The 115,343-nt window shown below is 43.8% G+C and carries 117 protein-coding genes, 13 tRNA genes, 9 rRNA genes, 5 pseudogenes and 2 other annotated features (2 of these 146 cut by a window edge); of the genes and pseudogenes, 5 read left to right on the top strand and 139 right to left on the bottom strand.

Annotated features, from left to right (window positions below; translation table 11 throughout):
* From MKY50_RS21695 to MKY50_RS01025, 3 genes and pseudogenes are all read right to left on the bottom strand, one after another.
* A pseudogene (locus tag MKY50_RS21695) lies at positions 1-92 on the bottom strand (hypothetical protein) (its annotated part extends 16 nt beyond the left edge of the window); the annotation flags it as partial.
* 33 nt (positions 93-125) lie between these two features.
* Positions 126-422: pseudogene (locus MKY50_RS01030) on the bottom strand (YmfQ family protein); the annotation flags it as partial.
* Positions 392-532, bottom strand: coding sequence for a phage terminase small subunit-related protein (locus MKY50_RS01025; RefSeq protein WP_080265386.1), 141 nt, complete (start codon positions 530-532; stop codon positions 392-394). The gene MKY50_RS01025 and the pseudogene MKY50_RS01030, both read right to left, overlap by 31 nt.
* Before the next feature lie 182 nt (positions 533-714).
* Here MKY50_RS01025 and yosA point away from each other — a divergent pair, with 182 nt between their 5' ends.
* Positions 715-834 carry a YhzE/YjcZ family sporulation protein YosA gene (gene yosA / locus MKY50_RS01020; protein WP_004399362.1) on the top strand — a complete coding sequence of 40 codons (120 nt, stop codon included), beginning with the start codon at positions 715-717 and terminating at the stop codon, positions 832-834.
* A 90-nt stretch (positions 835-924) separates the two neighbouring features.
* Here yosA and MKY50_RS01015 read toward each other — a convergent pair whose 3' ends face one another.
* The 6 genes from MKY50_RS01015 to MKY50_RS00990 form a co-directional block, all read right to left on the bottom strand.
* Complete coding sequence (locus tag MKY50_RS01015) at positions 925-1,176, bottom strand: hypothetical protein (RefSeq protein WP_029318127.1); 252 nt, start codon at positions 1,174-1,176, stop codon at positions 925-927.
* A gap of 178 nt (positions 1,177-1,354) precedes the next feature.
* Entirely contained in the window at positions 1,355-1,831 is a 477-nt protein-coding gene (locus MKY50_RS01010) for a hypothetical protein (RefSeq protein WP_029318126.1), read from the bottom strand.
* Between the two features lie 77 nt (positions 1,832-1,908).
* Positions 1,909-2,928: a DNA cytosine methyltransferase gene (locus tag MKY50_RS01005; protein ID WP_029318125.1), complete on the bottom strand. Its 1,020-nt coding sequence runs from the start codon at positions 2,926-2,928 to the stop codon at positions 1,909-1,911.
* Between the two features lie 10 nt (positions 2,929-2,938).
* On the bottom strand, positions 2,939-3,460 hold the full coding sequence (locus tag MKY50_RS01000) for a ParB N-terminal domain-containing protein (protein ID WP_029318124.1): 522 nt from the start codon (positions 3,458-3,460) through the stop codon (positions 2,939-2,941).
* 28 nt (positions 3,461-3,488) lie between these two features.
* Entirely contained in the window at positions 3,489-4,010 is a 522-nt protein-coding gene (locus MKY50_RS00995; protein ID WP_116316732.1) for a hypothetical protein, read from the bottom strand.
* Positions 4,011-4,084: 74 nt separating this feature from the next.
* A complete protein-coding gene (locus MKY50_RS00990) occupies positions 4,085-4,252 on the bottom strand; it encodes a hypothetical protein (protein WP_341116017.1) in 168 nt (55 codons plus the stop codon).
* 505 nt (positions 4,253-4,757) lie between these two features.
* Here MKY50_RS00990 and MKY50_RS21690 point away from each other — a divergent pair.
* Positions 4,758-5,119, top strand: a pseudogene (locus tag MKY50_RS21690) (UPF0715 family protein).
* Between the two features lie 143 nt (positions 5,120-5,262).
* Here MKY50_RS21690 and MKY50_RS00975 read toward each other — a convergent pair.
* Both MKY50_RS00975 and MKY50_RS00970 read right to left on the bottom strand, forming a co-directional pair.
* Positions 5,263-5,790, bottom strand: coding sequence for a hypothetical protein (locus MKY50_RS00975; protein ID WP_029318121.1), 528 nt, complete (start codon positions 5,788-5,790; stop codon positions 5,263-5,265).
* A 260-nt stretch (positions 5,791-6,050) separates the two neighbouring features.
* Positions 6,051-6,218 (bottom strand): annotated as a pseudogene (locus MKY50_RS00970) (hypothetical protein).
* A gap of 465 nt (positions 6,219-6,683) precedes the next feature.
* Here MKY50_RS00970 and MKY50_RS00965 point away from each other — a divergent pair.
* Positions 6,684-7,400, top strand: a complete 717-nt coding sequence (locus tag MKY50_RS00965; RefSeq protein ID WP_341116015.1) for a site-specific integrase — start codon at positions 6,684-6,686, stop codon at positions 7,398-7,400.
* A 105-nt stretch (positions 7,401-7,505) separates the two neighbouring features.
* On the opposite strand, the gene MKY50_RS00960 is transcribed toward MKY50_RS00965, so the two are convergent.
* The 5 genes from MKY50_RS00960 to MKY50_RS00940 all read right to left on the bottom strand — a co-directional run bounded on the left by MKY50_RS00960 (position 7,506) and on the right by MKY50_RS00940 (position 12,519).
* Positions 7,506-7,578, bottom strand: a tRNA-Thr gene (locus tag MKY50_RS00960).
* Between the two features lie 2 nt (positions 7,579-7,580).
* Positions 7,581-7,655 (bottom strand) — tRNA-Asn (locus tag MKY50_RS00955).
* A 45-nt stretch (positions 7,656-7,700) separates the two neighbouring features.
* A 5S ribosomal RNA gene (gene rrf, locus MKY50_RS00950) occupies positions 7,701-7,816 on the bottom strand.
* A gap of 55 nt (positions 7,817-7,871) precedes the next feature.
* Positions 7,872-10,799, bottom strand: a 23S ribosomal RNA gene (locus tag MKY50_RS00945).
* 170 nt (positions 10,800-10,969) lie between these two features.
* Positions 10,970-12,519 (bottom strand): 16S ribosomal RNA (locus MKY50_RS00940).
* Together the 16S, 23S and 5S rRNA genes with 2 tRNA genes alongside form the textbook arrangement of a ribosomal RNA operon.
* 351 nt (positions 12,520-12,870) lie before the next feature.
* Here MKY50_RS00940 and pdaB point away from each other — a divergent pair.
* Positions 12,871-13,635 carry a polysaccharide deacetylase family sporulation protein PdaB gene (pdaB, locus tag MKY50_RS00935; RefSeq protein WP_003235130.1) on the top strand — a complete coding sequence of 255 codons (765 nt, stop codon included), beginning with the start codon at positions 12,871-12,873 and terminating at the stop codon, positions 13,633-13,635.
* Here pdaB and kbaA read toward each other — a convergent pair whose 3' ends face one another.
* Positions 13,636-14,232, bottom strand: a complete 597-nt coding sequence (kbaA, locus tag MKY50_RS00930) for a KinB-signaling pathway activation protein (RefSeq protein ID WP_004399693.1) — start codon at positions 14,230-14,232, stop codon at positions 13,636-13,638. It abuts the gene before it with no gap.
* Positions 14,233-14,341: 109 nt separating this feature from the next.
* Here kbaA and gerD point away from each other — a divergent pair, with 109 nt between their 5' ends.
* On the top strand, positions 14,342-14,899 hold the full coding sequence (gene gerD, locus MKY50_RS00925) for a spore germination lipoprotein GerD (RefSeq protein ID WP_003235126.1): 558 nt from the start codon (positions 14,342-14,344) through the stop codon (positions 14,897-14,899).
* 35 nt (positions 14,900-14,934) lie between these two features.
* Here the strand turns inward: gerD and salA are convergent, their stop codons facing one another.
* From salA to MKY50_RS00315, 122 genes and pseudogenes are all read right to left on the bottom strand, one after another.
* Complete coding sequence (gene salA, locus MKY50_RS00920; protein ID WP_003235124.1) at positions 14,935-15,993, bottom strand: iron-sulfur carrier protein/transcriptional regulator SalA; 1,059 nt, start codon at positions 15,991-15,993, stop codon at positions 14,935-14,937.
* Between the two features lie 95 nt (positions 15,994-16,088).
* Positions 16,089-16,802 carry an N-acetylmuramoyl-L-alanine amidase CwlD gene (gene cwlD, locus MKY50_RS00915; protein ID WP_341116013.1) on the bottom strand — a complete coding sequence of 238 codons (714 nt, stop codon included), beginning with the start codon at positions 16,800-16,802 and terminating at the stop codon, positions 16,089-16,091.
* Between the two features lie 59 nt (positions 16,803-16,861).
* Complete coding sequence (locus MKY50_RS00910; RefSeq protein ID WP_003235118.1) at positions 16,862-17,305, bottom strand: YbaK family protein; 444 nt, start codon at positions 17,303-17,305, stop codon at positions 16,862-16,864.
* A gap of 185 nt (positions 17,306-17,490) precedes the next feature.
* A complete protein-coding gene (locus tag MKY50_RS00905) occupies positions 17,491-18,258 on the bottom strand; it encodes a class I SAM-dependent methyltransferase (RefSeq protein ID WP_341116011.1) in 768 nt (255 codons plus the stop codon).
* A gap of 467 nt (positions 18,259-18,725) precedes the next feature.
* Positions 18,726-19,118, bottom strand: coding sequence for a 30S ribosomal protein S9 (gene rpsI, locus MKY50_RS00900; protein ID WP_004399691.1), 393 nt, complete (start codon positions 19,116-19,118; stop codon positions 18,726-18,728).
* Between the two features lie 20 nt (positions 19,119-19,138).
* Entirely contained in the window at positions 19,139-19,576 is a 438-nt protein-coding gene (gene rplM / locus MKY50_RS00895; protein WP_003241966.1) for a 50S ribosomal protein L13, read from the bottom strand.
* Positions 19,577-19,737: 161 nt separating this feature from the next.
* Positions 19,738-20,481: a tRNA pseudouridine(38-40) synthase TruA gene (gene truA, locus MKY50_RS00890; RefSeq protein ID WP_004399657.1), complete on the bottom strand. Its 744-nt coding sequence runs from the start codon at positions 20,479-20,481 to the stop codon at positions 19,738-19,740.
* Between the two features lie 9 nt (positions 20,482-20,490).
* Complete coding sequence (locus tag MKY50_RS00885; RefSeq protein WP_029317183.1) at positions 20,491-21,288, bottom strand: energy-coupling factor transporter transmembrane component T family protein; 798 nt, start codon at positions 21,286-21,288, stop codon at positions 20,491-20,493.
* Positions 21,285-22,154 (bottom strand): energy-coupling factor ABC transporter ATP-binding protein, encoded by an 870-nt coding sequence (locus tag MKY50_RS00880; protein ID WP_046664349.1) that lies wholly within the window; start codon positions 22,152-22,154, stop codon positions 21,285-21,287. Before MKY50_RS00880 ends, MKY50_RS00885 begins: the two co-directional genes overlap by 4 nt.
* Entirely contained in the window at positions 22,130-22,975 is an 846-nt protein-coding gene (locus tag MKY50_RS00875; RefSeq protein WP_004399689.1) for an energy-coupling factor ABC transporter ATP-binding protein, read from the bottom strand. Before MKY50_RS00875 ends, MKY50_RS00880 begins: the two co-directional genes overlap by 25 nt.
* A 127-nt stretch (positions 22,976-23,102) precedes the next feature.
* On the bottom strand, positions 23,103-23,465 hold the full coding sequence (gene rplQ / locus MKY50_RS00870; protein WP_003225836.1) for a 50S ribosomal protein L17: 363 nt from the start codon (positions 23,463-23,465) through the stop codon (positions 23,103-23,105).
* Between the two features lie 77 nt (positions 23,466-23,542).
* Positions 23,543-24,487, bottom strand: coding sequence for a DNA-directed RNA polymerase subunit alpha (locus MKY50_RS00865; RefSeq protein WP_003225835.1), 945 nt, complete (start codon positions 24,485-24,487; stop codon positions 23,543-23,545).
* A 176-nt stretch (positions 24,488-24,663) separates the two neighbouring features.
* The gene (gene rpsK, locus MKY50_RS00860; protein ID WP_009966385.1) at positions 24,664-25,059 is read right to left on the bottom strand and encodes a 30S ribosomal protein S11; all 396 of its coding nucleotides are present in this window, start codon (positions 25,057-25,059) and stop codon (positions 24,664-24,666) included.
* A 20-nt stretch (positions 25,060-25,079) separates the two neighbouring features.
* Positions 25,080-25,445, bottom strand: a complete 366-nt coding sequence (gene rpsM, locus MKY50_RS00855) for a 30S ribosomal protein S13 (protein ID WP_003235095.1) — start codon at positions 25,443-25,445, stop codon at positions 25,080-25,082.
* Positions 25,446-25,467: 22 nt separating this feature from the next.
* Entirely contained in the window at positions 25,468-25,581 is a 114-nt protein-coding gene (gene rpmJ, locus MKY50_RS00850) for a 50S ribosomal protein L36 (protein WP_003156543.1), read from the bottom strand.
* A gap of 33 nt (positions 25,582-25,614) precedes the next feature.
* Positions 25,615-25,833 (bottom strand): translation initiation factor IF-1, encoded by a 219-nt coding sequence (gene infA, locus MKY50_RS00845; protein WP_003156508.1) that lies wholly within the window; start codon positions 25,831-25,833, stop codon positions 25,615-25,617.
* Positions 25,811-26,079: pseudogene (locus MKY50_RS00840) on the bottom strand (ribosome-binding protein ybzG). The gene infA and the pseudogene MKY50_RS00840 overlap by 23 nt, the downstream one beginning before the upstream one ends.
* A gap of 65 nt (positions 26,080-26,144) precedes the next feature.
* The gene (map, locus tag MKY50_RS00835; RefSeq protein WP_003225828.1) at positions 26,145-26,891 is read right to left on the bottom strand and encodes a type I methionyl aminopeptidase; all 747 of its coding nucleotides are present in this window, start codon (positions 26,889-26,891) and stop codon (positions 26,145-26,147) included.
* A complete protein-coding gene (locus MKY50_RS00830; RefSeq protein WP_004399686.1) occupies positions 26,888-27,541 on the bottom strand; it encodes an adenylate kinase in 654 nt (217 codons plus the stop codon). Before MKY50_RS00830 ends, map begins: the two co-directional genes overlap by 4 nt.
* A gap of 54 nt (positions 27,542-27,595) precedes the next feature.
* Positions 27,596-28,891 (bottom strand): preprotein translocase subunit SecY, encoded by a 1,296-nt coding sequence (secY, locus tag MKY50_RS00825; RefSeq protein ID WP_004399662.1) that lies wholly within the window; start codon positions 28,889-28,891, stop codon positions 27,596-27,598.
* 1 nt (position 28,892) lies between these two features.
* The gene (rplO, locus tag MKY50_RS00820) at positions 28,893-29,333 is read right to left on the bottom strand and encodes a 50S ribosomal protein L15 (RefSeq protein WP_003225819.1); all 441 of its coding nucleotides are present in this window, start codon (positions 29,331-29,333) and stop codon (positions 28,893-28,895) included.
* Positions 29,334-29,363: 30 nt separating this feature from the next.
* Complete coding sequence (gene rpmD, locus MKY50_RS00815) at positions 29,364-29,543, bottom strand: 50S ribosomal protein L30 (protein ID WP_003156497.1); 180 nt, start codon at positions 29,541-29,543, stop codon at positions 29,364-29,366.
* A gap of 13 nt (positions 29,544-29,556) precedes the next feature.
* Entirely contained in the window at positions 29,557-30,057 is a 501-nt protein-coding gene (gene rpsE / locus MKY50_RS00810) for a 30S ribosomal protein S5 (protein WP_003328273.1), read from the bottom strand.
* A 24-nt stretch (positions 30,058-30,081) separates the two neighbouring features.
* A complete protein-coding gene (gene rplR, locus MKY50_RS00805; RefSeq protein WP_003225816.1) occupies positions 30,082-30,444 on the bottom strand; it encodes a 50S ribosomal protein L18 in 363 nt (120 codons plus the stop codon).
* Between the two features lie 32 nt (positions 30,445-30,476).
* A complete protein-coding gene (rplF, locus tag MKY50_RS00800; protein WP_004399690.1) occupies positions 30,477-31,016 on the bottom strand; it encodes a 50S ribosomal protein L6 in 540 nt (179 codons plus the stop codon).
* Between the two features lie 29 nt (positions 31,017-31,045).
* Positions 31,046-31,444, bottom strand: coding sequence for a 30S ribosomal protein S8 (gene rpsH / locus MKY50_RS00795; RefSeq protein WP_003241998.1), 399 nt, complete (start codon positions 31,442-31,444; stop codon positions 31,046-31,048).
* Positions 31,445-31,475: 31 nt separating this feature from the next.
* Positions 31,476-31,661, bottom strand: a complete 186-nt coding sequence (gene rpsN / locus MKY50_RS00790; RefSeq protein ID WP_003156488.1) for a 30S ribosomal protein S14 — start codon at positions 31,659-31,661, stop codon at positions 31,476-31,478.
* A gap of 22 nt (positions 31,662-31,683) precedes the next feature.
* Complete coding sequence (rplE, locus tag MKY50_RS00785) at positions 31,684-32,223, bottom strand: 50S ribosomal protein L5 (protein WP_003225809.1); 540 nt, start codon at positions 32,221-32,223, stop codon at positions 31,684-31,686.
* Between the two features lie 26 nt (positions 32,224-32,249).
* The gene (rplX, locus tag MKY50_RS00780) at positions 32,250-32,561 is read right to left on the bottom strand and encodes a 50S ribosomal protein L24 (protein ID WP_003156486.1); all 312 of its coding nucleotides are present in this window, start codon (positions 32,559-32,561) and stop codon (positions 32,250-32,252) included.
* A gap of 36 nt (positions 32,562-32,597) precedes the next feature.
* Complete coding sequence (gene rplN, locus MKY50_RS00775; protein ID WP_003225805.1) at positions 32,598-32,966, bottom strand: 50S ribosomal protein L14; 369 nt, start codon at positions 32,964-32,966, stop codon at positions 32,598-32,600.
* A 40-nt stretch (positions 32,967-33,006) separates the two neighbouring features.
* A complete protein-coding gene (gene rpsQ / locus MKY50_RS00770; protein ID WP_003225804.1) occupies positions 33,007-33,270 on the bottom strand; it encodes a 30S ribosomal protein S17 in 264 nt (87 codons plus the stop codon).
* A gap of 22 nt (positions 33,271-33,292) precedes the next feature.
* Complete coding sequence (rpmC, locus tag MKY50_RS00765; protein ID WP_003156482.1) at positions 33,293-33,493, bottom strand: 50S ribosomal protein L29; 201 nt, start codon at positions 33,491-33,493, stop codon at positions 33,293-33,295.
* On the bottom strand, positions 33,483-33,917 hold the full coding sequence (rplP, locus tag MKY50_RS00760; RefSeq protein WP_003225801.1) for a 50S ribosomal protein L16: 435 nt from the start codon (positions 33,915-33,917) through the stop codon (positions 33,483-33,485). Before rplP ends, rpmC begins: the two co-directional genes overlap by 11 nt.
* Before the next feature lies 1 nt (position 33,918).
* Complete coding sequence (rpsC, locus tag MKY50_RS00755; RefSeq protein ID WP_003235068.1) at positions 33,919-34,575, bottom strand: 30S ribosomal protein S3; 657 nt, start codon at positions 34,573-34,575, stop codon at positions 33,919-33,921.
* Between the two features lie 3 nt (positions 34,576-34,578).
* A complete protein-coding gene (gene rplV, locus MKY50_RS00750; RefSeq protein WP_003156475.1) occupies positions 34,579-34,920 on the bottom strand; it encodes a 50S ribosomal protein L22 in 342 nt (113 codons plus the stop codon).
* Between the two features lie 16 nt (positions 34,921-34,936).
* Positions 34,937-35,215, bottom strand: a complete 279-nt coding sequence (rpsS, locus tag MKY50_RS00745) for a 30S ribosomal protein S19 (protein ID WP_003156472.1) — start codon at positions 35,213-35,215, stop codon at positions 34,937-34,939.
* Between the two features lie 57 nt (positions 35,216-35,272).
* Positions 35,273-36,106, bottom strand: coding sequence for a 50S ribosomal protein L2 (gene rplB, locus MKY50_RS00740; protein WP_003225795.1), 834 nt, complete (start codon positions 36,104-36,106; stop codon positions 35,273-35,275).
* 31 nt (positions 36,107-36,137) lie between these two features.
* Positions 36,138-36,425 carry a 50S ribosomal protein L23 gene (rplW, locus tag MKY50_RS00735; protein WP_003156467.1) on the bottom strand — a complete coding sequence of 96 codons (288 nt, stop codon included), beginning with the start codon at positions 36,423-36,425 and terminating at the stop codon, positions 36,138-36,140.
* Positions 36,425-37,048 carry a 50S ribosomal protein L4 gene (gene rplD / locus MKY50_RS00730; protein WP_004399658.1) on the bottom strand — a complete coding sequence of 208 codons (624 nt, stop codon included), beginning with the start codon at positions 37,046-37,048 and terminating at the stop codon, positions 36,425-36,427. Before rplD ends, rplW begins: the two co-directional genes overlap by 1 nt.
* 27 nt (positions 37,049-37,075) lie before the next feature.
* Positions 37,076-37,705, bottom strand: a complete 630-nt coding sequence (gene rplC / locus MKY50_RS00725) for a 50S ribosomal protein L3 (protein WP_004399671.1) — start codon at positions 37,703-37,705, stop codon at positions 37,076-37,078.
* Positions 37,706-37,744: 39 nt separating this feature from the next.
* Positions 37,745-38,053, bottom strand: a complete 309-nt coding sequence (gene rpsJ / locus MKY50_RS00720; protein WP_003156464.1) for a 30S ribosomal protein S10 — start codon at positions 38,051-38,053, stop codon at positions 37,745-37,747.
* Positions 38,054-38,289: 236 nt separating this feature from the next.
* Positions 38,290-39,246 (bottom strand): alpha/beta fold hydrolase, encoded by a 957-nt coding sequence (locus MKY50_RS00715; protein ID WP_076458786.1) that lies wholly within the window; start codon positions 39,244-39,246, stop codon positions 38,290-38,292.
* A 98-nt stretch (positions 39,247-39,344) separates the two neighbouring features.
* Positions 39,345-40,535: an elongation factor Tu gene (gene tuf / locus MKY50_RS00710; protein WP_003235058.1), complete on the bottom strand. Its 1,191-nt coding sequence runs from the start codon at positions 40,533-40,535 to the stop codon at positions 39,345-39,347.
* Between the two features lie 119 nt (positions 40,536-40,654).
* Positions 40,655-42,733 carry an elongation factor G gene (gene fusA, locus MKY50_RS00705; RefSeq protein WP_003235056.1) on the bottom strand — a complete coding sequence of 693 codons (2,079 nt, stop codon included), beginning with the start codon at positions 42,731-42,733 and terminating at the stop codon, positions 40,655-40,657.
* A gap of 53 nt (positions 42,734-42,786) precedes the next feature.
* The gene (gene rpsG, locus MKY50_RS00700; RefSeq protein WP_003225784.1) at positions 42,787-43,257 is read right to left on the bottom strand and encodes a 30S ribosomal protein S7; all 471 of its coding nucleotides are present in this window, start codon (positions 43,255-43,257) and stop codon (positions 42,787-42,789) included.
* A 41-nt stretch (positions 43,258-43,298) separates the two neighbouring features.
* Positions 43,299-43,715 carry a 30S ribosomal protein S12 gene (rpsL, locus tag MKY50_RS00695; RefSeq protein WP_003225781.1) on the bottom strand — a complete coding sequence of 139 codons (417 nt, stop codon included), beginning with the start codon at positions 43,713-43,715 and terminating at the stop codon, positions 43,299-43,301.
* A gap of 113 nt (positions 43,716-43,828) precedes the next feature.
* Positions 43,829-44,077 (bottom strand): 50S ribosomal protein L7ae-like protein, encoded by a 249-nt coding sequence (locus MKY50_RS00690; protein WP_003225778.1) that lies wholly within the window; start codon positions 44,075-44,077, stop codon positions 43,829-43,831.
* Positions 44,078-44,253: 176 nt separating this feature from the next.
* Positions 44,254-47,853, bottom strand: coding sequence for a DNA-directed RNA polymerase subunit beta' (gene rpoC, locus MKY50_RS00685; RefSeq protein WP_004399688.1), 3,600 nt, complete (start codon positions 47,851-47,853; stop codon positions 44,254-44,256).
* 61 nt (positions 47,854-47,914) lie between these two features.
* Positions 47,915-51,496, bottom strand: a complete 3,582-nt coding sequence (gene rpoB, locus MKY50_RS00680) for a DNA-directed RNA polymerase subunit beta (protein ID WP_009966326.1) — start codon at positions 51,494-51,496, stop codon at positions 47,915-47,917.
* Between the two features lie 245 nt (positions 51,497-51,741).
* On the bottom strand, positions 51,742-52,347 hold the full coding sequence (locus tag MKY50_RS00675) for a class I SAM-dependent methyltransferase (RefSeq protein WP_003235045.1): 606 nt from the start codon (positions 52,345-52,347) through the stop codon (positions 51,742-51,744).
* 89 nt (positions 52,348-52,436) lie between these two features.
* Positions 52,437-52,808: a 50S ribosomal protein L7/L12 gene (gene rplL / locus MKY50_RS00670; protein ID WP_003156436.1), complete on the bottom strand. Its 372-nt coding sequence runs from the start codon at positions 52,806-52,808 to the stop codon at positions 52,437-52,439.
* 45 nt (positions 52,809-52,853) lie between these two features.
* Positions 52,854-53,354: a 50S ribosomal protein L10 gene (gene rplJ / locus MKY50_RS00665; RefSeq protein ID WP_003235042.1), complete on the bottom strand. Its 501-nt coding sequence runs from the start codon at positions 53,352-53,354 to the stop codon at positions 52,854-52,856.
* A gap of 65 nt (positions 53,355-53,419) precedes the next feature.
* Positions 53,420-53,560: a sequence feature (ribosomal protein L10 leader region), on the bottom strand.
* 45 nt (positions 53,561-53,605) lie between these two features.
* The gene (gene rplA / locus MKY50_RS00660; RefSeq protein WP_003235040.1) at positions 53,606-54,304 is read right to left on the bottom strand and encodes a 50S ribosomal protein L1; all 699 of its coding nucleotides are present in this window, start codon (positions 54,302-54,304) and stop codon (positions 53,606-53,608) included.
* A 94-nt stretch (positions 54,305-54,398) separates the two neighbouring features.
* A complete protein-coding gene (gene rplK / locus MKY50_RS00655) occupies positions 54,399-54,824 on the bottom strand; it encodes a 50S ribosomal protein L11 (RefSeq protein ID WP_003156430.1) in 426 nt (141 codons plus the stop codon).
* Between the two features lie 167 nt (positions 54,825-54,991).
* The gene (gene nusG, locus MKY50_RS00650; protein ID WP_003225764.1) at positions 54,992-55,525 is read right to left on the bottom strand and encodes a transcription termination/antitermination protein NusG; all 534 of its coding nucleotides are present in this window, start codon (positions 55,523-55,525) and stop codon (positions 54,992-54,994) included.
* Positions 55,526-55,703: 178 nt separating this feature from the next.
* Positions 55,704-55,883 carry a preprotein translocase subunit SecE gene (secE, locus tag MKY50_RS00645; RefSeq protein WP_004399676.1) on the bottom strand — a complete coding sequence of 60 codons (180 nt, stop codon included), beginning with the start codon at positions 55,881-55,883 and terminating at the stop codon, positions 55,704-55,706.
* A 33-nt stretch (positions 55,884-55,916) separates the two neighbouring features.
* On the bottom strand, positions 55,917-56,066 hold the full coding sequence (gene rpmG, locus MKY50_RS00640) for a 50S ribosomal protein L33 (RefSeq protein ID WP_003156421.1): 150 nt from the start codon (positions 56,064-56,066) through the stop codon (positions 55,917-55,919).
* 92 nt (positions 56,067-56,158) lie between these two features.
* The gene (gene sigH, locus MKY50_RS00635) at positions 56,159-56,815 is read right to left on the bottom strand and encodes an RNA polymerase sporulation sigma factor SigH (RefSeq protein WP_003225758.1); all 657 of its coding nucleotides are present in this window, start codon (positions 56,813-56,815) and stop codon (positions 56,159-56,161) included.
* Positions 56,816-56,877: 62 nt separating this feature from the next.
* Positions 56,878-57,390, bottom strand: coding sequence for a ribosome-dependent mRNA decay endonuclease Rae1/YacP (gene rae1, locus MKY50_RS00630; RefSeq protein WP_003235032.1), 513 nt, complete (start codon positions 57,388-57,390; stop codon positions 56,878-56,880).
* A 6-nt stretch (positions 57,391-57,396) separates the two neighbouring features.
* A complete protein-coding gene (gene rlmB, locus MKY50_RS00625; RefSeq protein WP_341116007.1) occupies positions 57,397-58,146 on the bottom strand; it encodes a 23S rRNA (guanosine(2251)-2'-O)-methyltransferase RlmB in 750 nt (249 codons plus the stop codon).
* Complete coding sequence (locus tag MKY50_RS00620) at positions 58,130-58,561, bottom strand: mini-ribonuclease 3 (RefSeq protein WP_014475597.1); 432 nt, start codon at positions 58,559-58,561, stop codon at positions 58,130-58,132. Before MKY50_RS00620 ends, rlmB begins: the two co-directional genes overlap by 17 nt.
* A 3-nt stretch (positions 58,562-58,564) precedes the next feature.
* Positions 58,565-59,965, bottom strand: coding sequence for a cysteine--tRNA ligase (gene cysS, locus MKY50_RS00615; RefSeq protein WP_029317181.1), 1,401 nt, complete (start codon positions 59,963-59,965; stop codon positions 58,565-58,567).
* Positions 59,962-60,615, bottom strand: coding sequence for a serine O-acetyltransferase (gene cysE / locus MKY50_RS00610; protein ID WP_341116005.1), 654 nt, complete (start codon positions 60,613-60,615; stop codon positions 59,962-59,964). The genes cysS and cysE overlap by 4 nt, the downstream gene beginning before the upstream one ends.
* Positions 60,616-60,683: 68 nt before the next feature.
* Positions 60,684-60,914: a binding site (T-box leader), on the bottom strand.
* Positions 60,915-60,916: 2 nt separating this feature from the next.
* Entirely contained in the window at positions 60,917-62,368 is a 1,452-nt protein-coding gene (gene gltX / locus MKY50_RS00605; RefSeq protein ID WP_004399675.1) for a glutamate--tRNA ligase, read from the bottom strand.
* A gap of 90 nt (positions 62,369-62,458) precedes the next feature.
* Positions 62,459-62,935, bottom strand: a complete 477-nt coding sequence (gene ispF, locus MKY50_RS00600; protein WP_003225745.1) for a 2-C-methyl-D-erythritol 2,4-cyclodiphosphate synthase — start codon at positions 62,933-62,935, stop codon at positions 62,459-62,461.
* Complete coding sequence (gene ispD, locus MKY50_RS00595; RefSeq protein WP_003235019.1) at positions 62,928-63,626, bottom strand: 2-C-methyl-D-erythritol 4-phosphate cytidylyltransferase; 699 nt, start codon at positions 63,624-63,626, stop codon at positions 62,928-62,930. The genes ispF and ispD overlap by 8 nt, the downstream gene beginning before the upstream one ends.
* A 14-nt stretch (positions 63,627-63,640) precedes the next feature.
* Positions 63,641-64,741 (bottom strand): PIN/TRAM domain-containing protein, encoded by a 1,101-nt coding sequence (locus tag MKY50_RS00590; RefSeq protein WP_003235014.1) that lies wholly within the window; start codon positions 64,739-64,741, stop codon positions 63,641-63,643.
* A gap of 115 nt (positions 64,742-64,856) precedes the next feature.
* On the bottom strand, positions 64,857-65,939 hold the full coding sequence (gene disA, locus MKY50_RS00585) for a DNA integrity scanning diadenylate cyclase DisA (RefSeq protein WP_003225736.1): 1,083 nt from the start codon (positions 65,937-65,939) through the stop codon (positions 64,857-64,859).
* Positions 65,940-65,942: 3 nt separating this feature from the next.
* On the bottom strand, positions 65,943-67,319 hold the full coding sequence (radA, locus tag MKY50_RS00580) for a DNA repair protein RadA (RefSeq protein ID WP_004399687.1): 1,377 nt from the start codon (positions 67,317-67,319) through the stop codon (positions 65,943-65,945).
* 91 nt (positions 67,320-67,410) lie between these two features.
* A complete protein-coding gene (gene clpC / locus MKY50_RS00575) occupies positions 67,411-69,843 on the bottom strand; it encodes an ATP-dependent protease ATP-binding subunit ClpC (protein ID WP_003235011.1) in 2,433 nt (810 codons plus the stop codon).
* Entirely contained in the window at positions 69,840-70,931 is a 1,092-nt protein-coding gene (locus tag MKY50_RS00570; protein WP_003235007.1) for a protein arginine kinase, read from the bottom strand. The genes clpC and MKY50_RS00570 overlap by 4 nt, the downstream gene beginning before the upstream one ends.
* Positions 70,931-71,488 carry a protein-arginine kinase activator protein McsA gene (mcsA, locus tag MKY50_RS00565; RefSeq protein WP_009966297.1) on the bottom strand — a complete coding sequence of 186 codons (558 nt, stop codon included), beginning with the start codon at positions 71,486-71,488 and terminating at the stop codon, positions 70,931-70,933. Before mcsA ends, MKY50_RS00570 begins: the two co-directional genes overlap by 1 nt.
* Positions 71,489-71,501: 13 nt before the next feature.
* On the bottom strand, positions 71,502-71,966 hold the full coding sequence (ctsR, locus tag MKY50_RS00560) for a transcriptional regulator CtsR (RefSeq protein WP_003225724.1): 465 nt from the start codon (positions 71,964-71,966) through the stop codon (positions 71,502-71,504).
* Positions 71,967-72,206: 240 nt separating this feature from the next.
* Positions 72,207-72,322, bottom strand: a 5S ribosomal RNA gene (rrf, locus tag MKY50_RS00555).
* A gap of 55 nt (positions 72,323-72,377) precedes the next feature.
* Positions 72,378-75,305: ribosomal RNA gene (locus MKY50_RS00550) — 23S ribosomal RNA — on the bottom strand.
* 170 nt (positions 75,306-75,475) lie between these two features.
* A 16S ribosomal RNA gene (locus tag MKY50_RS00545) occupies positions 75,476-77,025 on the bottom strand.
* A 173-nt stretch (positions 77,026-77,198) separates the two neighbouring features.
* Positions 77,199-77,274, bottom strand: a tRNA-Ala gene (locus MKY50_RS00540).
* Positions 77,275-77,282: 8 nt separating this feature from the next.
* Positions 77,283-77,359, bottom strand: a tRNA-Pro gene (locus MKY50_RS00535).
* A gap of 27 nt (positions 77,360-77,386) precedes the next feature.
* A tRNA-Arg gene (locus MKY50_RS00530) sits at positions 77,387-77,463 on the bottom strand.
* A 9-nt stretch (positions 77,464-77,472) separates the two neighbouring features.
* Positions 77,473-77,558: transfer RNA gene (locus MKY50_RS00525), tRNA-Leu, on the bottom strand.
* 14 nt (positions 77,559-77,572) lie between these two features.
* Positions 77,573-77,647 (bottom strand) — tRNA-Gly (locus MKY50_RS00520).
* 40 nt (positions 77,648-77,687) lie between these two features.
* A tRNA-Leu gene (locus MKY50_RS00515) sits at positions 77,688-77,770 on the bottom strand.
* A 6-nt stretch (positions 77,771-77,776) separates the two neighbouring features.
* Positions 77,777-77,852 (bottom strand) — tRNA-Lys (locus MKY50_RS00510).
* A 36-nt stretch (positions 77,853-77,888) separates the two neighbouring features.
* A tRNA-Thr gene (locus MKY50_RS00505) sits at positions 77,889-77,964 on the bottom strand.
* A 4-nt stretch (positions 77,965-77,968) separates the two neighbouring features.
* Positions 77,969-78,044 (bottom strand) — tRNA-Val (locus MKY50_RS00500).
* A 22-nt stretch (positions 78,045-78,066) separates the two neighbouring features.
* Positions 78,067-78,182, bottom strand: a 5S ribosomal RNA gene (gene rrf / locus MKY50_RS00495).
* Positions 78,183-78,237: 55 nt separating this feature from the next.
* A 23S ribosomal RNA gene (locus tag MKY50_RS00490) occupies positions 78,238-81,165 on the bottom strand.
* 170 nt (positions 81,166-81,335) lie between these two features.
* Positions 81,336-82,885 (bottom strand): 16S ribosomal RNA (locus tag MKY50_RS00485).
* A 310-nt stretch (positions 82,886-83,195) separates the two neighbouring features.
* The gene (gene lysS, locus MKY50_RS00480) at positions 83,196-84,695 is read right to left on the bottom strand and encodes a lysine--tRNA ligase (protein WP_003226674.1); all 1,500 of its coding nucleotides are present in this window, start codon (positions 84,693-84,695) and stop codon (positions 83,196-83,198) included.
* Positions 84,696-84,786: 91 nt separating this feature from the next.
* Positions 84,787-85,788: a tRNA dihydrouridine synthase DusB gene (gene dusB, locus MKY50_RS00475; protein WP_014475588.1), complete on the bottom strand. Its 1,002-nt coding sequence runs from the start codon at positions 85,786-85,788 to the stop codon at positions 84,787-84,789.
* Positions 85,789-85,811: 23 nt separating this feature from the next.
* Positions 85,812-86,021 (bottom strand): helix-turn-helix domain-containing protein, encoded by a 210-nt coding sequence (locus MKY50_RS00470; RefSeq protein ID WP_003226678.1) that lies wholly within the window; start codon positions 86,019-86,021, stop codon positions 85,812-85,814.
* Complete coding sequence (gene folK, locus MKY50_RS00465; protein WP_341116002.1) at positions 85,973-86,476, bottom strand: 2-amino-4-hydroxy-6-hydroxymethyldihydropteridine diphosphokinase; 504 nt, start codon at positions 86,474-86,476, stop codon at positions 85,973-85,975. The genes MKY50_RS00470 and folK overlap by 49 nt, the downstream gene beginning before the upstream one ends.
* A complete protein-coding gene (gene folB / locus MKY50_RS00460; protein WP_024571694.1) occupies positions 86,473-86,835 on the bottom strand; it encodes a dihydroneopterin aldolase in 363 nt (120 codons plus the stop codon). Before folB ends, folK begins: the two co-directional genes overlap by 4 nt.
* Positions 86,828-87,685 carry a dihydropteroate synthase gene (gene folP / locus MKY50_RS00455; RefSeq protein ID WP_003242672.1) on the bottom strand — a complete coding sequence of 286 codons (858 nt, stop codon included), beginning with the start codon at positions 87,683-87,685 and terminating at the stop codon, positions 86,828-86,830. The genes folB and folP overlap by 8 nt, the downstream gene beginning before the upstream one ends.
* Positions 87,667-88,548, bottom strand: a complete 882-nt coding sequence (gene pabC, locus MKY50_RS00450; protein ID WP_003226685.1) for an aminodeoxychorismate lyase — start codon at positions 88,546-88,548, stop codon at positions 87,667-87,669. The genes folP and pabC overlap by 19 nt, the downstream gene beginning before the upstream one ends.
* The gene (gene pabA / locus MKY50_RS00445) at positions 88,548-89,132 is read right to left on the bottom strand and encodes an aminodeoxychorismate/anthranilate synthase component II (protein WP_015715111.1); all 585 of its coding nucleotides are present in this window, start codon (positions 89,130-89,132) and stop codon (positions 88,548-88,550) included. The genes pabC and pabA overlap by 1 nt, the downstream gene beginning before the upstream one ends.
* Positions 89,133-89,145: 13 nt before the next feature.
* Positions 89,146-90,558 carry an anthranilate synthase component I family protein gene (locus MKY50_RS00440; protein ID WP_044052656.1) on the bottom strand — a complete coding sequence of 471 codons (1,413 nt, stop codon included), beginning with the start codon at positions 90,556-90,558 and terminating at the stop codon, positions 89,146-89,148.
* Positions 90,559-90,724: 166 nt separating this feature from the next.
* On the bottom strand, positions 90,725-91,651 hold the full coding sequence (gene cysK / locus MKY50_RS00435) for a cysteine synthase A (RefSeq protein WP_003218399.1): 927 nt from the start codon (positions 91,649-91,651) through the stop codon (positions 90,725-90,727).
* Positions 91,652-91,726: 75 nt separating this feature from the next.
* Positions 91,727-92,620: a peptidyl-prolyl cis-trans isomerase gene (locus MKY50_RS00430; protein ID WP_024571698.1), complete on the bottom strand. Its 894-nt coding sequence runs from the start codon at positions 92,618-92,620 to the stop codon at positions 91,727-91,729.
* A 46-nt stretch (positions 92,621-92,666) separates the two neighbouring features.
* Positions 92,667-93,542, bottom strand: coding sequence for a redox-regulated molecular chaperone HslO (gene hslO, locus MKY50_RS00425; protein ID WP_003226695.1), 876 nt, complete (start codon positions 93,540-93,542; stop codon positions 92,667-92,669).
* Positions 93,543-93,553: 11 nt separating this feature from the next.
* Positions 93,554-94,330 carry a type III pantothenate kinase gene (locus MKY50_RS00420; protein WP_341116000.1) on the bottom strand — a complete coding sequence of 259 codons (777 nt, stop codon included), beginning with the start codon at positions 94,328-94,330 and terminating at the stop codon, positions 93,554-93,556.
* 194 nt (positions 94,331-94,524) lie between these two features.
* Complete coding sequence (gene ftsH, locus MKY50_RS00415) at positions 94,525-96,438, bottom strand: ATP-dependent zinc metalloprotease FtsH (protein WP_003243881.1); 1,914 nt, start codon at positions 96,436-96,438, stop codon at positions 94,525-94,527.
* A gap of 97 nt (positions 96,439-96,535) precedes the next feature.
* Entirely contained in the window at positions 96,536-97,078 is a 543-nt protein-coding gene (gene hpt, locus MKY50_RS00410; protein WP_003226700.1) for a hypoxanthine phosphoribosyltransferase, read from the bottom strand.
* On the bottom strand, positions 97,075-98,493 hold the full coding sequence (gene tilS / locus MKY50_RS00405) for a tRNA lysidine(34) synthetase TilS (RefSeq protein WP_341115998.1): 1,419 nt from the start codon (positions 98,491-98,493) through the stop codon (positions 97,075-97,077). The genes hpt and tilS overlap by 4 nt, the downstream gene beginning before the upstream one ends.
* A gap of 103 nt (positions 98,494-98,596) precedes the next feature.
* A complete protein-coding gene (gene prkT, locus MKY50_RS00400) occupies positions 98,597-99,613 on the bottom strand; it encodes a serine/threonine protein kinase PrkT (RefSeq protein WP_341115997.1) in 1,017 nt (338 codons plus the stop codon).
* Positions 99,579-100,316, bottom strand: a complete 738-nt coding sequence (locus tag MKY50_RS00395; protein WP_003243782.1) for a VWA domain-containing protein — start codon at positions 100,314-100,316, stop codon at positions 99,579-99,581. Before MKY50_RS00395 ends, prkT begins: the two co-directional genes overlap by 35 nt.
* An 84-nt stretch (positions 100,317-100,400) precedes the next feature.
* Complete coding sequence (spoIIE, locus tag MKY50_RS00390) at positions 100,401-102,884, bottom strand: stage II sporulation protein E (RefSeq protein WP_015253002.1); 2,484 nt, start codon at positions 102,882-102,884, stop codon at positions 100,401-100,403.
* Positions 102,885-103,083: 199 nt separating this feature from the next.
* A tRNA-Glu gene (locus tag MKY50_RS00385) sits at positions 103,084-103,155 on the bottom strand.
* Between the two features lie 9 nt (positions 103,156-103,164).
* Positions 103,165-103,241 (bottom strand) — tRNA-Met (locus MKY50_RS00380).
* Positions 103,242-103,409: 168 nt separating this feature from the next.
* Positions 103,410-103,796 carry a S1 domain-containing RNA-binding protein gene (locus MKY50_RS00375; protein ID WP_003218379.1) on the bottom strand — a complete coding sequence of 129 codons (387 nt, stop codon included), beginning with the start codon at positions 103,794-103,796 and terminating at the stop codon, positions 103,410-103,412.
* Positions 103,797-103,876: 80 nt separating this feature from the next.
* Positions 103,877-104,254: a cell division protein DivIC gene (gene divIC, locus MKY50_RS00370; protein WP_003243211.1), complete on the bottom strand. Its 378-nt coding sequence runs from the start codon at positions 104,252-104,254 to the stop codon at positions 103,877-103,879.
* A gap of 17 nt (positions 104,255-104,271) precedes the next feature.
* On the bottom strand, positions 104,272-104,907 hold the full coding sequence (gene yabQ, locus MKY50_RS00365) for a spore cortex biosynthesis protein YabQ (RefSeq protein ID WP_003226711.1): 636 nt from the start codon (positions 104,905-104,907) through the stop codon (positions 104,272-104,274).
* Positions 104,904-105,206: a sporulation protein YabP gene (gene yabP / locus MKY50_RS00360; protein ID WP_003226714.1), complete on the bottom strand. Its 303-nt coding sequence runs from the start codon at positions 105,204-105,206 to the stop codon at positions 104,904-104,906. Before yabP ends, yabQ begins: the two co-directional genes overlap by 4 nt.
* 78 nt (positions 105,207-105,284) lie before the next feature.
* Positions 105,285-105,545, bottom strand: a complete 261-nt coding sequence (locus tag MKY50_RS00355; protein WP_003226716.1) for an RNA-binding S4 domain-containing protein — start codon at positions 105,543-105,545, stop codon at positions 105,285-105,287.
* Positions 105,546-105,547: 2 nt separating this feature from the next.
* The gene (gene mazG, locus MKY50_RS00350; protein WP_341115994.1) at positions 105,548-107,017 is read right to left on the bottom strand and encodes a nucleoside triphosphate pyrophosphohydrolase; all 1,470 of its coding nucleotides are present in this window, start codon (positions 107,015-107,017) and stop codon (positions 105,548-105,550) included.
* Positions 107,007-108,605, bottom strand: a complete 1,599-nt coding sequence (locus tag MKY50_RS00345) for a putative polysaccharide biosynthesis protein (RefSeq protein WP_341115991.1) — start codon at positions 108,603-108,605, stop codon at positions 107,007-107,009. Before MKY50_RS00345 ends, mazG begins: the two co-directional genes overlap by 11 nt.
* 181 nt (positions 108,606-108,786) lie before the next feature.
* Entirely contained in the window at positions 108,787-109,323 is a 537-nt protein-coding gene (gene spoVT / locus MKY50_RS00340; protein WP_003218365.1) for a stage V sporulation protein T, read from the bottom strand.
* A gap of 135 nt (positions 109,324-109,458) precedes the next feature.
* Positions 109,459-112,992 carry a transcription-repair coupling factor gene (gene mfd / locus MKY50_RS00335; protein WP_041850256.1) on the bottom strand — a complete coding sequence of 1,178 codons (3,534 nt, stop codon included), beginning with the start codon at positions 112,990-112,992 and terminating at the stop codon, positions 109,459-109,461.
* A 69-nt stretch (positions 112,993-113,061) separates the two neighbouring features.
* A complete protein-coding gene (fin, locus tag MKY50_RS00330; protein ID WP_003243417.1) occupies positions 113,062-113,292 on the bottom strand; it encodes an anti-sigma-F factor Fin in 231 nt (76 codons plus the stop codon).
* A gap of 59 nt (positions 113,293-113,351) precedes the next feature.
* Positions 113,352-113,918 (bottom strand): aminoacyl-tRNA hydrolase, encoded by a 567-nt coding sequence (gene pth, locus MKY50_RS00325; protein WP_003226727.1) that lies wholly within the window; start codon positions 113,916-113,918, stop codon positions 113,352-113,354.
* 106 nt (positions 113,919-114,024) lie between these two features.
* Complete coding sequence (locus MKY50_RS00320) at positions 114,025-114,639, bottom strand: 50S ribosomal protein L25/general stress protein Ctc (protein ID WP_003243443.1); 615 nt, start codon at positions 114,637-114,639, stop codon at positions 114,025-114,027.
* An 84-nt stretch (positions 114,640-114,723) separates the two neighbouring features.
* Positions 114,724-115,343 carry the 3' portion of a ribose-phosphate diphosphokinase gene (locus tag MKY50_RS00315; RefSeq protein WP_003218353.1) on the bottom strand. It continues 334 nt past the right edge of the window, so only the last 620 of its 954 coding nucleotides appear in the window; its start codon lies off the right edge, out of view; its stop codon occupies positions 114,724-114,726.

Below are 115,343 nucleotides of genomic sequence, written 5' to 3'. Positions count from 1 at the left end.
GTTCCTGTAAGAACGGTCAGTTTTTGATTAGTAAAGTTTTCTTGAACATAGGCTTTTGCATCTGAAAGAGCCTTATCAGCTTTCTCTTGTGATGCTATTTCTGTCTCAAGCTTCTTCCACCCCTGCCAATTCGCCTTCAGCTCGCTTACTTTTCGATATCTTCTGTTATTCAGAATGACAGTATCTATTATCTGAAGCGGTTCATTTAAAGCGGCTCGCAAGGTATATGCCAAGTGAGCCGGCTTCATATTCTCCAAGGTTTCTATGAGTTCAGACATGTGTTGCATATCATCGAAGAACTCAGTGAATTTACGGAAACTAAGGAATTAATTAAGGCGGACTCAGCGCAATCGGCGGATCTCATCGGTGTCACCTGATTCCCGCGGTACGTTCAAAATCTTTTCCCATCGTTCAAGCCCCCACCGACCGCGGAGGATCGAGTATCAGTTGGTGAACGTGGAACACGGGTTCCGCCGCTTTCTTCCCACAGACGGAAGGCTTCATCTCGTTTAGGATCTCGTGGTCTCGGCATTACATCTCACCCACCTCCGGACCTCATAATTAAGTTTGTGTTTGTTTTATATAAATTTTTCTGATGTGTCTGCTGTTACACCTTTAGACAAAATATTCATTTTTTCTTATTTAGACTTACATCTATGTCGAAAGTTATTGTTTGGCATACCTTATACTATCTCTACTAAAGGAGGCGATATCATGGGATTCTACAGCGGATATTCTGGTGGATACTCTGGCGGCGGATACGGAAGCAGCTTCGTATTGATCGTAGTCTTATTCATCCTGTTGATCATTGTTGGTGCTACATTCCTTTACTAATCTTAGAGTAAATCCAAAGCCTTTTGAATCACCTCCCTGTAAACTGCAGACGCCATAAGAAGCTTTTATGGCGTTTTGCTATGTGATTAATTAGTACAAATCTTCATCTTTCTGAAGCTCTATATCAAGCTCTATGAGCTTTTTCAAATCGTCCACAGTATTCACCTTGATATGGCCACTTTGGAAGTCTTTAACCCACTGGGCAATACCTGCTTGAATGATTTTTCGGTATTTCTCTTTTGATTGACTGATGTTCTCTAACAACTCGGCACTATGCAGGAGAAGGAGATTCTCTTTTTCATCACCAGAAAGGGAACATATGTTTCTATTTTCTATTGCCATCCTCCCTGTCCTCCATTACAATATGAGATGAGAGCGTGATGTTTTCCACAACGCGGCCGCGTCTTGATCACGCTCTTTGACAGGGAGTTTTTCTCTGTTTTGAAAGAGGAGGGTGTTAGCAGCACCCTCTTTTCTCATTTAAAAAAACCGCCTTATGGATAAAGACGGTTTGTTCTAATTATTCCTCTGTTTGTTGCTTCTCTTCTTTCTCTTCTGACTTTAATTCTTCTGATTGCTGTTCATCTGGTCGCAGTTCCGTCTCTTGGAAACCTTTAAAGCGATATACTCTTTTACTAATCCTACGACCGGACCCAGAAAGTCCTATATTCAAATTTGATTCCTTATATTGAACTCCTGCTGCTCCATCACCCTGTGTATCATAATATTCCTCAATTTCTACTTCGTTAGCACGCATGATTCTATCTGCTATAGCGACCTCTTGAAATACCTTAGCTTGTGCTTCAGAAATTATCTCTTGCCTCGCAACCTCTGATTCTAGTTGCTCCAAATTTTCAGAGGATTGATTAATCTTATTAAGACGCTCCGCAACATGATTAACAAAATTTAACGGTATGGTAGCACCTATGCTACTACCAAAAGCCTCTACTGCTACTTCTAAAGCAGCCTTACCTAATCCTCTATTTTCTTTTGCCATACCTCTACCACCCTTGTGAAATTTGTTTACTTTAATTTAATACTTAATTAAACAAATTGCCACCTAGTATTTAGACATTAAGAAAAACATTGGGTCTTTATTTGTTCCGCTATTCTCTTCATCATGATAGGCGGGACACTCATACCACAAACATACTGCACTGAAGCGTCCATAAAGTCATAATCGAGAGGAAATGATTGCATCAAAATAATGTCTCGTTCAGAGATATAATAAGGCTCGTCATATCTGACAAAGACAGAACCACTGGCAAGTGTAGGCGGTACTAGACTGTTTTTCACTAAAATCGTATTGAAATTAGATTCTTTCCCCTCTGTCCTTTTCGTTATATCACCTATGTTGCTATCTGATGGTTTTCTCTTCACCCATCTCCGATACAATTTTGATGTCTCTTTCAATCTGGATCCACGCCCGCTCCTAAACTCTTTATAAGGGATAGGCCGCTCATTAAACGAGAGCTTTAACTGAGGTAAGTTCAGATCTTTCCTTCGTCCAATAAAAAAGACCCGCTCTCTTCTTTGCGGGACTCCCATTGTGGCAGCATTCAACAAAAACACCTGAACGTCATAGCCGATTTCTTTCGCTCTTTCTATTACAAGCTTCACATACCCTTTTGCTTTGCCAATGATCATGCCTTTCACATTTTCAGCTACAAAGATTTTAGGTCTCAATTTTTCAACTGCATTCAAATACTCAAAAAACAAATCATCAAGTGACTGTTTTGCCTGGCCCTCTCTGAAAGATTTTTCTTTTCCCCAAGCATCCTCTCGATCACCTGCCATTGAAAATACACTGCATGGAGGGAATCCATCGAAAATATCCAAATTGAATAATTCCTCCGGAAGATCGTCCAACTTGTTAAATTTCCTGATATCCATTAAAAACGAGTATTTAGGATTGTGATTCTTTCTATAGATTTTCATCATTTGCGGATCAATTTCACAGTTTCCAAGAAGGTTATAGCCAGCAAGCTTGTAACCCATGGAGGAACCGCCACCACATGAAAACGCACTAAAAACCTTCAATCCGTTCTGCTCAACATTTTTCAGATCAGACAGATACCATCTATAACTGTTCATTATTGCTCACCTACTCATTAAAAGAGAATCCACATTTAGGGCAGGTATGTTCAAATTGATCCTCTTCGTAATCATCAAGATTGATTTCATGATTATCGGTAACCTTCCCGCCGTTCCCCGCATGCCCTGTCAGATCTTCTAAAATACTTTCTAGTTCGCCTTCTGAAAAGCCGGTGAAGGACAGGTCAAAATTATTTTCTTCAAGCTCTCTTAAAACTTGTTCGAGCTTGTACTCATCCCAATCGCCGCCTGTTTTGTTAAGTACAATATTTAAGGCTTTTTCCTCGTTATCATCGAGATTTACCACCGAAACAGTAAGCTCTGTAGGGTTATTCTCCATATGTATTTTGAACCGCTGGTGGCCACCTACAAGGTTTCCTGTTCTTTCGTTCCAAACAAGCGGCTCGACATTACCGAACCGTTCAATAGATGCTTTTATTCTTTCATAATCGGGATCGCCTGGCTGAAGATCAATCCGAGGATTGTAGGGAGCGGGGTTAATCTTTTCTACTGGTATAGATCTAATATCCATATTGTTTCGCCTCCAAATAAAAAAGCACTCATCTAATATTGAGTGCTTTGGGTTCTAATTCTCTATTAGCAGCTTTTTTCTCAGTTTTTTCAAGTTCAGCTGTTTCAATTTCAGTAAGACATTCTTCCAAGATTCGTTTATAACCATAACTCTTACTTACATTACTAAAATAAATCCCTCTAAAAAGTAGGAATAACGCAAACAAGAGAAAAATAAAAAATAGTACACTAACAAGAATAAAATTTTCTTGGGCCATACTCCTCCCAGACGTAAAGTTATTTAATGCGGTAAAAAAAACAGTTAAGATAACACCATATAATGCAAAATAAGATGTATGCCAAATATTTGTGTCTTTATTTATATGAATAGAATCTTCTAAAATCCCGATGGAAACTTCAATCTCTTTTTTACCCAAATTAGACCTTACCTGCTCCTTATATTTTTCTCTAGTGGAAAAATTTTCATAATAAACCTTTTTTACCTTCTTTCCTTCAATTTCAATTGACTCTAAATATTCAATTACATACTTAGATTTATAAAACTTCCTCATACTATCACCCCCCATTATTATATCGTAGTCACCTTCAATTTTTTTACAGAATAACAAGGGTACTTTATTTTGTACTATGCTCGTCGAATTCTACCTCCTACACGTCTGAAGGTGTCACGTTTCGTTCCCATGATTTCTTCCCAATCCTGCCTTGTCAAAGGTTCATCCGCCTTTGTGGAGGGACTCAATACTTTTTTAAGCTGCTGTCTCGTGTCAGCAGATAAAACGTCTCTCATCTTCATCTTTCATTACTCCTTGCCGAATAAGCACCGCCTTACGCTATTCGCTTTTATTTATTTGTGGCCCGCCGATTTCCCCTAGGAGGTAAGCAAAGAAAATGGAGAGCCGGTTTAAAGACTTTCCTTGCAAGCGGGATCTCACCGCTTGCGTTCCCCCGTGACTATCGCGCGCAATACTGCATAGACTCGCTCCTCCTGTGAAGCTAACGACCTTCATAGTCATTCGATACATCCGAGTGCACACTTGATAAAGGAAAGGTGCGTCTCCTGGTTTGGCCATAAAAAAACGGCCACTAATCAGCTGTACAAATTCCCATGTACAAAAGATCAGCGTCCGTAGGTATCTCCTTTTGGGACTGTTATTCACGTTCGTTTTCTTGTCTCTATCGTATGACAATCTAAGCATTGAAAAACCCCCAATTTTCTCGGCATTTTGTCGGGCAGCTACCATTCCTAAATCAAATTCTTCCAACTTGAGTTAAACTATATAAAAAGGAATTTGAATCTAATGCGAAAATTCATTTTTCCTATTGTCTTTTCAAGTTTGTGTTTAGGTTTTATTCAGTACTTAATTGCTGGTGCTTATTCTGGAGTTTATTTGATTTCTATATTTGCTTGTTATTTTTTTGTACCTTATTTGATATTTGCACTTCCCTTACAATACTTTCTCAATAAGATTCCGAAGAGATATTCAATTGTTTATTTTATTTGCTCTTGTCTTTAGTAGCGAATTTTTTGATTTTTCATTCCCAGAGTATCCCGGAATACCCGCCATTAATTACAAGGCCGAAAGTATATTTTTATTGCTTTATAACAGCCATTGTGTATTGGTTTTGGGATTCAGTTTATACACAAAAGAAACGTTTTTAGCAGAGCAGGAGATATTGGTTGCTTTATATCCTTCTATGTTATTTCATGGCTTAAATAGAACACAAAAAGAGCAGACCTTTATTAGTCTGCCTTTTTTATCAATTAATCCCACCATTTAGTAGAGACACTTGTTAATGGATTTGTTAATTTCTCAAGTGTAATTCTGCTTTCTTATTATCCCCATCTACAAAACTACGAACATCAAACACAACTTCATATGTTCCTTTTTGGTTAGATAAACTAAAACGTGAAACCGTATCATCAAAAGGAACAGGATCTTCTTCTACAAGTTTATACTGCCATGAGATTCCAGGGCCAATGTATGGTTGAGAAATTTGAATCCCAAGATCTCCTCCACCAGAATAAAATGTTTTTGAACGCGTTTTAAACGTAGAGGATCCTAAGTAATCCCTCTCTCCTGCTCCTAAAACAGAGAATAGGCTTACATCATCAGAAATCTTTTTAATCTTCGGTTGTACTGTAGATTGATCGTTAATACCATCTTCTGGACCATCTTTTGCAACGACAGGATCTAATACATCAGTTCGTCCATCTTCCGAACCAATTTTATCACCTATCGGGTCGATTTCTTCAGCACTTACAGAATTAATACCAACACTAGACACAAAGAACCCAGCAACAATCGCACCTACAATGAATATTTTTTTCATTCCCTTTTCCCCAAAATAAATCATTTTATTTTTTCAATCGATTTAACAGGTACTTCCGGCGGATTGAGTATTAAGTCAATCCGTTGAACAGTGACAAAGACGACAGAAAAAATCAAGGAACAAAGAAAGGTTAGTAAAAGTATTTTCCACCAATTTAAGTTATTCATCATCTCTCCCTCTTTTCTTAATTGGTAATATTACCTATTTCCAATATTAAACACATTTAGGTAAAAAGTAAGGGGGGGAAAGGGAACATTTTGTTAAAATCCTTGAAGCATGTAAGTCAAAAAAATAAACACCACAATTATGGTTACGACAATAATTGCTTCTTTAAAATAATTTTTGTCATCTTCTTATTCTTGTTTCTTCTTTTTAATTTCATCTCTATACTTTTGTTGAACTTCTTTCTTCTTATCATTTGTTTTCATGATTAAACCCCTTTGAATCCAATTTTATTTAGATTCATCATTCCATCCCCCCTTTCAATTTATTGCAATTTTAACGCGCAACAATTAAGTACACCAGTGTAAAAAGCCTCGGCTATTATCCTACTAACGATCACTCGCAATTGTAGATCTTAATACAGAATTGACGTTTAAGGGCACAAAAAAACAGCCCTTAGATTATTCCAAGAGCTGTTGCAATAGCGTTGATAGCATGCTTCTTTAACATATAAAATTTATCCGATTTAAAGCCAAGTTCCATATAAAAGTAGCAGATATAAAAAGGCTTTACAGCAAATCTTGAACGCCGATTCTAAAAATCTCAATCGCTTTTCAAGTTCTTCATCTGTCAGCTTAGAAAGATCTGGTCCGTGTCCTGGAACCATCCTGAAATCTTCCGTAAGACGTTTTATATCGAATCATTAGAGATATCTTAGGGCGAGAAGCTGAGTGGAAAATAATAAAAGAAAACCCTGCAGAGAATGTAAAGCGGCCAAAACAAAATACAATGAATATGAAATTTATACTGAAGAAGAAATAAAGGAAATCTTTATGCTATTAGATGAACACGATCCATTGAGGAACAGAGTTATGATTAAATTTGCGTTTACAGGTGGATTTCGTAGAGGAGAACTATTAGCAATCGATGAAACAGATTTATTTTTTGATACTAATGAAGTCAGAATTGATGAGTCTTTACAATATACAAAGAAGAAAGGTTATCGGTTTAAAGATCCTAAAAGTAACTCTTTCCGTAAAGTTACGATGCCGCCTGATGTAATGCAAGAAGCAGCCATTTTGCTACGGGAGATCAAGAAGAATAAATTACTGTTGGGTGAACTGTGGAGAGGAACAGATAAGCTTTTGTTATTTGGTGGGGATATGGGGCAACCCCAGTATCCTACCTCACCTAATACTTGGTGGCAGAGATTCACTAAGAGGCACAATATCAAGCCAGGACGTCTTCATGATATGAGACACTCTCACGCAACAATGTTAATAAGTCAAATTGGGAAAGTACCTGGATTAAACATTAAAGCTATTTCTCAGAGGCTTGGCCATGCTAACGTCCAAACCACGTTAAATATTTACACTCACGCTAATCGTGAATCAGATATTTTAGTCGCTGATGCAATCAATAATATATTAAAAACGGGGACATTTTAGAGAAATTCTCTAATTTGCCACCCGTATGACACCCAACTATTTTAGACAAAAAAATAACAGTTCCATATTTCGCGGAAACTGCATAAGATCAACGTATTTTAGATAAGCTTCCAAGCGGGCTCGAACCGCTGACCTCTTCCTTACCATGGAAGTGCTCTACCTGCTGAGCTATGGAAGCAATGGCTCCGCAGGTAGGATTCGAACCTACGACCGATCGGTTAACAGCCGATAGCTCTACCACTGAGCTACTGCGGAATAATATAAAGCTTCATAAACAAACATGGTAGAATTAATAAATCTGCTTGGCGGCGTCCTACTCTCACAGGGGGAAACCCCCGACTACCATCGGCGCTGAAGAGCTTAACTTCCGTGTTCGGTATGGGAACGGGTGTGACCTCTTCGCTATCGCCACCAAACAAATTGAGAGTGTTCTCTCAAAACTAGATAACAGGTGTGACATCATTCAAAAATATGGTTAAGTCCTCGATCGATTAGTATCTGTCAGCTCCATGTGTCGCCACACTTCCACCTCAGACCTATCAACCTGATCATCTTTCAGGGATCTTACTTCCTTGCGGAATGGGAAATCTCATCTTGAGGGGGGCTTCATGCTTAGATGCTTTCAGCACTTATCCCGTCCGCACATAGCTACCCAGCGATGCCCTTGGCAGAACAACTGGTACACCAGCGGTGCGTCCATCCCGGTCCTCTCGTACTAAGGACAGCTCCTCTCAAATTTCCTGCGCCCGCGACGGATAGGGACCGAACTGTCTCACGACGTTCTGAACCCAGCTCGCGTACCGCTTTAATGGGCGAACAGCCCAACCCTTGGGACCGACTACAGCCCCAGGATGCGATGAGCCGACATCGAGGTGCCAAACCTCCCCGTCGATGTGGACTCTTGGGGGAGATAAGCCTGTTATCCCCGGGGTAGCTTTTATCCGTTGAGCGATGGCCCTTCCATGCGGAACCACCGGATCACTAAGCCCGACTTTCGTCCCTGCTCGACTTGTAGGTCTCGCAGTCAAGCTCCCTTGTGCCTTTACACTCTGCGAATGATTTCCAACCATTCTGAGGGAACCTTTGGGCGCCTCCGTTACCTTTTAGGAGGCGACCGCCCCAGTCAAACTGCCCACCTGACACTGTCTCCCCGCCCGATAAGGGCGGCGGGTTAGAAGGTCAATACAGCCAGGGTAGTATCCCACCGATGCCTCCACCGAAGCTGGCGCTCCGGTTTCCAAGGCTCCTACCTATCCTGTACAAGCTGTACCAACATTCAATATCAGGCTGCAGTAAAGCTCCACGGGGTCTTTCCGTCCTGTCGCGGGTAACCTGCATCTTCACAGGTACTATAATTTCACCGAGTCTCTCGTTGAGACAGTGCCCAGATCGTTGCGCCTTTCGTGCGGGTCGGAACTTACCCGACAAGGAATTTCGCTACCTTAGGACCGTTATAGTTACGGCCGCCGTTTACTGGGGCTTCAATTCGCACCTTCGCTTACGCTAAGCGCTCCTCTTAACCTTCCAGCACCGGGCAGGCGTCAGCCCCTATACTTCGCCTTACGGCTTCGCAGAGACCTGTGTTTTTGCTAAACAGTCGCCTGGGCCTATTCACTGCGGCTCTCTCGGGCTTGCACCCTAACAGAGCACCCCTTCTCCCGAAGTTACGGGGTCATTTTGCCGAGTTCCTTAACGAGAGTTCTCTCGATCACCTTAGGATTCTCTCCTCGCCTACCTGTGTCGGTTTGCGGTACGGGCACCTCTCACCTCGCTAGAGGCTTTTCTTGGCAGTGTGGAATCAGGAACTTCGCTACTATATTTCGCTCGCCATCACAGCTCAGCCTTATGGGAAACGGATTTGCCTATTTCCCAGCCTAACTGCTTGGACGCGGATATCCAATACCGCGCTTACCCTATCCTCCTGCGTCCCCCCATTGCTCAAATGGTGAGGAGGTGGTACAGGAATATCAACCTGTTGTCCATCGCCTACGCCTTTCGGCCTCGGCTTAGGTCCCGACTAACCCTGAGCGGACGAGCCTTCCTCAGGAAACCTTAGGCATTCGGTGGAGGGGATTCTCACCCCTCTTTCGCTACTCATACCGGCATTCTCACTTCTAAGCGCTCCACCAGTCCTTCCGGTCTGGCTTCACAGCCCTTAGAACGCTCTCCTACCACTGTTCGAAGAACAGTCCGCAGCTTCGGTGATACGTTTAGCCCCGGTACATTTTCGGCGCAGAGTCACTCGACCAGTGAGCTATTACGCACTCTTTAAATGGTGGCTGCTTCTAAGCCAACATCCTGGTTGTCTAAGCAACTCCACATCCTTTTCCACTTAACGTATACTTTGGGACCTTAGCTGGCGGTCTGGGCTGTTTCCCTTTCGACTACGGATCTTATCACTCGCAGTCTGACTCCCAAGGATAAGTCATTGGCATTCGGAGTTTGACTGAATTCGGTAACCCGGTAGGGGCCCCTAGTCCAATCAGTGCTCTACCTCCAAGACTCTTACCTTGAGGCTAGCCCTAAAGCTATTTCGGAGAGAACCAGCTATCTCCAGGTTCGATTGGCATTTCACCCCTACCCACACCTCATCCCCGCACTTTTCAACGTGCGTGGGTTCGGGCCTCCATTCAGTGTTACCTGAACTTCACCCTGGACATGGGTAGATCACCTGGTTTCGGGTCTACGACCACGTACTCATGCGCCCTATTCAGACTCGCTTTCGCTGCGGCTCCGCATCTTCTGCTTAACCTTGCACGGGATCGTAACTCGCCGGTTCATTCTACAAAAGGCACGCCATCACCCGTTAACGGGCTCTGACTACTTGTAGGCACACGGTTTCAGGATCTCTTTCACTCCCCTTCCGGGGTGCTTTTCACCTTTCCCTCACGGTACTGGTTCACTATCGGTCACTAGGGAGTATTTAGCCTTGGGAGATGGTCCTCCCGGATTCCGACGGAATTTCACGTGTTCCGCCGTACTCAGGATCCACTCAGGAGAGAACGAAGTTTTGACTACAGGGCTGTTACCTCCTATGGCGGGCCTTTCCAGACCTCTTCATCTACCTCGTTCCTTTGTAACTCCGTACAGAGTGTCCTACAACCCCAAGAGGCAAGCCTCTTGGTTTGGGCTAATCCCGTTTCGCTCGCCGCTACTCAGGGAATCGCATTTGCTTTCTCTTCCTCCGGGTACTTAGATGTTTCAGTTCCCCGGGTCTGCCTTCTCATATCCTATGAATTCAGATATGGATACCACTCCATTACGAGTGGTGGGTTTCCCCATTCGGAAATCTCCGGATCAAAGCTTGCTTACAGCTCCCCGAAGCATATCGGTGTTCGTCCCGTCCTTCATCGGCTCCTAGTGCCAAGGCATCCACCGTGCGCCCTTTCTAACTTAACCGTTAAAAAGAATCACTATGTGATATCTTGTATTACTAATTGAATGTGATGTCTACTGTTATCTAGTTTTCAAAGAACACGTTTCGAAGGAATGATCCTTCAAAACTAAACAAGACAGGGAACGTTCTGTTTATAAGACCCAAGGTCTTATATTCCGTATAATATCCTTAGAAAGGAGGTGATCCAGCCGCACCTTCCGATACGGCTACCTTGTTACGACTTCACCCCAATCATCTGTCCCACCTTCGGCGGCTGGCTCCTAAAAGGTTACCTCACCGACTTCGGGTGTTACAAACTCTCGTGGTGTGACGGGCGGTGTGTACAAGGCCCGGGAACGTATTCACCGCGGCATGCTGATCCGCGATTACTAGCGATTCCAGCTTCACGCAGTCGAGTTGCAGACTGCGATCCGAACTGAGAACAGATTTGTGGGATTGGCTTAACCTCGCGGTTTCGCTGCCCTTTGTTCTGTCCATTGTAGCACGTGTGTAGCCCAGGTCATAAGGGGCATGATGATTTGACGTCATCCCCACCTTCCTCCGGTTTGTCACCGGCAGTCACCTTAGAGTGCCCAACTGAATGCTGGCAACTAAGATCAAGGGTTGCGCTCGTTGCGGGACTTAACCCAACATCTCACGACACGAGCTGACGACAACCATGCACCACCTGTCACTCTGCCCCCGAAGGGGACGTCCTATCTCTAGGATTGTCAGAGGATGTCAAGACCTGGTAAGGTTCTTCGCGTTGCTTCGAATTAAACCACATGCTCCACCGCTTGTGCGGGCCCCCGTCAATTCCTTTGAGTTTCAGTCTTGCGACCGTACTCCCCAGGCGGAGTGCTTAATGCGTTAGCTGCAGCACTAAGGGGCGGAAACCCCCTAACACTTAGCACTCATCGTTTACGGCGTGGACTACCAGGGTATCTAATCCTGTTCGCTCCCCACGCTTTCGCTCCTCAGCGTCAGTTACAGACCAGAGAGTCGCCTTCGCCACTGGTGTTCCTCCACATCTCTACGCATTTCACCGCTACACGTGGAATTCCACTCTCCTCTTCTGCACTCAAGTTCCCCAGTTTCCAATGACCCTCCCCGGTTGAGCCGGGGGCTTTCACATCAGACTTAAGAAACCGCCTGCGAGCCCTTTACGCCCAATAATTCCGGACAACGCTTGCCACCTACGTATTACCGCGGCTGCTGGCACGTAGTTAGCCGTGGCTTTCTGGTTAGGTACCGTCAAGGTACCGCCCTATTCGAACGGTACTTGTTCTTCCCTAACAACAGAGCTTTACGATCCGAAAACCTTCATCACTCACGCGGCGTTGCTCCGTCAGACTTTCGTCCATTGCGGAAGATTCCCTACTGCTGCCTCCCGTAGGAGTCTGGGCCGTGTCTCAGTCCCAGTGTGGCCGATCACCCTCTCAGGTCGGCTACGCATCGTTGCCTTGGTGAGCCATTACCTCACCAACTAGCTAATGCGCCGCGGGTCCATCTGTAAGTGGTAGCCGAAGCCACCTTTTATGTTTGAACCATGCGGTTCAAACAACCATCCGGTATTAGCCCCGGTTTCCCGGAGTTATCCCAGTCTTACAGGCAGGTTACCCACGTGTTACTCACCCGTCCGCCGCTAACATCAGGGAGCAAGCTCCCATCTGTCCGCTCGACTTGCATGTATTAGGCACGCCGCCAGCGTTCGTCCTGAGCCAGGATCAAACTCTCCGATAAAGTAGTTTGACTGACTACGCACATCGCTGTGCGATTTATAAAAAATGAATTAACAGGTACGTTTTGTCTTGTTTAGTTTTCAAAGATCATTACTGCCGCTTAACGAAGCAGCTTTATTACTATAACATTTAGCTTCTTTTAAGTCAACAACTTTTTTCAAAGTATTTAATGAAGCTTTTAGTTGATGTCAGCTGTTTATCAGCGACGAATAATAATATATCACGGATATTATCAAAAGGTCAACACCCAATTTAGGCTGTATGTGAAGAGACATTTTATCGGTTATATTCAATTGTCCATGCTCATAAGATGTAAAACAAGAATGATGGACAAGATAAGGAGGCATCATCAGTGAATCACTTCTATGTGTGGCACATTAAACGGGTAAAACAATTAATTATTATACTTATCGCCGCATTTGCAGCTGCCAGCTTTTTTTATATCCAAAGAGCTGTCCCGCTTCCCGTGTTTTCAACTGACACCGGACCTAAAGCCATTTATAAAGGAGAAACAGACTCTAAAGATATTTCACTTACTTTCGATATCAGCTGGGGTGATGAGAGAGCAGAACCGATACTTAATACTCTGAAAGCAAACGGGATTAAAAACGCAACGTTTTTCCTGTCCGCTTCTTGGGCAGAACGCCATCCCGACACAGTGGCCCGTATCGTAAAGGACGGCCATCAAATCGGGAGCATGGGCTACGCTTATAAAAACTATGCCAATTTAGAGAGCAGCGAAATAAAAAAGGACATGAACCGTGCGCAAACAGCCTTTGAAAAGTTAGGGGTCAAAGACATACAGCTATTAAGACCCCCTACCGGCCAATTCAATAAGAATGTTCTAAAGGTCGCAAAGCAATACAATTATACAGTCGTTCATTACAGTGTGAACTCTCAAGACTGGACAAATCCCGGAGTTGAAAAAATCATCGACAATGTGACCAAGCAAGTTTCCGGTGGAGACATTATTCTTTTACATGCCTCCGATTCTGCAAAACAAACAGAAGAAGCATTGCCTGATATCATCCATCAGCTGAAAGAAAAAGGATTAAAAAATGTAACCGTGGGTGATCTCATCGCAAATTCTGATGCCAAATCCGCAGAGGTAAAGTAATTACTTTGCTGCAAACTTCGGCAGCATCAGCAATTGGAAGGCATTACATGCCATTAACGGAAAAAGCATTAAATAAAGCCAGTCCTCATCATTTACTCTTAATGCAGGGAACCATTCTAATGCGGTAATCACAACCATCAAAAATAACGATGACACAAATGTTTTCTTAGAGGACTGCTTTTGCTTTATATAAGCTGTAATCACTCCAAAGATCAATAAAAACACCGGTAACCACGCATAGCCAGCCAGCGATTCTCCGCTCTCTCCAAAAAATAAAAAACGCACGTACATTAAATCAAAAGCAACAAACAGGATGAAAAACAACTGCAGCAAATTCCACAAAGAGGAGGACCTTAATATCTCAAGCGCAAACCGATGAACTGTTAAAAACACGAAAAAACCCATTTGGCTGATCACACTGAAAATCATGCCTACACCGATAAACCAAAATAAAACAGAGAAAATCTGTCCCGCTTCAAATGTTAGAAACAGCCCTCTATATTCTCCCCACTTTAAAGCAAAACCCACAATACTCGTGATAAGCGCCCCGACAGCTAAAATAGAAAAGAAAAAACGAACTAAACCACGGCTTTTCATTTCTTTATTCATCCCCTCAAAAATCGCGAACAGCGATATTTTGTTATGTATAATTCCAAACAGATGAATCATATTAAAGGTAAGACAAGTATGTGAAAGGAGCTTAAGCATGTCAAAAGCCAAAACGCTATTGATGAGCTGTTTTTTGTTATTATCTGTAACAGCTTGCGCTCCAAAAGACCAAGCAGCGGATATGGACTATGATCAGACCAAAAAAATGGTTGTTGATATATTAAAAACTGATGATGGAAAGAAAGCTATTAAGGAATTATTAAATGATGATGCCATGAATGAAGCGCTGGTGATTGACCAAGATGCAATTAAAGGAACAATAGAAAAAACACTCACATCTAAAAAAGGTGAAGAATTTTGGAAAAACATCTTTGAAGACACTGATTTTGCTGAGGGCTTTGCCAAAACTCTTCAGACAGAGCATGAAAAAGTGATTAAAAAGCTGATGAAGGATCCAGATTACCAGAAGATGCTGATGAGCGTTATGCAGGATCCCGGCATGGATAAAAAGTACAGCCAGCTGGCAAAAAGCCAAGAATTCCGCAGTTATTTAGAAGAGGTTATTAACGAAACACTTTCTAGTCCGCTTTACAAAAAGCAGTTCGAAGATGAGCTGAAAAAAGCAGCAAAAGACACAGCAAAAGAAAGTGAATAAAGGGAAAGCCGGGATCTGGAATCCCGGTTCACCTTTTATACCTGCACTGACATTTTTGCATCTATTTTTTTTGCGATGTCCTGATATATTTCTCCGATTGGATGATTTTCGTCATAAACAGACGGAGCAAATTGGTCCTTATCCCAATCGGGCTGTTTCAATGGGATTCTGCCGAGCAAAGGCACGTTTAGTTCCTCAGCCAGTTTATCTCCTCCGCCTTTTCCAAACACATATTCTCTTTCCCCTGTCTTTGCACTTTCATAATAAGCCATGTTCTCTATGACACCCACGACCTCATGATCGGTTTTAATCGCCATAGAGCCCGCTCTGGCCGCGACAAAAGCAGCTGTCGGATGTGGCGTAGATACGATAATTTCTTTGCAGCTCGGAAGCATTGTATGTACATCGAGAGCAACGTCCCCTGTACCAGGCGGAAGATCAAGAACGATATAGTCTACTTCTCCCCACTCTACTTCATGGAAAAAATTATTCAGCATTTTGCCGAGCATCGGCCCTCTCCATACGACCGGGGCATTTTCTTCTACGAAAAAGCCCATTGACATGACCTTTACTCCAAAGCGTTCAACAGGAAGAAGTTTCTCTCCTTCAATTGTTGGACGCACAGTGATACCCATCATGTCCGGCACACTGAACCCATAAATATCCGCATCAATTAAACCAACCTTTTTCCCTAGACGAGCCAGAGAAATAGCTAGGTTTACTGACACAGTTGACTTGCCTACGCCGCCTTTTCCACTTGCTACAGCAAGAAAGACTGGCGGGTTATCCATATTTAATAATGTTTTTTTCTCAGCTGACGGCGCCCGGAATTTAGCAACCGTTTCTTCAGGCAGCTCTTCAAATCGAAGGCCGACTGTCTCAGCTCCTGCCCCTTTTAATACGTTTACGATCTCTTGCTGAATCTGCATTTGTTCTGCAGTTCCTGTTTTTGCAAGAGCGACTTTTACACTGATATGCCGTTTTTCAGGCTTTATTTTAATTTCCTTAACGGCATCCAATTCTCCCAGAGGTCTTTGAAGAAAAGGTTCGCGCATTTCTCCGACTAGTTTTCTTACTTCATCTTCTCTTATCATCGAACCTCACCCTTTTGTGTATTCGTTTACAATTATTATTATATCATACATAAATGGCGGGTGTCTTATGCTTAGAACCACAAGAAAACCCTCCATTACTCCGGAGGGTCTCCTTTTTCTGTGAAATATCGCAAAATGCCTTTATATATGGAAGATGCCACCTTGTCTTGATATTTCTGTTTACCGAGTAGCGTTGCTTCGTTTGGATTGGATAAAAATCCGACTTCTATAAGCGCCCCCGGTTTGGTGACGTTTTGCATTAAGTAGATACCATGAATCCGCTTTGCTTTCCGGGTTGTGTTTTCCAGATTTCTTCTCAGCTCATCCTGGATGTATTTTGCGACTTTCTCATTTTCCGCATATTTCCCGTAATAAAAGCTTTGGGCTCCGCTCCATTTTTGTGACGGAATCGCATTAAGATGAATGCTGATATAGAGCTCCGCCTCTGAATGGTTTATTAATTTGACTCGTTGTCTTAGATCCTCAGCTTTTCGTCGACTATAGCCTTTTGTTCCTTCTGGAGCGAGATCAGTATCACTTTCTCTGGTCATGATAACAAGCGCTCCTTGTTCTTGAAGATAATCCCTGACTCTAAAGGCCACTTCCAGGGTAACATCCTTCTCTAACAGCTTTCCGCCGACTGCTCCGCCGTCAGGCCCGCCATGACCTGGATCTAGATAAATGATTTTACCGCTCAAGGGCAGGCTCCACGGCTTCCAAGAGTCGTTATTGCTGAACTGATACTTGAACAGAAATAGTAATATGATGAAGCCTAGCAAAAAACTGAGCCATTTAAGCTTTTTCCTCATCCCTTCCCCTCCCGCTTGTCCGTTATTACATAACTATGGGACAGGGCCGGGAAATATGATTACCGCATGCGAAGCTTACACTGTTTTTCTCTTTGAACAAACCCTGCTGTCCACCAATCTTTAATGAACTTGCGTGCCGCTTCATAAACAGTGTTTTTATCAAATGTTGCGTATTGCTCGTGTATCCAATTATAGAGATAATCAAAAAACTCCATACGCAGCTCTTCTTCTTCTCTTGCAGAGCGGGCACTGATACTCTGCATGGATTCTCCGTAATAGCCGAATATCCCAAAACGCCCGCCTAACAAATAGGCTTCTATAGCAAAATCAATACAGCCTTCGGTAATAATATCTCGTTCATCATGTAAAAATGGAAATAATGGTTCCAAACAATCCTTAACAGACTGGATAATTTGTCTCAGAGAGAGTTCTTTGAGCAAGTTCTTTTCTAATTCAAAATCCTTTTGGCGTTTCACATCCATAAAAGACAGTACTTCTGCCATATAAATTCACTCTCCTTTTACCGATTATTTTGAGGTTTGGATGATGAAACAATGCCCGAATTCGGTTGGAAATTCGCCCAAATGAAGGTGTAAAATCGATAAAAAATCAGCTTTCCGCAGGGTGCGGAACAAACGTTCTGTAATTGGTTATGAAAAAAGCAGCCCCTCTAACAGGTCGCTGCTTTTCATACTTTCACGCTTCTTGTTGCAGAATATGTATGGATATATTGGTCTAATACAAACCCGCCTTTATCTTCATAAAAACCAGTAACGATAAAACCGGCATCAATTTGGCCTTTGATTTGGTCTTCTAAGGAATGGCCGAATTCCAGAGCCTCATTATTTTCGATCAGTTTTTTCACTTTATGTTTCGGAAGATCTTCTGGGTCAGCGTATGGAATGGAGTGTTTTACTTTTAAAACACCTTGCTGTTCTAATTCTGTATCAAACAGAAATACAACAGGATTGACAAAACCCGAGATTAGAATGCCGTTCCTTTTCAACACACGGTGCGCTTCCTTCCATACCGGGAGGACATTCTCAACAAAAACATTGGCAACAGGATGTACAATGACATCAAATGATTCATCATTAAATACACTTAAATCGTCCATGCTTCCTTTGACAGTGTGTATCGTGAGACCATCTCGCTCAGCAATCATTCTATCCTGATTCAGCTGTTTTTCTGAGTTATCTAATACGGTGACATCCGCGCCTGCGGCTGCCAAAACTGGACCCTGCTGGCCACCGCCTGATGCTAAACAGAGTACTTTCAGACCTTTGACCGGCGGAAACCAATCCTTCGGTACATCTTTCATTGGTGTTACCCTTATATCCCAATTGCCTTTTTTTGCTTGTTCGATAACCTGCTGCTCAGCAGCAACAGTCCATTCATTGCCTGTTTCTACTTTTTTATCCCAGGCTTTGCTATTATGAGCTACTAACGCATTCATGAATCTTCTCCTTACTTTAATGTATAGAGTATAACAAATATTTCTAGATTGATATCGCTTTCCCTTTGCATATTTAGAAAAAAGTTCATAAAAACGCAAAAAAATCACAAAGGAGATATGTGATTTATATCATCAGATTTACTTTTACTTCGTTACATAAAGCCATTAGCAATGAGAGCTATTGTTTCTCCGGGTTAATCAGCAGTGAACTTTAACGGATGAGATACAGTGGTTAAATGGAGCTGGGCTGCCGACATAACGATAATAAACATTGACCGAACTTCCAATTGAATAAAAATGAAAGCTATCATGATTTTTACAGTGAGACCGTTTATAAACAAACAATTTGTTTAACCCCGTCAAGCGTCCATTCAGTGTTATTTTTATGCGGAGCTGGCCACGTTATATTAAAAGAAAAAAGAAAAAAGCTCCCAACCCAAGGTCGAGAGCTTTTTGAAAACGTAAAATTAACGTTTTGAGAACTGAGGTGCACGACGAGCGCCTTTAAGACCGTATTTTTTACGTTCTTTCATACGAGCGTCACGAGTCAGAAGACCTGCACGTTTAAGAGTTGTACGGTATTCTGGATCTGCTTCAAGCAAAGCACGAGCGATACCGTGACGGATTGCTCCAGCTTGACCAGATAAGCCGCCTCCATGTACGTTTACTAAAACATCATAAGTGCCAGCTGTTTCAGTCAAAGTTAATGGTTGTTTGATATCTTCTATTAAAGCTGCAGATGGGATATGTTCGCTGATTTCACGATTATTAACGACGATACGGCCTTCTCCTGGAACTAAACGCACACGCGCTACAGAGCTTTTACGACGGCCAGTACCGTAATATTGAACCTGTGCCAAATTGGTAACCTCCTTTTTAATTAACCGCGAAGTTCGTAAACTTCAGGTTTTTGTGCTTCGTGTGGATGCTCAGAACCACGGTATACGTTCAATTTTTTGAACATTTGACGACCTAGAGAACCTTTTGGAAGCATGCCTTTGATAGCAAGCTCAAGCATTTTCTCAGGGTAGTTTGTACGCATTTCAAGAGCAGTTCTTGATTTTAATCCGCCTGGATGTTGAGTGTGACGGTAGTAGATTTTGTCAGTTAACTTTTTACCAGTTAACTCGATTTTTTCAGCGTTGATGATGATCACATGATCTCCAGTATCAACGTGTGGTGTGTAAGTTGGTTTGTGTTTTCCGCGAAGGATAGCTGCAACTTCTGAAGAAAGACGACCTAAAGTCTTGCCAGCAGCATCAACAACTAACCACTTGCGTTCAATAGTACTTGCGTTAGCCATAGGTGTTGTACGCATTGAATTTCCCTCCTAAATGATCTGTCATTTTCAATAAACTTCGATTACGTTCTATTTCACAACACAATAAGTTCCGGGGCTTATCGTGGGGTTGAAATACATACCATATGATATCTTATAACTTTATGCAGACTCTGTCAAGAAAATATTATACACCTGGTTTAGTTGTCATAGTAAACGTTCCATAAATATAGCCCGTGCCCCGGCGCTGTGCGCCCTGCCGCTTCGCGATCCTTCGCTTCCAGCATGGATTTCACCTCATCGGGAGAAATTTTTCCAATACCTGCATCAAGCAAAGTACCCGCAATAATTCTGACCATATTATATAAGAAACCGCTGCCTGTGATCCGCATTTGCAGGCCGTCAGCCGTCTCAGTCCAATCAAGTTCGTAAATCGTTCTTACCTTGTCCTGCACTTCTGTTTTAGCCGCGCAAAAGCTCGTAAAATCATGTGTCCCTATAAGATGCTTTGCCGCTTCTCTCATGTCCTGCACATTAAGGCGATATGAAAAATGGTAAGCGTAATGCCGTTTAAATACGTCCGGGTGTTTCTCCGTGTATACAAAGTAGCGATATTCTTTTTTGACTGCGCTAAATCGTGCATGGAACCCATCATCCGCAATTTCTGCCTGTTTGACTGCGATATCGTCCGGAAGCAGTGCATTTAAGGCATATGGCCATCTCTCAGCCGGGATAGACAGTGGAGTGTCAAAATGAATCACCTGTCCGGCTGCGTGAACCCCGCTGTCTGTTCTTCCAGACGAAACGACCGGAATTCTGTCTTTTGACTTATGCAGGACAGCCAAAGCCTTCTCCAGTTCATCCTGAACCGTTCTTTTGCCCGGCTGAACCTGATAACCGTTAAACAAATGTCCGTCATAAGAAATCGTGCATTTCAGTCTCATACAACACCTCTAAGCCCTTAAGAAAAATAACAAAGCAGCTAATACAATTAAGCTGACAATGACAGAAGTGTCTTTTCCTGTCCATACAAGCTTTCTATATTTCGTACGTCCTTCTCCGCCTTGATAGCCTCTTGCTTCCATTGCCACCGCAAGCTCTTCGGCGCGTTTAAATGCGCTGACGAAGAGCGGGACAAGAAGCGGGACAATAGCCTTCACTCTATCTTTGACAGGCCCGCTTGTAAAATCAACGCCTCGCGCCATCTGAGCCTTCATGATCTTATCTGTCTCCTCCATCAGTGTCGGAATAAACCGTAAAGAAATTGACATCATAAGAGCCAGCTCATGAACAGGAAGCTTTAATTTCTTCAATGGGTTCAGCAGCTGTTCCATTCCATCGGTAATCTCAATCGGTGTGGTCGTAAGCGTTAATAAGGTTGTGATTAAAATCAAATAGACGAATCTAAGAGAAATGAATATCCCCTGAACCAGACCGCCCTCATAGACTTTGAAAAAACCTATTTGAAAGATAATCGGTCCTTCATGTGTCATAAGGATGTGAAGAAGGAACGTAAAAAGGACAATCCAGATGATTGGCTTCAGCCCTTTCATTAAAAAAGAGAAAGGAACTCTTGTTAAAGAAACGACGCCAATTGTAAATAAACCAAGCAACGCATATGTCTGAACATTATTGGCTAAGAATACAATGCAGACAAATAAAAAGATCGTGATCAGTTTTGTTCTGGGGTCAAGCCGGTGCACAAGTGAAGTCCCCGGTACATACTTGCCGATAATCATGCTGTCCATCATAAAGTCTTCTCCCCCTGAAAAAGAGCACGGATTTCAGCAGCGGCATCTTCGATTGTGAGCATAGGCTCATTAAATCTCACACCCAGTACAGCTTCAAGGTGTCTTTGGAATTTTATTGTTTCAGGAAGATCCAGCCCCCAGCCGGCCATCTCTTCACCCTTTAAAAACAGATCACGCGGACTGCCTGATGCTTGTATCGTTCCTTTATGCATAACAATCATTTCATCAGCGTATGCAGCTGCATCCTCCATGCTGTGTGTCACAAGGATCGTCGTCAGGTTCCCACGTTGATGAAGCTCATAAAACATGTCCATAATCTCTTTTCGCCCTCTTGGGTCCAATCCTGCAGTCGGTTCATCCAGAACAAGCACTTCAGGGTCCATTGCAAGTACGCCGGCAATTGCAACTCTGCGCATTTGTCCCCCGCTTAATTCAAAGGGTGACCTGTCCAAAAGCTCTTCTGATAAACCTACAAGCTGCAGCATCTCTCTCGCTTTTTGTTCAGCATCTTCTTTTTTAACACCAAAGTTCATCGGTCCGAATGAAATATCTTTAAGAACTGTTTCTTCGAATAATTGATGCTCAGGAAATTGGAAAACGATTCCGACTTTTTTACGAAGTTTTTTCAGTTCTTTATTCTTTTTCCCTGCCTGAATGACAGTGCTGCCTAGTGATATCTGTCCCTTCGTCGGCTTCAGGAGACCATTTAGGTGCTGTAGAAGAGTGGACTTGCCAGAGCCTGTATGCCCGATAACGGCTACGTAGCTTCCTTCTTTAATCGATGCATTGATATCATACAGTGCTAGGCGCTCAAACGGCGTCTTCATCTGATAGCGATGCTCTACATCTTTGATTGTAATGTCCACAGCTCTTTCACCAGCCCTTCCTGAGTCAAATGGTTTTCTTCCAAAGCCAGTCCATTTTCTCTTAAAAGCTGGCTAAGCTGGAATGAGAAGGGTAAATCAAGCCCAATTCGAACAAGTTCTTTATTCAATTTAAAAATCTCTTCAGGCGGCCCTTCAGCATATTTTTTACCGCCATTCATGACAATGATCCTGTCTGCTTTTGCTGCCTCATTCAGATCATGTGTAATGGATATGACAGTCGCCATGCCCTGCTCTTTTAAATGTCTTACCGTTTCAAGCACTTCTTCTCGCCCGATCGGATCAAGCATGGATGTTGCTTCATCTAAGATAATAATATCAGGACGTGCGGCAATAACCCCCGCAATCGCAACTCTCTGCTTTTGGCCTCCGGAGAGATGGTGCGGCTCTTGATCGAGAAAATCTTGCATATTCACCTGTTTTACTGCCCAGTCTACTCTCTCAATCATTTCTTCCCGCGGTACACCATTGTTTTCTAAACCAAAAGCCACATCATCGCGAACAGTCGTTCCGACAAATTGGTTATCCGGATTTTGAAAGACCATACCTATCTTCTTACGCACTTCCCAAACGGATTCCTCTGTCAATTGAATCCCGGCAACCTCAATGTCGCCTGATTCAGGAAGAATTAAACCATTCAATGCCCGGGCCAGTGTTGATTTCCCTGAACCGTTATGACCTACGATTGCAAGCCATTCACCCTCATACACCTGCAGGGAGACGCCGTCTAGTGCTCGTCTTTCTGCGTCCTTCCGATATCGAAATACGATATCCTCTACCGATATCAACTGATTTTGATTCATGGAAAACCGGCCTCCTCTCAGCTAATGCTCTGCTTTTCTCTCTATTAAAAGTTGCAGTATCTAAAAAAAGGGCATAGATCCAGTTAGAAACTGTCCCGCCCTTCTTTAGATACACAAAAATATGTGATTAAACCAATTCGATAATTGCCATTGGTGCTCCGTCACCACGGCGAGGACCAAGCTTCATAATACGTGTGTATCCACCTTGGCGCTCCTCGTAACGAGTTGCAATGTCAGAGAATAATTTTTGAAGTGCATCTTGGTTATTTTCTTCGTTTGCAACCTCGTTGCGGATGTATGCAGCAGCTTGACGGCGAGCGTGAAGATCACCGCGTTTGCCAAGCGTGATCATTTTTTCAACTACAGAGCGAAGTTCTTTCGCACGTGTTTCAGTTGTTTCGATTCTTTCGTTGATGATCAAATCAGTTGTAAGATCACGAAGCATAGCTTTACGCTGTGCACTCGTACGTCCTAGTTTTCTGTATGACATGTGATGTCCCCTCCTTTATTGGAATGCTGTTTCTGAATAATAAACACACGAAAATCCTAGTTCACAAGGGAAACTAGTCAATCGTCTTTGCGAAGTCCGAGTCCAAGTTCTTCTAGTTTCGCTTTCACTTCTTCAAGTGATTTGCGTCCTAGATTTCGAACTTTCATCATATCTTCTTCCGTCTTGTTCGCAAGCTCTTGAACCGTGTTAATACCCGCACGCTTTAAGCAGTTGTAAGAACGAACAGAAAGATCCAATTCTTCAATTGTCATTTCAAGAACTTTCTCTTTTTGATCTTCTTCTTTTTCAACCATGATTTCAGCATGTTGAGCTTCGTCAGTTAAACCAACGAATATATTAAGGTGTTCAGTTAAAATCTTTGAACCAAGCGCAATTGCTTCTTTCGGTCCAGTGCTTCCATCAGTCCAAACATCAAGTGTAAGTTTATCATAGTTTGCAACTTGGCCTACACGAGTGTTCTCTACCTGATAAGATACACGAGAAACTGGCGTATAGATAGAATCGATCGGAATCACGCCGATTGGCTGATCGTCTCTCTTGTTTGCGTCAGCAGGCGTATACCCACGTCCTCTTTGAGCAGTAAGGCGAACTCGGAAACTCGCATTCTCACCAAGAGTCGCGATATGAAGATCAGGATTTAAGATCTCTACATCACTATCGTGTGTAATATCAGCTGCCGTTACAGTTCCTTCACCCTGTACATCAATTTCTAGCGTCTTCTCTTCATCAGAGTAGATTTTCAATGCAAGCTTTTTAATGTGTAAGATAATCGTTGTAACATCTTCCACAACGCCTTCAATTGTCGAGAATTCGTGCAGTACACCATCTATCTGGATTGATGTTACAGCGGCACCAGGGAGTGAGGATAAGAGGATACGACGTAAGGAGTTACCCAGAGTTGTACCATATCCACGCTCAAGTGGCTCTACGACAAACTTACCAAATTTGGCATCGTCGCTGATTTCAACCGTTTCGATTTTTGGTTTTTCAATCTCGATCATTACTTAAAACCCTCCTTCAAAACGTCGAAACCTCGAATAGAATCATATGAGATTCCATCCGAAATTCCCCATTGTTTAGTCCCGTATGTGCTCAGGCAACGAGTCGGTGCATTCGTTTCATAAATAACTGTATCATAACCCATTATTGACAGGGACACAAAATCTATACAAACAAATTACACGCGGCGACGTTTTGGTGGACGGCATCCGTTATGAGGAACAGGAGTTACGTCTCTGATAGCAGTGACTTCTAGTCCAGCAGCTTGAAGTGCACGGATTGCAGCTTCACGGCCTGAACCAGGTCCTTTAACAGTAACCTCTAGAGTTTTAAGACCATGTTCGATTGAACCTTTAGCAGCTGTTTCTGCAGCCATTTGCGCAGCAAAAGGAGTAGATTTACGAGAACCTCTGAATCCTAAAGCTCCGGCACTAGACCAAGAAATAGCATTACCATGAGTGTCAGTGATCGTAACGATCGTGTTATTGAAAGTTGAACGAATATGAGCAATTCCAGACTCAATATTCTTTTTCACGCGACGTTTACGCGTGTTAGATTTACGAGCAGCAGCCATTGTTTAAGAACCTCCCTTACTTATTTTTTCTTGTTAGCTACAGTACGACGCGGACCTTTACGAGTACGCGCGTTGTTTTTAGAGTTTTGTCCACGAACAGGTAATCCTCTGCGATGACGGATTCCGCGGTAGCTTCCGATTTCGATCAGACGTTTGATATTAAGAGAAACTTCACGGCGAAGGTCACCTTCTACTTTCAGTTTGTCAATAATATCACGGATTTTACCAAGTTCTTCTTCAGTAAGATCGCGCACACGAGTATCTTCTGAAACTCCAGCTTCTTTTAAAACTTGCTGAGCCGTTGTGCGGCCAATTCCGAAGATGTATGTTAAAGAAATAACAACACGTTTGTCACGTGGGATATCTACACCAGCAATACGAGCCATTCTCTGGGCACCTCCTTATAAATTATCCTTGTTTTTGTTTATGCTTTGGATTTTCACAGATCACCATTACTTTTCCTTTTCTGCGAATAACTTTACATTTTTCGCAGATTGGTTTAACTGATGGTCTCACTTTCATGTGTTTCCAACCTCCTTCAGTTTCCGGAGTGCTTTATTTGTAACGGTACGTAATCCTGCCACGAGTTAAGTCATATGGAGATAATTCTACCGTAACTTTGTCTCCAGGTAAAATGCGAATGAAGTGCATGCGGATTTTACCAGATACATGAGCCAAAACAGTGTGGCCATTTTCAAGTTCAACTTTGAACATCGCGTTTGGCAGTGTTTCGACTATAGTACCTTCCACTTCAATTACATCGTCTTTCGCCATTCAAGTGTTCTCCCTTCTTCAAATCAGTAACTTGCTTTCTGACAAATTTCAAAAGAAGTTTGTCACACGCCCTGTTTCGTTTATACTGTTCTGAACTTCCGGAGATACGCAATCATAAAGGGTTAAATGATTGATATTCTTTTTCTTAGGAGAATGAAATGTACGCTTTTCTCCGTCTGCTGTTAGTACATTGATGATGGTTAAAATTCCAACGACAAGCAGCAAGATGAATTCGGTCTTGCCAATGTTCACCCAAGCTTTCTGCCCTATCAAGCTTGAAAAACATCTGTCTTCGGAATTATTTTCATCATCTAGACTCTCGTCAGTATATCAAAACCCGTTTCCGTAATCGCAATCGTATGTTCAAAATGAGCACACTTTTTCCCATCTACCGTTACAACCGTCCAGTTATCAGCCAATGTTTTCACGTAGCGGCTGCCAGCGTTCACCATAGGTTCAATAGCGAGAACCATGCCAGGTTTAAGCCGTGGTCCTTTGTTGGGCGGACCGTAATGAGGAATTTGCGGGTCCTCATGCAAGTCTTGACCAACACCATGTCCGACATACTCCCTAACAACTGAAAACTGCTCATTTTCGACATACGTTTGTATTGCGTGGGAAATATTCGACAAACGTTCACCTGGTTTTGCTTCCTGCAAGCCTTTATATAAAGACTCCTCTGTCACTTCCAGAAGTTTTTTGTCATCATCGCTGATGTTTCCTACCGGATATGTCCATGCAGAGTCACCATGATAACCATTTAATTTAGCACCGATATCAATACTGATGATGTCACCGTCCTTCAGCACCCTGCTGCCAGGTATGCCGTGAACGAGTTCTTCATTAACTGATACGCAAATGCTCCCGCGAAACCCATTATACCCCTTAAAAGATGGGATTGCACCCTGCTTCTTAATAAAACGTTCGGCAATTTGATCCAATTCTTTTGTCGAGATTCCTGGTTTAATGTGCTTTTTTAACTCTTCATGAGTTAAAGCCACGATTCGCCCTGCTTCCCGCATGATACCAAGTTCACGTGGGGTTTTACAGATAATCATTTTTTTAATCCTCCAAGAAGATCCTTCACATCTGCATAAACGTCTTGAATGTCCTGCTGGCCATTCACGTTTGCAAGATAACCTTTCTCTGAATAGAAATCGAGTAAAGGCTGAGTTTGCTTCATGTTTACCTCAAGCCGTTTAGAGACTGTTTCCTCATTATCATCTGCCCGTTGATAGAGTTCGCCTCCGTCTTTATCACAAATACCCGGCGTTTTCGGCGGATTAAAGACTAAATGATAGGTTGTGCCGCAAACACTGCAAATTCTGCGTCCAGTCAGACGTTCCATCAGAACATCTTTGTCGACTTCAATGTTAATGACATAATCAATCGGCTTGCCGTATTCCTCAAGAATTTCTTCAAGAGCTTCGGCTTGAGCGACTGTTCGCGGAAATCCGTCCAGAAGAAAACCTCTTTCACAATCATCTTTGCCAAGTCTCTCTTTTACAATTCCGATTGTGACTTCGTCAGGTACGAGCTCTCCCTTATCAATATAAGATTTTGCTTCGAGTCCGAGTGGTGTTTCTTCTTTCATAGCAGCACGGAACATATCTCCTGTTGAGATATGAGGAATCCCATAATCCTCAACAATTCGTTCGCCCTGTGTGCCTTTACCGGCACCAGGAAGCCCCATTAAGACTAAGTTCATTCGGATTTCCCCCGTCCTCTCTTTATTAAGAGGGAATGGATAAATCCATTTCCTCTAGTTTTTCATAAATCCACGGTAGTTTCGTTTCACCAACTGGCTTTCTAGTTGTTTCATTGTCTCCAAGGCTACCCCGACAACAATTAACAAAGATGTTCCGCCAATTTGTGCACTTTGAGGCAATCCAGCGAATTGAATGAAAAAGATAGGAAGAATGGAAATCACGGCTAAGAATATAGAACCCACAAACGTAAGTCGATACAAAATGCTCGTAATTCTATCTTGAGTCATTTTCCCTGGACGAACCCCCGGGATATAGCCACCCTGTTTTTTAAGGTTATCAGCCATTTGTTCAGGGTTTACCTGTACAAAAGCATAAAAGTACGTAAAGGCAATAATCAACGCAACATATATCGCCATACCCACCGGATGCGTATTATCAAAGTTGTTTTGAATCCACTTTGTCACATCGTTTGTTCCAAAGAATGACGCGATCGTCCGCGGCGTTATCAAAAACGCAACCGCAAAGATTACCGGAATAACCCCTGCAGGATTCACTTTCAATGGAAGGTGTGTAGACTGACCTCCGCCAGCAGGTGAACGACCTGTGCCTTTAGCATATTGAATCGCAATTTTCCGTACGGCTTGCTGAATGAAAATAACTCCAACAATAACTGCTAAAATCGCAATCACAAGAAGTGCGACTTTCACAATATGAATAAACAACTGATCGTTGCTGCCGACAAATTGAGTCTCATATATTTGCCCAATTGTTTTTGGAATACTAGACACAATCCCCGCGAAGATAATGATCGATATTCCGTTGCCTACTCCATGAGAAGTAATTTGTTCCCCAAGCCACATTAAAAAGGCAGTTCCGCCAGTGAGCACTAAAGCAATGATAAGATATGTCGATACACCGGATTTTTCGATCAGCATACCGTTTGCCAGATTGTTAAATCCATATGACATACCTAATGCTTGGATGAAACCAAGCACAATCGTAAAGTACCTTGTGAACTGAGCTAATTTACGGCGGCCAACTTCACCTTGCTTAGACCACTCGGTAAACTTCGGTACCACATCCATCTGAAGCAGCTGAATGATGATCGAAGCCGTGATATAAGGAGTAATTCCCATTGCGAAAATGGAAAATTGGTAAAGCGCACCGCCGCCAAATGTATTAAGGAGATCAAAAACACCCATTTGAGACTGTGCCTGTAACGCTTCAGCGTTAACGTAAGGCACAGGAATAAACGCACCTATGCGAAAGACGATAAGCATGAGTAAAGTGAATATGATTTTATTCCTGATATCACTCACACGCATAAAGTTGGAGATTGTTTTAAACAAGTTAGATCACCTCAGCTGTACCGCCAGCAGCTTCAACAGCTTCTTTCGCAGAAGCAGAGAATTTATTGGCTTTTACAGTTAATTTTTTCTCTAATTTACCGTTGCCAAGAATCTTTACTCCTGCATTAAGTTTGCTAATAACACCAGTCTCTAGAAGAAGTTCAGGAGTGACTTCCGTTCCTTCTGCAAAACCGTTCAATTTGTCTAGGTTGACTACAGCGTATTCCTTGCGGTTGATGTTAGTGAAACCGCGTTTAGGAAGACGTTGGAATAAAGGCATTTGTCCCCCCTCGAATCCAGGGCGTACACCGCCGCCAGAACGAGCGTTTTGACCTTTGTGACCTTTACCAGCTGTTTTACCGTTGCCAGAACCAATACCACGACCTACGCGATTACGCGTTTTGCGTGAACCTTCTGAAGGTTTTAATTCATGAAGTTTCATTAGGACACCTCCTTATCCGATCAAATATTTTTATTGTTCTTTAACAGAAACTAAATGAGATACTTTATTAATCATACCACGGATCGCAGCGTTGTCTTCATGAACAACAGTTTGGTTTGTTTTCTTTAAACCAAGTGTTCTTACAGTAACGCGTTGGTCTTCCGGGCGACCGATTACACTTCGTTTGAGGGTAATTTCTAATTTAGCCATTAATGTTCCCTCCTTATCCTAACAGTTCTTCTACAGATTTTCCACGAAGCTTCGCAACGTCTTCAGCACGTTTAAGCTCACTTAAACCTTGAAGTGTTGCACGAATCATGTTGATCGGTGTGTTAGAACCTAAAGACTTAGAAAGGATATCAGCTACACCAGCTAGCTCAAGTACCGCACGTACAGGGCCTCCAGCGATAACTCCAGTACCTTCAGAAGCAGGTTTTAACAAGATGTTACCTGCACCGAAACGTCCGATGATTTCGTGTGGAATTGTAGTTCCAACCATTGGTACTTCAATCAAATTCTTTTTCGCATCTTCAACAGCTTTGCGGATCGCTTCTGGTACTTCTTGTGCTTTACCAGTACCGAATCCTACGTGTCCGTTTTTGTCACCGACAACGACTAGAGCTGCGAAGCGGAAACGACGACCACCTTTAACAACTTTCGCTACGCGGTTAACCGTAACTAAGCGTTCTTCTAACTCTAATTTGCTTGGGTCAATACGACGCATAATCATGTGTCCCTCCTTCTTTTATTAAAATTTAAGTCCAGCTTCACGAGCGGCATCAGCCAAAGCTTTTACACGTCCATGGTATAAGTATCCGCCACGGTCAAATACTACGTCAGAAATGCCTTTTTCAGCAGCGCGTTTTGCAACTAATTCTCCAACTTTAGTAGCAGCAGAAGTATCTCCAGTGCTTTCAACGTTCAAGTCTTTATCGAGAGTAGATGCACTAGCAAGTGTTACACCATTTACATCATCGATGATTTGAGCGTAAATGTGCTTGTTAGAACGGAAAACGTTCAGGCGCGGTCTTTCAGCAGTACCGGAAAGTTTAGCGCGAACACGAGCGTGTCTTTTAAGACGAGCAGCATTTTTGCTAGTTTTCGTAATCATCTAGGTCACTCCTTTCTTCACTTTAAGCGATCTTACTTAGCAGATTTACCTTCTTTACGGCGAACAACTTCACCTTCGTAGCGGATTCCTTTACCTTTGTAAGGCTCTGGAGAACGTACAGCGCGGATGTTAGCAGCAATAGCTCCTACGCGTTCTTTGTCTGTACCTTTTACAACTACTTTTGTTTGAGAAGGAACTTCGATTTCGATGCCTTCTTCAGGAACGATCTCAACAGGATGAGAGTATCCAACGTTTAAAACAAGTTTATTTCCGGATTTAGAAGCACGGTAACCGACACCGACTAATTCCAAACCTCTTTCAAATCCTTTAGATACACCTTCAACCATGTTGCCAAGCAGACTGCGAGTCGTACCATGCAGGGCACGGTGCTCTTTTTGATCAGAAGGACGAGCGACTGTAAGCACATTGTCCTCTACTTTAATCTCCATATCAGGGTGAAACGTACGAGTTAATTCTCCTTTTGGTCCTTTCACAGCTACAGTGTTGTTATCATTTAACGTTACTGTAACATCAGAAGGAATCTCAAGTAGCTTCTTACCTACACGAGACATACCAAACACCTCCATTCATGTTAAACTTCTTACCAAACGTATGCTAGAACTTCTCCACCAGCTTGTTTTGCACGGGCTTCTTTGTCCGTTAAAACACCTTGTGATGTAGAAATAATCGCGATTCCAAGACCGTTAAGTACGCGGGGTACTTCATTAGATTTAGCATAAACACGCAAACCAGGCTTGCTGATTCTTTTAAGACCAGTGATAACGCGCTCGTTGTTTTGTCCGTATTTCAAGAAAACGCGGATGATACCTTGTTTGCTGTCTTCTACGAACTCAACGTCACGAATGAAACCTTCACGCTTTAAAATTTCAGCAATTTCTCTTTTCAATTTAGAAGCAGGAATTTCAAGCTTCTCATGACGTACCATGTTTGCATTGCGAATACGAGTTAGCATATCTGCAATTGGATCTGTCATAACCATTATATAATTACCTCCTTCCCTTTCTTGGGGATTACCAGCTGGCTTTTTTCACGCCAGGAATTTGTCCTTTATATGCAAGCTCACGGAAACAAATACGGCAAAGTTTAAATTTACGAATGACTGAATGCGGACGTCCGCAGCGTTCACAGCGTGTGTACTCTTGTACTTTAAACTTTGGTGTACGTTGTTGTTTCGCAATCATAGACTTTTTAGCCACGATTTCGCCTCCCTTTCATTGATTATTTCTGGAACGGCATACCTACTTGAGTTAATAGCTCACGAGCTTCTTCGTCAGTATTAGCAGTTGTTACGATAACGATGTCCATTCCGCGAACCTTTGTTACTTTATCGTAGTCAATTTCAGGGAAGATTAACTGTTCTTTGATACCAAGTGTGTAGTTACCGCGACCGTCGAAAGATTTTTTAGAAACCCCGCGGAAGTCACGTACACGCGGTAAAGATACAGAAATAAGTTTATCAAGGAAATCATACATGCGCTCTCCGCGAAGAGTTACTTTCGCACCGATAGGCATTCCCTCACGAAGACGGAATCCAGCAATTGATTTCTTCGCACGAGTAACGACAGGTTTTTGACCTGCGATAAACGTTAATTCTTCAACAGCACTGTCGATTGCTTTGGCGTTTTGAACAGCGTCACCAACACCCATGTTGATTACGATTTTTTCGATTTTAGGCACTTGCATGACTGAATCATAATTGAACTTAGTCATTAAAGCAGGTGCAATTTCTTTATTGTACTTTTCTTTAAGGCGGTTCATGAGATAGACCTCCCTTCCTTTTAATACTATTTATCTAGAACTTGCCCAGATTTTTTTGCTACACGAACTTTTTTGCCATCTTCCACTTTGTATCCTACGCGAGTCACTTCACCTGTTTTAGGATCGAGCGGCATAACGTTTGATACATGAATTGGCGCCTCTTGATTAGAAATACCGCCTTGAGGGTTAGCTTGAGTTGGTTTAGAGTGTTTCTTTACCATGTTAACACCTTCAACTAAAACGCGGTCCTTTTTAGGGAAAGCAGCAAGGATTGTTCCTTGTTTGCCTTTATCTTTACCAGAGATAACCATAACTTTATCGCCTTTTTTTACATGCATCCTGATCGCACCTCCTTGAGTAAGGCATTTATTTCATTAGATAACTTCTGGAGCTAGAGAAACAATTTTCATAAAGTTGTTTTCACGCAATTCACGAGCAACTGGTCCGAAGATACGAGTTCCGCGTGGGCTCTTGTCGTCACGGATGATAACACATGCATTCTCATCGAAGCTGATGTATGAACCGTCACTTCTGCGCGCTCCGCTTTTAGTGCGAACGATAACAGCTTTTACGACTTCACCTTTTTTGACAACGCCTCCTGGTGTTGCTTGTTTAACCGTGCAAACAATTACATCACCAATGTTAGCTGTTTTACGTCCAGAACCACCAAGAACTTTAATAGTAAGTACTTCACGTGCGCCAGAGTTGTCAGCTACTTTTAAACGAGTCTCTTGTTGAATCATTATTTGTTACCTCCCTTCGGAAAAAGAATTCCGAACTTTATTAGATAATAACAGCTTCTTCGACAACTTCAACTAGACGGAAACGCTTAGTTGCAGACAATGGACGAGTTTCCATGATCTTAACGATGTCACCGATTTTAGCTTGATTATTTTCATCATGTGCTTTGAATTTTTTTGAGTATTTTACGCGTTTACCGTAAAGTGTATGTTTTTTGTATGTCTCAACAACAACAGTAATGGTTTTATCCATTTTGTCAGAAACAACACGGCCTTGGTAAACTTTGCGTTGGTTACGTTCGCTCATGCTCACGACCTCCCCTCAGTGATTATTTATTAGCAGCAATTTCTCTTTCACGAATCACAGTTTTCATGCGCGCGATAGCTTTGCGCACTTCACGAATGCGAGCAGTATTTTCAAGTTGTCCTGTCGCTAATTGAAAGCGAAGATTGAAAAGTTCTTCTTTAAGAGACTTTACTTTTTGTTCAATTTCAGCAGTGGTAAGGTCACGAATTTCATTAGCTTTCATTTGATTCACCACCAATTTCTTCACGTTTTACGAACTTCGTTTTAATTGGCAATTTGTGAGATGCAAGGCGAAGTGCTTCACGAGCAACCTCTTCAGACACACCAGAAATTTCAAATAAAACTTTGCCCGGTTTTACAACAGCTACCCAACCTTCTGGAGCCCCTTTACCGGATCCCATACGTACCTCAAGTGGTTTAGCAGTGTAAGGTTTAGAAGGGAAAATTTTGATCCAAACTTTACCGCCACGTTTCATGTAACGAGTCATCGCAATACGTGCAGCTTCGATTTGACGGTTAGTAATCCAAGAAGCTTCTAGAGCTTGGATACCGAATTCTCCGAAATGTACTTCAGTACCGCCTTTCGCACGGCCACGCATTTTTCCGCGATGCTCTCTGCGATATTTAACGCGTTTTGGTAATAACATATTATTTTCCTCCTTCCTCATTTTTCTTCTTAGTAGGAAGAACCTCTCCACGATAGATCCAGACTTTTACACCAAGCTTACCGTAAGTAGTATCAGCTTCAGATGTTGCATAGTCAATGTCCGCACGTAATGTGTGCAATGGAACAGTTCCTTCACTGTAGTATTCAGAACGAGCGATATCTGCACCGCCAAGACGACCAGAAACCATTGTTTTCACACCTTGTGCTCCAGCACGCATAGTACGTTGGATTTGTTGTTTCTGCGCACGGCGGAAAGAAACACGGTTTTCTAATTGACGAGCGATGTTGTCAGCAACTAGCTGTGCATCAAGATCTGCTCTTTTGATTTCAAGAATGTTAATGTGTACACGCTTGCCAGTAAGGCTGTTAAGGGCTTTGCGAAGTGCTTCGACTTCAGAACCGCCTTTACCGATAACCATACCAGGCTTAGCTGTGTGGATCGTAATGTTAACGCGGTTTGCTGCACGCTCGATTTCTACTTTAGAAACAGAAGCGTCAGAAAGGCGTTTGCTAATGTATTCACGAATTTTTAAATCTTCGTGCAGGAAGTCAGCGTAATCTTTACCAGCGTACCACTTAGATTCCCAATCACGAATGACTCCGATACGAAGACCGACTGGATTTACCTTTTGACCCACTACTTATCCCTCCTTCTTTTCTGATACAACGATTGTAATGTGGCTCGTACGTTTGTTGATTTGGCTCGCACGTCCCATAGCACGTGGGCGGAATCTTTTTAACGTAGGGCCTTCGTCAACGAATGCTTGAGAAATAACCAGGTTGTTAGCGTCCATTTCATAGTTATGCTCAGCATTTGCAATAGCGGATTTTAATACTTTCTCGATAATTGGAGAAGCAGCTCTTGGTGTAAGGTTCAAGATTGATACTGCCTCACCTACTTGCTTGCCTCGAATCAGGTCCATTACTAGACGTGCTTTACGAGGAGCAATACGGACTGTTCTTGCAACAGCTTTAGCTTGCATTTAAAAGCCTCCTCTCTTAGCGTCTTGTTTTTTTGTCATCACTAGCATGACCTTTGTACGTACGAGTTGGAGCGAATTCACCCAACTTGTGCCCTACCATATCTTCAGAGATGAATACAGGCACGTGTTTACGTCCGTCATAGACTGCGATTGTGTGACCAATAAACTGTGGGAAAATAGTAGAACGACGAGACCAAGTTTTTACGACTTGTTTCTTGTCTGTTTCATTTAATTTCTCGATTTTAGTCATCAAGTGTCCATCGACAAATGGTCCTTTTTTTAAGCTGCGAGCCATTTTGGAACCTCCCTTCGTGATTGCACTACGGTCCGAAAAGAACCGTAGACAACCCCGTTATTTATTTTTACGACGACGTACGATAAATTTATCGGATTTGTTCTTTTTCTTACGAGTCTTGAATCCAAGAGTTGGTTTGCCCCATGGAGACATTGGTGATTTACGTCCGATTGGCGCACGTCCTTCACCACCACCGTGTGGGTGATCGTTAGGGTTCATTACAGAACCACGAACTGTAGGACGGATGCCTTTCCAGCGAGAACGTCCAGCTTTACCAATGTTGATAAGTTCGTGCTGTTCGTTACCTACTTGACCGATAGAAGCACGGCAAGCAGAAAGGATCATGCGAACTTCACCAGAGTTAAGACGTACAAGAACGTATTTACCTTCTTTACCAAGAACCTGAGCAGATGTACCAGCTGAACGTACAAGCTGTCCGCCTTTACCAGGTTTTAATTCAATGTTATGCACAACTGTACCAACAGGGATGTTGATAAGTGGAAGTGCATTACCTACTTTAATGTCAGCTTCAGGACCTGACATGATTTCAGTACCTACTTGAATTCCTTTAGGAGCAAGAATGTAACGTTTTTCTCCGTCTGCATAGTTGATTAGAGCGATGTTAGCTGAACGGTTTGGATCGTATTCAACTGTAGCAACGCGTCCAGGTATACCATCTTTATCGCGTTTGAAGTCGATAACACGGTATTGGCGTTTATGTCCGCCACCTTGGTGACGTACAGTCAATTTACCTTGGTTGTTACGTCCGCCTTTTTTGTGAAGGGGAGCAAGCAAGGATTTTTCCGGCTTGTCAGTCGTGATTTCAGCAAAATCTGAAGTTGTCATGCCACGACGTCCATTAGAGGTCGGTTTATACTTTTTAATCGCCATTTTGAATTTCCCTCCTTCTTTTTACAGATAATTAAGCTTCAAAAATTTCGATTTCTTTGCTGTCTGCAGTAAGTTTTACGATCGCTTTTCTGCGACGGCTAGTCATACCAGTGTAGCGTCCAACACGTTTTGATTTGCCTTTGTAGTTCATGATGTTGACTTTGTCAACTTTCACTCCAAAGATGCTTTCAACCGCGTCTTTCACTTCTGTTTTGTTAGCTCTTACATCAACTTCAAAAGTATATTTTTTTTCAGTCATTAAATCGGCAGAACGTTCAGTAATGACGGGGCGCTTTAGAACATCACGAGGATCTTTCATTATGCAAGCACCTCCTCTACTTTTTCAACCGCTGCTTTTGTAATCAGAAGCTTCTCGTGGTTGACAACGTCTAAAACGTTGATTCCGTTAGCTTCAACAACAGTAACTCCAGGAATGTTACGAGCAGATAATGCTACTGCCTCGTTTGCATCCGCAGTTACGATTAAAGCTTTTTTCTCAACAGATAATCCTTTAAGGATAGCTGCCATTTCTTTTGTTTTAGCCGTATCAAGAGTAAGATCTTCAAGAACGATGATGTTGTTGTCGATCACTTTAGAAGACAATACTGATTTGATTGCCAAGCGGCGAACTTTTTTAGGTAATTTATAAGAATAGCTGCGTGGTGTTGGGCCGAATACGACACCACCTCCGCGCCATTGCGGTGAACGGATTGAACCTTGACGGGCACGTCCAGTACCTTTTTGACGCCATGGTTTACGACCTCCGCCGCGTACTTCAGAACGATTTTTTACTTTGTGAGTTCCTTGACGTAAGGAAGCTCTTTGCATAAGAATAGCGTCGAATACAACACTCTCATTTGGTTCGATACCAAATACAGAAGCGTTTAATTCGATGTCACCAGCAGTAGAACCGTTTTGGTTGTATAATGCTACTTTTGGCATAATCAATTTCCTCCTTTCCTAAGAGAATTATTTAGATTTAACAGCACTTTTAACAGTGATTAAAGATTTCTTCGCACCAGGTACGTTACCTTTGATCAAAAGAAGATTGCGTTCTGCATCAACTTTTACGATTTCAAGGTTTTGAACAGTGATTTGCTCTCCGCCCATACGTCCAGGTAATAATTTACCTTTGAATACACGGTTAGGATCTACAGGTCCCATTGAACCAGGACGACGGTGGTAGCGTGAACCGTGAGACATAGGTCCGCGAGATTGTCCGTGGCGCTTGATCGCACCTTGGAAACCTTTACCTTTAGATACTCCTGTTACATCTACGATTTCTCCAGCAGAGAAAATTTCAACCTTGACTTCCTGACCAACTTCATACGCATCCATTTCCACTCCGCGTAATTCTTTAACGAAGCGCTTAGGAGCAGTTTCCGCTTTTGCAACGTGCCCTTTTTCAGGTTTGTTAGAAAGCTTTTCACGCTTGTCGTCAAAACCAAGCTGGATTGCTTCGTAACCGTCGTTTTCAGCTGTTTTCTTTTGAAGAACAACGTTTGGAGCAGCCTCGATAACAGTTACCGGAATAAGATCACCATTCTCAGCGAATACTTGCGTCATACCAATTTTTCTTCCTAAGATTCCTTTGGTCATTCGTCACACCTCCTATTAAGATCATTCTATATTTTAGAATTAAAGTTTAATTTCGATATCGACACCAGATGGTAAGTCTAATCGCATAAGAGCATCAACAGTTTGTGGTGTTGGGTTCACAATGTCGATTAAACGTTTATGTGTACGCATTTCAAATTGCTCACGAGAATCTTTGTATTTGTGCACCGCACGAAGGATTGTGTAAACTGATTTTTCAGTTGGCAACGGAATCGGACCAGATACGCTGGCACCAGAACGTTTTGCCGTTTCAACAATCTTCTCTGCAGATTGATCAAGGATTCTATGATCATATGCTTTCAAACGAATACGAATTTTTTGTTTTGCCATTATTTTCCCTCCTTTTCGCCTACATCACGTTAGACAGTTCTCCGTGAGAAAAACCTGAACACCTTGCCATGGCAAAGCGGCCGGGTGTGTCAGCAACCTCTCACTTCATCGCAGTCAAAGACCAACATACACCATTATACAGAAAATAGGCGCATGTTGCAAGACTTATTTAAAATATGCATGGTTTGCACACTTTTTTTATTATACAGGGGTTTTTCTTATTTATCAAGGATCTATCATAAATGGTGTCGTGCATGTCGACTTAATGTGTTCGCGAATAATGCCGGCTCCTCAATATGCGGGGTGTGAGCTGAGTTCTCAAATTGAAACCAGCGCTTTTCGGGTGCCTCAAGCTCTTGATAATACTGTTTCGATATTTCAGCAGGAACAATTAAGTCATGTTTCCCTGAAATGAAAACACACGGTACTTTAATAGAAGGAACTGATGTAAAAGCATTAAACCGGTACAACTCACCAGTTAAATGTTTTTTACTGAAGCGCAATCCATTGAGGAAGCTGTGCATGTTCCGCACTCCATACTCATTGCCAGTAAGCATTTGAAATAATACAGCTAGATATTGACGATGACGTCGAGTGAAGCCTCCCCTGCTTAACTCGACACAAAACCGATAGATAAGGTGCTGGATATCCTGCTTCCAAGGCGGAGCACCAATGAAACGTGTGAGGAAAGATAATAAGCTGGCTTTTTTTGATTCAGAAATTTCACGAATATGTTGATAAGCAGTTGATTCTTCATCATGAGGGTTAACAACCTGGCTGATTCCATAATACGCGTAAAATAAATCAGGACACTGCTGCAAAACATGAAGCGCCAGTATTGACCCCCAAGAATGACCGGCTAGGTAAAGTTTTGATTTTGAAAAATGAGCTAAAAGCCATTGAGTGACTTGGATTGTATCTTTAATGAAGTGATTTATTGTCATAGAGTGATGCGAAATTCGCTTAGAATAAGAAAGCCCCGATCCTCTCTGATCCCAATGAACTACTGTAAAATACTGTTCCAGCTCTTTTTGATAATGTCTAACATATCCGATTTGCGGCGTTCCCGGCCCGCCATGTAAAAAAAGCAGCAATGGATTTTTCACGTCAACTCCATTTATCATCAGCATTTGCTTTGTATTTCCAATGCTTAGTTCTTTCATGATTGCGATTGATTTCTTTTCAGGAATCATAAATATTAACCCCTCGAATATGATAGATCCTATTATACAAGAAAAAGATAAGCAAACAAAAAACGAGACCCGCAGGGGTCTCGTTTAAAATCATACTATTACTCAGTGATTGTAGAAACAACGCCTGAACCAACAGTACGTCCGCCTTCACGAATAGAGAAACGAGTTCCTTCTTCGATAGCGATTGTAGAAATAAGTTCAACGTTCATTTCAGTGTTATCTCCAGGCATAACCATTTCTACGCCTTCTGGAAGATGGATGATACCAGTTACGTCAGTTGTACGGAAGTAGAACTGAGGACGGTAGTTAGAGAAGAATGGAGTATGACGTCCACCCTCTTCTTTAGAAAGAACGTAAACTTCAGCTTTGAATTTGCTGTGTGGAGTGATTGTACCTGGTTTAGCAAGTACTTGACCACGTTGGATTTCTTCACGAGATACACCGCGAAGAAGGGCACCAATGTTGTCACCAGCTTCAGCGTAATCAAGAAGCTTACGGAACATTTCAACACCTGTAACAGTTGTTTTCTTGTTCTCTTCTTGAAGACCGATGATTTCAACTTCGTCACCGACTTTAACTTGTCCGCGTTCTACACGGCCAGTAGCAACTGTACCACGACCAGTGATTGAGAATACGTCCTCAACTGGCATCATGAATGGTTTTTCAGTGTCGCGTTCTGGAGTTGGGATGTACTCATCAACCGCATCCATAAGTTCGAAGATTTTAGCTTCCCACTCAGCGTCTCCTTCAAGAGCTTTAAGAGCAGAACCTTTAACAACTGGTACATCATCACCAGGGAAGTCGTATTCGCTAAGAAGATCGCGAACTTCCATTTCAACTAGTTCAAGAAGCTCTTCGTCGTCTACCATGTCGCATTTGTTTAAGAATACAACGATGTATGGTACACCAACGTTTTTAGAAAGAAGGATGTGCTCACGAGTTTGTGGCATTGGGCCATCAGCAGCAGATACTACAAGGATAGCTCCGTCCATTTGCGCAGCACCAGTGATCATGTTTTTAACATAGTCAGCGTGTCCTGGGCAGTCAACGTGTGCATAGTGACGAGTTTCAGTTTCGTACTCAACGTGTGCAGTAGAGATTGTGATACCGCGCTCGCGTTCTTCTGGAGCACCATCAATTTGATCGTACGCCATAGCTGTACCTTTACCAGATTTCTTATGAAGTACTGTTGTGATAGCAGCAGTTAAAGTTGTTTTACCATGGTCAACGTGTCCAATTGTACCAATATTGGCATGTGATTTGGAACGGTCGAATTTTTCTTTAGCCATTCTAAAATCCTCCTTAAGAGCTTTTAATTAGTAATGTATAGAGTGATAGGAAGTGAAAGAAAGCTTTCACTTCCTCATCTTACAATAGTAGTTATACTTGAGTTAAGCGGCAAAATCAATTATTCGCCTTTATTTTTTTTGATAATTTCTTCTGCGACGCTCTTCGGCACTTCTTCGTAGTGATCCATGTGCATAGTGAACGTACCGCGACCTTGCGTATTAGAACGAAGTGCAGTAGCGTAACCGAACATTTCAGCAAGAGGAACCATAGCACGAACAACTTGAGCGTTACCGCGTGCTTCCATACCTTCTACGCGTCCGCGACGTGAAGTGATATCACCCATGATATCTCCCATGTATTCTTCTGGAATAACCACTTCTACTTTCATGATTGGTTCAAGAAGAACTGGGTTACATTTGCTGACTGCATTTTTCAATGCCATAGAAGCAGCAACTTTAAATGCCATTTCGTTTGAGTCAACATCATGGTAAGAACCGTCGAAAAGTTTAGCTTTAATGTCGATAAGCGGGAAGCCTGCTAGTACACCATTTTCAAGTGCATCTTCCAGACCTGCTTGAACAGCTGGGATGTATTCACGAGGAACAACCCCACCGACAATCGCATTTTCAAATTCAAAGCCAGCGCCTTCTTCGTTTGGTTCGAATTCGATCCAAACGTGTCCGAACTGACCGCGTCCACCAGACTGACGTACGAATTTACCTTCAACTTTTGCACCGGTACGGAATGTTTCACGGTACGCAACTTGAGGAGCACCAACATTGGCTTCTACTTTAAATTCGCGTTTCATACGGTCAACAATGATATCAAGGTGAAGTTCACCCATACCAGAGATGATCGTTTGGCCAGTTTCTGGGTTTGTTTGAGTACGGAATGTAGGATCTTCTTCAGCAAGTTTCGCTAAAGCGATACCCATTTTATCTTGGTCAGCTTTTGATTTAGGCTCAATAGCAACGTCGATAACTGGTTCTGGGAATTCCATTGACTCAAGGATAACAAGATCCTTCTCATCACATAGAGTATCTCCAGTAGTTGTATCTTTTAGACCTACAGCAGCTGCGATATCCCCTGCGTATACAGTAGAGATTTCTTCACGGCTGTTAGCGTGCATTTGAAGAATACGTCCAACACGCTCACGTTTGCCTTTAGTAGAGTTTTTCACGTATGAACCAGAATCAAGTGTTCCAGAGTACACACGGAAGAACGTCAACTTACCAACGTAAGGGTCAGTCATAACTTTAAATGCTAATGCAGAGAATGGCTCTTCGTCAGAAGAATGGCGCTCAATCTCTTCATTTGTATCAGGACGTGTACCTTTGATTGCAGCAACGTCAGTTGGTGCAGGAAGGTAGTCAAGAACAGCATCAAGTACTAGTTGAACACCTTTGTTTTTGAAGGCAGAACCAACAAGAACAGGGTAGAATTCAACATTTAATGTACCTTTACGAATTCCTGCTTTTAACTCGTCAATTGTGATTTCTTCACCCTCAAGGTACTTATCCATAAGCTCTTCATCAAGCTCACATACAGCTTCAATAAGGCTGTTGCGAAGCTCTTCAGCTTGCTCTTTGTACTCTTCAGGGATTTCTTTTGCATCAGAACGAGTTCCGAGGTCATCTTCGTAGAAATACGCAACGTTTTCTACAAGGTCAATGATACCTTCGAAGTTATCTTCAGCACCGATCGGCAATTGAATTGCATGAGCGTTTGCTTGAAGACGGTCTCTTAAAGTTCCTACAGAGTAAAGGAAGTCTGCACCGATTTTGTCCATTTTGTTAACAAAAACGATACGCGGTACTCCATAAGTTGTTGCCTGACGCCAAACAGTTTCTGTTTGAGGCTCAACGCCTGATTGCGCGTCAAGTACAGCAACAGCACCATCAAGTACACGAAGAGAACGTTCAACTTCAACTGTGAAGTCTACGTGTCCTGGAGTATCGATGATGTTTACGCGGTATCCTTTCCACTGTGCAGTAGTCGCAGCGGAAGTGATTGTGATACCACGTTCTTGTTCCTGCTCCATCCAGTCCATTTGTGAAGCTCCTTCATGAGTTTCACCAATTTTGTGGATACGACCAGTATAGAACAAGATACGTTCTGTAGTAGTCGTTTTACCGGCATCGATGTGAGCCATGATACCGATATTACGAGTTTTTTCTAAGGAGAACTCTCTTGCCATTGGGTAATTTCTCCTTCCTTATTAGGAAATTGTGTTTTGTTAATCTATAAATCCTACCAGCGATAGTGAGCAAATGCTTTGTTTGCTTCAGCCATCTTATGAGTGTCTTCACGTTTCTTAACAGCAGCACCAGTGTTGTTAGCTGCGTCAAGGATTTCGTTAGCTAAACGCTCTTCCATCGTTTTTTCTCCACGAAGACGAGCGTAGTTAACTAACCAGCGAAGTCCAAGAGTCGTACGACGTTCAGGACGAACTTCTACAGGAACTTGGTAGTTCGCACCACCTACACGGCGTGCTTTTACTTCAAGTACAGGCATGATGTTTTTCAATGCTTGTTCGAAAACCTCCATTGCATCATTGCCAGTACGTTCTTTAATGATATCGAATGACTTGTATAGGATCGTTTGAGACTTACCTTTTTTACCATCGATCATCATTTTGTTGATTAAACGAGATACAAGCTTAGAGTTGTAAATCGGATCAGGTAAAACATCTCTTTTTGCTACAGGACCTTTACGTGGCATCTGAATATCCTCCCTTCATCAATTATGCGTATTTTCGTATATTATTTTGCTTTAGGTTTTTTCGTACCGTATTTAGAACGGCCTTGTGCACGGTTTTCAACTCCAGCAGTATCAAGCGCACCACGAACGATGTGGTAACGTACCCCTGGTAAGTCTTTTACACGTCCGCCGCGGATAAGTACAACACTGTGCTCTTGCAGGTTGTGACCGATACCAGGAATGTAAGCAGTAACCTCGATTCCGTTAGTCAAACGAACACGAGCATATTTACGAAGTGCTGAGTTCGGTTTTTTCGGTGTCATTGTACCAACACGAGTACATACCCCGCGTTTTTGTGGAGAAGATACGTTAGTGTGCTCTTTTTTAAAGCTGTTGTATCCTTTGTTAAGTGCAGGAGACTTTGAGTTTTCTACTTTACTCACGCGTCCTTTGCGAATTAGCTGATTAATTGTAGGCATGAATTTTTCCTCCCTTCATTACGTTTTATAACCCACATACCCAGGTGGTTCATCAAAAGGCAAAAAACAATGTCTTTACACAAGATGGAATCTTACGCAAAAACAAAAGTACGTTATAAAATAATGGCAACAGCGGCTGCTCCTACCTCAATTCCGCAGGCTTTGCCGAGCTTTTTCATGGATTCAACCATTGAGACAGAGATACCTTGATCTTCAGCAAGTGAAACAACACTTGACGTGAGTATCGGATCTGCGTCTTTTGCAACGACTACTTCCTTTACTGAACCTCGCTTTAGAGCTTTCACTGTTTGCTTCGTACCAATAATAATTGATTTGGCCTGTGATACTTTATCATAAGACATAAACATATCCTCCAAAGTAACAGGTTTATTTCGAGCACCTTGGTTATATTATCATTCTAGGAGACGAATGTCAACAAGGTATGACATTTTTTAGATTCGTTCTTCTCATAGAGTGACTTTTTCATAAATATCTGCTGAAAGACTGTTTTTGCAGTCTTTCAGCAGAGTTAAATCAGTTATTCAACCGGAACCATATCGTCAGTCGGCTGAACATTTGATACTGGTTTTACTTTACGGTATTTCATCATTCCTGTACCAGCTGGAACAAGCTTACCGATGATAACATTCTCTTTCAAGCCGAGAAGCTCGTCACGCTTACCTTTGATCGCTGCATCTGTAAGGACACGTGTTGTTTCCTGGAAGGAAGCAGCAGATAAGAATGAATCAGTTTCAAGAGATGCTTTTGTAATACCGAGTAAGACAGGACGGCCTGTAGCAGGTCGATTGCCTTCAAGCAATACCTTTTTGTTCGCTTCAGTAAATTGGTGAATATCAAGCAATGTACCTGGAAGCACATCAGTGTCACCGGCATCAATCACGCGTACTTTGCGAAGCATCTGGCGAACCATTACTTCTACGTGTTTATCACCGATTTCAACACCCTGCATACGGTAAACCTTTTGAACCTCATGGAGAAGATACTCTTGAACAGTCGTCAGGTCAGTCACTTTAAGAAGTTCTTTCGGATCGATTGAACCTTCTGTCAGTACTTGGCCTCGAGTAATTTTATCTCCTTCCGCTACTTTCAAGCGGGAGTTGTAAGGTGCCGTATAAGAACGTGTTTCCACTGCGCCTTGAACCACAATTTCCTGTTGCTTGTCACGAACTTCATTGATCTCAACGACTGTACCGTCGATTTCTGTAATTGTTGCCTGACCTTTCGGATTACGCGCTTCGAAAAGCTCTTGGATACGCGGAAGACCCTGTGTGATATCGTCTCCGGCAACCCCGCCTGTATGGAATGTACGCATTGTTAACTGTGTACCAGGCTCACCGATTGATTGGGCAGCAATGATTCCGACAGCTTCACCGACTTCAACATCGGAGCCAGTTGCAAGATTTCGGCCATAGCATCGTTTACATACACCATGAGGCGTATTACATGTGAAGGCAGAACGGATCCACACTTCTTCAATGCCGGCTTCGACAATCTCCAGTGCTTTATCTTCATCGATCAGTTCGTTTTCATTCACAAGCACTTCACCTGTTTCAGGGTGCTTCACTTGTTTTCTTGCAAAACGTCCGATTAAGCGTTCTTCTAAGCGCTCAATTGTTTCAGTTCCTTCTTTAAGTGGCTTAGCAAGAATGCCTCGGTCAGTTCCGCAATCAGTTTCACGAATGATAACATCCTGCGCAACGTCAACGAGACGGCGTGTAAGGTAACCTGAGTCAGCAGTTTTAAGAGCGGTATCGGCAAGACCTTTACGCGCACCGTGTGTGGAGATAAAGTACTCCAATACTGTCAGACCTTCACGGAAACTTGATTTGATCGGCAACTCAATGATACGTCCAGCCGGGTTGGCCATCAGGCCGCGCATTCCGGCAAGCTGCGTAAAGTTAGACGCGTTACCACGGGCACCAGAGTCACTCATCATGTAGATCGGGTTGAGTTCATCAAGTGATTTCATCAGTTTGCCTTGGATAACGTCTTTTGCAGCACTCCAGATAGAGATGACTCTCTCATAGCGTTCTTCTTCAGTGATAAGACCGCGGCGGAACTGCTTCATAACGTTGTCAACTTTGCTTTGCGCTTCTTCAAGAATTTCTTGTTTATCATCGAGTACGACGATGTCAGAAACCCCAACTGTAATACCAGCTTTTGTTGAATATTTGAAACCTAGGTTTTTCATGCGGTCAAGCATTTTAGACGTTTCCGTAATATGGAATCGTTTAAAGATTTCCGCGATGATTTTACCCAGAATGCCTTTTTTAAACGGCGCATTGATTGGCTGCTGTGCGATAACAGCTTTAACGTCAGCACCTTTTTCTAAGAAGAAACGGTCAGGTGTTTTCTCTTCAATGTTGCTCTTCGTTGGTTCATTCATGTAAGGGAATGATTCCGGAAGAATTTCATTGAAGACAAGCTTACCGACAGTTGTAATTAACAATTTTGAGCGCTGTTCTTCGGTAAATGTCACATTCTTAAGTGAGTTAGCTGCAACAGCTACTCTGGTATGAAGGTGAACATATCCGTTTTGATAAGCAAGAAGCGCTTCGTCTGTATTCTTGAAGACCATACCTTCACCGACAGCACCGGCACGCTCAAGTGTCAGGTAATAGTTACCCAGTACCATATCCTGAGACGGTGTTACAACCGGTTTACCATCTTTAGGGTTCAAGATGTTTTGAGCAGCAAGCATCAAGATGCGTGCTTCAGCTTGTGCTTCAGCAGATAATGGTACGTGAACCGCCATTTGGTCACCGTCAAAGTCAGCGTTGTAAGCTGTACATACGAGCGGGTGAAGACGGATTGCGCGTCCTTCAACAAGCGTTGGTTCAAACGCCTGGATACCTAATCTGTGAAGTGTAGGGGCACGGTTCAGCAGTACCGGGTGCTCCTTAATAACTGATTCTAGTACATCCCAAACTTCAGGCTGTACGCGCTCAATTTTGCGTTTCGCACTCTTAATGTTGTGAGCAAGACCTTTTTCAACAAGTTCTTTCATAACGAAAGGTTTGAAAAGTTCAAGCGCCATTTCCTTCGGTAATCCGCATTGGTACATTTTCAAATGAGGACCAACAACGATTACAGAACGTCCGGAGTAATCGACACGTTTACCAAGAAGGTTTTGACGGAAACGGCCTTGCTTCCCTTTCAGCATGTGAGAAAGAGATTTTAACGGTCTGTTACCAGGACCTGTTACAGGGCGTCCGCGGCGGCCGTTGTCAATTAGGGCATCGACAGCCTCTTGAAGCATACGCTTTTCGTTTTGAACGATGATGCTAGGCGCACCAAGGTCCAAAAGGCGTTTCAAACGATTGTTACGGTTGATGACACGACGATAAAGGTCATTCAAATCAGAAGTCGCAAAACGTCCGCCATCTAGCTGAACCATCGGTCTAAGCTCCGGAGGAATAACAGGAAGCACATCAAGGATCATCCAAGAAGGCTTGTTTCCTGAGTTACGGAAGGCTTCTAAAACTTCAAGACGTTTGATCGCACGAGTACGTCGTTGTCCTTGTGAAGTTTTCAGCTCTTCTTTTAACATATCAACTTCTTTGACAAGATCGATATCTTGAAGAAGTTTATGAATTGCTTCAGCACCCATAGATGCTTGGAATTTATTACCGTATTTATCAAGATAAGCACGGTATTCTTTCTCAGACAGAAGCTGTTTCTTTTCAAGCGGTGTATTCGCCGGATCAGTTACAACGTAAGAAGCAAAGTAAATGACTTCTTCTAAAGCACGAGGTGACATATCCAGCACAAGACCCATACGGCTTGGAATACCTTTGAAATACCAAATGTGGGAAACTGGGGCAGCCAGTTCAATGTGCCCCATTCTCTCACGACGGACTTTAGCCCGTGTTACTTCGACTCCGCAGCGGTCACAAACTACGCCTTTATAACGAACTCGCTTGTACTTCCCGCAATGACATTCCCAGTCCTTAGTCGGTCCGAAAATGCGTTCGCAGAATAGACCGTCCTTTTCAGGTTTTAACGTACGATAGTTTATCGTTTCAGGCTTTTTCACTTCACCAAAAGACCATGAACGGATTTTATCTGGTGAAGCAAGACCGATGTTCATATACTCAAAATTGTTCACATCTAGCAAGGGGCCTACCTCCCTTTTTATCTTCGGATTAACCGATGTCACTTGCCTTTATAACTAGAGATTATTCTTTTGTTACTACATCGCGTTCAACGTCTGCAGATGCTGTTTCTTCCGGCTCTTCATCACCTGATAATGCCAGGCCGTCAGCTTGTTTCGCATCTTCTTCGTCTTCTAAATCTCTCATTTCTATTTCTTCTTCATCACCAGAAAGGATTTTGACATCCATACCTAAGCTTTGAAGTTCTTTGATTAATACTTTGAATGATTCCGGAACACCTGGTTCAGGAACATTGTCGCCTTTAACGATGGCTTCGTATGTTTTCACACGTCCAACCACGTCATCAGACTTAACAGTCAGAATTTCTTGAAGAGTGTAAGCCGCACCGTAAGCTTCAAGTGCCCAAACCTCCATCTCACCAAAACGCTGTCCGCCAAATTGCGCTTTACCGCCAAGAGGCTGCTGCGTAACAAGTGAGTAAGGGCCTGTAGAGCGTGCATGAAGTTTATCGTCAACCATGTGAGCTAGTTTGATCATGTACATGATACCGACAGATACACGGTTATCAAACGGCTCTCCAGTACGTCCGTCGTAAAGCACTGTTTTGGCGTCACGAGACATGCCGGCTTCTTCAAGTGTTTCCCAGACATCCTCTTCTCGCGCTCCGTCAAATACAGGAGATGCAATGTGAATGCCAAGGTAACGTGCAGCCATACCCATGTGAAGTTCCAATACCTGCCCGATGTTCATACGTGATGGTACGCCCAGCGGGTTAAGCATGATATCAATTGGTGTGCCGTCAGGAAGGTAAGGCATATCCTCTTCAGGAAGAATCTTAGAGATAACACCTTTGTTACCGTGACGACCGGCCATTTTATCCCCTTCAGAAATCTTACGTTTCTGAACGATATATACGCGTACTAACTGGTTAACACCTGGAGGAAGTTCGTCTCCGTCTTCACGGTTGAAGACTTTAACGTCATGGATAATTCCGCCGCCGCCATGAGGCACACGAAGAGAAGTATCACGAACCTCGCGGGCTTTCTCGCCAAAGATGGCGTGAAGAAGGCGTTCTTCTGCAGTCAGTTCAGTTACGCCTTTAGGCGTTACTTTACCAACAAGAAGATCTCCGTCTTTTACTTCTGCCCCAATACGGATGATTCCGCGGTCATCAAGATTGCGAAGCGCATCTTCACCGACGTTTGGAATATCGCGAGTGATTTCTTCAGGTCCAAGTTTCGTATCACGTGCTTCTGATTCGTATTCTTCAATGTGGATAGATGTATAAACATCATCCTTCACTAGGCGTTCACTCATGATGATGGCATCCTCATAGTTGTAGCCATCCCATGTCATGAAGCCGACCATTACGTTACGGCCAAGTGCAAGTTCACCAAGCTCCATAGAAGGACCGTCAGCAAGGATTTCTCCTTTTACCACTTCATCGCCGACACTTACGATCGGACGCTGGTTGTAGCACGTACCTTGGTTAGAGCGGACAAATTTCAGCAGGCTGTATTTATCCAGGTTTCCTTTTACTTTTTGACCGTCTACTTCTTCATAACGGCGAACCCAAACGTTTTTCGCTTCTACGCGTTCAACGATACCAGGGTGTTTACAAATAACAGCGGCACCAGAGTCTTTTCCTGATACGTATTCCATACCAGTTCCAACAAATGGCGCTTCCGGCTGCATCAAAGGCACAGCCTGACGCTGCATGTTCGCTCCCATGAGGGCACGGTTGGAGTCATCGTTTTCTAAGAACGGGATACATGCTGTCGCAGCAGATACAACCTGCTTAGGCGATACATCCATGTAGTCTACACGATTTCTGGAAACAACGGTGTTCTCCCCGCGGAAACGAGCCACGATGCTGTCATCAATAAAGGCGCCTTCGTCATCAAGACGAGCATTCGCTTGAGCGACAACATAGTTATCCTCTTCATCAGCAGTTAAGTAATCGATTCTGCCCGTTACCTTCCCTGTTTCAGGGTCAACGCGGCGATATGGCGTTTCAATAAAGCCAAAACGGTTTACTTTTGCATAAGATGATAGTGAGTTGATCAAACCGATGTTCGGGCCCTCAGGCGTTTCAATCGGACACATACGGCCATAGTGGGAGTAGTGAACGTCACGCACTTCCATTCCGGCACGCTCACGTGTCAATCCGCCCGGTCCTAATGCTGACAGACGACGCTTGTGCGTTAATTCAGCAAGCGGGTTCGTCTGATCCATGAATTGAGAAAGCTGTGAGCTTCCAAAGAACTCTTTAATGGACGCAATAACAGGACGAATATTGATCAGCTGCTGAGGCGTAATTGTATTCGTATCTTGAATTGACATTCTCTCACGAACCACACGCTCCATACGGCTTAAACCGATACGGAATTGGTTCTGGAGAAGCTCACCTACAGAACGTAAACGGCGGTTTCCAAGATGATCGATATCATCTGTGTCGCCTACTCCGTGCAGCAGGTTGAAGAAGTAGCTGATTGAAGAAATAATATCAGCAGGCGTGATGTTTTTAATCTCTTCTTCGATGTAAGCATTGCCGATTACATTAATAACCTGTTCTCCTTCTTGATCAGTCGGAGCAAAGATTTTAATTGATTGAAGAGTCACTTCATCTTCAACAACGCCGCCATTCGGATACAGCTTTCTGAAACCGATTCCGTTTTCTAAGTATGGCAGTACTTTATCAAGTGTTCTTCTATCAAGAATCTGGCCTTTTTCAGCAAGGATTTCTCCTGTTTCAGGATCAACAAGCGTTTCAGCAAGTCTCTGATTGAAGAGGCGATTCTTAATATGAAGTTTTTTATTAATTTTATAGCGTCCTACATTGGCAAGATCGTATCGTTTCGGATCAAAGAAACGAGAATCAAGCAAGCTTTTCGCATTTTCTACTGTAGGCGGCTCTCCAGGACGGAGACGCTCGTAAATTTCCAGCAACGCTTTGTCGCTGTTTTCTGTGTTATCTTTATCAAGCGTATTTCGCAGGTATTCGTTTTCTCCTATGAGATCAAGAATCTCTTGATCGGAGCCGAAGCCGAGAGCACGCAAAAGAACCGTAACCGGCAACTTACGTGTGCGATCAATGCGGACATAAACAACATCTTTCGCATCAGTTTCGTATTCTAACCATGCGCCACGGTTTGGAATGACAGTTGCGGTAAAACCTTTTTTACCGTTTTTGTCTACTTTACCACTGAAATATACACTTGGAGACCGAACAAGCTGGGAAACGATAACGCGTTCCGCACCGTTAATGATAAAAGTACCTGTATCTGTCATAATAGGGAAATCACCCATGAAGACATCTTGGTCTTTTACCTCTCCAGTTTCTTTGTTAATTAAACGAACCTTCACTCTTAGCGGAGCTGAGTAAGTCACATCACGTTCTTTTGATTCCTCTACAGGATATTTAGGCTCACCTAAACTATAATCAATGAACTCAAGAGAGAGGTTACCAGTGAAATCCTCAATTGGTGATATGTCTTGAAACATCTCTCTAAGACCCTCATCAAGAAACCACTGATAAGAAGAGGTTTGAATTTCAATGAGATTTGGTAATTCTAACACTTCGCTAATGCGAGCATAGCTTCTGCGCTGGCGGTGTCGTCCATACTGAACTAGTTGACCTGTCAACTGATTCACCCCTCAAATCATGCGTATTATATGTGTAATAAGCATTTCTTCCAAAGAAAGAAAATACTTTTACAAGACAAAAGAAAAAAGGGTTTCTAATTAAGAAAACCACATCCAAAAACAAATACCGATTTTATTAGCATTTCCATACTTGTATAATTTATACATAGATATTGACAATTCATCATATCAAGCAAAATATATACATTGGCATTTTACAATATTAACATAGTTAAAATACCGAGTCAAACTTTTTTTGCTTTTATGATATAATAGCCTTTCTTTTTTTGAACGACGGAAACTTCATCGAACAGTTCCTCGAGCTTTTCAATGGCAGAAGGCGCGCCTTGCTTTTTCTGTATGACGATCCACAATTCACCTGAAGCTTTTAAGTGTTCAGCGCTTTTCTCAAAGATAGCATGGACAACTTTTTTTCCGGCTCGGATTGGGGGATTTGTAAGAATAGAAGCAAATGTTTGAGCAGAATCAACGTTTGAAAACAAATCGCTTTGATAAATCTTAACGTTTGTTATTCCGTTTTGTTCCGCATTTTCATTTGATAGTTCTACGGCTCTCTCATTAACGTCAATCATGTGGATAGTCCGGTCTTTAAAGTCGCTGGCGAGCGATAAACCAATCGGGCCGTATCCGCAGCCTACATCCAAAATGCCGCCCTCAACCTCAGGCTCTTCAAAAGAATCAATCAGCAGGCGGGAGCCGAAATCAACTTCTTTTTTAGAAAAAACCCCGCTGTCGCTGGTAAACGTGAAATCTTTATTCCGAAGCCTAAAAGACCAGGTTTGCTTGTTGCTTTTTACTGAAGGTTTTTCTGAATAATAGTGCTCACTCATTATTAGAACCTCCTTTTTTCATGGCTTAAAGAATGGCAAAGAAAAAGCTCGCCTCATAAAAGCGAGCTTCCCCTACAGGTAAGTGAAGATTACTTAACTTCTACAGAAGCGCCAACTTCTTCAAGTTTAGCTTTAAGCTCTTCAGCTTCTTCTTTAGCAATACCTTCTTTAAGTGGTTTTGGAGTGTTGTCAACAAGTTCTTTAGCTTCTTTCAAGCCAAGACCAGTGATTTCACGTACAACTTTGATAACTTTGATTTTTTGAGATCCTGCACCAGCAAGGATAAGATCGAATTCGCTTTGCTCTTCAGCAGCTCCGCCTGCAGCAGCTCCGCCAGCTACAGCTACAGGAGCAGCAGCAGTTACGCCAAATTCTTCTTCGATTGCTTTTACTAGGTCGTTCAATTCAAGTACAGTTGCTTCTTTAACGGAAGCAATGATTTCTTCGATATTTAAAGCCATTTGTAATTCCTCCATTTTGTTTTAATTTATGAAAAACTGATTAGATTAAGCGCCTTGTTCTTCCTTTTGTTCTGCCACAGCTTTTGCAGCAAGAGCAAGGTTGCGAACTGGAGCTTGAAGTACGCTAAGCAACATAGAAAGCAAGCCTTCGCGTGATGGAAGTTCAGCAAGAGCTTTCACTTCTTCAACAGTAGAAACTTTACCTTCGATAACGCCAGCTTTGATTTCAAGAGCTTCGTGATTTTTAGCGAAGTCATTAAGAACTTTAGCCGGAGCGACAACATCTTCAGTGCTGAATGCGATCGCGTTCGGTCCAGTTAAGAAATCATTCAAACCATTAAGCTCAGCTTGTTCAACCGCACGGCGAGTCATCGTATTTTTGTAAACTTTGAACTCAACGTTAGCTTCGCGAAGCTGTTTACGAAGTTCAGTTACTTCAGAAACGTTAAGTCCGCGATAGTCAACGATGATCGTTGATTTACTTTCTTTCAGTTTAGAAGCAATTTCTTCAACAACAACTTTTTTTGTTTCAATTGCGCTGCTCATGGTTACACCTCCTGTAGATTCTTGTGTAACACTTATACCGTTAGGTGATCACGACTGAGACGACGGATTCCATATAAAAAGCCTCCATGAGACATGGAGGCTGTATATACAAGCATACGTAACGTAATAGCTGTGATAATATACACCTCGGTAGGATAATTAAGCGGTTAGGCCCCTACTGTCTACGGTATAAATGATATTCTATTTTACAACATTTTGAATAATATCAGAATGTTGATGTCATGTCAATATTATTTTACGTTAAAAGTTGAAGAGTCTACTTTGACACCAGGTCCCATAGTAGAAGTTACAGCAACGTTTTTCACGTAAACGCCTTTAGCTGCAGCAGGTTTAGCTTTAAGGATTGTATCGTACATTGTTGTGAAGTTCTCAACAAGTTTTTCATCCTCGAAAGAAACTTTACCGATAGGAACATGAATGTTTCCAGCTTTATCAACGCGGTATTCAACTTTACCAGCTTTGATTTCGCCGATCGCTTTTTCAACTTCGAAAGTAACTGTACCAGTTTTAGGGTTTGGCATTAAACCTTTTGGTCCAAGTACACGACCGATTTTACCAACTTCACCCATCATGTCAGGTGTAGCTACGATAACATCGAAATCGAACCAGCCTTGTTGAATTTTGTTGATGTAGTCAGTATCGCCTACGAAATCTGCACCAGCAGCTTCAGCTTCTTTCGCTTTTTCGCCTTTTGCGAAAACGAGAACGCGCTGAGTTTTACCAGTTCCGTTTGGAAGCACAACTGCTCCACGGATTTGCTGGTCGTTTTTACGAGGGTCAACCCCTAAACGGAAAGCCACTTCAACTGTAGCGTCGAATTTAGCTGTGTTTGTTTTTTTAACGAGAGCTACTGCTTCAGAGACGTCGTAAGCTTTAGAACGGTCTACAAGCTTAGCAGCTTCAACGTACTTTTTACCTTTTTTAGCCATTTTAAAATTTCCTCCTTATGTGGTTATAGCGGAATAACCTCCCACGAATAAGGGTTGCGAACTTGTTAAAACTCGCAACCCGACAAGAAACAAATTAATCCTCGATTACAATACCCATACTGCGGGCAGTACCTTCAACCATGCGCATTGCCGCTTCAACGTCTGCTGCGTTTAAGTCAGGCATTTTCGTTTCAGCGATTTCGCGTACTTTATCGCGCTTAACGGTTGCCACTTTATTACGGTTTGGTTCACCAGAACCAGACTCAATTCCAGCTGCTTTTTTAAGCAATACTGCAGCAGGTGGAGTTTTTGTAATAAATGTAAATGAACGGTCTTCGTAAACCGAAATTTCAACAGGAATGATTAAACCAGCTTGGTCAGCTGTACGAGCGTTAAACTCCTTACAGAATCCCATGATGTTAACACCGGCTTGACCAAGTGCAGGTCCAACTGGTGGTGCTGGGTTAGCTTTTCCAGCAGGAATTTGCAATTTTACAACTTTAACTACTTTTTTAGCCACGAGACACACCTCCTTAAGTCCGTGATGTGGTAATAGGGTAAACCCTCCCACTCAAGGTTTCATTCTTTATATGAATGACGAAATATCATGCTAGTTGCCTTGGATAAGTCCAAGACGTACCTTTGCTATATTATCATTTATATATAGCAATTTCAAGTTTTTTCACATTACAATTTATCGATTTGGGTAAATTCCAGCTCAACCGGCGTTTCACGGCCAAACATATTAACGAAAACTTTGACCTTGCTTTTATCATAATCAATCTCTTCAATTGATCCTGTAAAGTTAGCAAAAGGTCCGTCTATTACTTTCACTGTCTCTTTCAGTTCAAAGTCAATATCAGTTTTTCGTTCATCCATGCCCATTCTCTTCAGAATGGTTTCTGCTTCCCCCGGAAGAAGCGGCGTCGGTTTTGAACCTGACCCGGCAGATCCTACGAATCCAGTAACGCCCGGCGTGTTGCGGACGACATACCAAGAGTCGTCTGTCATTACAATTTCAACAAGCACATAACCAGGGAATACTTTCTTTTTCACGACTTTTTTCTTGCCGTTTTTGATATCCGTTTCTTCTTCTTCGGGTACGACTACACGGAAAATTTTATCCTGCATCCCCATTGATTCAACACGCTTTTCCAAGTTGGCTTTTACTTTATTCTCATAACCAGAGTACGTGTGAACAACATACCAATTCTTTTCCATTCTATTCAGGACTGTCCAGTCCTTCCCTCCCCGCATTTGGTTTTAGTGAATTACCATAACGCTTCAAAAAATAGGCGGCAAGCCTATGATAACTTTCATTTTAAGCCACAATAAAAAACCCGCTGAACGGGTTTTGGCAAGTAATATTATGATCTATTATAGCACGTATTGCTGATCATTATTCAACTATTAAACGAATTAATTGAGAAATTCCTGTGTCAAGGAGGGCAAAAAAGATAACAAAAAAGATAACTGTTGAAATTACCGTAATGGTATAACGCGTTAACTCTTTTCCTTTAGGCCAGCTTACCTTTTTCATTTCTTTCCCAACATCTTTAAAGAATTTCATAATACGCATGTAAAAGACCTCCACAATTTAAAAGCGCAAAAACTATTTTGTTTCAAGATGAGCTGTATGTGAATTGCAAGTACTGCAGTATTTCTTTACTTCTAATCGCTCAGCCGCTGATGCAGAGCTCTTCATTGTCGTATAATTACGGTTTCCGCATGTCTTGCATGCTAACGTAATCTTTTTTCTCATGTCATTACACCTTTTTCTAAATAGACATTAGTTCTTATCTTTAGTAACATATCATAGTCAGAAAAATACTGTCAATATAGCATAAATTCCTATTACAAACTGATTTCGCGAATTTCCAAGTACTTCTCCAGCTTGCGTTTCACACGCTGAAGGGCATTGTCGATCGATTTCACATGTCGGTTCAGTTCATCAGAAATCTCTTGGTAACTTCTCCCGTCGAGATATAAGACGAGTACTTTTCTCTCTAAATCACTTAATAGTTCTCCCATTTTCATTTCAATATCATCAAATTCTTCCTGATTAATGATCATTTCCTCAGGATTTAAGGTTTTCGCTCCTGAAATGACATCCAGCAGCGTTCGGTCTGATTCTTCATCAAAGATCGGTTTATCTAATGAGACGTAGGAATTCAAAGGAATGTGTTTCTGGCGAGTAGCTGTCTTTATTGCGGTAATAATTTGGCGGGTAATACATAATTCTGCAAAAGCTTTGAATGAGGTAAGCTTGTCCTCTTTGAAGTCACGAATAGACTTATAGAGGCCTATCATGCCTTCCTGAACAATATCCTCTCTGTCCGCCCCTATTAAGAAATAGGATCTTGCTTTTGCCCGAACAAAGTTTCGGTACTTCGTAATCAAGTAATCTAACGCATCACTGTCCCCAACATGAACCTTTTCAATGACCTGCTCGTCCTCCAACTGGCAAAACTGCTCTTTGTTGAATTTTCCCTTGTTGTTCTGTAGATTCACTCCGATCCCCCCGGCGCACGTAGATAGAAATATTATACAGTATTGGGCAAAAAAGCGTCAACTTAATCTAAGTCTCCCCGCCTCCACTTTTCAAACGTTTTCAAAACCTCTTCCGATAAAGCAATTTTACCCGCCGGCTTTTCGGAAGTGATTTTTCTTACCCGTCTCTCTATTCGCCTTTCAATCGTTTCTACCTCTCTCAAAAGCTCCCGGGCCGATTTCCGCAATGCCCCCTGTCCGAAAATCGCCCACTGCTCAGTATAGTCAGAGGTCGCAACGTGAATTTGAGTCGCAATATTATTCAAAGCCTGAGCGAGCTTTTCTATCCGCTCATCAGCCGTCTCATTTTCTTTTGTAAAAATTACTTCAACTCTATGGTTGGTCTGTTTTTTCTCAAGCCCTTTTACGAGATGCGCGTCAAAAACAACAATAACCCTGTTTCCTGTATACGATTGATATTCCGCCATTTTCTGAATCAGTACGTCTCTCGCCTCTTCAAAACTGTTCGCTTTTAAATCCTTCAGCTGCGGCCAGGCTCCAATCATGTTGTACCCGTCTACTAACAGGATATCCATGGGTCTTTATTCTCCCAGAGGGTTTCGTTTCCGGTAGACTTCATACATCAAAAGACCAGCCGCGACAGATGCATTTAGTGAAGTTACCTTTCCGGCCATCGGGAGTTTAATGAGAAAATCGCACTTTTCTTTCACAAGGCGGCCCATCCCTTTTCCTTCACTTCCGATGACTAGAGCCAAAGGCATATTGCCGTCCATATTACGGTAATCCTCACGCGCGGACGCATCCGTTCCGACAACCCAGATTCCCCGCTCTTTCATCTCTTCTAACGTCCGTGCCAAATTGGTGACTCTTGCTATAGGAATGTGCTCAATTGCTCCTGTTGAAGCTTTTGCCACTGTTGTTGTCAGCCCGACAGCTCTCCGTTTTGGAATGACGATGCCATGAGCGCCGACCGCATCTGCTGTCCTCATAATGGAACCAAGATTATGAGGGTCTTCAAGCTCGTCCAGAATGAGGAAGAAAGGCTGTTCATTTTTTTCTTCGGCTGCTTTATATAAATCGTCCAGTTCTGCATATTCATACGCTGCAACCTGTGCCACTACGCCCTGATGCTGTCCTGTCACCATTTGATCGAGTTTTTTTCTCGGGACGTATTGAATCGTGATTCCCTGCTTTTTGGCAAGCTCAATCACTTGCTGTGCTTGTCCCTTTACGGTGTTTTCCGCCATCCACAGCTTATACAGCTTCCGATCAGATTTTAACGTCTCGATCACTGCATTTTTCCCTATGACGTAATCATGTTGCTGACTCATTTGTTTTCCTCCCTGACGTCCCGAATTGTATAGCTTCGGCTACGAGCTGACTAAGTCGTTCCTCTTTTTTCTCCAGAAAAAGGTAGCCTAGAAGCGCTTCAAATGCTGTACTGTAGCGGTACGTCTGAACATCTGTATTTTTAGGTATTGTCCCTGACTTGGCATTTCTGCCTCTTTTCAGCACCGCTTCCTCTTCTTCCGTAAAAAATGATTGATTCTGCAGAAAAAATAGGATCTCAGCCTGTGACTTTGCTGAAACAATCCGGCTTGATTTCTTATGAAGATCATTTGGTTTGGTAAAGCCCTGCTTAAGCAGGTGATGCCTGACATACACTTCAAAAATGGCATCACCTATATAAGCAAGCGCAAGACCGTTAAGCTGCTTAGAATCTTTTATCGTATCAAATTCAAGCATCTGTTATTCTCCCCGTTTCCAGCGAGTGCCTTGAGCCGTATCTTCAAGAATGATATTCATGCTTTTCAGCTGGTCGCGGATCTGGTCTGACAATGCAAAATCGCGATTCCGGCGCGCTTCATTTCGCTTTTCGATTAAGTCTTCAATCTCTTGATCGAGAAGTTCCTGCTCACCCAACGAAAAACCGAGGACAGAAACAATGCGGTCAAACATCTCAATAAACGCCGTAATCACATGATCAGCCGTATGATCTTTCTGAAGATAATAATTGGCGTGTTTCGCTAAGTCAAACAAGACTGAAATGGCATTCGCCGTATTAAAATCATCGTCCATCGCTTCTTCGAATGCTTTGCGGTGTTCTTCAACTTTTTCAAGCCATTGATCGTCATCTTCGGTTAAATTCGTACTGCTGTTCAGACGGTGCTGAAGATTGCTGTACGCTGTTTTTAAACGGCTGAACGCGCTTTTCGTATTCTCCAGAAGCTCTTCTGAATAGTTAATCGGATGGCGATAATGAACAGATAGCATAAAGAATCTCAAAAGCTGCGGATCATGCTGTTTAATGATGTCATGCACAAGCACAAAGTTGCCTAGTGATTTTGACATTTTTTCATTATCAATATTGATATAACCATTATGAAGCCAGTACTTCGCAAACGTTTTGCCTGTCAGCGCCTCAGATTGCGCAATTTCGTTTTCATGGTGAGGGAATGTTAAATCCTGTCCGCCCGCATGGATATCAATCTGGTCACCGAGATACTTTTTCACCATTGCTGAGCATTCAATGTGCCAGCCCGGACGCCCTTTCCCCCAAGGGCTATCCCAAGAGATTTCTCCTTCTTTTGCCGCTTTCCACAGTGCGAAATCAAGAGCATCTTCTTTTTTCTCGCCGACCCGGATGCGTGCACCTGATCTTAGTTCATCGATTGATTGCTGAGAAAGCTTTCCGTACCCTTCAAATGCTCTGGTTTTGAAATATACGTCACCTTCTGATTCATATGCGTAGCCCTTTTTCACGAGCTGATCTACGAATTCGATAATGGCATCCATGTTCTCCATTACTCGCGGATGAAGGTCGGCTTTTCGGCAGCCGAGCGCACCTACGTCTTCAAAGTATGCTTTAATAAAACGCTCTGAAATGGTGGGTACATCCTCACCGAGTTCATTTGCCGCTTTAATTAATTTATCGTCTACGTCTGTGAAGTTAGAGACATACTGCACATCATAGCCTTTATACTCTAAATAGTTTCGAACCGTATCGTAAACGATTGCCGGACGCGCGTTCCCGATATGAATGTAATTGTAAACCGTGGGTCCGCATACATACATTTTCACTTTTCCCTCTTCAAGAGGAACGAATGTTTCCTTCTGTCTAGTCAATGTATTATAAAGTGTGATTGTCATTTTTGATTGATCCTTTCTTTTCTGTCTTCAAGTTCTGCCTTCAGCTCTAAAATCTGCTGTTCCAAAGACTTAAAGCGGTCAGCAACTGGATCGGGCAAATCCTGATGGTTTAAATCGCGTCTTACTTTCTTGCCATTTTGTACAACGACCCGTCCAGGGATACCGACAACTGTTGAAAAATCAGGAACATCATGCAGCACTACTGAACCAGCGCCAATCTTTGAGCCTTCACCGACCGTAATAGAACCGAGCACTTTAGCACCTGTGGCTATCAATGCGTCATCTTTAATCGTTGGGTGCCTTTTTCCCCTTTCTTTTCCCGTTCCCCCGAGGGTAACCCCCTGAAAAACGGTTACGTTATTGCCGATTTCACATGTCTCCCCAATGACAACCCCCATGCCGTGGTCTATGAAAAATCTTCTCCCGATTGTAGCGCCGGGGTGGATTTCTATCCCGGTAAAAAATCGGCTTACTTGAGATATAAGGCGTGCAAGGAAATAAAATTTTCGTTTATATAAAGCATGTGCAATCCGATGCGCCCATATAGCATGTAAACCGGAATAAGTTAAAATCACTTCAAAATAGCTTCTTGCTGCGGGATCTTGATCGAACACAGTATCAATGTCTTCTTTGAGCATTCTAAAAAACACATGCTTCCCCCCGTTTCTCTATCTGATTTCCTCTACCCAATAAAAAAAGCGTCTCTGCATGTAAACATGACAGAGACGCTTTAACCGCGCGGTTCCACTCTGTTTGAAAAGCAGACTTCTGCTCTCCCAACTTCAGCCTGTAACGGCGGCGGCCGCCTTTGAATACTGATTTCAAAAAACGTTCTTCAAAGGTCTTAAGGGCGCACTTCTAAAACCCGGCTCATGGATCTCTCTCAGCCAATGAAGATCCTTTCTGTAATGGCCTAAAGCTTTATACTCTTCCCTGTCAACAATCATTTATTTAGATATTCTTTAAACGCTGAATTGCAGTCTCTTTACCGATCAATTCAATTGATTGCGGCAGTTCCGGACCGTGAGTTTGCCCTGTTACAGCAACACGAATCGGCATAAACAGTTTTTTCCCTTTATGGCCAGTTTCTTTCTGCACTGCTTTGATCGATGCTTTGATATTATCCGGAGTGAACTCCTCAAGCTCTTCAAGCTTCGCTGCGAATGTGCTGAGCACTTCAGGAACCTGTTCTTCTTCCAGAACAGCTTTCGCTTCTTGATTATACTCGATCTCATCCGTAAAGAACAAATCAGTCAGCTCAACAATTTCCGCACCGTAGCTTAATTGCTCATGATACAGGGAAATCAGTTTACGAACCCATTCTTGTTCTTCAGCAGAAAGCTCAGTGCCAACTTTGCCGGCTTTTTGCAAATGCGGAAGCGTCAGTTCAACAACCTGATCAAGATCCAGCTTCTTCACATATTGGTTGTTAACCCATTTTAGCTTATGCATATCAAACAAAGCTGGTGATTTAGATAAACGATTTACATCAAAAATTTCAATAAACTGCTCTTTTGTGAAAAGCTCTTCTTCTCCAACCGGTGACCAGCCTAACAAGCCGATAAAGTTGAACAGCGCTTCTGGCAGGTAGCCAAGCTCTTTGTACTGCTCGATGAATTGAATAATGGATTCATCACGTTTGCTGAGCTTTTTACGGCTTTCGTTTACAATCAGCGTCATGTGTCCGAACTGAGGAATATCCCACCCGAATGCTTGATAGATCATAATCTGTTTCGGTGTGTTAGAAATATGATCCTCACCGCGCAGCACGTGTGTCATTTTCATTAAGTAGTCATCAATAGCTACCGCGAAGTTATAAGTAGGCGTTCCGTCCTTTTTCACAATAACGAAGTCGCCGATGCCATCTGATTCAAAAGAAATTTCGCCTTTTACGATGTCGTTGAAGGCGATGACTTTTCCTTCCGGCACACGGAAACGAATACTTGGTTTTCTGCCTTCGGCGATAAATTTCTCCTGTTCTTCCTGAGTCAGGTCTCTGTGTTTTCCGGAATAACGAGGCATTTCTCCGCGGGCAATCTGTTCTTCACGCTCTTTTTCAAGCTCTTCTTCCGTACAGTAACATTTATAAGCAAGCCCTTTTTCAAGAAGCTCTTCATAGTACACTTTATAGATATCGTTACGCTCTGACTGACGGTATGGACCGTACTCTCCTCCGACATCCACACTCTCATCCCAGTCAATACCTAGCCACTTCAGATAATTCAGCTGGCTTTGTTCTCCGCCCTCAATATTGCGCTTTTTATCAGTATCCTCAACTCGAATGATAAACTTACCGCCTTGATTGCGGGCAAATAAATAATTAAAAAGCGCCGTTCTGGCATTTCCAATATGCAAATGTCCGGTTGGACTCGGTGCATAACGGACGCGTACTTCGTTTCCCATTTTCAAATACTTCCTTTCATGTCATGTATGGCCTCAGGCAAAAATGTATGAATCTATTCTACCACCAAATAGACCCGGCATCAAAACAAGTTAGCCTTTTTGTATCAGTACTGTCGCCTGAGCCGCTATTCCTTCCGCCCGGCCTGTAAATCCAAGCTTTTCTGTCGTTGTTGCTTTTACATTTACTTGAGAAACATCTGCCTCAAGGCCTTCAGCAATTCTTTTTCTCATATCTTCTATGTACGGCAGCATCTTCGGCTTTTGCGCTATGATGGTGCAATCAATGTTCCCAAGGACATACCCCTTCTGTTTCACGATTCCCCAGACATGCTGAAGTAATTTGAAAGAATCTGCGTCCTTGAACTCGGGATCTGTGTCAGGAAAATGCTTGCCTATGTCTCCTTCACCCACAGCTCCCAGGCAGGCGTCAGCGACGGTATGCAACAATACGTCTGCATCAGAATGGCCAAGCAGCCCTTTTTCGTACGGGATTTCAATTCCGCCAATAATGAGAGGACGGCCCTCCACTAATTGATGCACATCAAATCCTTGTCCAATTCTAAACATGTTTATTCCCACTTTCTGATTCCATGATAGCTTCAGCTGACGTCAAATCGTCTGGCGTCGTCAGCTTAATATTTGTATAGCTGCCTTCTACAACACGGACCGAACCGCCCTCCATCTGTTCAACGAGGCTGGCGTCATCCGTCCCTAAAAATCCCTTGCGCTCGGCCTCAGCGTGAGCCTTCATCAATAAAGAAAGACGAAAAGCTTGTGGCGTTTGGACAGCCCACAAGCTTGAACGTTCAATCGTCTCACTGACTTGTAAATCTTGAACGCGTTTAATCGTATCTTTTACCGGAACAGCAAGGATGGCCGCTCCTGTCTGTTCCGCCTCTGCGATCAGTTCGTCAATTTGTTCATGTTTTATAAATGGACGGGCACCGTCATGTACAAGGACAATCTTTTCCTGCTTTACGGCTTTCAGCCCCTTATACACACTGTGCTGTCGCTCATCTCCGCCTGCAACAAGCTCAATTGAAGTTTGAAACGGGTAATCGGACAGCAATTGCTGAAAGTGCTCCCGCTCCTGCTCGTTAATCACCAAAATGATTTTATCGCACTGCCGGTGGCTGTCAAACACTCTTAACGTGTGTATGATCACCGGGTCTCCCTTCAGCTCAATGAACAGTTTATTTCTCCCTGCCTTCATCCGCTTTCCCTGTCCGGCTGCAGGAATCACCACATCATAACTCATTGTTTCTTCTCCCTTTACAGCGCCTTCTCCAACAGCTTAGGCTTCGCAAAAATCATTCGTCCCGCTGCTGTCTGCAGCACACTTGTGACGAGTACATCAATATGCTTGCCGATATAATTCCGTCCTTCTTCAACGACAATCATCGTACCGTCATCCAAGTAGGCAACTCCCTGATTATGCTCTTTCCCGTCCTTAATGACCTGAACATTCATTTCCTCGCCAGGAAGCACAACAGGCTTAACCGCATTGGCAAGGTCATTAATGTTTAATACTGCTACCTTCTGAAGCTCGCACACTTTATTTAAATTAAAATCATTCGTCACAACGACCCCGGATGTCAGCTTAGCAAGTTTGACGAGCTTGCTGTCAACCTCCTGAATATCTTCAAAGTCGCCTTCGTAAATTTCAACTTCAATGTCTAATTCTTTCTGAATGCGGTTCAGGATATCAAGACCGCGGCGTCCTCTGTTTCGTTTTAAAACATCTGAAGAGTCTGCAATATGCTGCAATTCCTCAAGGACAAACTGCGGAATCACGATAACTCCCTCTAAAAAACCAGTCTGACAAATATCTGCTATTCTCCCATCAATAATAACACTAGTGTCCAAAATTTTCAGCTTCTTGTCTTGAACCTCATGTTCTTCATCAGCTGTTCCTTTTTTCTTTTGCATTCTGGCGGAAATGGAAAACAGGCTGATCAATTCATCCTTTTTCTTAAAGCCCACCTGGAAGCCGAGATAACCGAGGAAGAAAGCCAAAAATACAGGAATTATTGTGCTGAATATGCGGTAAGGTATATTGTCTAAAGGAATAACATTTACGATAAGATAAGCAATTATAAGTCCAAAAACTAAGCCAAGACTTCCAAATAACAAATCTGGAACCGGCGCTTTTAACAATGAATCCTCTATCCACTTCACCCAGTTCACAACGTATTCTGTACCCCATATACTGATGAGAAAAAAGATAATTGCTCCTATTGCCGCAGACGTATATGCGTTTGTTATTAAAGGTATGTCCTGTATATTTAACAGTACAAACAATTCAGGTATCAAAAATATACCAACAACGCCGCCAAAAATAATGAAGAACGCCTGAACTATTCGTTTTAACATACCCCCACCTCCTTTTTTAACATTTTAATTTCACAAAGTCTTATGCATCCTACGAATATCAGAATAAACAAAAACCAACATTAATATACCCGTATTCATAAGGTTTTAACCGAAATCACAGTTGTCTGTCTAAATAATGCTTCTCTTGCAGGCGTTTTAATCCTTTTTTGATTTTTTGGGCTCGTACTTCACCGATTCCCTCTACTTCATCTAATTCTTCTGCACTCGCCTCAATAATCCTTGGCAGGACTCCAAATGCTTCTACAACATTTTCAACAATCGGCATCGGAAGACGCGGTATCTTATTTAACAGCCTGTATCCTCTCGGCAATACATAATCATCAAGATTAGTAGAAGCAGGGTAACCGAGAAGCTTATACACAATGGAATCATCCAGCAGATCATAACTGGACATATCCTGCAGCTCCTTCAAGAGAACAAACGGATCTTTAATCTTTTCTTTTACATAGTCCTTAATAAATAAAGCGGCCTCTTCTTCCATATCCGTAATCAATTCAATGACTTGCAGTTTGATCAGATGCCCTTCTGTCCCCAGCTCTTTGATATACATATTAATTTCGTTTTTGATTCTCAGTACCATTTCATAACGATGCATGACAGACAAGACATCACTGAAGGTAACAAGTTCCTCAAACTCTAACGCGTTCAGTGCATTAATCGTTTTATCGAGGATTGTCTTATATTTTTCAAGTGTTTGAATGGCTTGGTTCGCCTTGGTTAAAATAAATCCTATGTCTTTTAGTGTATACTTCATGTTTTCCTGATATAACGTTATGACATTTCTTCTTTCAGAAATGGCGATTACAAGACAGCCAGTTTGCTTAGCTACTCTTTCGGCAGTTCTGTGCCGCATTCCTGTTTCTGATGAAGAAATTGTGGCATCCGGCATCAGCTGAGTATTCGCGTATAGGATCTTTTGACCAGAATCACTTAAAATGATCGCTCCATCCATTTTAGCCAGCTCATATAAATGCGCCGGAGAAAAAGCCGTGTTTATGTGAAAGCCGCCGTCCACCACTTCTTTTACTTTATCATTATATCCAACAACAATCAGACCGCCTGTATTTGCTCTCAAGACGTTTTCCATCCCCGCTCTGAGCGGTGTACCCGGAGCAACAAACTGCAATATAGATGACAGGTCTAACTCGTGTTTCGCCCCTTTTTTCTCTTTTTCCATCTATTATCCTCCTAATGAAGTACGAAGCGCTTCTGCAACATTTGCTACTCCGATAACCTCAATCCCTTTTGGTTTTGTCCATCCATCCAGATTTGCCGCGGGTATGATCATGCGTTTAAAACCAAGCTTTGCCGCTTCTTTCACACGCTGTTCAATTCTTGAAACCCGCCGGACTTCTCCGGTTAATCCCACTTCTCCAATAAAACAATCTGCAGGATTTGGAGGTGTGTCTCTAAAGCTTGATGCAATACTAATCACAATCGCAAGATCAATTGCCGGTTCATCAAGCTTAACGCCGCCAGCCACTTTCAAATAAGCATCCTGATTTTGCAGCAGCAGTCCAACTCTTTTTTCTAACACAGCCATTAACAGAGAAACCCTGTTATGGTCTATTCCCGTTGCCATACGCCTTGGGTTGCCAAAACTTGTTGGCGAGATGAGTGCCTGAATTTCAACGAGAATCGGTCTAGTGCCCTCCATAGAGGCAGTGATACTCGAGCCTGCGGAACCAGCAGAGCGTTCTTCTAAGAAAATTTCCGAAGGATTCAAAACCTCAGTGAGCCCCTCTTCCCGCATTTCGAAAATGCCCATTTCGTTTGTAGATCCGAAACGGTTTTTTACAGCCCGCAAAATACGGAAAGTATGGTGGCGTTCTCCTTCAAAATATAAAACAGTGTCAACCATATGCTCCAACAGTCTCGGACCTGCAATAGACCCTTCTTTCGTCACGTGCCCTACGATAAAAATCGGAATACCTTTTGTTTTTGCAATTTTCATCAGCTCAGCGGTACATTCTCTGACCTGTGACACACTGCCTGGAGCAGATGTAATATCGCTTTGGTAAACCGTTTGAATAGAGTCAACAACGACAAACGATGGATTCATCTCTTGTATAGCAGACGAAATATACTCCATATCGGTTTCAGATAAAACATGCAGTGACGGATTATTAATGCCGAGACGGTCTGCTCGCAGCTTCGTTTGCTTTACAGATTCTTCTCCCGAAATATACAGGACACTGTTTGATGAGCCTGATAATTGAGCGGAAACCTGCAGTAATAGCGTTGACTTTCCGATACCAGGATCACCGCCAATTAAAACGAGGGAGCCTTTAACGACACCTCCGCCGAGTACTCTGTTAAACTCGCCAAGCTGGGTTTTGACGCGGGGTTCTTCTGATGTTTCGATTGATGTAATAGGTGAAGGTTTCTGTACAGTTTGAACAGAATGAGAAAAAGCCGCTCTCCGATTGGCCGGTGCTTTTTTAATCATTTCTTCCACCATTGTATTCCAAGCACCGCAGCCCGGACATTTCCCCATCCATTTTGGAGACTCGTAGCCGCAGGATTGGCAGATGAATTTCGATTTTGTTTTAGCCATATATAGTGTAAGACCTCTCCCTTGTTCTATTTCTTGATATGAAAGTGAGGCATACACTTACATGCTGTATGCCTCATTTCCGTCTTCTATATTAATTCGTTTTAGCAGTCGTTTTTACGACAAATTCGCCATCTTCTACATCAAGAACAATATGCTGTCCTTTATGAATATTTCCTCTGAGGAGTTCTTCAGATAAACGATCCTCGACATGTTTTTGGATCGCTCTTCTTAACGGACGGGCACCGTATTCCAGGTCAACGCCCTCTTCCGCGACTTTCGCTTTTGCAGCATCGGTCAATTCGATAGAAAGATCTTGTTCTTTCAAGCGTTTCGTTAATTGATCAGACATTAATGACACAATCTCAGTGAGATGTTTTTTCTCAAGTGAATGGAAGACAATGATTTCATCAATACGGTTGATGAACTCAGGTCTGAACGCTCGTTTTAATTCACCCATCACTTTATCTTTCATGTCTTTATGATTTTGAGTTTCATCCTGAACGTTAAAGCCGACATATTTATTGCGTTTCAGCTCACTTGCTCCGACGTTTGATGTCATGATCAGAATGGTATTGCGGAAATCGACTGTGCGTCCTTTAGAATCAGTCAATCGTCCGTCTTCAAGAACTTGCAGAAGGATATTGAAGACATCAGGGTGCGCTTTCTCGATCTCATCAAGAAGCACGACAGAGTAAGGTTTTCTTCTGACTTTCTCTGTCAATTGACCGCCTTCATCATATCCCACATAACCCGGAGGTGAACCAACAAGTCTTGAAGTTGAGTGTTTTTCCATGTATTCAGACATATCAATTCTGATCATGGATTCTTCATCGCCAAAAATGGATTCAGCAAGTGCTCGTGCAAGTTCTGTTTTACCTACACCTGTAGGGCCTAAGAAAATGAATGAGCCGATTGGGCGTTTAGGATCTTTCAATCCTGCTCTTGCACGTCTGACGGCTTTTGCAACAGCTACAACTGCTTCATCCTGGCCGATGACACGGGAGTGAAGAATGTTTTCCATATTGAGAAGCTTATCAGTTTCAGTTTGGGCGATTTTAGATACAGGCACACCAGTCCAGCTGGATACAACCATCGCAATATCATCCACAGTAACCTCTGAGTTTTCCTGCCCTTGCTTCTCTTTCCATGATTTCTTCGTATCCTCTACTTGCTCGCGCAGGCGTTGTTCAGTATCACGCAAGGAAGCAGCTTTTTCAAACTCTTGGCTTTGCACTGCCGCATCCTTCTCTTTACGAACCTCATCAAGCTTCTGTTCAAGCTCTTTTAAGTTAGGAGGCGTTGTAAATGAGCGCAGTCTCACCTTTGAACCTGCTTCATCGATCAAGTCAATTGCTTTATCCGGAAGGAAGCGGTCAGAAATATATCTGTCAGAAAGCTTAACCGCAGCTTCAATGGCATCATCAGTGATAGAAACGCGGTGGTGGGCTTCGTATCTGTCACGCAGACCTTGTAAAATTTGAATACTTTCATCTACAGATGGCTGATCAACCTGAATCGGCTGAAAACGGCGTTCCAGTGCTGCATCTTTTTCAATATATTTACGGTACTCATCAAGAGTCGTTGCACCAATACATTGGAGTTCGCCACGAGCAAGTGAAGGTTTTAAAATATTAGATGCATCAATAGCACCTTCTGCTCCGCCTGCCCCGATTAATGTATGGAGCTCATCGATGAATAGAATGATATTTCCTGCCTGGCGAATTTCATCCATGACCTTCTTCAGGCGATCCTCAAATTCTCCGCGATATTTTGTGCCGGCAACAACTGTTCCCATGTCTAATGTCATCACACGTTTATCACGCAAAATTTCGGGTACTTCATTATTGATAATTTGCTGTGCCAAACCTTCTGCGATAGCCGTTTTACCTACACCTGGTTCCCCAATGAGAACAGGGTTGTTTTTCGTTCTGCGGCTTAATACTTCAATGACACGCTGGATCTCCTTGCTTCTGCCGATTACAGGGTCAAGGCTGTCTTCCTTCGCAATAGCAGTTAAGTCTCTTGCCAAGCTGTCAAGCGTAGGCGTATTCGCATTGCTGTTTGTTCCTGCCGCTGATGATCCTGTTTCATTACTTCCTAGAAGCTGGAGCACCTGCTGTCTTGCTTTATTTAAGCTGACACCGAGATTATTCAAAACTCTCGCAGCAACACCTTCTCCTTCACGAATCAGACCAAGAAGAATATGTTCTGTTCCCACATAAGAATGACCGAGTTTTCTTGCCTCATCCATTGAAAGCTCAATGACTTTTTTAGCTCTAGGAGTATAATGAATCGTTTGAGACATTTCCTGCCCGCGCCCGATCAAACTTTCTACTTCTTTCTGAATTTTTTCTGAACCGAGTCCAAGCGCTTGAAGAGCTTTAGCAGCAATGCCCTCTCCTTCTCTTACCAGTCCTAATAAAATATGCTCAGTGCCAATGTTATTATGACCTAACCGAAGTGCTTCTTCCTGTGCTAGCGCCAGTACTTTTTGAGCTCGTTCTGTAAATCTTCCAAACATCATATCGATTCATCCTCCTGTCTTTTCCCATTCATTTCTAAGTGAAGCCGTTCTCTGATGAGAGCCGCTCTTCGAATGTCCCTTTCGTTCGGACGCAAAGCGCCTCCCGAGTATTGCTGTAAAAACCCTGGCTGCGTCAAAATCATAAGTTCGTTAAGTATGTTGCTTGAAAGTCCTTTTATTATGCCTAAGTCTATGCCTAACCGAACATCTGAAAGGCACTTTGCAGTTTCTTTCGATTCTATCATCCGGCAATTAGACAAGACCCCATATGACCGATATACCCGATCCTCAAGTTCGATTTTAGAAGTTTGATAAATCGCTTCTCGGGCAGATCGTTCTTGTTCAATCAACTGAGCAGCAACACTGTTAAGATCCTCTACAATATCCTGCTCTGACTTACCAAGCGTGATCTGATTTGAAATTTGAAAGATATTCCCTACTGCTTCGCTGCCTTCCCCATAAATTCCTCTAACAACTAAGCCTAATTGATTAATTGCCGGTATAATTCGATTTATTTGCCTAGTTAAAACCAGCGCCGGCAGATGCATCATGACCGAAGCCCTTAAACCAGTACCTACGTTTGTAGGACAGCTGGTTAAGTATCCTCTTTGCTCATTGAATGCATAATCAACTTTTTCTTCAATCCAGTCGTCGACCTGGTTTGCGGCTTTCATTGCTTCTAAAAGCTGAAATCCAGGGAAAAGACACTGAATTCTAATATGGTCCTCTTCATTTAGCATGACGCTTACTTCCTCATTTTCAGAAAGCAAACAGCCGCCAAAAGGAGACTCTGTCAAATTCGGGCTGATTAGATGTTTTTCAACAAGTACACGCTTTTCTAAAGGCTGTGCATCATTCATTCTAATCAAAACAAATTTGCCGATTCCGGGAATTTCTTGCTCTGAAAACTGATCTTCAAATTGCTGTATGATGGATGAGGCTTCTTCATTGGAATACCGCGTAGGGAACCGAATATGCTCAAAGTTTCTTGCTAAACGTATGCGGCTGCTGAGTACAATGTCACTTTCAGGTCCTTTCTGCTTCATCCAACTGCTTAGTGCGTCCTGAATAAAATGCTTTAGCGACATTACTCCTGTTCCTCCTCACTATCTGTACTTTTGAGTGATTGTTCTAATAAACGAATTTGATCTCTTACATGAGCTGCATTTTCAAATTCTTCTTGATGGATTAAGGATTCTAATTCCTTTTTTAGCATATCAATCTGCCGTCTGACATGAAGATTGCCGCCTATTCGTTTCGGTATCTTACCTGCATGCACAGTGTTTCCGCTGTGCACTTTACGTAGGATTGGTGTAATGTTGCTATGAAATGTTTTGTAACATTCAGAACATCCAAAACGGCCAATTTTTCTGAATTGCTGAAAAGTCATTCCGCATTTCGGACAAGCAGATATTTGCTCCGAGTGACTGAACATTTGAGTTCCTGCATTTTGAAATGAAGAATCCATGTTCAGTAAACCCGAAAGTAAATTATGAATAGAGAAACCCTGATTTGCACTTATACCATATGAATCACTATTTTCTTTGGCACATTGTTCACAAATATGAACTTCTATTTTTTCTCCGTTAACAACCTTTGTAAAGTGAAAAGTGGCTGGTCTCTCGTGGCACTCTTGACAAATCAATCTTTTCACCCGCTTATTTTAATTTTAAAGAAGTCAGCATTGCCTTCATCATTCTCGCTCTTAATTCATCACGTTCAGGTAAGTCAATGTGTAAAACTGAGCGGTCCATTACGCTGACCATCATTTTTGCTTCTCTTTCTGAAATTACCTTGTCTTCTAATAGCCTTAAAATAATGTCATCAGAGGCTGCTTGAGACAAATGGGTATTAATTTGAGAAATTATATTATTGATCAGGACAACTTCATTGTTCATTTTAATTTTAATGATTCTGATGTAACCGCCGCCCCCGCGTTTGCTCTCAACAATATATCCTCTTTCGCTTGTAAATCTGGTGTTGATGACATAATTTATTTGGGAAGGAACGCATTGAAATTTATCTGCAATTTCACTTCGTTTAATCTCTAAAATTTCCTTGCCATTTTGATCTAACACTCGTTTTAAATATTGTTCAATGATGTCAGAAATATTATGTCCCACTCAACCCCCTCCTTTACTGACTTTGACTATATTTGACTTTAATCTTACTATAAGCCGTTTCTCGAGAATTTTCAACTTTCTCGCTCTATCCTTCATTATTTCCATTTTCCCGGTCCACAAAACCTGATTGCTGATTTAAAATTCGGTATAAAGTTATTATATTATACAGTTAAGTGGAATTTTATGATACCAATAAACCAAAATACAAAAAACCCAGCTCAATGAGCTGGGTTTAAGCTTGCTTGGCGGCGTCCTACTCTCACAGGGGGAAACCCCCGACTACCATCGGCGCTGAAGAGCTTAACTTCCGTGTTCGGTATGGGAACGGGTGTGACCTCTTCGCTATCGCCACCAAACAAATTGAGAGTGTTCTCTCAAAACTAGATAACAGGTGTGACATCATTCAAAAATATGGTTAAGTCCTCGATCGATTAGTATCTGTCAGCTCCATGTGTCGCCACACTTCCACCTCAGACCTATCAACCTGATCATCTTTCAGGGATCTTACTTCCTTGCGGAATGGGAAATCTCATCTTGAGGGGGGCTTCATGCTTAGATGCTTTCAGCACTTATCCCGTCCGCACATAGCTACCCAGCGATGCCCTTGGCAGAACAACTGGTACACCAGCGGTGCGTCCATCCCGGTCCTCTCGTACTAAGGACAGCTCCTCTCAAATTTCCTGCGCCCGCGACGGATAGGGACCGAACTGTCTCACGACGTTCTGAACCCAGCTCGCGTACCGCTTTAATGGGCGAACAGCCCAACCCTTGGGACCGACTACAGCCCCAGGATGCGATGAGCCGACATCGAGGTGCCAAACCTCCCCGTCGATGTGGACTCTTGGGGGAGATAAGCCTGTTATCCCCGGGGTAGCTTTTATCCGTTGAGCGATGGCCCTTCCATGCGGAACCACCGGATCACTAAGCCCGACTTTCGTCCCTGCTCGACTTGTAGGTCTCGCAGTCAAGCTCCCTTGTGCCTTTACACTCTGCGAATGATTTCCAACCATTCTGAGGGAACCTTTGGGCGCCTCCGTTACCTTTTAGGAGGCGACCGCCCCAGTCAAACTGCCCACCTGACACTGTCTCCCCGCCCGATAAGGGCGGCGGGTTAGAAGGTCAATACAGCCAGGGTAGTATCCCACCGATGCCTCCACCGAAGCTGGCGCTCCGGTTTCCAAGGCTCCTACCTATCCTGTACAAGCTGTACCAACATTCAATATCAGGCTGCAGTAAAGCTCCACGGGGTCTTTCCGTCCTGTCGCGGGTAACCTGCATCTTCACAGGTACTATAATTTCACCGAGTCTCTCGTTGAGACAGTGCCCAGATCGTTGCGCCTTTCGTGCGGGTCGGAACTTACCCGACAAGGAATTTCGCTACCTTAGGACCGTTATAGTTACGGCCGCCGTTTACTGGGGCTTCAATTCGCACCTTCGCTTACGCTAAGCGCTCCTCTTAACCTTCCAGCACCGGGCAGGCGTCAGCCCCTATACTTCGCCTTACGGCTTCGCAGAGACCTGTGTTTTTGCTAAACAGTCGCCTGGGCCTATTCACTGCGGCTCTCTCGGGCTTGCACCCTAACAGAGCACCCCTTCTCCCGAAGTTACGGGGTCATTTTGCCGAGTTCCTTAACGAGAGTTCTCTCGATCACCTTAGGATTCTCTCCTCGCCTACCTGTGTCGGTTTGCGGTACGGGCACCTCTCACCTCGCTAGAGGCTTTTCTTGGCAGTGTGGAATCAGGAACTTCGCTACTATATTTCGCTCGCCATCACAGCTCAGCCTTATGGGAAACGGATTTGCCTATTTCCCAGCCTAACTGCTTGGACGCGGATATCCAATACCGCGCTTACCCTATCCTCCTGCGTCCCCCCATTGCTCAAATGGTGAGGAGGTGGTACAGGAATATCAACCTGTTGTCCATCGCCTACGCCTTTCGGCCTCGGCTTAGGTCCCGACTAACCCTGAGCGGACGAGCCTTCCTCAGGAAACCTTAGGCATTCGGTGGAGGGGATTCTCACCCCTCTTTCGCTACTCATACCGGCATTCTCACTTCTAAGCGCTCCACCAGTCCTTCCGGTCTGGCTTCACAGCCCTTAGAACGCTCTCCTACCACTGTTCGAAGAACAGTCCGCAGCTTCGGTGATACGTTTAGCCCCGGTACATTTTCGGCGCAGAGTCACTCGACCAGTGAGCTATTACGCACTCTTTAAATGGTGGCTGCTTCTAAGCCAACATCCTGGTTGTCTAAGCAACTCCACATCCTTTTCCACTTAACGTATACTTTGGGACCTTAGCTGGCGGTCTGGGCTGTTTCCCTTTCGACTACGGATCTTATCACTCGCAGTCTGACTCCCAAGGATAAGTCATTGGCATTCGGAGTTTGACTGAATTCGGTAACCCGGTAGGGGCCCCTAGTCCAATCAGTGCTCTACCTCCAAGACTCTTACCTTGAGGCTAGCCCTAAAGCTATTTCGGAGAGAACCAGCTATCTCCAGGTTCGATTGGCATTTCACCCCTACCCACACCTCATCCCCGCACTTTTCAACGTGCGTGGGTTCGGGCCTCCATTCAGTGTTACCTGAACTTCACCCTGGACATGGGTAGATCACCTGGTTTCGGGTCTACGACCACGTACTCATGCGCCCTATTCAGACTCGCTTTCGCTGCGGCTCCGCATCTTCTGCTTAACCTTGCACGGGATCGTAACTCGCCGGTTCATTCTACAAAAGGCACGCCATCACCCGTTAACGGGCTCTGACTACTTGTAGGCACACGGTTTCAGGATCTCTTTCACTCCCCTTCCGGGGTGCTTTTCACCTTTCCCTCACGGTACTGGTTCACTATCGGTCACTAGGGAGTATTTAGCCTTGGGAGATGGTCCTCCCGGATTCCGACGGAATTTCACGTGTTCCGCCGTACTCAGGATCCACTCAGGAGAGAACGAAGTTTTGACTACAGGGCTGTTACCTCCTATGGCGGGCCTTTCCAGACCTCTTCATCTACCTCGTTCTTTTGTAACTCCGTATAGAGTGTCCTACAACCCCAAGAGGCAAGCCTCTTGGTTTGGGCTAATCCCGTTTCGCTCGCCGCTACTCAGGGAATCGCATTTGCTTTCTCTTCCTCCGGGTACTTAGATGTTTCAGTTCCCCGGGTCTGCCTTCTCATATCCTATGAATTCAGATATGGATACCACTCCATTACGAGTGGTGGGTTTCCCCATTCGGAAATCTCCGGATCAAAGCTTGCTTACAGCTCCCCGAAGCATATCGGTGTTCGTCCCGTCCTTCATCGGCTCCTAGTGCCAAGGCATCCACCGTGCGCCCTTTCTAACTTAACCGTTAAAAAGAATCACTATGTGATATCTTGTATTACTAATTGAATGTGATGTCTACTGTTATCTAGTTTTCAAAGAACACGTTTCGAAGGAATGATCCTTCAAAACTAAACAAGACAGGGAACGTTCTGTTTATAAGACCCAAGGTCTTATATTCCGTATAATATCCTTAGAAAGGAGGTGATCCAGCCGCACCTTCCGATACGGCTACCTTGTTACGACTTCACCCCAATCATCTGTCCCACCTTCGGCGGCTGGCTCCTAAAAGGTTACCTCACCGACTTCGGGTGTTACAAACTCTCGTGGTGTGACGGGCGGTGTGTACAAGGCCCGGGAACGTATTCACCGCGGCATGCTGATCCGCGATTACTAGCGATTCCAGCTTCACGCAGTCGAGTTGCAGACTGCGATCCGAACTGAGAACAGATTTGTGGGATTGGCTTAACCTCGCGGTTTCGCTGCCCTTTGTTCTGTCCATTGTAGCACGTGTGTAGCCCAGGTCATAAGGGGCATGATGATTTGACGTCATCCCCACCTTCCTCCGGTTTGTCACCGGCAGTCACCTTAGAGTGCCCAACTGAATGCTGGCAACTAAGATCAAGGGTTGCGCTCGTTGCGGGACTTAACCCAACATCTCACGACACGAGCTGACGACAACCATGCACCACCTGTCACTCTGCCCCCGAAGGGGACGTCCTATCTCTAGGATTGTCAGAGGATGTCAAGACCTGGTAAGGTTCTTCGCGTTGCTTCGAATTAAACCACATGCTCCACCGCTTGTGCGGGCCCCCGTCAATTCCTTTGAGTTTCAGTCTTGCGACCGTACTCCCCAGGCGGAGTGCTTAATGCGTTAGCTGCAGCACTAAGGGGCGGAAACCCCCTAACACTTAGCACTCATCGTTTACGGCGTGGACTACCAGGGTATCTAATCCTGTTCGCTCCCCACGCTTTCGCTCCTCAGCGTCAGTTACAGACCAGAGAGTCGCCTTCGCCACTGGTGTTCCTCCACATCTCTACGCATTTCACCGCTACACGTGGAATTCCACTCTCCTCTTCTGCACTCAAGTTCCCCAGTTTCCAATGACCCTCCCCGGTTGAGCCGGGGGCTTTCACATCAGACTTAAGAAACCGCCTGCGAGCCCTTTACGCCCAATAATTCCGGACAACGCTTGCCACCTACGTATTACCGCGGCTGCTGGCACGTAGTTAGCCGTGGCTTTCTGGTTAGGTACCGTCAAGGTACCGCCCTATTCGAACGGTACTTGTTCTTCCCTAACAACAGAGCTTTACGATCCGAAAACCTTCATCACTCACGCGGCGTTGCTCCGTCAGACTTTCGTCCATTGCGGAAGATTCCCTACTGCTGCCTCCCGTAGGAGTCTGGGCCGTGTCTCAGTCCCAGTGTGGCCGATCACCCTCTCAGGTCGGCTACGCATCGTTGCCTTGGTGAGCCATTACCTCACCAACTAGCTAATGCGCCGCGGGTCCATCTGTAAGTGGTAGCCGAAGCCACCTTTTATGTTTGAACCATGCGGTTCAAACAACCATCCGGTATTAGCCCCGGTTTCCCGGAGTTATCCCAGTCTTACAGGCAGGTTACCCACGTGTTACTCACCCGTCCGCCGCTAACATCAGGGAGCAAGCTCCCATCTGTCCGCTCGACTTGCATGTATTAGGCACGCCGCCAGCGTTCGTCCTGAGCCAGGATCAAACTCTCCGATAAAGTAGTTTGACTGACTACGCACATCGCTGTGCGATTTTTTAAAAACTGAATTAACAGGTACGTTTTGTCTTGTTTAGTTTTCAAAGATCATTTTGTTTGCTTGCTTTGTTAAAGCAGCTTTATTAGTATACAATGTCACTTCTTCAAAGTCAACAACTTTTTTTAAAAACTTTTGGTGGAGCCTAGCGGGATCGAACCGCTGACCTCCTGCGTGCAAAGCAGGCGCTCTCCCAGCTGAGCTAAGGCCCCATAAAAAATGGTCGGGAAGACAGGATTCGAACCTGCGACCCCATGGTCCCAAACCATGTGCTCTACCAAGCTGAGCTACTTCCCGATTTCCCATCTATTCTATTAAAAGATATGGCGCGCCCGAGAGGAGTCGAACCCCTAACCTTTTGATCCGTAGTCAAACGCTCTATCCAATTGAGCTACGGGCGCAAAACATAATGCCGAGGGCCGGACTTGAACCGGCACGGTAGTCACCTACCGCAGGATTTTAAGTCCTGTGTGTCTGCCAATTCCACCACCCCGGCGTGGATGGTATAGTTGGAGCGGAAGACGGGATTCGAACCCGCGACCCCCACCTTGGCAAGGTGGTGTTCTACCACTGAACTACTTCCGCAGACAGGATGTCCAGTTTTTCTAACTGTTATCCTATATAATGCGGGTGAAGGGACTTGAACCCCCACGTCATAAAGACACTAGATCCTAAGTCTAGCGCGTCTGCCAATTCCGCCACACCCGCGTAAAATGGTGAGCCATGAAGGACTCGAACCTTCGACCCTCTGATTAAAAGTCAGATGCTCTACCAACTGAGCTAATGGCTCTTCTACAAGAGACTTGAGTATTATATCATATAAAAGTGGTGCCGGCAAGAGGACTTGAACCCCCAACCTACTGATTACAAGTCAGTTGCTCTACCAATTGAGCTACACCGGCATAATGGTGGAGGATGACGGGCTCGAACCGCCGACCCTCTGCTTGTAAGGCAGATGCTCTCCCAGCTGAGCTAATCCTCCATAATTGCACTAACGTGCAATTGCTTGGCGGCGTCCTACTCTCACAGGGGGAAACCCCCGACTACCATCGGCGCTGAAGAGCTTAACTTCCGTGTTCGGTATGGGAACGGGTGTGACCTCTTCGCTATCGCCACCAAACAAATTGAGAGTGTTCTCTCAAAACTAGATAACAGGTGTGACATCATTCAAAAATATGGTTAAGTCCTCGATCGATTAGTATCTGTCAGCTCCATGTGTCGCCACACTTCCACCTCAGACCTATCAACCTGATCATCTTTCAGGGATCTTACTTCCTTGCGGAATGGGAAATCTCATCTTGAGGGGGGCTTCATGCTTAGATGCTTTCAGCACTTATCCCGTCCGCACATAGCTACCCAGCGATGCCCTTGGCAGAACAACTGGTACACCAGCGGTGCGTCCATCCCGGTCCTCTCGTACTAAGGACAGCTCCTCTCAAATTTCCTGCGCCCGCGACGGATAGGGACCGAACTGTCTCACGACGTTCTGAACCCAGCTCGCGTACCGCTTTAATGGGCGAACAGCCCAACCCTTGGGACCGACTACAGCCCCAGGATGCGATGAGCCGACATCGAGGTGCCAAACCTCCCCGTCGATGTGGACTCTTGGGGGAGATAAGCCTGTTATCCCCGGGGTAGCTTTTATCCGTTGAGCGATGGCCCTTCCATGCGGAACCACCGGATCACTAAGCCCGACTTTCGTCCCTGCTCGACTTGTAGGTCTCGCAGTCAAGCTCCCTTGTGCCTTTACACTCTGCGAATGATTTCCAACCATTCTGAGGGAACCTTTGGGCGCCTCCGTTACCTTTTAGGAGGCGACCGCCCCAGTCAAACTGCCCACCTGACACTGTCTCCCCGCCCGATAAGGGCGGCGGGTTAGAAGGTCAATACAGCCAGGGTAGTATCCCACCGATGCCTCCACCGAAGCTGGCGCTCCGGTTTCCAAGGCTCCTACCTATCCTGTACAAGCTGTACCAACATTCAATATCAGGCTGCAGTAAAGCTCCACGGGGTCTTTCCGTCCTGTCGCGGGTAACCTGCATCTTCACAGGTACTATAATTTCACCGAGTCTCTCGTTGAGACAGTGCCCAGATCGTTGCGCCTTTCGTGCGGGTCGGAACTTACCCGACAAGGAATTTCGCTACCTTAGGACCGTTATAGTTACGGCCGCCGTTTACTGGGGCTTCAATTCGCACCTTCGCTTACGCTAAGCGCTCCTCTTAACCTTCCAGCACCGGGCAGGCGTCAGCCCCTATACTTCGCCTTACGGCTTCGCAGAGACCTGTGTTTTTGCTAAACAGTCGCCTGGGCCTATTCACTGCGGCTCTCTCGGGCTTGCACCCTAACAGAGCACCCCTTCTCCCGAAGTTACGGGGTCATTTTGCCGAGTTCCTTAACGAGAGTTCTCTCGATCACCTTAGGATTCTCTCCTCGCCTACCTGTGTCGGTTTGCGGTACGGGCACCTCTCACCTCGCTAGAGGCTTTTCTTGGCAGTGTGGAATCAGGAACTTCGCTACTATATTTCGCTCGCCATCACAGCTCAGCCTTATGGGAAACGGATTTGCCTATTTCCCAGCCTAACTGCTTGGACGCGGATATCCAATACCGCGCTTACCCTATCCTCCTGCGTCCCCCCATTGCTCAAATGGTGAGGAGGTGGTACAGGAATATCAACCTGTTGTCCATCGCCTACGCCTTTCGGCCTCGGCTTAGGTCCCGACTAACCCTGAGCGGACGAGCCTTCCTCAGGAAACCTTAGGCATTCGGTGGAGGGGATTCTCACCCCTCTTTCGCTACTCATACCGGCATTCTCACTTCTAAGCGCTCCACCAGTCCTTCCGGTCTGGCTTCACAGCCCTTAGAACGCTCTCCTACCACTGTTCGAAGAACAGTCCGCAGCTTCGGTGATACGTTTAGCCCCGGTACATTTTCGGCGCAGAGTCACTCGACCAGTGAGCTATTACGCACTCTTTAAATGGTGGCTGCTTCTAAGCCAACATCCTGGTTGTCTAAGCAACTCCACATCCTTTTCCACTTAACGTATACTTTGGGACCTTAGCTGGCGGTCTGGGCTGTTTCCCTTTCGACTACGGATCTTATCACTCGCAGTCTGACTCCCAAGGATAAGTCATTGGCATTCGGAGTTTGACTGAATTCGGTAACCCGGTAGGGGCCCCTAGTCCAATCAGTGCTCTACCTCCAAGACTCTTACCTTGAGGCTAGCCCTAAAGCTATTTCGGAGAGAACCAGCTATCTCCAGGTTCGATTGGCATTTCACCCCTACCCACACCTCATCCCCGCACTTTTCAACGTGCGTGGGTTCGGGCCTCCATTCAGTGTTACCTGAACTTCACCCTGGACATGGGTAGATCACCTGGTTTCGGGTCTACGACCACGTACTCATGCGCCCTATTCAGACTCGCTTTCGCTGCGGCTCCGCATCTTCTGCTTAACCTTGCACGGGATCGTAACTCGCCGGTTCATTCTACAAAAGGCACGCCATCACCCGTTAACGGGCTCTGACTACTTGTAGGCACACGGTTTCAGGATCTCTTTCACTCCCCTTCCGGGGTGCTTTTCACCTTTCCCTCACGGTACTGGTTCACTATCGGTCACTAGGGAGTATTTAGCCTTGGGAGATGGTCCTCCCGGATTCCGACGGAATTTCACGTGTTCCGCCGTACTCAGGATCCACTCAGGAGAGAACGAAGTTTTGACTACAGGGCTGTTACCTCCTATGGCGGGCCTTTCCAGACCTCTTCATCTACCTCGTTCTTTTGTAACTCCGTATAGAGTGTCCTACAACCCCAAGAGGCAAGCCTCTTGGTTTGGGCTAATCCCGTTTCGCTCGCCGCTACTCAGGGAATCGCATTTGCTTTCTCTTCCTCCGGGTACTTAGATGTTTCAGTTCCCCGGGTCTGCCTTCTCATATCCTATGAATTCAGATATGGATACCACTCCATTACGAGTGGTGGGTTTCCCCATTCGGAAATCTCCGGATCAAAGCTTGCTTACAGCTCCCCGAAGCATATCGGTGTTCGTCCCGTCCTTCATCGGCTCCTAGTGCCAAGGCATCCACCGTGCGCCCTTTCTAACTTAACCGTTAAAAAGAATCACTATGTGATATCTTGTATTACTAATTGAATGTGATGTCTACTGTTATCTAGTTTTCAAAGAACACGTTTCGAAGGAATGATCCTTCAAAACTAAACAAGACAGGGAACGTTCTGTTTATAAGACCCAAGGTCTTATATTCCGTATAATATCCTTAGAAAGGAGGTGATCCAGCCGCACCTTCCGATACGGCTACCTTGTTACGACTTCACCCCAATCATCTGTCCCACCTTCGGCGGCTGGCTCCTAAAAGGTTACCTCACCGACTTCGGGTGTTACAAACTCTCGTGGTGTGACGGGCGGTGTGTACAAGGCCCGGGAACGTATTCACCGCGGCATGCTGATCCGCGATTACTAGCGATTCCAGCTTCACGCAGTCGAGTTGCAGACTGCGATCCGAACTGAGAACAGATTTGTGGGATTGGCTTAACCTCGCGGTTTCGCTGCCCTTTGTTCTGTCCATTGTAGCACGTGTGTAGCCCAGGTCATAAGGGGCATGATGATTTGACGTCATCCCCACCTTCCTCCGGTTTGTCACCGGCAGTCACCTTAGAGTGCCCAACTGAATGCTGGCAACTAAGATCAAGGGTTGCGCTCGTTGCGGGACTTAACCCAACATCTCACGACACGAGCTGACGACAACCATGCACCACCTGTCACTCTGCCCCCGAAGGGGACGTCCTATCTCTAGGATTGTCAGAGGATGTCAAGACCTGGTAAGGTTCTTCGCGTTGCTTCGAATTAAACCACATGCTCCACCGCTTGTGCGGGCCCCCGTCAATTCCTTTGAGTTTCAGTCTTGCGACCGTACTCCCCAGGCGGAGTGCTTAATGCGTTAGCTGCAGCACTAAGGGGCGGAAACCCCCTAACACTTAGCACTCATCGTTTACGGCGTGGACTACCAGGGTATCTAATCCTGTTCGCTCCCCACGCTTTCGCTCCTCAGCGTCAGTTACAGACCAGAGAGTCGCCTTCGCCACTGGTGTTCCTCCACATCTCTACGCATTTCACCGCTACACGTGGAATTCCACTCTCCTCTTCTGCACTCAAGTTCCCCAGTTTCCAATGACCCTCCCCGGTTGAGCCGGGGGCTTTCACATCAGACTTAAGAAACCGCCTGCGAGCCCTTTACGCCCAATAATTCCGGACAACGCTTGCCACCTACGTATTACCGCGGCTGCTGGCACGTAGTTAGCCGTGGCTTTCTGGTTAGGTACCGTCAAGGTACCGCCCTATTCGAACGGTACTTGTTCTTCCCTAACAACAGAGCTTTACGATCCGAAAACCTTCATCACTCACGCGGCGTTGCTCCGTCAGACTTTCGTCCATTGCGGAAGATTCCCTACTGCTGCCTCCCGTAGGAGTCTGGGCCGTGTCTCAGTCCCAGTGTGGCCGATCACCCTCTCAGGTCGGCTACGCATCGTTGCCTTGGTGAGCCATTACCTCACCAACTAGCTAATGCGCCGCGGGTCCATCTGTAAGTGGTAGCCGAAGCCACCTTTTATGTTTGAACCATGCGGTTCAAACAACCATCCGGTATTAGCCCCGGTTTCCCGGAGTTATCCCAGTCTTACAGGCAGGTTACCCACGTGTTACTCACCCGTCCGCCGCTAACATCAGGGAGCAAGCTCCCATCTGTCCGCTCGACTTGCATGTATTAGGCACGCCGCCAGCGTTCGTCCTGAGCCAGGATCAAACTCTCCGATAAAGTAGTTTGACTGACTACGCACATCGCTGTGCGATTTTTAAAAACTGAATTAACAGGTACGTTTTATCTTGTTTAGTTTTCAAAGATCATTTTGTTCACTTCGTTCAAGCGACTTTATTATTATAACTCGTTGACTCAGTGAAGTCAATAACTTTTTTTGAAGTTCTTTTTTTCGTTATCGCCTTGTTTAGCGGCAACGAATAATAATATACCACCTAGTAAATAATAGTGCAATAGTTTTTTTGAAGAAATACTAAGGAATTTAAAAAGAGCGGCATCCTTTCCCTATGGAGGATACCGCTCTTCTTTATTAGCGTTGTCTCATTTGCGGGAATAACAGCACATCGCGAATAGAAGGGGCATTCGTCAGCAGCATAACCAGACGGTCGATACCGATGCCTAAACCTCCTGTTGGCGGCATACCGTATTCCAGAGCTTCAACAAAGTCTTCATCCATTAGATGAGCTTCATCATTACCGGCTTCACGCTCTTTTAATTGCGCTTCAAAGCGTTCTCTTTGATCAATAGGATCATTCAGCTCTGTAAACGCGTTGGCATGTTCACGGCCAACGATAAACAGCTCAAAACGGTCTGTAAAACGCGGGTCCTCAGGGTTTTTCTTAGCAAGAGGAGAAATTTCTACAGGATGCCCGTAAATAAACGTTGGCTGAATAAGCGTTTCTTCAATTTTTTGTTCGAAGAATTCGTTGATGATATGCCCTACTGTCATAGAATCTTTAATTTCTACACCATGTTCTTTTGCATATTCACGCGCCTGCTCAACAGTAACCTCTTCCCAGAAATCAACGCCAGTCGCTTCTTTGACTGCGTCAACCATATGGATTCTTTTCCACTCCGGTTTAAGGTCGATTTGCTCTTCCCCGTATTGAATCGTAGTTGTGCCAAGCACTTCTTGGGCGATATGAGCGACAAGGTTTTCAGTTAAGCTCATGATATCTTTATAGTCCGCATATGCTTCATATAACTCAATCATTGTAAATTCAGGGTTATGGCGTGTAGAGACACCTTCGTTACGGAAAACACGGCCGATTTCATATACTTTTTCTAAACCGCCGACAATTAGACGTTTTAGGTGCAGTTCGATAGCAATACGCATATAGAGTGGAATGTCTAACGCGTTGTGGTGAGTGATAAACGGACGTGCAGAAGCTCCCCCAGGAATGCTGTGCATTGTAGGTGTTTCTACTTCTAAGTATCCATGATCATCAAGGTATCTTCTCATAGCTTGAATGATCTTGCTTCGTGTAATGAACGTATGTTTGCTGTCTGGGTTTACGATAAGATCCAGATAGCGCTGACGGTAGCGCTGCTCAACGTCTTTTAAACCATGGTATTTGTCAGGAAGCGGACGAAGCGCTTTTGTCAGCAATTCAAAGGAAGTTGCTTTAACAGACAATTCGCCTACATTTGTTTTGAAGACTTTTCCGGTTACGCCGATAAGATCACCGAGGTCAGAAGACTTGAAGATTTCATATTGGTCGTCACCGACACTGTCTTTTCTTACGTAGATTTGGATTTGGCCTTCTAAATCCTGAAGATGGGCAAAGCCGGCTTTTCCTTTGCCGCGTTTTGTCATCATGCGGCCTGCGATTGTAACTTCAATCGCTTTTTCTTCTAACTCTTCTTTGGTTAGATCTTGATATGCCGAAATAACTTCTTGAGACTGATGAGTTCTTTCAAAACGTGCGCCGAATGGATCGATGCCGTTATCTCTCAGCTGATTCATTTTATCGCGTCTGACTTGCAGCTGATCATTCAATTCTTCATGGTTATGCTCTTCTTGACTCATTGTTATCACTCCATTACAGATATTGTTTCATGAAAAAAGCAGAAAAACTGCCAGCGTAAAACTAGCAGTGAGCAGCAAATAGAGGTGAGTATTATCCTACTTTTGCATTTTGAAGCTCTTTTGCCTCAACTTCAACCGTAAATGCATCTAAAAGCTGTACAAACTCTTCTCTCGTCTCGCAATGATTGATTTCATTACGAACGTTCGCATTGCCTTTCACGCCTTTCAGATACCATGCAGCGTGCTTTCTCATTTCTCTTACCGCTACGTTTTCACCTTTTAAGTCAATCAGGCGGTCAAGATGCAGTTTGCATACGGCCATTTTTTCGCGTACTTGCGGCTCTTCTTTTAATTCACCTGTTTCAAGATACTGAACCGTACGGTAAATCATCCACGGGTTGCCCAATGCAGCGCGTCCGATCATGACCCCGTCTACTCCTGTCTCATCGAGCATACGCTTAGCATCCTGCGGTGTCTTAACATCGCCGTTTCCGATAACCGGAATCGATACTGATTGTTTTACTTCTTTGATGATATCCCAGTTTGCCGTTCCTTCGTACATCTGCACTCTCGTACGGCCGTGAAGCGCAACTGCTTTACCACCCGCACGTTCTACAGCCTGTGCATTTTTCACTGCGAAAATGTGGTCTTCATCCCAGCCCATTCTCATTTTCACTGTAACTGGTTTATTAACAGCATCCACTACTGCAGAAACCATTTCGTAAATCTTATCAGGATCGAGAAGCCATTTGGCTCCCGCATCGCATTTTGTAATCTTCGGCACGGGACATCCCATGTTAATATCAATGATATCAGCAGTTGTGTTTTGGTCTACAAACTTCGCCGCTTCCACAAGGGTTTCCTTTTTTCCTCCGAAAATTTGAAGGCTCAGTGGTTTCTCACGTTCATCAATATAAAGCATACCCATTGTTCTTGCATTGTTGTAAAGGATCGCTTTGTCACTGACCATTTCAGCGCATACCAATCCGGCTCCGAATTCCTTTACAGTCAATCTGAACGCAGAGTTGCAGACACCAGCCATAGGTGCGAGCACAACCCGATTTTTCAATTGAATATCTCCGATTTTGAACAATTTTTCTCCTCCTTTCATTTGTTCTATTTTTCTGGCGGCGCCAATTCGTCCGCACTTATATTTAAAACATCTGCTGCATCTTGAATGATGGCAGCTGACGGCAATCGGTTTCCGCGTTCAATTTCGCCGAGAATAGAAACTGATATACCTAATGCTTTTGCAAATCCTTCTTGAGTATAACCTTTCAGCTTTCTGAATGCACGAATTCGTCTACCCCAGATTTCTGCTTCCATACTCTTACACCTTCTTGGTCTGTTTCGGCGCTTGTAGCCTCTTTTTCAACCTGCTTGCAAATTTCCGCAAGCGGCGCAAGGACAAACAAACGCTCATACATTCTCGGATGCGGAACAATTAGTTGCTCTGTTTCAATATTTTCACGATTAAATAACAAAATGTCAAGGTCTGCCGTCCGCGGCCCCCATCTTACTTCCCTTGTTCTGCCTAATTCATTTTCTATCTGCTGCGTCAGTTCAAGGAGTTCAAAAGGGTTCAGTGATGTCTTGATTTCAACAGCCATATTCAAAAATTGAGCTTGATCTTCGTATCCGACCGGGTCAGTTTCATAAATAGACGACACTTTAGTGACTGTCACCGCAGCATGCTGATGCAGTAAAGCCACTGCTTGCCTTAAATACGTTTCTCTATCTCCAATATTAGATCCAAGTGCAATATAAGCTATGTTGTTCATGACTTTTTTCTCGTAATTTCAATGGCTACTGATTTATAGTGTCCGGGAATTGGCGGGTCTGGCTTAATCACTTTCACCGTACATTGCTGAACCGGCTGAAATTTTTCGAGAACAGTGTCAGCAATACGTTCTGCCAGCGTTTCCACCAATTTTACAGGCTCCCCTTCCACGATATCTTTACATACGTGATAGAGCTCAGCATAGTTGATTGTTTGTTCAAGGTCGTCTGTTTGTCCGGCCTTGCTTAAATCCAGCTCAGCGGTTAAATCGACTTTAAACCGCTGGCCAAGTTTGTTTTCTTCTTTGAACACACCGTGATATCCGTAAAACTCCATACCTTCTACATAAACTTTATCCATGGTGCACCCCTCCCTTATTCAGCATCGCGTCCATCATTTTCGCCATTCTGGCAATTTGTTTTACATCATGGACCCTGACAATGTCACAGCCTTTTTGAATGCCGAGACACACAGTCGCGCCTGTGCCCTCAGCCCGCTCCTCAGGCGGAAGATCCAGAACACGTCCGATGAATCTTTTTCGGGAGGTTGCCAGAAGAACCGGATATCCCAGCCCGCTGAAAATCTCTAGTTTGTTCATCACTGCCAAGTTATCGTGATAGGTTTTCGCGAAACCGATACCGGGATCAAGAATAATGTTCTTCTCGTCTACTCCGGCCTCAACAGCAATTTTTACACTCTCCATTAAGTCCGACAGCATATCCGGCAATAAGTCATTGTAGTTTCTTTCAGGGCGGTTATGCATGAGAACAATTGGAACATTATGTTCAGCTGCAACGGAAGCCATCTTCGGATCATGTTTGGCTCCCCAAATATCATTGATAATGGATGCGCCGGCTTTCACTGCTTCATCTGCGACAGAAGCCTTGTACGTATCTACAGAAATAGGAACACCAAGCTCTTTCGTAATCCGCTCAATCACCGGAATGACTCTGGACATCTCCTCATCCTCAGATACGCACTCAGCGCCAGGCCTTGTCGATTCCCCTCCGATATCAATGATATGGGCACCATCATCGATCATCTCTTTCGCGTGCAGCAGCGCCTTGTCCAAGCTGTCATATTTTCCACCGTCCGAGAAAGAGTCAGGCGTTACGTTTAAAATTCCCATCACCAGCGTCTTCTCTTTATATGATAAAGCGCTGGGCTTAGTGTGGATTACTTGTGTTTGATCTATTGTGTGCTGCGCCATGCTCTTCCTCCCTTTTCATACATCATGTTCTTTATTTCTTTTTTGTATAACAATTGAAGAGCGGAGGTTGCTTCTCCGCTTTGGCTTCCATAGTTTACTTCTTCTATTTTAGTAAACGGGATGATTTCAAGAACCGAGTTCGTCATCCACGCTTCGTCAGCTGTCAAGAGAGCTTCTAGCTCATATCGGCCCGTTTTGAGCTCCAGGCCGATATTCTTTGCATTTTCTATGATAAAACGTCTCGTGACGCCGTCCAGAATACCGGTATCAAGCGATGGCGTATAGATACAGCGACCTTTTCTCCAGAAGACATTAGATATGATACCCTCTGCAACAGCTCCATCCTCCGTTAAGAAAATTCCCTCGACACGCGGATCATTTCCAATTTCCCGTTTCGCATACATATTATTTAGATAATGATGAGATTTTAACCGGAACGATCCCTCTGGAGTGTTTCTCCGTATCGATAAAACCTTTCCTTCTTTTTGCAAAGGAAGACTTTCTGGTTTCAGCTGATTCACAAAGCATAAAACGGTCGGCTTATCGTACGTCTGGGCGACAAAGCCTTTATCGCTGATTCCCGCTGATATGTTCAGTCTGACGCGGGCATTGCCATCCTTGATATCATTTAGCTTAAGCAGCTTGTCCAGCATCTCAAGGATCTCATGCTTTGAAACAGTATATTCGATTTGCAGATCCTTAAGCGCGCGTTCAAGCCTTTCTATATGCCAATCAAGCAAAAACGGGCAGCCTTCGTAGAGCCTGAAGGTTTCGAAAACACCGATCCCATATAAAAACCCATGGTCAAAAGGAGAAAGAACTGCATCTTTCTCCTCCATATACCGGCCGTTCACATATATCATCACGCAATAACTTCCTTGCGATATGTCTCAATAAAATTTCTGAGCATTTCTTTCCCAAAGGAGGTCATAATAGACTCTGGGTGAAATTGCACGCCCTCTATCGGGAGGTCATTGTGGCGAATAGCCATGATTTCTCCTTCTTTCGTTTGTGCTGTTACTGTAAAACAGTTTGGCAGCGTCTCAGGTTTTACGATCAGCGAGTGGTATCGCGTCGCAACAAGGGGGTTTTTCAACCCTTCAAAAATGGTTTTGCCGTCATGCTCGATATCCGAGGTTTTCCCGTGCATAAGCCGTTCTGCCCTAACAACATCACCACCGAACACTTGTGCGATGGACTGATGTCCGAGACATACACCGAAAATAGGAATTTTCCCTGCGAAATGTTTAATTGCTTCGAGGCTGATTCCCGCCTCATCAGGGCTGCACGGTCCGGGAGATATCATCAGAAAGTCCGGAGACAGTTCTTCAATTTCTTCGATTGTGATGCTGTCATTGCGTTTCACAACCAGCTCTTCCCCAAGCTCGCCCAAATACTGTACCAAGTTGTACGTGAATGAATCGTAGTTATCAATCATTAAAATCATTTCTCCGCTCACCTCATCTAATTTTTGTCTCTTCTTTGCTCAGCTCTAATGCTCTTTGCATCGCAAAAGCTTTTTTGAATGATTCCTTGTATTCGTGCTTCGGAACAGAATCAATCACAACTCCTGCGCCGGACTGCATAAATGCCTGCCCTCCGGTTGCATAAATGGTTCGAATGACGATATTAAACTGCAGATCGTGATTATATCCAAACCATCCTATAGATCCAGTATAAAGCCCTCGGCGTGTCGGCTCAAGTTCTTCTATAATTTCCATCGTTCTTACTTTCGGTGCACCAGTAATGGTTCCTCCGGGAAACACAGCATGAATAATATCTACAGCATCATACCCATCCTGCAGTTCACCTTGGACATTAGACACAATGTGCATCACATGCGAGTATTTTTCAATTGCCATGAATTCATTTACGCGCACAGACCCGTAACGTGATACTCTTCCCAGATCATTTCGCTCAAGATCAACCAGCATGACATGTTCCGCGCGTTCTTTTTCATTGTGTATCAATTCGTTTGCAAGCGCCTCGTCTTCTTCATTTGTTTTCCCTCTGGAACGGGTGCCCGCAATCGGTCTTGTCTCTAATAGCTTGCCCTTTTTGCTGACAAGCAGTTCAGGCGATCCGCAAATGATTTGGAAATCAGGTGTTTCTAAATACGCCATATAAGGAGAAGGATTTACTTCTCTCAAGGTTTTGTAAATTTGATATGGGTGGGCAGACAGTGACTGTGACTGCCTTATTGATAGATTGACTTGAAACACATCTCCGCTGGCAATGTATTGTTTGATTTTCTCTACAGCTTGTGAGAACCCATCCTCGGTAAATGGCGCCGCGAAAGAACCATCTGTTTCAGGGTTCATCTCTCGCGAAGAGACAGCGGGAAGCTCAGTCAGCCACATCTGCTCTAACTCAGATAGCTTCACATCCGCTGTTTCCTGATCAGAACCATTAACATGAGTAATCAGCCATAGAGACTCTTCTTGATGGTCATAAACTGCTATATCATCAAAAACAAGAAAATAAATATCTGGTGTTTCTAGATCATCTAACGAGAGCATTTTAAAATTTTCAATGTACCGTGCGTAATCATAGCTGAGAAACCCGATTGCCCCGCCTTGAAAGTCAGGGAACTCATGATTCGTTTCTGTTTCCAGCGTTTTAAACCAGCTGTGGAAGGCCCTTAATGGATCACCTTCTTTAAACAGCATCTCATCACCATGCTTAATTGTAGTTATTCCGTCTTTTCCTTTCACAGTTGCAATTGGATCAAGACCGGCTATACTATATCTGCCGCCTCTTGCACTTTCGAGAAGTACATGATGTTTCCGGGATTGCGCAAGTTTCTCAAATTGTTGTAAGAATGAGTCTTTTTGAAAAGGTATTTTTTTGCCTGCCGGTCTGCGTTGTGCCATTTGTATCATTCCTCTATTTTCTTTTTTACTTGTTTTTAATTGTAAAGCAATGTGGTTAGTGAAAAAAGTGAATTTCTCTTCCAAGAATAACATTCGTCGCAGACATGGCATATTTGATGCACGAAATATAAAAAAACTCCCGGCAGACCGGGAGTTTTGGCTTTTTTTAATCGAATTGATACAGCGGCGTGCTTAGATAACGTTCGCCGTTACTTGGAATGATGGCCAATACTTTTTTGCCTTTTCCGAGTTTTTTTGCTACTTGAAGAGCAGCATAAATTGCCGCACCTGATGAGATGCCTCCGAGAATTCCTTCTTCACGTGCAGCTCTGCGGGCATATTCGAATGCTTCTTCATTCTTCACAGGGAAGATTTCATCATATACTTCAGTGTTTAAGATGTCCGGCACGAATCCAGCTCCTATTCCCTGAATTTTGTGGGGGCCTGGTTTTCCTCCTGAAAGCACTGGGGAATCTGACGGTTCAACAGCATAAATCTTGATGGAAGGGTATGCTTCCTTCAGCACTTCGCCCGCTCCCGTAATCGTTCCGCCCGTTCCGATTCCGGCTACAAATGCGTCAAGCTGGTCATCACCGAATTGCTCAACGATTTCTTTACCCGTTGTTTGGCGGTGAATTTCTGGGTTAGAAGGGTTGTTAAACTGCTGCGGCACAAAGTATCCGTGCTTTTCAGCAAGCTCTTCAGCTTTCTTAATGGCACCTTTCATGCCTTCCGCACCAGGAGTCAGCACAAGTTCAGCACCGTATGCGCGAAGAAGGTTGCGGCGCTCCATGCTCATTGTATCAGGCATAACCAAAATGGCTTTTAATCCTTTAGCAGCAGCAACCATTGCAAGCCCGATTCCAGTATTTCCGCTTGTCGGTTCAATGATTGTATCACCGGCTTTTAATTTTCCTTCTTTTTCAGCCGCTTCAATCATGGCTAAACCGATACGGTCTTTTACACTGCTTCCAGGGTTCATGTATTCAAGTTTTAGATATACATCCGCACTGTTTTCATCTGCAAGGCGATTTAATTTAACGATTGGCGTATTCCCAATTAATTCAGTAATGGAGTTTGCTACACGTACCATTCTCGACACCTCAATTTCCGACTATTTGTATTGGTATTATGTATATAATCTATCAATTTCAAAATTTTTTGTCAATCACTTAGTACTTTTTTCCCCATAAAACCAAGATACATCGGCTTCTTTCCAAAGTGTCTTAACTGTCGCTTTATCGCCTAGCTGATCCATTGCGATTTGCCGTCTGATCTGGTCCTTTACTTCATCAAATGAGAACGTTCTTGCCTTTAGTTTTTCTTTCAGCTGGATAATGGCATATCCGTTGCTGACCTTTATTGGTTCCTGAGACCATTCATCCTCTTTGAGTGTTTTCGCCTCTTCAATGTATGCTGATGGAATGTTGTCTGATGCCTCTGTGACAAAACCTAAATCTCCGCCGTATGGTGATGTATATCTGTCTGTAGATCTTTCGGCAGCGACAGCTTCAAAGCTTGATCCGCCTTTCAGTTCTTTCAGGACTTCTCTCGCTTCTTCTTCATCTTTTACAACAATGTGCCGAATTCGATACGAATCATCAAACTGATATAGTTCCTTATTTTTATTATAGAATGATTCCAGTTCTTTGTTTGAAATATCGATATCCCTTGTTAACAATTCTTCAAGGAGGATATTATAACGAATTTGGTCTTTCCACTCTTTCTCCGTCGTATGTTCATCTTCGTAAAAGGAATTATTGACCGCTTTAATCAGTAAAAACTCACGATCAACTTCGCTTTTGGATATTTTAAGGTTGTTCTTTTTAGCCAGCTGCTCAACAACTCGGACATTGATCATATCTTCAAGCGTTGACTTACCATACTGATCTTCCATTTCTTTCAGCCATTCTTCTCTTGTCACACTCTTGCCCCCGATAGTCGCAATAGACTCACCGGATGACGATGCGCCGGCTTGGGATTTCGTCAGCGTATATGCAACAGCAATACAGCAAACCAACAGCGCCCCTAAAATAATGGTCCAGATTGTTCTTGATTTCAAACCTGCTTTCAGCCCCTTTTCTCAAATTAAAAACCCGCTAAAGAGCTTAGCGGGTAGTTTGGTCACGAAGCCCTTCCAGCTCTTCTTTTGTAAATAAGTACTTTTCATTACAAAAATGGCATACTGCTTCGGCTTGTCCATCTTCTTCTATCATATCTTGAATTTCTTTTTTGCCTAGTCCTAAAATGGCTGTTTCGAACCGTTCTTTTGAACAAGGGCAATGGAATCTGACAGGCATCGTTTCCAAAATCTCAGGTTTCTCGCCTAGGACTTCTTCTAAAATTTCTTCTGGTGTCAGCCCTTTTTGGATGAGCTTAGAAATCGGCTCTACTTGAGATAGACGCTGTTCAATTTTTGTGATTGTTTCATCATCTGTTCCCGGCATCAGCTGAATAATAAAGCCCCCTGCCGCAAGAATGGTATTGTCAGGATTTACGAGCACACCTACGCCCACTGATGAAGGAACCTGCTCAGATGATACAAGATAGTAAGTGAAATCATCGCCTAATTCTCCTGAAACGATTTCTACTTGTCCTGTGAAGAACTCGCGCAAACCTAAATCTTTTACGACACTTAACGTTCCGTTTGTTCCAACCGCACGTCTGACATCAAGCTTGCCTTGTTCATTTAAATCAAAATGAACTTGCGGGTTAGAGACATAGGCTCTGACTTCTCCTTTGGCATTGGCATCAGCTACAATAGCTCCGATCGGACCTCCGCCCTCGATTTTCACGGTCAGCTTATCATCGCCCTTCAGCATAGCGCCGAGCATAAGTGAAGCTGTCATTGTGCGGCCCAATGCAGCGGATGCTGTCGGCCACGTACCATGGCGTCTCTGCCCCTCATTTACCATATCAGTCGTTCTCGCCGCATAAGCCCGAACTTTTCCGTCATACGCAAGTGCTTTTACTAAATAATCCATTACTAAACCTCCTATACACTTCCTACGCGGTTTCTTTCATAAATCAATTCCAGCCCTTTTAGGGTTAAGAATGGATCAACGATGTCTATACAATCTGATTCGTTCGCAATGAGCGGCGCCAGGCCTCCTGTCGCAATGACCTTTGGTTCCTGTTTTGCCTGCCATTTCATTCGCTTAACGATTCCTTCCACTTGGCCGACATAGCCAAATAAAATTCCAGATTGCATCGCGCTAACAGTGTTTTTTCCGATAATATTGTCGGGCCGGGTGATTTCGATACGCGGAAGCTTTGCTGCACGCGAGTAAAGCGCCTCTGTCGAAATTGTAATCCCAGGGGCAATCGCCCCGCCCATGTATTGTTTGTTTTCATCAATATAGCAGTACGTTGTGGCGGTTCCGAAATCGACAACAATTAATGGATTGCCGTATAAGTGTATCGCAGCGACAGCATTTACGATTCTGTCTGCCCCCACTTCTTTCGGATTGTCATATTTTATATTTAAACCGGTTTTCATACCTGGACCAACAATTTGAGGCTCGATATGAAAGTATTTTGTGCACATTCTTTCTAACGCAAACATGATTGGCGGCACTACTGACGAAATAATAATGCCATCTATCTGTTCAAACATAAGCCCGGAGTGATCAAATAAGGAGCGCAAAATCATCCCAAACTCATCTTCTGTTTTATGCCTGCTTGTTTCTATACGCCAGTGATATTCTAATTTTCCATCATGATATACACCAATTACAGTATTGGTGTTCCCCACATCGATAACCAGTAACAACCTCTATCACCACTTTTGAATAGTTTCTCTACTTTACTTTTTACAAACATTCTACAATACCATACACGATCAGCGGCTCATTTGTAAACAAATCGATACCAGAATTGGATGATTGTAAAAGCCGCAGCTGAGCCCATCATTTACATAAAAAAACTGCCAGCGTCAGCCGGCAGTTTTTTTAGAAAGAAAGCGAATTACTCCTTCGTATCGTCTTTCTTTTCTTCTGTTTTTGTCAGAATGTTTACTTTCACATCATCGTTCTTTTCATCATCTGAGAAATTACGCTCAGGTAATGTTCCATGATCGATAAGGTGTTTGATTTGTTCAGCGTCAAGCGTTTCAACTTTCAGAAGCGTTTGGGCAATCAATTCAAGCTTGTCACGATTTTCAGTCAGGATTTGTTTCGCACGCTCATAACATTCTTTGATGATGCGCTGAATTTCCTGATCAATTTCGTAAGCGATTTGATCACTGTAGTTCTGTTCGTTGTTGAAATCACGGCCTAAGAATACCTGACCGCCCTGAGACTGTCCAAATTGCAACGGTCCCAGTTTTTCTGACATACCGAATTCCGTAACCATTCGTCTTGCAATATTCGTCGCACGCTGGAAGTCATTGTGCGCCCCTGTGCTGACTTCACCGAAGATAATCTCTTCAGCAACACGTCCGCCCAAGAGGCCGACAATTTTATCAAGCAGCTCCGGCTTTGTTTGGAAATAACGGTCTTCTCTTGGCAGCATAACAGCATAACCGCCAGCCTGGCCCCGAGGAACAATCGTTACTTTATGCACCATATCTGCCTCATCTAAAACGAGACCGATAACGGTGTGTCCGCCTTCGTGATAAGCCACGATATTGCGTTCTTTCTTGGAGATAACGCGGCTCTTCTTAGCGGGTCCGGCAATTACACGGTCCGTCGCTTCGTCAATATCACGCGCATCGATTTTTTTCTTGTTTTGACGAGCCGCTACAAGAGCAGCTTCATTCAAGAGGTTTTCTAAGTCAGCGCCTGAGAAGCCTGGTGTTCTCATGGCAATTGATTTTAGGTTAACCGTTTCATCCAGCGGTTTGTTTCTCGCATGGACTTTCAATACAGCTTCACGGCCAATGACATCTGGGCGGTCCACTGTGATTTGACGGTCAAAACGTCCCGGACGAAGTAAGGCTGGGTCCAAGATGTCCGCACGGTTCGTCGCAGCAATGATGATAATTCCTTCATTAGCGCTGAATCCGTCCATTTCAACAAGCAATTGGTTTAGCGTCTGTTCACGTTCATCGTGTCCACCGCCGAGACCAGCGCCACGCTGGCGTCCGACTGCGTCAATTTCATCAATGAAGATCAAACAAGGCGCATTCTTTTTCGCATTTTCAAACAAGTCACGCACACGGGAAGCACCGACCCCTACAAACATTTCAACGAAATCAGATCCGCTGATGCTGAAGAAAGGTACGCCGGCTTCTCCTGCACAAGCCTTGGCAAGCAATGTTTTACCGGTACCCGGAGGTCCGACTAAAAGCACGCCTTTCGGTATTCTGGCGCCGAGCTCGGCAAACTTGCGGGGATCTTTCAGAAACTCAACAACTTCAACAAGTTCTTGCTTTTCTTCGTCAGCCCCTGCAACGTCTTTAAATTTGACGCGTTTCTTTTCCTCTGTATACAGCTTCGCTTTACTCTTGCCAAAGTTCATGACACGGCTGCCGCCGCCTTGAGCCTGATTGAGCAGGAAGAAAAACAGAATAAAGATAATGACAAATGGGATGATGGTCGTCAGGAACGTCACCCATCCGCTTGTTTCTTGCGCGGGCTCAACCTTTACGTCTGTCTTTTTCAAAGCGTTAAATATCTGGTCTGCTCCCTTTCCTTCAGGAACATGAGTCAAAAAGTATTGATCTTTGTCGTAGTTTTTCAGCTGCCCTTTTACCTCATAAACACCTCTGACAGGCTGAACCGATACGCTATCAACTTTCCCGTCATCCAGGTTTTTGATGAACGTACTGTACGACATATTTTCTGTTTTCGGATTTGAGGTCTGGAAGTAGCTCACAACCCCGATTACTACTAATAAAATAAGTAAATAAAAAATGGTATTACGGAAGACCCGATTCATTCCTTACCTCCTCCCACAGTAAGCACAACTATGTTCAATAGTACCATAGAAAATCATTCCAATACAAACAATAACCATCTCGGAAGCAGGCTGCCGATCAGCTTTCATAAACTGCCGGTTTTAACACTCCGATATAAGGCAGATTGCGATAGCGCTCAGCATAATCAAGTCCGTAACCCACTACAAACGCGTCAGGAACTTCAAAACCGACAAAGTCTGCTTTGATGTCCGCTTTTCTTCCGCTCGGTTTATCCAAAAGGGTAACAATCTTAATTGATTTTGCTTTACGGTATCGGAAGAGCTCTACGAGATAACTTAAGGTTAACCCACTGTCGATGATATCTTCAATAATTAAGATGTCCCGGCCCTCTACAGATGTATCCAAATCTTTAATGATTTTTACTTCTCCAGAAGAAACCGTAGAATTTCCGTAGCTTGATACATCCATGAAATCCATTTCCAAATATGTATCAATATGCTTGATAAGATCCGCCATAAAAGGAAGTGCTCCTTTTAACACACCGATTGCCAACGGAAATGTATCTTGATACTCGCTCGTTAATTCTGCACCTAACTCTTTTACTTTCTTTTGTATCTCTTCCTCTGAGATCAGTACTTTCTCGATATCATGTTTCATCATGATTTTGCTTGCCCCCTACACTTTTCATGCTGTCTATATTGTAATACAATGCGGTCGCTGTTTGGAATCACAAGATCTTCAAAAATTGATTTTTTCAAGCCAGGTATCCAGATAATTTCACCGCTTGCGTCCGTCACAATCGGCCAGTTGTCTCTTTCTTGGAGAGGCAATTTCTTATCAATAAATATATCCTTTACCTTTTTTGAGCCGTTCATCCCTTTTAGTTTGATCCGGTCTCCAGCTTTTCTCGTCCGGATTGTTAAGGGAAATCGCACCTTTTTTTCACTTGTGATAAAAACAGCATTCCCATGTTCTTCAGGCGAGTCCGCATAATGCCTTGCCTCTATCAGATATCCATTAGGGAGCACTGCCGTTTCATCAGAAGCTCCGCTAATTTGGTATTCAAAGGGAACATTTTTGCACTGCCATTGTTCAAATGTAAACAAACATGTCTGATATGATTTGACCACCTTCAGCCCTTTCGGAAAGTCCAGTACTCCTGAAGGACCGCCATTTTCCGCCCAATCGAGAAACTGCTGAATGTGATGGGCTGAAAAGGATGATGGAACGTTTTCATAAAGATAGTTTAATATTAGTTGAACTCCTCTTCTTTGTAAAGGCATCGGGAGGGCAAGCAATTGAGAGGAATTGATTTCAACTGATGTATTAGACTGGCTTGTGATTACTTTATTCATTTCATCTTTCGTTAATGACTGTAAGAATTGCTCATCTTCCGTCAGTGCTTCACTCACTTTCTGAAACCTTTTATGCACATCCTGAGATTCCTGCTTCAAAAACGGGAGCACTGTTTTTCTGAATCTGTTTCTTGTGTAGTCATCTTTGGCGTTGCTTTCATCCGTCCGGTAGTTCAAGCCGTTTTCACGGCAATAGTGAAGGATCTCTTCCTTTGTAATAGTTAAGAACGGCCTGATGATCCGCCCCGTCCCAAAACGTCTAACCGGCTGCATTCCCGCAAGTCCCGTTCCAAGCGTACCCTTAGCCAGTTTCATAAGCATTGTTTCAATCTGGTCATCACCATGATGCGCAAGAGCCAGATAGTCCGCTTGGTGCTTCGACATGATTTCCTCAAAAAACTGGTAGCGGCAATCGCGTGCTGCAGCCTGCTTATTGAGTCCTTTTTCCTGTGCATATGCGGTTACATTGATTTGAGCCGTTTCGCACACGAGCTGTTCAGCTTTACAATAAGCTTGGACAAAACGCATGTCCTCCTCGGATTCCGCACCTCTGAACCGATGGTCAACGTGAGCTGCAATAACATTCGCTGAACGGCCGCATAACGTATGCAACGCGTGAAGAAGAGCCATTGAGTCCGGACCGCCGGAAACGCCTACAATGATTGTCGCCCCTTTTAACGTAAGATTGTGTTTGTTTAAAAAATCTTTGACACTTTTCACAATGTCCTCCTCACAATGAGCAGGTATTTTAAAGATATTCATATCCTAACACTTTCAACCCCTCCAAGCAAAGAAGAAGCATAGGCTCTGCAGTTTGCACCATTCAGATTAAGAAAAAGATAATATAGGCGAAATAAAGCGCTAAAACACTGATCACGATCAGCGTTGTTTCAAATAACCCCCCCGACTTAGCCGGTTTCTGTTTTGGGGTATATCGCGTCTTCGTTATTTTTCCTTGGCGCGGTTTTTGCTGTCTTTGTCGTGTGGCAGGCTGCGGTGATGCTTTTATAGGCTGTTTTCTTTGTGCTGCTTTTTGCCCCGCGTCTAGCATATCCTTTTTCATTTCATCTGCGGATTGATAATCTCCGTTCAAGGCTGAAAAAAGCACTTTTTTATACTTTTGAAGCAGCGGGTTTCCTTCGATGAGAGACCTAAGCTGTTCTTTGGGCTGGTTCGTTTTCTTAAATTCTTTTTTATGCACACTGTTGATCATAATCATGGCAACTGCGAACAGATCATAGGATGGCTCTGCCTTTCTTGTTCCATACCCCCAATAGCCTCTGTCATAAAACTCCGTATACTCTTTTATCGCCCGGCCTTCCTTTGTCGTGCCGCCCACATCAATGCAGCGGATCCTTGCGGGCGGACCAGTTACGATCAGATTGTCAGGTTTAAGATCGCCGAATATCCATCCTTGCTGGTGAAGCACCGATAAGCTGGATAACAGTTGAATCATTAATACCGGTATCCACTCTGCTCCTTTATCACTGACATACTTCAAAAGCAGCGGCCCTTTTATGTATTCCATTGCATAAAATGAAATTTTCGTATTGGCACTGGGAATATAGGCATCATCCGTATCAAAAAAAGAAGGCCCCATCGTAACGGACTGGGCCTTTGAGAAAGATTTCAAGACATTCACTTCAGAAGTAATAGACAGGCTGTCATCACTCACCTTTAAGGCAACATGTCCATCTGATGTTTCTGCCAAATACACAATTCCATTGGCCCCTTTACCAAGCTGTTTACGCAATGTATAAGTGTTTCCATTCCACTTGCCTTTGATTGTCGTACCCGGCTTGAGGCTACATGCCAAACTCGTCAAAGCGTCGTTCATCATCTGCCAGCATGCCCCTTCTTGAGCGTATTTTTTCAAACTGCAGTGTCGCTTCACGAATCGCTGGACCTGTCGGCGTGATGCCGCCTGTCGAAAGCTTTGCAAAGAGTGTGGAAAGAGATTGCAGCTTCGGTGTCCAGTTCAGCACAAGCTCGACCTCTTGTTTTTTCCCGGGAAATATACACATCGCAAATTCGTTATTCCCGATTCGGGAATTGAGGCTTACAGACAAATCAATCAGCGCCTCTTTTACTGTTGGAAGCTTTGGCGCCATACTTGCACTTGTATCAACAAGAACCAAAACCTGAAGATGCACCGTTTCTCCAAGCTCGTCTACCACTTCCATGACTTCGCCGCGTTTTTCTGGAGAAAGCTCTTCCATTTCCACATTCTTTCCGAGAATCTGTTTCAGTTCTTGATTGACTACACCTTGTAAGGTTTGCGTCATCGCTTTCTTTGTTACCATTTGAACAGTTTGTGAAAGCTGAGATGCATAAACGACTTGGTGCACACCTCCTCCGGCAAGTGCAATCCCTTCGACTTCCTTCATTGCCTCAGGGTCAATTTGATTTTCTTCCATTATACCAATGACATTTACCGTAATCCCCTGCTCTTTAGCAAAAGCAGCCATTGCAAGCGGGTCTTCCCCATGGTTTGAGCAGCCATCCGTTATCAGCAAAATTTGATTTAAATGTCCGTTGTTCACATTCATTCCTCCTGGAGAATACGAGGATTCTCAGATTCATATATTCCCATCTTCGCCAGAAGAAATTTGATTTATACGGAAGCGTTATGAAATTTCTTGTTTGTTTTGAAAGATTGCCGGAACAGGAATGGATGCCCACTTCGGTGTATTGTGATCAATCCGGACGACAACAACAGTCATATCGTCCTCAATTTGGCCGGATCTTGTGCGGATGACTTCTTCCATAAGCAAATCGGCAATCTCCTGCGGGTCATTTGTTTTCAACCCTTTCATTTTACGCTTCATCCATAAGTCGTGATTTTCCACATGCTTAGGCCCCTCAAAAATGCCATCACTCATCATAATTAAGAGGTCACCCGCTTTCAGCTGTTCACTCACAACCTCCACATCAAATTCATTAATAATACCGATTGGCAGATTGCTCGCTTGAACTTTCATGACCTGGTCACCCCGTTTGATAAAGCTAGGCGTCGATCCAACCTTCAAAAATTTACAGCTGGCATCTTGAAGATCGATAATAGATAGGTCAAGCGTGGAATATATTTCGTCAGTTGTCCTTAGAGACAGTATGCTGTTGATCGTTTTAATTGCTATTTTTTCATCAATTCCCGATTCAAGGATTTTTTCAAGAAGCTTGATCGTTTCATTGCTTTCAAAGTGCGCTCTTGCGCCATTGCCCATTCCGTCACTGATTGCTGCAGCATATTTTCTGGCTCCAAGCTCCATCATGCTGTAGCTGTCGCCGGAGACAAGGCCGCCGCCCTTCGCAGCGTGAGCAGCTCCCGTGGACACCCTGTATGATTTTGTTGATCCAAAGGCGACATGGCTGTATCCATTCGGATGCGGAGAGTGCTGTTCGGCTTTCACAAGAATTTGTTCCTCCAGAATGTCAGAAAGCATAGGAGCAATGATTTTTTCACTTTCTCCATGTCCGCTGAACGGAATGGTCATTTCAATATCGATATTTCCTTGTTCAAGACTATAGATCTCGACATGCTGAATCTCAATTCCGAAATGCTGAAGCGCTTCTATGATTTGCTCTTCCTGCAGAAAGTGCTGTTCTCGCTCTCTTTTTATTTCCCGAGAAAAGTCGGCCATAACCTCAGAAACGCCTAAAAGCTGTTCAGCAACAAGGCGCCTGCTGTCTTGGACTTTTTTCTTGAGTGTCAAATGGGCATGATGATGTGCGAGCTCATCCTCAATCAGCTCTTCAACCTGCTTGGATTTAGAACAATACTGTTGAAACTCTTTTTTCAGCCTTCGGTTTGATGCATATTCTTTTTCCTCTGTTTCAAGCATAACTTGTTTCATTAAGTCATATGTTTTATCAAAGTTCTGTACCCAGCACCTGTTTTTCTTGTAGCACGTCTGGCAGGAATGCTCCGTGATTTTGCTTAAGAACAGATCAACTTCGCTGTCATCTGTCTGTTCGTCTGATGCTTGATAAAAGGTTGCAAAGCTTTCAGACAGCGCGTGAAATACATTGGAGAATTGGTCTACCTTCTGAGCAGTGACATCACGGATTTTTCTAGCGTATTGCTGTTGCTCTTGAAGATGCTCGACAGTTCCCGGAATATATCTCGCCACTTTCCTCGTAATAGATTGAGGTGTGAGCAAAAACAGGCCGACTGCGATTAATGACTCATAGAGCGTTGTCATCAGACCGGCAGAGCCTTCACCATATAAAGATATAAGAAGTGATCCAACGATCAAACCAATTGCTGCACCCGCTTTTTTCCCTTCCTTCAGCAAACCGCCCAATAAACCGGAAAAAGCAAGCAGACTCATTTGATATAGGTTTCCGATATTCGCCAAGCCAAGAATCAGGCCGGTCACAACCCCAACCGTACAGCCGATGCTTGCTCCGCCAATAAAGGAAAAACTCAACACAACATAACGAGCCAATATATGTTCTGCCTGCATCCCTTGGTAGGACAAGCCGGCCAGCCCCGTTAAAACAGAGGCAATAAGAATCATAAAGCAAATGATTTCCTCTATTTTTAATGATTGTTTCACTTTTTTCACAGTAAAAATCGGAAGGCTCTGAAGGAAAATCAGTGTTAAGATAAACGATAGTCCAGCCTCAACGATAGCCATTACATAATCATAGGTTGTAAATACGCCATTTTGGGCATAAACAAACCCGGCTCTTGCTGCAGCCATCGAGAAGAACACGACAATCGGGAGTGCTTTTACACGATCGTCGGTAATGAAGGCAGCCACTTTAGAAAATACGAAGAATGCCAGCAATGCCGCCAGTATGAGCAATGAGTGCTTTGGAGATATGGTCAGCGCACCTGCAAGCACAGCCAAAACCGCATAAAACGCTTTGTCTCTTCTGATAAGAAGCATCGCTCCAAAGAAAGGAAGTGCGAAAGGAAGCACCTCGGATAATATGAAAGCCCGTCCAAGCAAAAATCCGATGACAACATAAATGAATCCTTTATAGAAAAACAGTGAATGCAAATGATGAGTCACCAGCTTCGTGCCCCTGTTAAAAAACGATTGGAGTTTTTCCAAAGCTTGTCCCGCCATTGGCCCGTTCACTCTTCTTTCTGCTTTTTCCATTCCTCTCATCTCCCACCTGTTATATTCGTTGCCTGTCATTATAGCGAAAGCACAGATAGGATTTTGTCAAAAGAAGGTAACAATACCAAAGAAATCTTCGACGGTTTCTGCCTTGATATTCGTTTATGAAAAGAATTTCCGGAATGTTGTCTAAAAATGAAAAAAATCGGCTTCTGCAAGAGAAACCGATTTTTTAGGATGACCCGTACGGGATTCGAACCCGTGTTACCGCCGTGAAAGGGCGGTGTCTTAACCGCTTGACCAACGGGCCAAACAAATATGGTAGCGGCGGAGGGGATCGAACCCCCGACCTCACGGGTATGAACCGTACGCTCTAGCCAGCTGAGCTACACCGCCATATTGTTTTGTGCTTATAAGCACAAGTTATATAATACAAAGGTTTGTCTCTTTCGTCAACAGAAACTTTAATGTTTTAATTTTCTGACTCTTAAAGAGGATGAGGATAATAAAAAAGCATCCGTCGGGATGAACGGATGCTTCATTTATTTTATAGAAAGCAGCAAGTTATCCTCTTCTTGCTCCGCGCCCTCCACGTTTTGATTCCGTATTGCGTTTTAAAGATGACAAGCGATCTTCGCTGTCTTTTAAAAACTTATTCATTTTCTGTTCAAAAGATTCTTTCGGACGGAAATCATTTCTAGGTCTGGCTTGCGGACGGTCTTTAGCTTTTTTAATAGATAAACCAATTTTCCCGTCTTTTTCAACGTTGATGACTTTCACTTCAACTTGGTCGCCGACTTTTAAGTGGTCGTTAATGTCTTTGACATAATTATCAGCTACCTCACTAATGTGAACGAGACCGGTTGAGCCTCCAGGCAATTCAACAAATGCTCCAAAATTTGTAATACCTGTAATTTTCCCTTGCAACTTGCTGCCAACTTCAATCGACATAAAAAAAGTGCTCCTCCTTAGGCTTATAAAAAGATCGTTTGCTTAATTATACCTAAATAAAAATTTAAGTGTCAACAAGGCTACTTGCTCTTCTTCTCCACATTGAAGATAATTTCTCCGTCTCCAGACATGAATAAGTCCCTTCTGGCAAGCTCTGTGACGTAATCCTCATCCTTCAATTTGGATATTTCTTCTTTTAAATCCGTTTGTTTTGTCTTTAAACTTTTCAGTTCTTTTTCAAGCTGTTCTTTCTTTTCTTCTTTTGCACTAAGGGAAGATGTTTGGGACCATACAGAGCTTGCCAGCACAATTGCCGTCAGGAATACTAGGGCGCCGAATACAGTTAACCGTCTGTACAGCCCTTTGCGTCTTCGTTTCTTCAGCTGATTTTGCCGTTCTACTTGTTCTTTATAGTCGTTTTGTATTTCAGTTATCGTTCGTTCCCTGGAAAAATTCAAACCAGACGGTCCTCCTTTCATTTCTTCAAAAACCGTGTAATGGTCGTTCTTATGGTTATCAATAGTTTCTTCTTCTTTTTGAGAAATCCTGCACCTTTTTCAAAATAACGTCTAAAAGTTAGACGCATTTTCACAGGAAGAAGTTTCAAACATTGTTTCGCGATAAAACGGATCGGAAAACACAGAACCATGACTATTTTATATAGACACAGCAGGAGAAAACCTATCAGGCTGTATGTTTTCTTGAATAAAAATGCCGCCATCCAGATGATCGCTCCGCATGTCCACACAATAGGACGAAATAACACGTGCTGAATGAGTTTTTTGAAGAATTGATAAACAGATACAACAAGGTAAATGACGAATTTCAGTATTTTTATATAGATTCGTTTGCAAAGGCTCTGATACGTCGCAACGCCCAGCAGAACCGCTAAAAAGATGTAAATCCTGAATTCTCCCTCATTTACATGAAGCAAGACATAAAAGAAAAGCAGCCCTTGCACAATCCAGAAAAGAATATCATGAATAAATAATAGCCATCTGGCTGTTTTGGCACGAATGACAAAGAGCCGGTATGTATCAAGCGAAGCACCAAGCCAGAGACCCATACCGGACATCGCCAGCATTGTATAGAATTGTGTCGTCAGCGTCATTTAAACAACTTGCTAAAAAACCCTTTAGCTTTATCCCCTTGTTGTTCGTCTAAGTACACTAAATCAAATACCCTGCCTTTAATCGAAACAATCCCTTTTTCCACATCAAGATTTTTCATCTGCAGGTTTTGGCCTCTGACGGAGAGCATTCCCATCACCGTTTCCAGCAGGAATTCTTCGTTATCAAAACTCTCCACATGCTTAACCCCAGAAATATCTAAATGCTTCCGGCCTTTCATTGTCACATCATGTTGTTCCGGAACAGACGAAGAACCTTTTTGATCATAATATGAATTCATCTATTCAGCCCCCATATCCTCGATACTTTTAGCATTATTACTGCATTGTATGAGGTGGGGGATTTTTTTAGAACAAGCCTATTCGCCGAGTTTTTCTTCTTTTAGAATCGTGTACATGTTTGCAGCTTCTTCTTTTTTCGTCGTGTCTTTCAATTCATTAACTTGAACCGTTACAAGCTTTTGGCCGAAGCGGACCGTTAGTTCATCTCCCGGTTTTACGTCAGAGCTTGCTTTAGCTTGGTTTCCGTTAATAGAGATCCGCCCTTGGTCAGCTACTTCCTTCGCTAGTGTACGCCGTTTGATCAGCCGTGATACTTTCAAAAATTTATCTAATCTCATATCTATGATCTCCTCTCAGTTTCTTTTGCTTCATTCCACAGTTTGTCCATTTCCTCAAGGGACATATCAGCCAGCTCGACTCCCTTTTCCTTCGCTGTTTCCTCAATGTACGAGAACCGTCTCCGGAATTTGTCATTAGTCATGGTCAGCGCTTCCTCTGGCTCTATTTTGTAGAAGCGGGCTACATTCACCAGCGCGAACAAAATGTCGCCAAACTCAGCTTTAAGATTGTGGTCGTGAGGAGCTTCAGAAACCTCAGAAGAAAATTCCTTCATTTCCTCACTTACCTTTTCCCAAATATCGCTGACGTCTTCCCAGTCAAAACCGACCTTCGCTGCTTTTTTCTGCAATTTAGCAGCTTTCGAAAGAGCTGGAAGGGTTTTCGGTACGCTGTCTAGTAACGATGATTCAGATGTATTTTTTTCGGCCTTTTTTATATCTTCCCAATTGGCCAAAACATCGTTTTCATCCTGAACCTTAACATCTTTAAACACATGGGGATGTCTTCGGACCATTTTTTCACTGATTCCTTTTATGACATCATCAATTGTGAAATAACCTTCATCTTCACCAATTTGCGCGTGAAGCAAGACCTGAAGCAAAACGTCGCCAAGCTCTTCGATCATATGGTCTGTGTCTTCTTCGTCAATAGCTTCGAGAAGCTCATAACATTCTTCAATCATGTACTGTTTTAATGACTGATGCGTCTGCTTTTTATCCCACGGACATCCATTAGGTCCGCGAAGCTCTCTGATGATGCTTCGGAACGTGGAGAATTCGTGATAAAGCAGCTTCTCTTCTTTAATCGGCGGAATATACACACTTGTTAAGTTGTTCAAGGCGACATTGCGGTCCAGCTCAAATAATGGCACTGTCTTGATCTCCTCGCCACGGCTGCCTGCTGCAGTCACAATGACGACCTCATAATCATCAGGCAGCTTCTCCATCAATGTCAGCTTGACTTCAGAAGCCGTCATTTGGTCGTAAACCTGACATATGATCAGATGATGTCTGAGCTCAAGCTCATCCGCGGACAATGTGCCGGCATCCACAAATTGAAAACCTTCAATCGGGTCAATTTGCAAGGCATTGAATGTGGCATCAAGGAAACTTTGTCCCCCCGCGACTTTCACTTGAACGTTTTCCTTTTCCTGCCGCTCCGTCAGCAGCTGAACTGTTTTTTCTGCGACAAAAGGATGTCCCGGCACAGCATAAACCACGTCCTCACGCCGCGCCGCTTCAAAGAGGGTATCCGCAATTTCTTCATATACCGCCTCGAACTGATCATGTTTCTCATATATATCATCAAAGAAACGGATGTTCTTCGTTTCTTTTTCAAGCTCCTCAATTAAAGGATGATCCTTGGTTCTGACATACAGCGTATCTGCCTTCGTCAGCAGCTTGTGTATACCAATTGTCAATTGGTCCATGTCTCCGGCACCAAGTCCGACGACTGTAATTTTACCCGCCATTTTGTTCTCTCCTTCTCATGAATTTGCTTAACTTGCTGCCGAATGGCACACTGTTCAGCTCTTCATCTGTAAATATTCCCAATCTCATCATACAATAAATAAACACCGCGCCACCAATGGCAACAGCAGAAAGACTCTCAATCACAGCCGCTCCTCTTCCTGTTGCAGGAAACAAGAAAGTCCAGAGACGCGTATACGCAAGCAAAACAGCTGACATCAAAAGAGCAGATCCAATAATCGGAATCAAAACGCCTCTAAGCTTATCGAGCCATTCCTTTTGCCGAAGCTGATACAAGTTAAGGCCGGCGACAGCCGCAAAGGAAGCAGCTGTCGCAAGCGATGCGCCTTCAATCCCATAGCGCGGAACCAAAAGTGTGTTTAACACCCATTTCACCGCAACACCCGCGCCCACCGCTATCGCTGGAAAAACTGTGTACCCCGCTCCCTGTAAGACTGCCGCTGCCGTTACCGCCATAGATGCAAACAAAATGGAGCAGCTAAATACTTGTAACGCACCTGTCCCTTCTCCATTTTGAAACAGCATGATATTTACCGGCTTTAGAATGCAAATCAACCCAGCCGATGCTCCTGTACCGAGCACAAGGCATAGTTTCAAAGATGACGTGATTTTTTCTTTCATGATCTTCAGCTCTTTGTTTTTTACAGCCATAGAAATATACGGAACGAGTGACGTCGCAATGCTTACCGCGAAAATTGAACCGAGCTGCAGCAAGGGTTGTCCCCGATCATAGATCCCCTTTAGGCGTTTTGCTTCTTCGCTTGTCTCACCACCCGAAAGCAATGCATATAAATTCAAAGCATCAACAAGCTGGATAAACAAAAGCAGCAAACTGCTTACACAAATTGTAACCGAATATAAAAGCAGTTTTTTCGTCAATTCTTTTGTTGTGATGACATTTTCATTTTGCCTATCCGTTTGGTTGTCTCTATTCGTTTTAAACCAAAAAAACCCCAGTATCATCAATGCAACCAAACTTCCGGCAAGAGAGCCTGAAGCGGCTGCCGCTCCCGCAGTATAAAGCGAGGCTCCCTTTTTCACGAGCCAAAATGATAAACCCAAGAGCACTGCAACACGCAGAAACTGCTCTGTCATCTGTGATAAGGCTGAAGGGAGCATTTCGTGCCGCCCCTGAAAACCGCCTCTAAGCAACGCGACAAATGGGAACAGCAGAAACGCGTATGCGGCCACTTGAATTAACACGGCTAGATGCGAATCCCCCATAAAGAGTGCAATAGGAACAGCACCCAAATATAAACAAAGAAATAATAAAATACCGATTAAAGACAAAAACAACGCAGATATTTTTAATATGGTGTGATGATTTTTTTCACTATAATCATTCATCAGCTTTGAAATAATGACTGGAAATCCTGATGTGGACAGCATGACCGCAATACCAAGAAAGGGATATACCTGCTGATATATATAAAATCCAACATCGCCGACAATGTTTTGAAACGGGACTCTGTAAACAGCGCTTAAAATTTTTGTGATGACGCCTGCCAGAATTAAAACAAAAGCCCCCTGCCAAATCCAATGCCGTTTAACGCCTATTGAATCGTCCATCCAAAAGCTCCTTCCCAACGTCAGGGGCAATACGGTTCACGTATTACCGCGGCACAAATAAAAACGAGGTTATTATACCACATCCCAACCCTTGGATTCCTTTTTCGGCACGCATGAAAAAGAACAGCGTCCCAAGGAGAGCTGTTCTTTACATACCTATTTTCGAAGAAAGGAATAAGACCTACTGTTCCATTTGACGAGCCAAAAATCCAGCTGCTGTTTCAACGGCTTTATGCTCTACTTCGCCCATTGTCTGATCTTTTGAAAAGATCACCACAGCACCTATCGGATCACCGTTCGCCACAATTGGGCCGACAGTATAAGAATTCATGTCCTCATCAATTCCATTCACAAGCTGTACTGATTTCGCATCACTCTCAAGCACGGAGCTGCGCTGATCCATTGTTCTTTCCAGCATTTCGCTGATTGACTTGTTTAAGTAATCTTTTTTGGAGCTGCCGGACACGGCAATATATACATCACGATCACAAATCAGCACTGAATGGCCGAGGCTGTCGTAAAGCGCGTCTGCATACTCCTTTGCAAAGTCTCCAAGCTCACTGATCGGAGAGTACTTTTTCAAAATCACTTCTCCGTCACGATCTACAAAAATCTCAAGCGGATCGCCTTCCCTGATTCTCAGAGTTCTTCGAATTTCTTTAGGAATCACGACCCGACCTAAGTCATCAATACGACGTACGATACCGGTTGCTTTCATCTCTGGTGCCTCTCTTTCATTTGATGGTATATACATGTGGGAAAGACCTAAAGCAGTTACTTTATGTACCTTCCGCCTCGCTTGAAATTAGTATCCGTCACATCAAATGTAATATACACCAGAGAGTAACAAAATTTACGTTGATGAAATGGTTTGTTTTTTCACATCTTTTAAGCCCTTCAGCATGCCCAGCACGGTGTCGAGCCACTCATCAGCACTACGGCCTTTCGTCTGTATGGAGATTTTGAGTTTTTTCCCTTCCATTCCCAGTCCGATTTGTCTACCATATTTATTGCCAAGCTCAAACAGCTTCTGTCCGTCAATTTCAGCACTTGCTTCTTCAGAAATCGTCAATCTGACAGCATCTTTATCCTGCTTAATCAGCTCGACACGTTCCTGTCTCGCATAGACTTTCATTTCTGCAACAGTAAACAAGTATTCGACTTCTTTTGGATAGTTTCCAAAGCGGTCGATCATTTCATCTTGAAGCTCATTCTTCTCTTCGATTGTCGCCACAGACCTGAAGCGTTTATACATATCAATTTTCTGTTTGCCGTCTTGAATATAAGTTTCCGGAATATACGCATCAAGCTCGACATCAATTTCTGTTTCAAACTGCTCTGTCTTCGCTGTGTCTCCTTTACGCTCCTCAATGGCCTCCTTCAGCATTTGTGAATAGAGGTCAAACCCGACCGAATCGATGAAGCCATGCTGCTGGGCACCAAGAAGATTCCCGGCTCCGCGAATCGTTAAGTCACGCATTGCGATTTTAAAACCGGAACCTAGCTCTGTGAATTCTTTAATAGCCTGCAGCCTTTTTTCAGCCACTTCTGTCAGCACTTTATCCCGGCGATACGTGAAGTACGCATACGCCACACGGTTAGAACGGCCGACACGCCCCCGCAGCTGGTAAAGCTGAGAAAGACCCATCTTGTCGGCGTCAAATACGATCAGCGTATTGACGTTCGGGATGTCCACGCCAGTTTCGATAATGGTTGTGCTGACGAGAACGTCTGATTCTCCTTCAAGAAAACTTAGCATAACGGTTTCTAATTCATTTTCTGTCATTTTCCCATGCGCATATGCTACCTTCGCGTCAGGGACTAGCATTGAAATTTCATCCGCTTTCCGCTCAATGTCCTCTACCCGGTTGTACAAGAAATAGACTTGGCCCCCGCGTGCAAGCTCACGTTCAATTGCCTCTCTGACAAGAGCTCCGTTGTATTCCACAACATACGTCTGTACAGGGAACCGATTTTCCGGCGGAGTCTCGATGACTGAAAGGTCCCTTACGCCAAGCATAGACATATGCAGCGTACGCGGAATCGGCGTTGCTGTTAACGTTAATACATCAACATTGGCTTTTATTTGCTTGATCTTTTCTTTATGGGTTACACCGAAACGCTGCTCTTCATCAATGATGAGGAGCCCTAAATCTTTATACACGACATCCTTTGATAGCAGCCGATGCGTCCCGATGACGATATCAACCGTTCCGTTTTTCAGCCCTTTGATTGTTTCGTTTGCTTCTTTTCTCGTTCTGAACCTGCTGAGAAGGCCGATATTAATCGGATAGTCCTGGAAGCGCTCTTTTATGGTTTCATAATGCTGCTGTGCCAAAATGGTTGTCGGAACGAGCAGAGCTACCTGCTTTCCGTCACCGATCGCCTTAAACGCGGCACGTATGGCAACCTCTGTTTTACCGTAGCCCACATCTCCGCACAGCAAGCGGTCCATCGGACGTTCTCTTTCCATGTCTTTTTTGATTTCGTGAATCGAACGGAGCTGATCCTCAGTCTCTTGATAAGGGAAAGCCGATTCGAATTCACGCTGCATCTCATGGTCAGGAGAAAACGCATAGCCCTTGCTCGCTTCTCTTTCGGCATACAGCTTAATTAAGTCGTCAGCAATATCCTGAACGGATGTCTCTACTTTTTTCTTGACCCGCTTCCATTCACTTCCGCCTAATTTATACAGCTTTGGCTCTTTTCCTTCGGAGCCGACATATTTTTGGACCTGATCAATTTGTTCTACAGGGACGTAAAGCTTGTCACTGCCCTGATAATGTATATTTAAATAGTCTTTATGAATGCCGTTGATTTCAAGAGTTTCGATCCCCAGGTATTTTCCGATCCCGTGATTAATATGAACGACATAATCTCCAATTTGAAGCTCAGAATAGCTTTTGATGCGTTCTGCATTGGTAAGCTTCTGTTTTCGCGGCTTCTTCTTTACACGGTTTTTGAACAGTTCTTCTTCCGTAATAACGGCAAGCTTCATTAACGGCAGCTCAAATCCTGATTGGAGCTCGCCTTCCATGATATAGACCTGTCCCTGAACAAGCGCTTTTTTGCTGTCTGTCACGGCGGCCTCGATATCATAATCAGCCAAAACAGATGACAATTTCTGTGTACGTTCCTTGTTTGCTCCTAAGAACACAACAGTGAAATTTGATTTTTTAAAACGCTCCATTTCGCCCGCAAGCACGTTCATTTGGCCATGGAAACTCTGCATTTGCCGGCCTGACACATTGACAATATTTTGCGGGCTCGTATGGTGTACATGCCGCAAAAATAAAGAGTAGTACAGCAGAGGCCGTTTTTGCTCAGCCACTATTTTCTGGAAGCTGAATGACAAACGAATATCATGCAAAATCTTCCCTTCCTCAAGAAGATTTGTGATAAACTCCGCTTCTTCTTTTTGAAGCTGTTCTTCCATCTCATGAATCCGACTGACTTCATCCAAAATCAGGAGTGTATTATCAGGTGTATAATCTAGTAAACTAGCAGGCTTTTCATAGAAATATGAGAGATACTTCACGAGCTCCTGATCTGTCTGGCCTTCAGACAAGCGTTCTTTATCGTGAGAAATATTCGCATGAAGTATTTCTTTTTGTTTGTCAGCCTTTAATTTTTTCAGGCTCGCGGCAAGACCACTATCGATTTTCTCCATCGCCCGCGCTTTTTCTTCCGGTCTGATAATTAATTCCTTCGCGGGACCGATATTGATCGAGGTAAGGGTCTCAATTGACCGCTGATCATCTGAATTAAAGCTGCGGATTGAATCCACCTCGGTGTCAAAAAGTTCAATTCTCACCGGATTCTCTGAAGTCAGCGGATAAATGTCAATGATTCCCCCGCGAATACTGAATTCCCCGGGCGCAGAAACCATATCAGACCGCTCATACCCTACCTCTACCAGCCGTGAGGCAAGCTGGTCAGGTTCAATATCATGGCCTACTTGAATGAGCATCTGGCTGCTTTTCCACACCTCAACAGGCGGCAGCATTCTTCTGATTGCAGCTACCGGAGCAACGACAATTGGCGCTTCTCCATTCGTTAGTCTATTAATGACATCTAATCGCTGCGCCCGCAATTCAGGGCTTGCAACTGCGATTTCTGATGAAATGAGTTCATTGACGGGGTACAAAAGGACAGACCGATCCTCTAGAAGTGAAGTCAGATCATCTGTTACTTTCTGGGCTTGATATAAGTTATGGGTGATGAGAAAGATAGGCTTATTCGTTTCATTAGCCAGAGCAGAAGTAAAAACAGAACGCGCGGAACCCGACAGACCCGCGAGCAGCTGTTCCTTCAGGCCCTCGTGTAAACCGTTGATGATGGATTTAAAGTCATCGCTTTCTTTTATAAAGGTTTGAATGTTGTCCATATGGCCCCTCCTCTCTGTTTCCTGCGAGAACAGAAAAACGCTTTGGTCTAGTGTCTACACCAAAGCTTTTTATTGAATAAATGTGTGATATTCGTGGTAATGCGGATTTCGGTCAAGCGCCTCTTGGCAGTCTTCACATATCGTCAAAACATGGACATCTCCATTTTCTTTATAAGAAATCATATCGTTTCTTTCCTCATTTGTTAAGTGCTGAAATCCAAGTGAGTCTGTCGATACCATTGAAGATTCGAGACTGCCTACTTTCACTCCGCAATGACGACAATAATAATGCAAAGCCATACAAGGGACCTCCTGATGAAAAAGTCATTTTGGTGTAGTATGGACTTTGTTGTTACATTTTATACCTTTGCGTTAAATTCGTTCATGACTTCTAAAAACGGTTTACTCAAAGAAGCCTCACAAGCCTTCACAGATTTATCAACCGCTTCTTCGATCTCAGGTGCCTCCTCCTTGGTAAAGGAGCCTAACACATAATCAACGACCTTCATGCCGTTTACAGGCCGGCCGATTCCGATGCGGATACGGTCAAACTCGGACGTTCCAAGATGCTGGATCAGTGATTTGATGCCATTGTGCCCTCCGGCGCTTCCTTTCGTTCTTAAACGGATCTTGCCAGTCGGAAGGTCAAGGTCGTCGTAAATGACTGTCAAATCTTCGTTATCGACATCATAGTAGTCCATTAAAGGCCGCAAACATTCTCCTGATAAATTCATATATGTAAGCGGTTTAACAAGTAGAACCTTTTTGCCGGAAACAAATCCGGTTCCGTATAATCCGTTAAATTTATTTTGATTCAGCTCTATATTCCATTCCTTTGCAAGCTGATCTATCACCATAAATCCGACATTATGCCGTGTATTTTCATAGTTCTTCCCCGGGTTTCCGAGACCGGCAATCACAAGCATGGCGAATCCTCCCTTAGTCACATAACTCCCGTCTTCATAAACGGGCTATAATTCTTCTCATTCTAGCACAAAAGACGTAACCGCGGGAGGGTTACGCCTTAAGCTATTATTGTTCGTTTTCACCTTCTGGCTGAGCATCGGCAGATTCCTCTTCATCCACCTCAGCTGCTTCCTGCTGCTGCGGAGGAAGGATTGAAGCCACAACCTCATCTGATTCATGATTAAAGGAGTAGTCACCGCCAGCAGGCAAATCTGCAATCGTCAGTACTTCATTTACATCGAGGCTTGAAATATCAGCCTCAATCGTTTGCGGAATGGCTTTTGGCTTGGCCTTTACAGTAAGTGCATATAACGGCTGCTGCAGTACGCCTCCGTTTTTCACTCCAATGGCTTCTCCGGTCAGATGAATCGGAACTTCCACTTCAATGTCCTCACTCATATTAACTACTTGAAAATCAGCATGAGTGATTTCATTTTTCAGCGGGTCCGTCTGCAGGTCTGTTACCATGACGGAGTGTTTTTCTCCGCTGACCTCAAGCGTAATGACTGCATTTTTGCCTTCGTCCCTCAGCGTTTTGATGAGCTCCACACTGTCTAATGACACAGGTTTGTTGCCCGTATCCTTCCCATATATGATACCTGGAACATGTCCTGAAGTACGGATATTCCGAAGAGACGAACGAGTAAAGTCCGTTCTTTCTTTTGCCGTTAAAGTTGCCATATTCAGCACCATCCTATTGTCGTTTTAGTTGTCCTATTACAAACAATACCCATAACGATAAGGATTTAAACCTCGAAAAATGGTTTAGCTGAACAGATAGCTGACTGATTGCTGCTCATGAACGCGAATAATCGCTTCGGCCAGAAGCGGTCCGACTGAAAGCTGCTTAAAGCGTTCAATTTTCTTTTCTTCAGGAAGCTTGATGCTGTTTGTCACAACAAGCTCTTTAATTGTTGAATTATTAATCCGTTCAACCGCAGGGCCTGATAGTACAGGGTGTGTACAGCATGCATATACTTCTTTCGCTCCGTTTTCAACGAGCGCATTAGCAGCAAGTGTAATCGTACCTGCAGTATCAATAATGTCATCGATGAGGATAGCAGTCTTCCCTTCGATGTTACCTACAATATTCATGACTTCCGCCACGTTTGGACGCGGACGGCGTTTATCGATAATCGCAATTGGCGCTTTTAGTCGGTCAGCCAGTTTGCGGGCACGTGTCACACCGCCATGGTCTGGTGAAACAATGACGATATCTTCAAGATTTTTGCCTTCAAAATATTCTCCTAAAATCGGAACACCCATTAAGTGGTCAATCGGTATATCAAAGAATCCTTGAATTTGCGGCGCATGCAGGTCAAGTGCAATCACACGAGTCGCCCCGGCTGTTTCAAGCAGGTTAGCGAAAAGTTTAGCTGTGATTG

It is taken from the genome of Bacillus sp. FSL R7-0685 (assembly GCF_038002425.1).
Lineage (GTDB): Bacteria > Bacillota > Bacilli > Bacillales > Bacillaceae > Bacillus > Bacillus subtilis.
This window is presented reverse-complemented; position numbering and strand designations above follow the sequence as displayed.

Bases quoted from the DNA above. Each gene is read 5' to 3' on its own strand.
- MKY50_RS01025 (WP_080265386.1), bottom strand. From the start codon at position 532: ATGCCGAGACCACGAGATCCTAAACGAGATGAAGCCTTCCGTCTGTGG.
- yosA (WP_004399362.1), top strand. From the start codon at position 715: ATGGGATTCTACAGCGGATATTCTGGTGGATACTCTGGCGGCGGATAC.
- MKY50_RS01015 (WP_029318127.1), bottom strand. From the start codon at position 1,176: ATGGCAATAGAAAATAGAAACATATGTTCCCTTTCTGGTGATGAAAAA.
- MKY50_RS01010 (WP_029318126.1), bottom strand. From the start codon at position 1,831: ATGGCAAAAGAAAATAGAGGATTAGGTAAGGCTGCTTTAGAAGTAGCA.
- MKY50_RS01005 (WP_029318125.1), bottom strand. From the start codon at position 2,928: ATGAACAGTTATAGATGGTATCTGTCTGATCTGAAAAATGTTGAGCAG.
- MKY50_RS01000 (WP_029318124.1), bottom strand. From the start codon at position 3,460: ATGGATATTAGATCTATACCAGTAGAAAAGATTAACCCCGCTCCCTAC.
- MKY50_RS00995 (WP_116316732.1), bottom strand. From the start codon at position 4,010: ATGAGGAAGTTTTATAAATCTAAGTATGTAATTGAATATTTAGAGTCA.
- MKY50_RS00990 (WP_341116017.1), bottom strand. From the start codon at position 4,252: ATGAAGATGAGAGACGTTTTATCTGCTGACACGAGACAGCAGCTTAAA.
- MKY50_RS00975 (WP_029318121.1), bottom strand. From the start codon at position 5,790: ATGAAAAAAATATTCATTGTAGGTGCGATTGTTGCTGGGTTCTTTGTG.
- kbaA (WP_004399693.1), bottom strand. From the start codon at position 14,232: ATGAAAAGCCGTGGTTTAGTTCGTTTTTTCTTTTCTATTTTAGCTGTC.
- gerD (WP_003235126.1), top strand. From the start codon at position 14,342: ATGTCAAAAGCCAAAACGCTATTGATGAGCTGTTTTTTGTTATTATCT.
- salA (WP_003235124.1), bottom strand. From the start codon at position 15,993: ATGATAAGAGAAGATGAAGTAAGAAAACTAGTCGGAGAAATGCGCGAA.
- cwlD (WP_341116013.1), bottom strand. From the start codon at position 16,802: ATGAGGAAAAAGCTTAAATGGCTCAGTTTTTTGCTAGGCTTCATCATA.
- MKY50_RS00910 (WP_003235118.1), bottom strand. From the start codon at position 17,305: ATGGCAGAAGTACTGTCTTTTATGGATGTGAAACGCCAAAAGGATTTT.
- MKY50_RS00905 (WP_341116011.1), bottom strand. From the start codon at position 18,258: ATGAATGCGTTAGTAGCTCATAATAGCAAAGCCTGGGATAAAAAAGTA.
- rplM (WP_003241966.1), bottom strand. From the start codon at position 19,576: ATGCGTACAACACCTATGGCTAACGCAAGTACTATTGAACGCAAGTGG.
- truA (WP_004399657.1), bottom strand. From the start codon at position 20,481: ATGAGACTGAAATGCACGATTTCTTATGACGGACATTTGTTTAACGGT.
- MKY50_RS00885 (WP_029317183.1), bottom strand. From the start codon at position 21,288: ATGATGGACAGCATGATTATCGGCAAGTATGTACCGGGGACTTCACTT.
- MKY50_RS00875 (WP_004399689.1), bottom strand. From the start codon at position 22,975: ATGAATCAAAATCAGTTGATATCGGTAGAGGATATCGTATTTCGATAT.
- rplQ (WP_003225836.1), bottom strand. From the start codon at position 23,465: ATGTCATACAGAAAACTAGGACGTACGAGTGCACAGCGTAAAGCTATG.
- MKY50_RS00865 (WP_003225835.1), bottom strand. From the start codon at position 24,487: ATGATCGAGATTGAAAAACCAAAAATCGAAACGGTTGAAATCAGCGAC.
- rpsK (WP_009966385.1), bottom strand. From the start codon at position 25,059: ATGGCTGCTGCTCGTAAATCTAACACGCGTAAACGTCGCGTGAAAAAG.
- rpsM (WP_003235095.1), bottom strand. From the start codon at position 25,445: ATGGCTCGTATTGCTGGTGTAGATATCCCACGTGACAAACGTGTTGTT.
- rpmJ (WP_003156543.1), bottom strand. From the start codon at position 25,581: ATGAAAGTGAGACCATCAGTTAAACCAATCTGCGAAAAATGTAAAGTT.
- infA (WP_003156508.1), bottom strand. From the start codon at position 25,833: ATGGCGAAAGACGATGTAATTGAAGTGGAAGGTACTATAGTCGAAACA.
- map (WP_003225828.1), bottom strand. From the start codon at position 26,891: ATGATTATCTGTAAAACCCCACGTGAACTTGGTATCATGCGGGAAGCA.
- MKY50_RS00830 (WP_004399686.1), bottom strand. From the start codon at position 27,541: ATGAACTTAGTCTTAATGGGGCTTCCTGGTGCCGGTAAAGGCACACAG.
- rplO (WP_003225819.1), bottom strand. From the start codon at position 29,333: ATGAAACTTCATGAATTAAAACCTTCAGAAGGTTCACGCAAAACGCGT.
- rpmD (WP_003156497.1), bottom strand. From the start codon at position 29,543: ATGGCTAAATTAGAAATTACCCTCAAACGAAGTGTAATCGGTCGCCCG.
- rpsE (WP_003328273.1), bottom strand. From the start codon at position 30,057: ATGCGTCGTATTGACCCAAGCAAATTAGAGTTAGAAGAACGCTTAGTT.
- rplR (WP_003225816.1), bottom strand. From the start codon at position 30,444: ATGATTACGAAAACTAGCAAAAATGCTGCTCGTCTTAAAAGACACGCT.
- rplF (WP_004399690.1), bottom strand. From the start codon at position 31,016: ATGTCTCGTGTAGGTAAGAAGCTACTTGAGATTCCTTCTGATGTTACA.
- rpsH (WP_003241998.1), bottom strand. From the start codon at position 31,444: ATGGTTATGACAGATCCAATTGCAGATATGCTAACTCGTATTCGCAAT.
- rplE (WP_003225809.1), bottom strand. From the start codon at position 32,223: ATGAACCGCCTTAAAGAAAAGTACAATAAAGAAATTGCACCTGCTTTA.
- rplX (WP_003156486.1), bottom strand. From the start codon at position 32,561: ATGCATGTAAAAAAAGGCGATAAAGTTATGGTTATCTCTGGTAAAGAT.
- rplN (WP_003225805.1), bottom strand. From the start codon at position 32,966: ATGATTCAACAAGAGACTCGTTTAAAAGTAGCTGACAACTCTGGCGCA.
- rpsQ (WP_003225804.1), bottom strand. From the start codon at position 33,270: ATGAGCGAACGTAACCAACGCAAAGTTTACCAAGGCCGTGTTGTTTCT.
- rpmC (WP_003156482.1), bottom strand. From the start codon at position 33,493: ATGAAAGCTAATGAAATTCGTGACCTTACCACTGCTGAAATTGAACAA.
- rplP (WP_003225801.1), bottom strand. From the start codon at position 33,917: ATGTTATTACCAAAACGCGTTAAATATCGCAGAGAGCATCGCGGAAAA.
- rplV (WP_003156475.1), bottom strand. From the start codon at position 34,920: ATGCAAGCTAAAGCTGTTGCAAGAACAGTCCGTATTGCTCCTCGTAAA.
- rpsS (WP_003156472.1), bottom strand. From the start codon at position 35,215: ATGGCTCGCAGCTTAAAAAAAGGACCATTTGTCGATGGACACTTGATG.
- rplB (WP_003225795.1), bottom strand. From the start codon at position 36,106: ATGGCGATTAAAAAGTATAAACCGACCTCTAATGGACGTCGTGGCATG.
- rplW (WP_003156467.1), bottom strand. From the start codon at position 36,425: ATGAAAGATCCTCGTGATGTTCTAAAGCGCCCCGTCATTACTGAACGT.
- rplD (WP_004399658.1), bottom strand. From the start codon at position 37,048: ATGCCAAAAGTAGCATTATACAACCAAAACGGTTCTACTGCTGGTGAC.
- rplC (WP_004399671.1), bottom strand. From the start codon at position 37,705: ATGACCAAAGGAATCTTAGGAAGAAAAATTGGTATGACGCAAGTATTC.
- rpsJ (WP_003156464.1), bottom strand. From the start codon at position 38,053: ATGGCAAAACAAAAAATTCGTATTCGTTTGAAAGCATATGATCATAGA.
- MKY50_RS00715 (WP_076458786.1), bottom strand. From the start codon at position 39,246: ATGATTCCTGAAAAGAAATCAATCGCAATCATGAAAGAACTAAGCATT.
- tuf (WP_003235058.1), bottom strand. From the start codon at position 40,535: ATGGCTAAAGAAAAATTCGACCGTTCCAAATCACATGCCAATATTGGT.
- fusA (WP_003235056.1), bottom strand. From the start codon at position 42,733: ATGGCAAGAGAGTTCTCCTTAGAAAAAACTCGTAATATCGGTATCATG.
- rpsG (WP_003225784.1), bottom strand. From the start codon at position 43,257: ATGCCACGTAAAGGTCCTGTAGCAAAAAGAGATGTTTTACCTGATCCG.
- rpsL (WP_003225781.1), bottom strand. From the start codon at position 43,715: ATGCCTACAATTAATCAGCTAATTCGCAAAGGACGCGTGAGTAAAGTA.
- MKY50_RS00690 (WP_003225778.1), bottom strand. From the start codon at position 44,077: ATGTCTTATGATAAAGTATCACAGGCCAAATCAATTATTATTGGTACG.
- MKY50_RS00675 (WP_003235045.1), bottom strand. From the start codon at position 52,347: ATGAGTGAGCACTATTATTCAGAAAAACCTTCAGTAAAAAGCAACAAG.
- rplL (WP_003156436.1), bottom strand. From the start codon at position 52,808: ATGGCTTTAAATATCGAAGAAATCATTGCTTCCGTTAAAGAAGCAACT.
- rplJ (WP_003235042.1), bottom strand. From the start codon at position 53,354: ATGAGCAGCGCAATTGAAACAAAAAAAGTTGTTGTTGAAGAAATTGCT.
- rplA (WP_003235040.1), bottom strand. From the start codon at position 54,304: ATGGCTAAAAAAGGTAAAAAGTACGTTGAAGCTGCTAAGCTTGTAGAC.
- nusG (WP_003225764.1), bottom strand. From the start codon at position 55,525: ATGGAAAAGAATTGGTATGTTGTTCACACGTACTCTGGTTATGAGAAT.
- secE (WP_004399676.1), bottom strand. From the start codon at position 55,883: ATGCGTATTATGAAATTCTTTAAAGATGTTGGGAAAGAAATGAAAAAG.
- rpmG (WP_003156421.1), bottom strand. From the start codon at position 56,066: ATGAGAAAAAAGATTACGTTAGCATGCAAGACATGCGGAAACCGTAAT.
- rae1 (WP_003235032.1), bottom strand. From the start codon at position 57,390: ATGGATATCCTGTTAGTAGACGGGTACAACATGATTGGAGCCTGGCCG.
- rlmB (WP_341116007.1), bottom strand. From the start codon at position 58,146: ATGAGTCAGCAACATGATTACGTCATAGGGAAAAATGCAGTGATCGAG.
- MKY50_RS00620 (WP_014475597.1), bottom strand. From the start codon at position 58,561: ATGCTTGAATTTGATACGATAAAAGATTCTAAGCAGCTTAACGGTCTT.
- cysS (WP_029317181.1), bottom strand. From the start codon at position 59,965: ATGACAATCACACTTTATAATACATTGACTAGACAGAAGGAAACATTC.
- gltX (WP_004399675.1), bottom strand. From the start codon at position 62,368: ATGGGAAACGAAGTACGCGTCCGTTATGCACCGAGTCCAACCGGACAT.
- ispF (WP_003225745.1), bottom strand. From the start codon at position 62,935: ATGTTTAGAATTGGACAAGGATTTGATGTGCATCAATTAGTGGAGGGC.
- ispD (WP_003235019.1), bottom strand. From the start codon at position 63,626: ATGAGTTATGATGTGGTGATTCCTGCAGCCGGACAGGGAAAGCGGATG.
- MKY50_RS00590 (WP_003235014.1), bottom strand. From the start codon at position 64,741: ATGTTAAAACGAATAGTTCAGGCGTTCTTCATTATTTTTGGCGGCGTT.
- disA (WP_003225736.1), bottom strand. From the start codon at position 65,939: ATGGAAAAAGAGAAAAAAGGGGCGAAACACGAGTTAGACCTGTCATCT.
- radA (WP_004399687.1), bottom strand. From the start codon at position 67,319: ATGGCTAAAACAAAATCGAAATTCATCTGCCAATCCTGCGGCTACGAG.
- clpC (WP_003235011.1), bottom strand. From the start codon at position 69,843: ATGATGTTTGGAAGATTTACAGAACGAGCTCAAAAAGTACTGGCGCTA.
- MKY50_RS00570 (WP_003235007.1), bottom strand. From the start codon at position 70,931: ATGTCGCTAAAGCATTTTATTCAGGACGCACTAAGCAGTTGGATGAAG.
- lysS (WP_003226674.1), bottom strand. From the start codon at position 84,695: ATGAGTCAAGAAGAGCATAACCATGAAGAATTGAATGATCAGCTGCAA.
- MKY50_RS00470 (WP_003226678.1), bottom strand. From the start codon at position 86,021: ATGGAAGCAGAAATCTGGGGTAGACGAATTCGTGCATTCAGAAAGCTG.
- folK (WP_341116002.1), bottom strand. From the start codon at position 86,476: ATGAACAACATAGCTTATATTGCACTTGGATCTAATATTGGAGATAGA.
- folB (WP_024571694.1), bottom strand. From the start codon at position 86,835: ATGGATAAAGTTTATGTAGAAGGTATGGAGTTTTACGGATATCACGGT.
- folP (WP_003242672.1), bottom strand. From the start codon at position 87,685: ATGGCGCAGCACACAATAGATCAAACACAAGTAATCCACACTAAGCCC.
- pabC (WP_003226685.1), bottom strand. From the start codon at position 88,548: ATGATATATGTGAACGGCCGGTATATGGAGGAGAAAGATGCAGTTCTT.
- pabA (WP_015715111.1), bottom strand. From the start codon at position 89,132: ATGATTTTAATGATTGATAACTACGATTCATTCACGTACAACTTGGTA.
- MKY50_RS00440 (WP_044052656.1), bottom strand. From the start codon at position 90,558: ATGGCACAACGCAGACCGGCAGGCAAAAAAATACCTTTTCAAAAAGAC.
- cysK (WP_003218399.1), bottom strand. From the start codon at position 91,651: ATGGTACGTGTAGCAAACTCCATTACTGAATTAATTGGGAATACGCCA.
- hslO (WP_003226695.1), bottom strand. From the start codon at position 93,542: ATGGATTATTTAGTAAAAGCACTTGCGTATGACGGAAAAGTTCGGGCT.
- ftsH (WP_003243881.1), bottom strand. From the start codon at position 96,438: ATGAATCGGGTCTTCCGTAATACCATTTTTTATTTACTTATTTTATTA.
- hpt (WP_003226700.1), bottom strand. From the start codon at position 97,078: ATGATGAAACATGATATCGAGAAAGTACTGATCTCAGAGGAAGAGATA.
- prkT (WP_341115997.1), bottom strand. From the start codon at position 99,613: ATGATGAACGACGCTTTGACGAGTTTGGCATGTAGCCTCAAGCCGGGT.
- spoIIE (WP_015253002.1), bottom strand. From the start codon at position 102,884: ATGGAAAAAGCAGAAAGAAGAGTGAACGGGCCAATGGCGGGACAAGCT.
- MKY50_RS00375 (WP_003218379.1), bottom strand. From the start codon at position 103,796: ATGTCGATTGAAGTTGGCAGCAAGTTGCAAGGGAAAATTACAGGTATT.
- yabQ (WP_003226711.1), bottom strand. From the start codon at position 104,907: ATGACGCTGACGACACAATTCTATACAATGCTGGCGATGTCCGGTATG.
- yabP (WP_003226714.1), bottom strand. From the start codon at position 105,206: ATGAATTCATATTATGATCAAAAAGGTTCTTCGTCTGTTCCGGAACAA.
- MKY50_RS00355 (WP_003226716.1), bottom strand. From the start codon at position 105,545: ATGAGATTAGATAAATTTTTGAAAGTATCACGGCTGATCAAACGGCGT.
- mazG (WP_341115994.1), bottom strand. From the start codon at position 107,017: ATGGCGGGTAAAATTACAGTCGTCGGACTTGGTGCCGGAGACATGGAC.
- MKY50_RS00345 (WP_341115991.1), bottom strand. From the start codon at position 108,605: ATGGACGATTCAATAGGCGTTAAACGGCATTGGATTTGGCAGGGGGCT.
- spoVT (WP_003218365.1), bottom strand. From the start codon at position 109,323: ATGAAAGCAACCGGTATCGTACGTCGTATTGATGACTTAGGTCGGGTC.
- mfd (WP_041850256.1), bottom strand. From the start codon at position 112,992: ATGGACAACATTCAAACCTTTATAAAAGAAAGCGATGACTTTAAATCC.
- fin (WP_003243417.1), bottom strand. From the start codon at position 113,292: ATGGCTTTGCATTATTATTGTCGTCATTGCGGAGTGAAAGTAGGCAGT.
- pth (WP_003226727.1), bottom strand. From the start codon at position 113,918: ATGCTTGTGATTGCCGGTCTCGGAAACCCGGGGAAGAACTATGAAAAT.
- MKY50_RS00320 (WP_003243443.1), bottom strand. From the start codon at position 114,639: ATGGCAACTTTAACGGCAAAAGAAAGAACGGACTTTACTCGTTCGTCT.